General features: G+C 43.0%; 92 protein-coding genes, 2 pseudogenes and 1 other annotated feature (2 of these 95 running past the window's edge). Of the genes and pseudogenes, 73 read left to right on the top strand and 21 right to left on the bottom strand.

The window, feature by feature from the left end:
* Both ACN6MV_RS18270 and ACN6MV_RS18265 read left to right on the top strand, forming a co-directional pair.
* Positions 1 to 488 carry the 3' portion of a carbohydrate ABC transporter permease gene (locus tag ACN6MV_RS18270; RefSeq protein ID WP_419884575.1) on the top strand. It extends 451 nt beyond the left edge of the window, so 488 of the gene's 939 nt are visible here — the last part of the coding sequence; its start codon lies beyond the left edge, outside the window; it ends in the stop codon at positions 486 to 488.
* Positions 489 to 495: 7 nt separating this feature from the next.
* Positions 496 to 1,326: a carbohydrate ABC transporter permease gene (locus ACN6MV_RS18265; RefSeq protein WP_042132262.1), complete on the top strand. Its 831-nt coding sequence runs from the start codon at positions 496 to 498 to the stop codon at positions 1,324 to 1,326.
* A gap of 100 nt (positions 1,327 to 1,426) precedes the next feature.
* On the opposite strand, the gene ACN6MV_RS18260 is transcribed toward ACN6MV_RS18265, so the two are convergent.
* On the bottom strand, positions 1,427 to 2,341 hold the full coding sequence (locus tag ACN6MV_RS18260; RefSeq protein WP_042128633.1) for an AraC family transcriptional regulator: 915 nt from the start codon (positions 2,339 to 2,341) through the stop codon (positions 1,427 to 1,429).
* A gap of 173 nt (positions 2,342 to 2,514) precedes the next feature.
* On the opposite strand from ACN6MV_RS18260, the gene ACN6MV_RS18255 reads away from it, so the two are divergent.
* The 24 genes and pseudogenes from ACN6MV_RS18255 (at position 2,515) to ACN6MV_RS18140 (ending at position 27,253) form a co-directional block, all read left to right on the top strand.
* The gene (locus tag ACN6MV_RS18255; RefSeq protein WP_076121935.1) at positions 2,515 to 4,626 is read left to right on the top strand and encodes a glycoside hydrolase family 52 protein; all 2,112 of its coding nucleotides are present in this window, start codon (positions 2,515 to 2,517) and stop codon (positions 4,624 to 4,626) included.
* A 162-nt stretch (positions 4,627 to 4,788) separates the two neighbouring features.
* The gene (locus ACN6MV_RS18250; RefSeq protein WP_419884574.1) at positions 4,789 to 6,570 is read left to right on the top strand and encodes a methyl-accepting chemotaxis protein; all 1,782 of its coding nucleotides are present in this window, start codon (positions 4,789 to 4,791) and stop codon (positions 6,568 to 6,570) included.
* Between the two features lie 183 nt (positions 6,571 to 6,753).
* Complete coding sequence (locus tag ACN6MV_RS18245) at positions 6,754 to 7,608, top strand: AraC family transcriptional regulator (protein WP_419884573.1); 855 nt, start codon at positions 6,754 to 6,756, stop codon at positions 7,606 to 7,608.
* A gap of 138 nt (positions 7,609 to 7,746) precedes the next feature.
* Positions 7,747 to 8,634, top strand: coding sequence for a DUF6923 family protein (locus tag ACN6MV_RS18240; RefSeq protein WP_076118948.1), 888 nt, complete (start codon positions 7,747 to 7,749; stop codon positions 8,632 to 8,634).
* 32 nt (positions 8,635 to 8,666) lie between these two features.
* Positions 8,667 to 10,037 carry an ABC transporter substrate-binding protein gene (locus ACN6MV_RS18235; protein WP_419884572.1) on the top strand — a complete coding sequence of 457 codons (1,371 nt, stop codon included), beginning with the start codon at positions 8,667 to 8,669 and terminating at the stop codon, positions 10,035 to 10,037.
* Positions 10,038 to 10,140: 103 nt separating this feature from the next.
* The gene (locus tag ACN6MV_RS18230) at positions 10,141 to 11,031 is read left to right on the top strand and encodes a carbohydrate ABC transporter permease (protein ID WP_419884571.1); all 891 of its coding nucleotides are present in this window, start codon (positions 10,141 to 10,143) and stop codon (positions 11,029 to 11,031) included.
* Between the two features lie 12 nt (positions 11,032 to 11,043).
* Positions 11,044 to 11,952 (top strand): carbohydrate ABC transporter permease, encoded by a 909-nt coding sequence (locus ACN6MV_RS18225; RefSeq protein ID WP_339286961.1) that lies wholly within the window; start codon positions 11,044 to 11,046, stop codon positions 11,950 to 11,952.
* A gap of 12 nt (positions 11,953 to 11,964) precedes the next feature.
* The gene (locus tag ACN6MV_RS18220; RefSeq protein ID WP_419884570.1) at positions 11,965 to 12,825 is read left to right on the top strand and encodes a metallophosphoesterase family protein; all 861 of its coding nucleotides are present in this window, start codon (positions 11,965 to 11,967) and stop codon (positions 12,823 to 12,825) included.
* Positions 12,822 to 14,024, top strand: a complete 1,203-nt coding sequence (locus ACN6MV_RS18215) for a Gfo/Idh/MocA family protein (RefSeq protein ID WP_419884569.1) — start codon at positions 12,822 to 12,824, stop codon at positions 14,022 to 14,024. The genes ACN6MV_RS18220 and ACN6MV_RS18215 overlap by 4 nt, the downstream gene beginning before the upstream one ends.
* Before the next feature lie 2 nt (positions 14,025 to 14,026).
* Positions 14,027 to 14,542, top strand: a complete 516-nt coding sequence (locus tag ACN6MV_RS18210) for a GNAT family N-acetyltransferase (protein WP_375105420.1) — start codon at positions 14,027 to 14,029, stop codon at positions 14,540 to 14,542.
* A 163-nt stretch (positions 14,543 to 14,705) separates the two neighbouring features.
* Complete coding sequence (locus tag ACN6MV_RS18205; RefSeq protein WP_419884568.1) at positions 14,706 to 15,734, top strand: ROK family protein; 1,029 nt, start codon at positions 14,706 to 14,708, stop codon at positions 15,732 to 15,734.
* 19 nt (positions 15,735 to 15,753) lie between these two features.
* Positions 15,754 to 16,956 carry an MFS transporter gene (locus tag ACN6MV_RS18200; protein WP_419884567.1) on the top strand — a complete coding sequence of 401 codons (1,203 nt, stop codon included), beginning with the start codon at positions 15,754 to 15,756 and terminating at the stop codon, positions 16,954 to 16,956.
* Between the two features lie 65 nt (positions 16,957 to 17,021).
* Positions 17,022 to 18,113, top strand: a complete 1,092-nt coding sequence (locus ACN6MV_RS18195) for a glycosyltransferase (RefSeq protein WP_419884566.1) — start codon at positions 17,022 to 17,024, stop codon at positions 18,111 to 18,113.
* A complete protein-coding gene (locus ACN6MV_RS18190) occupies positions 18,113 to 18,733 on the top strand; it encodes a glycerol-3-phosphate acyltransferase (protein WP_419884565.1) in 621 nt (206 codons plus the stop codon). Before ACN6MV_RS18195 ends, ACN6MV_RS18190 begins: the two co-directional genes overlap by 1 nt.
* A gap of 32 nt (positions 18,734 to 18,765) precedes the next feature.
* Positions 18,766 to 19,331: pseudogene (locus ACN6MV_RS18185) on the top strand (ABC transporter substrate-binding protein); the annotation flags it as partial.
* A 29-nt stretch (positions 19,332 to 19,360) separates the two neighbouring features.
* Complete coding sequence (locus ACN6MV_RS18180; protein WP_419886778.1) at positions 19,361 to 19,726, top strand: cupin domain-containing protein; 366 nt, start codon at positions 19,361 to 19,363, stop codon at positions 19,724 to 19,726.
* Positions 19,727 to 19,844: 118 nt separating this feature from the next.
* Complete coding sequence (locus ACN6MV_RS18175) at positions 19,845 to 20,267, top strand: SRPBCC family protein (RefSeq protein ID WP_042128610.1); 423 nt, start codon at positions 19,845 to 19,847, stop codon at positions 20,265 to 20,267.
* Position 20,268: 1 nt separating this feature from the next.
* Positions 20,269 to 20,601 (top strand): ArsR/SmtB family transcription factor, encoded by a 333-nt coding sequence (locus tag ACN6MV_RS18170; RefSeq protein WP_042128608.1) that lies wholly within the window; start codon positions 20,269 to 20,271, stop codon positions 20,599 to 20,601.
* Between the two features lie 169 nt (positions 20,602 to 20,770).
* Positions 20,771 to 20,965, top strand: a complete 195-nt coding sequence (locus ACN6MV_RS18165; RefSeq protein WP_042128606.1) for a hypothetical protein — start codon at positions 20,771 to 20,773, stop codon at positions 20,963 to 20,965.
* A 179-nt stretch (positions 20,966 to 21,144) separates the two neighbouring features.
* Positions 21,145 to 21,330 carry a hypothetical protein gene (locus tag ACN6MV_RS18160; RefSeq protein ID WP_419884564.1) on the top strand — a complete coding sequence of 62 codons (186 nt, stop codon included), beginning with the start codon at positions 21,145 to 21,147 and terminating at the stop codon, positions 21,328 to 21,330.
* A gap of 93 nt (positions 21,331 to 21,423) precedes the next feature.
* Positions 21,424 to 22,191, top strand: a complete 768-nt coding sequence (locus ACN6MV_RS18155) for a foldase protein PrsA (protein ID WP_419884563.1) — start codon at positions 21,424 to 21,426, stop codon at positions 22,189 to 22,191.
* Between the two features lie 24 nt (positions 22,192 to 22,215).
* Entirely contained in the window at positions 22,216 to 25,254 is a 3,039-nt protein-coding gene (locus ACN6MV_RS18150) for a peptidase domain-containing ABC transporter (RefSeq protein ID WP_419884562.1), read from the top strand.
* A 155-nt stretch (positions 25,255 to 25,409) separates the two neighbouring features.
* On the top strand, positions 25,410 to 26,441 hold the full coding sequence (locus ACN6MV_RS18145) for an ATP-binding cassette domain-containing protein (protein ID WP_419884561.1): 1,032 nt from the start codon (positions 25,410 to 25,412) through the stop codon (positions 26,439 to 26,441).
* Entirely contained in the window at positions 26,438 to 27,253 is an 816-nt protein-coding gene (locus ACN6MV_RS18140; protein WP_375103194.1) for an ABC transporter permease, read from the top strand. The genes ACN6MV_RS18145 and ACN6MV_RS18140 overlap by 4 nt, the downstream gene beginning before the upstream one ends.
* A 64-nt stretch (positions 27,254 to 27,317) precedes the next feature.
* Here ACN6MV_RS18140 and ACN6MV_RS18135 read toward each other — a convergent pair whose 3' ends face one another.
* Positions 27,318 to 27,968: a TetR/AcrR family transcriptional regulator gene (locus tag ACN6MV_RS18135; protein ID WP_375103193.1), complete on the bottom strand. Its 651-nt coding sequence runs from the start codon at positions 27,966 to 27,968 to the stop codon at positions 27,318 to 27,320.
* 197 nt (positions 27,969 to 28,165) lie between these two features.
* Between ACN6MV_RS18135 and ACN6MV_RS18130 the strand changes: the two genes are divergently transcribed.
* The 15 genes from ACN6MV_RS18130 (at position 28,166) to ACN6MV_RS18060 (ending at position 43,797) form a co-directional block, all read left to right on the top strand.
* On the top strand, positions 28,166 to 28,951 hold the full coding sequence (locus ACN6MV_RS18130) for an SDR family oxidoreductase (protein ID WP_341115915.1): 786 nt from the start codon (positions 28,166 to 28,168) through the stop codon (positions 28,949 to 28,951).
* 148 nt (positions 28,952 to 29,099) lie between these two features.
* On the top strand, positions 29,100 to 29,819 hold the full coding sequence (locus tag ACN6MV_RS18125) for an SDR family NAD(P)-dependent oxidoreductase (protein WP_042128596.1): 720 nt from the start codon (positions 29,100 to 29,102) through the stop codon (positions 29,817 to 29,819).
* 251 nt (positions 29,820 to 30,070) lie between these two features.
* On the top strand, positions 30,071 to 30,397 hold the full coding sequence (locus tag ACN6MV_RS18120; RefSeq protein ID WP_042128594.1) for a PadR family transcriptional regulator: 327 nt from the start codon (positions 30,071 to 30,073) through the stop codon (positions 30,395 to 30,397).
* A 6-nt stretch (positions 30,398 to 30,403) separates the two neighbouring features.
* Positions 30,404 to 31,375: a permease prefix domain 1-containing protein gene (locus tag ACN6MV_RS18115; RefSeq protein ID WP_419884560.1), complete on the top strand. Its 972-nt coding sequence runs from the start codon at positions 30,404 to 30,406 to the stop codon at positions 31,373 to 31,375.
* A gap of 260 nt (positions 31,376 to 31,635) precedes the next feature.
* Positions 31,636 to 32,394 (top strand): YveK family protein, encoded by a 759-nt coding sequence (locus ACN6MV_RS18110; RefSeq protein ID WP_419884559.1) that lies wholly within the window; start codon positions 31,636 to 31,638, stop codon positions 32,392 to 32,394.
* The gene (locus ACN6MV_RS18105; RefSeq protein ID WP_419884558.1) at positions 32,342 to 33,049 is read left to right on the top strand and encodes a CpsD/CapB family tyrosine-protein kinase; all 708 of its coding nucleotides are present in this window, start codon (positions 32,342 to 32,344) and stop codon (positions 33,047 to 33,049) included. The genes ACN6MV_RS18110 and ACN6MV_RS18105 overlap by 53 nt, the downstream gene beginning before the upstream one ends.
* Complete coding sequence (locus ACN6MV_RS18100; RefSeq protein ID WP_076118908.1) at positions 33,022 to 34,290, top strand: oligosaccharide flippase family protein; 1,269 nt, start codon at positions 33,022 to 33,024, stop codon at positions 34,288 to 34,290. The genes ACN6MV_RS18105 and ACN6MV_RS18100 overlap by 28 nt, the downstream gene beginning before the upstream one ends.
* A gap of 35 nt (positions 34,291 to 34,325) precedes the next feature.
* The gene (locus ACN6MV_RS18095) at positions 34,326 to 35,588 is read left to right on the top strand and encodes an O-antigen ligase family protein (RefSeq protein WP_419884557.1); all 1,263 of its coding nucleotides are present in this window, start codon (positions 34,326 to 34,328) and stop codon (positions 35,586 to 35,588) included.
* Positions 35,521 to 36,834: a glycosyltransferase family 4 protein gene (locus ACN6MV_RS18090; protein WP_419886776.1), complete on the top strand. Its 1,314-nt coding sequence runs from the start codon at positions 35,521 to 35,523 to the stop codon at positions 36,832 to 36,834. Before ACN6MV_RS18095 ends, ACN6MV_RS18090 begins: the two co-directional genes overlap by 68 nt.
* Positions 36,835 to 36,896: 62 nt before the next feature.
* Positions 36,897 to 38,807 (top strand): polysaccharide biosynthesis protein, encoded by a 1,911-nt coding sequence (locus ACN6MV_RS18085; protein WP_042128579.1) that lies wholly within the window; start codon positions 36,897 to 36,899, stop codon positions 38,805 to 38,807.
* 3 nt (positions 38,808 to 38,810) lie between these two features.
* A complete protein-coding gene (locus tag ACN6MV_RS18080) occupies positions 38,811 to 39,929 on the top strand; it encodes an LCP family protein (protein ID WP_375103189.1) in 1,119 nt (372 codons plus the stop codon).
* Between the two features lie 24 nt (positions 39,930 to 39,953).
* Positions 39,954 to 40,580: a sugar transferase gene (locus tag ACN6MV_RS18075; protein WP_156114824.1), complete on the top strand. Its 627-nt coding sequence runs from the start codon at positions 39,954 to 39,956 to the stop codon at positions 40,578 to 40,580.
* On the top strand, positions 40,577 to 41,386 hold the full coding sequence (locus tag ACN6MV_RS18070) for a GNAT family N-acetyltransferase (RefSeq protein WP_042128575.1): 810 nt from the start codon (positions 40,577 to 40,579) through the stop codon (positions 41,384 to 41,386). Before ACN6MV_RS18075 ends, ACN6MV_RS18070 begins: the two co-directional genes overlap by 4 nt.
* A 78-nt stretch (positions 41,387 to 41,464) precedes the next feature.
* Positions 41,465 to 42,571: a GNAT family N-acetyltransferase gene (locus ACN6MV_RS18065; RefSeq protein ID WP_042128574.1), complete on the top strand. Its 1,107-nt coding sequence runs from the start codon at positions 41,465 to 41,467 to the stop codon at positions 42,569 to 42,571.
* A gap of 59 nt (positions 42,572 to 42,630) precedes the next feature.
* A complete protein-coding gene (locus tag ACN6MV_RS18060; protein ID WP_042128572.1) occupies positions 42,631 to 43,797 on the top strand; it encodes a DegT/DnrJ/EryC1/StrS family aminotransferase in 1,167 nt (388 codons plus the stop codon).
* A gap of 4 nt (positions 43,798 to 43,801) precedes the next feature.
* Here ACN6MV_RS18060 and ACN6MV_RS18055 read toward each other — a convergent pair whose 3' ends face one another.
* Positions 43,802 to 45,448 carry a glycosyl hydrolase family 28-related protein gene (locus tag ACN6MV_RS18055; RefSeq protein WP_076118898.1) on the bottom strand — a complete coding sequence of 549 codons (1,647 nt, stop codon included), beginning with the start codon at positions 45,446 to 45,448 and terminating at the stop codon, positions 43,802 to 43,804.
* A gap of 190 nt (positions 45,449 to 45,638) precedes the next feature.
* On the opposite strand from ACN6MV_RS18055, the gene ACN6MV_RS18050 reads away from it, so the two are divergent.
* The 6 genes from ACN6MV_RS18050 to ACN6MV_RS18025 all read left to right on the top strand — a co-directional run bounded on the left by ACN6MV_RS18050 (position 45,639) and on the right by ACN6MV_RS18025 (position 52,633).
* On the top strand, positions 45,639 to 46,583 hold the full coding sequence (locus ACN6MV_RS18050; RefSeq protein WP_339286926.1) for an NAD-dependent epimerase/dehydratase family protein: 945 nt from the start codon (positions 45,639 to 45,641) through the stop codon (positions 46,581 to 46,583).
* Between the two features lie 27 nt (positions 46,584 to 46,610).
* Positions 46,611 to 47,729: an acyltransferase family protein gene (locus ACN6MV_RS18045; protein WP_419884556.1), complete on the top strand. Its 1,119-nt coding sequence runs from the start codon at positions 46,611 to 46,613 to the stop codon at positions 47,727 to 47,729.
* 331 nt (positions 47,730 to 48,060) lie between these two features.
* Positions 48,061 to 49,116, top strand: a complete 1,056-nt coding sequence (locus tag ACN6MV_RS18040; protein WP_339286922.1) for an LLM class flavin-dependent oxidoreductase — start codon at positions 48,061 to 48,063, stop codon at positions 49,114 to 49,116.
* Positions 49,117 to 49,200: 84 nt separating this feature from the next.
* Positions 49,201 to 49,884, top strand: a complete 684-nt coding sequence (locus tag ACN6MV_RS18035) for a Crp/Fnr family transcriptional regulator (RefSeq protein WP_419884555.1) — start codon at positions 49,201 to 49,203, stop codon at positions 49,882 to 49,884.
* Between the two features lie 109 nt (positions 49,885 to 49,993).
* Complete coding sequence (locus ACN6MV_RS18030; RefSeq protein ID WP_419884554.1) at positions 49,994 to 50,803, top strand: DNA alkylation repair protein; 810 nt, start codon at positions 49,994 to 49,996, stop codon at positions 50,801 to 50,803.
* A 279-nt stretch (positions 50,804 to 51,082) separates the two neighbouring features.
* Positions 51,083 to 52,633: an acetamidase/formamidase family protein gene (locus tag ACN6MV_RS18025; protein WP_419884553.1), complete on the top strand. Its 1,551-nt coding sequence runs from the start codon at positions 51,083 to 51,085 to the stop codon at positions 52,631 to 52,633.
* 83 nt (positions 52,634 to 52,716) lie between these two features.
* On the opposite strand, the gene ACN6MV_RS18020 is transcribed toward ACN6MV_RS18025, so the two are convergent.
* On the bottom strand, positions 52,717 to 53,163 hold the full coding sequence (locus ACN6MV_RS18020) for an Lrp/AsnC family transcriptional regulator (protein ID WP_042128559.1): 447 nt from the start codon (positions 53,161 to 53,163) through the stop codon (positions 52,717 to 52,719).
* A gap of 152 nt (positions 53,164 to 53,315) precedes the next feature.
* Positions 53,316 to 53,545, top strand: a binding site (T-box leader).
* A gap of 100 nt (positions 53,546 to 53,645) precedes the next feature.
* Here ACN6MV_RS18020 and tyrS point away from each other — a divergent pair.
* The 3 genes from tyrS (at position 53,646) to ACN6MV_RS18005 (ending at position 56,882) form a co-directional block, all read left to right on the top strand.
* Positions 53,646 to 54,905, top strand: coding sequence for a tyrosine--tRNA ligase (gene tyrS / locus ACN6MV_RS18015; protein ID WP_042128557.1), 1,260 nt, complete (start codon positions 53,646 to 53,648; stop codon positions 54,903 to 54,905).
* Between the two features lie 230 nt (positions 54,906 to 55,135).
* Positions 55,136 to 55,423, top strand: a complete 288-nt coding sequence (locus tag ACN6MV_RS18010; RefSeq protein ID WP_419886775.1) for a hypothetical protein — start codon at positions 55,136 to 55,138, stop codon at positions 55,421 to 55,423.
* A gap of 214 nt (positions 55,424 to 55,637) precedes the next feature.
* A complete protein-coding gene (locus ACN6MV_RS18005) occupies positions 55,638 to 56,882 on the top strand; it encodes an anaerobic sulfatase maturase (protein ID WP_419884552.1) in 1,245 nt (414 codons plus the stop codon).
* Between the two features lie 63 nt (positions 56,883 to 56,945).
* Here the strand turns inward: ACN6MV_RS18005 and ACN6MV_RS18000 are convergent, their stop codons facing one another.
* Positions 56,946 to 58,145, bottom strand: coding sequence for an ROK family protein (locus tag ACN6MV_RS18000; protein ID WP_419884551.1), 1,200 nt, complete (start codon positions 58,143 to 58,145; stop codon positions 56,946 to 56,948).
* Between the two features lie 186 nt (positions 58,146 to 58,331).
* Here ACN6MV_RS18000 and ACN6MV_RS17995 point away from each other — a divergent pair, with 186 nt between their 5' ends.
* From ACN6MV_RS17995 to ACN6MV_RS17975, 5 genes are all read left to right on the top strand, one after another.
* Positions 58,332 to 58,994 (top strand): chromate transporter, encoded by a 663-nt coding sequence (locus ACN6MV_RS17995; protein ID WP_419884550.1) that lies wholly within the window; start codon positions 58,332 to 58,334, stop codon positions 58,992 to 58,994.
* An 11-nt stretch (positions 58,995 to 59,005) separates the two neighbouring features.
* Positions 59,006 to 59,539 (top strand): chromate transporter, encoded by a 534-nt coding sequence (locus tag ACN6MV_RS17990; RefSeq protein WP_419884549.1) that lies wholly within the window; start codon positions 59,006 to 59,008, stop codon positions 59,537 to 59,539.
* 36 nt (positions 59,540 to 59,575) lie between these two features.
* Positions 59,576 to 60,553: a formylglycine-generating enzyme family protein gene (locus ACN6MV_RS17985; RefSeq protein ID WP_419884548.1), complete on the top strand. Its 978-nt coding sequence runs from the start codon at positions 59,576 to 59,578 to the stop codon at positions 60,551 to 60,553.
* A gap of 39 nt (positions 60,554 to 60,592) precedes the next feature.
* Complete coding sequence (locus ACN6MV_RS17980) at positions 60,593 to 61,426, top strand: helix-turn-helix domain-containing protein (RefSeq protein ID WP_419884547.1); 834 nt, start codon at positions 60,593 to 60,595, stop codon at positions 61,424 to 61,426.
* Between the two features lie 107 nt (positions 61,427 to 61,533).
* A complete protein-coding gene (locus ACN6MV_RS17975) occupies positions 61,534 to 62,931 on the top strand; it encodes a sulfatase (RefSeq protein ID WP_419884546.1) in 1,398 nt (465 codons plus the stop codon).
* Positions 62,932 to 63,003: 72 nt separating this feature from the next.
* On the opposite strand, the gene ACN6MV_RS17970 is transcribed toward ACN6MV_RS17975, so the two are convergent.
* The gene (locus tag ACN6MV_RS17970; RefSeq protein ID WP_042128544.1) at positions 63,004 to 64,782 is read right to left on the bottom strand and encodes a cache domain-containing sensor histidine kinase; all 1,779 of its coding nucleotides are present in this window, start codon (positions 64,780 to 64,782) and stop codon (positions 63,004 to 63,006) included.
* A complete protein-coding gene (locus ACN6MV_RS17965; RefSeq protein ID WP_042128543.1) occupies positions 64,769 to 66,208 on the bottom strand; it encodes a response regulator in 1,440 nt (479 codons plus the stop codon). The genes ACN6MV_RS17970 and ACN6MV_RS17965 overlap by 14 nt, the downstream gene beginning before the upstream one ends.
* 250 nt (positions 66,209 to 66,458) lie before the next feature.
* On the opposite strand from ACN6MV_RS17965, the gene ACN6MV_RS17960 reads away from it, so the two are divergent.
* The 5 genes from ACN6MV_RS17960 to ACN6MV_RS17940 all read left to right on the top strand — a co-directional run bounded on the left by ACN6MV_RS17960 (position 66,459) and on the right by ACN6MV_RS17940 (position 73,572).
* The gene (locus ACN6MV_RS17960; RefSeq protein WP_042128542.1) at positions 66,459 to 67,427 is read left to right on the top strand and encodes an ABC transporter permease; all 969 of its coding nucleotides are present in this window, start codon (positions 66,459 to 66,461) and stop codon (positions 67,425 to 67,427) included.
* Between the two features lie 24 nt (positions 67,428 to 67,451).
* Positions 67,452 to 68,351, top strand: a complete 900-nt coding sequence (locus tag ACN6MV_RS17955; RefSeq protein WP_042128541.1) for a carbohydrate ABC transporter permease — start codon at positions 67,452 to 67,454, stop codon at positions 68,349 to 68,351.
* Positions 68,352 to 68,408: 57 nt separating this feature from the next.
* A complete protein-coding gene (locus ACN6MV_RS17950; protein WP_341113435.1) occupies positions 68,409 to 70,040 on the top strand; it encodes an extracellular solute-binding protein in 1,632 nt (543 codons plus the stop codon).
* Between the two features lie 121 nt (positions 70,041 to 70,161).
* A complete protein-coding gene (locus ACN6MV_RS17945) occupies positions 70,162 to 72,057 on the top strand; it encodes a family 20 glycosylhydrolase (protein WP_419884545.1) in 1,896 nt (631 codons plus the stop codon).
* Between the two features lie 15 nt (positions 72,058 to 72,072).
* Positions 72,073 to 73,572, top strand: a complete 1,500-nt coding sequence (locus tag ACN6MV_RS17940) for an arylsulfatase (RefSeq protein WP_419884544.1) — start codon at positions 72,073 to 72,075, stop codon at positions 73,570 to 73,572.
* A gap of 81 nt (positions 73,573 to 73,653) precedes the next feature.
* Here the strand turns inward: ACN6MV_RS17940 and ACN6MV_RS17935 are convergent, their stop codons facing one another.
* The gene (locus tag ACN6MV_RS17935; RefSeq protein ID WP_419884543.1) at positions 73,654 to 75,108 is read right to left on the bottom strand and encodes a sulfatase; all 1,455 of its coding nucleotides are present in this window, start codon (positions 75,106 to 75,108) and stop codon (positions 73,654 to 73,656) included.
* Between the two features lie 155 nt (positions 75,109 to 75,263).
* Here ACN6MV_RS17935 and ACN6MV_RS17930 point away from each other — a divergent pair, with 155 nt between their 5' ends.
* Together ACN6MV_RS17930 and ACN6MV_RS17925 are read left to right on the top strand one after the other, a co-directional pair.
* Positions 75,264 to 77,009 carry a glycoside hydrolase family 35 protein gene (locus ACN6MV_RS17930; RefSeq protein ID WP_419884542.1) on the top strand — a complete coding sequence of 582 codons (1,746 nt, stop codon included), beginning with the start codon at positions 75,264 to 75,266 and terminating at the stop codon, positions 77,007 to 77,009.
* A 154-nt stretch (positions 77,010 to 77,163) separates the two neighbouring features.
* A complete protein-coding gene (locus ACN6MV_RS17925) occupies positions 77,164 to 77,562 on the top strand; it encodes a hypothetical protein (RefSeq protein WP_419884541.1) in 399 nt (132 codons plus the stop codon).
* Between the two features lie 66 nt (positions 77,563 to 77,628).
* Here the strand turns inward: ACN6MV_RS17925 and ACN6MV_RS17920 are convergent, their stop codons facing one another.
* From ACN6MV_RS17920 to ACN6MV_RS17890, 7 genes and pseudogenes are all read right to left on the bottom strand, one after another.
* Positions 77,629 to 78,657, bottom strand: coding sequence for a serine hydrolase domain-containing protein (locus tag ACN6MV_RS17920; RefSeq protein ID WP_419884540.1), 1,029 nt, complete (start codon positions 78,655 to 78,657; stop codon positions 77,629 to 77,631).
* Positions 78,658 to 78,693: 36 nt separating this feature from the next.
* On the bottom strand, positions 78,694 to 79,530 hold the full coding sequence (locus ACN6MV_RS17915) for a MerR family transcriptional regulator (protein WP_419884539.1): 837 nt from the start codon (positions 79,528 to 79,530) through the stop codon (positions 78,694 to 78,696).
* A 254-nt stretch (positions 79,531 to 79,784) separates the two neighbouring features.
* Entirely contained in the window at positions 79,785 to 85,679 is a 5,895-nt protein-coding gene (locus ACN6MV_RS17910) for a bacterial Ig-like domain-containing protein (RefSeq protein ID WP_419884538.1), read from the bottom strand.
* Positions 85,680 to 85,961: 282 nt separating this feature from the next.
* Positions 85,962 to 86,144: pseudogene (locus ACN6MV_RS17905) on the bottom strand (chitobiase/beta-hexosaminidase C-terminal domain-containing protein); the annotation flags it as partial.
* 65 nt (positions 86,145 to 86,209) lie between these two features.
* Positions 86,210 to 87,220 carry an alpha/beta hydrolase family protein gene (locus ACN6MV_RS17900; protein WP_375103164.1) on the bottom strand — a complete coding sequence of 337 codons (1,011 nt, stop codon included), beginning with the start codon at positions 87,218 to 87,220 and terminating at the stop codon, positions 86,210 to 86,212.
* Positions 87,204 to 87,884: a GNAT family N-acetyltransferase gene (locus tag ACN6MV_RS17895; RefSeq protein WP_375103163.1), complete on the bottom strand. Its 681-nt coding sequence runs from the start codon at positions 87,882 to 87,884 to the stop codon at positions 87,204 to 87,206. The genes ACN6MV_RS17900 and ACN6MV_RS17895 overlap by 17 nt, the downstream gene beginning before the upstream one ends.
* Positions 87,881 to 88,657, bottom strand: a complete 777-nt coding sequence (locus ACN6MV_RS17890) for a MerR family transcriptional regulator (protein ID WP_419884537.1) — start codon at positions 88,655 to 88,657, stop codon at positions 87,881 to 87,883. Before ACN6MV_RS17890 ends, ACN6MV_RS17895 begins: the two co-directional genes overlap by 4 nt.
* Positions 88,658 to 88,889: 232 nt before the next feature.
* On the opposite strand from ACN6MV_RS17890, the gene ACN6MV_RS17885 reads away from it, so the two are divergent.
* The 3 genes from ACN6MV_RS17885 (at position 88,890) to ACN6MV_RS17875 (ending at position 97,350) form a co-directional block, all read left to right on the top strand.
* Positions 88,890 to 92,003 carry an ATP-binding protein gene (locus tag ACN6MV_RS17885; protein ID WP_419884536.1) on the top strand — a complete coding sequence of 1,038 codons (3,114 nt, stop codon included), beginning with the start codon at positions 88,890 to 88,892 and terminating at the stop codon, positions 92,001 to 92,003.
* 3 nt (positions 92,004 to 92,006) lie between these two features.
* Positions 92,007 to 93,098, top strand: coding sequence for a response regulator (locus tag ACN6MV_RS17880; protein ID WP_042128514.1), 1,092 nt, complete (start codon positions 92,007 to 92,009; stop codon positions 93,096 to 93,098).
* A 145-nt stretch (positions 93,099 to 93,243) separates the two neighbouring features.
* Complete coding sequence (locus tag ACN6MV_RS17875) at positions 93,244 to 97,350, top strand: S-layer homology domain-containing protein (RefSeq protein ID WP_419884535.1); 4,107 nt, start codon at positions 93,244 to 93,246, stop codon at positions 97,348 to 97,350.
* A gap of 113 nt (positions 97,351 to 97,463) precedes the next feature.
* Here ACN6MV_RS17875 and ACN6MV_RS17870 read toward each other — a convergent pair whose 3' ends face one another.
* Positions 97,464 to 97,949 carry a DUF2975 domain-containing protein gene (locus ACN6MV_RS17870; protein WP_419884534.1) on the bottom strand — a complete coding sequence of 162 codons (486 nt, stop codon included), beginning with the start codon at positions 97,947 to 97,949 and terminating at the stop codon, positions 97,464 to 97,466.
* A gap of 224 nt (positions 97,950 to 98,173) precedes the next feature.
* On the opposite strand from ACN6MV_RS17870, the gene ACN6MV_RS17865 reads away from it, so the two are divergent.
* From ACN6MV_RS17865 to ACN6MV_RS17855, 3 genes are read left to right on the top strand one after another with little or no spacing between them, the layout of a single operon-like run.
* A complete protein-coding gene (locus ACN6MV_RS17865) occupies positions 98,174 to 98,692 on the top strand; it encodes an ankyrin repeat domain-containing protein (RefSeq protein ID WP_419884533.1) in 519 nt (172 codons plus the stop codon).
* Between the two features lies 1 nt (position 98,693).
* A complete protein-coding gene (locus ACN6MV_RS17860; RefSeq protein WP_042128508.1) occupies positions 98,694 to 99,056 on the top strand; it encodes a DUF4180 domain-containing protein in 363 nt (120 codons plus the stop codon).
* Positions 99,057 to 99,087: 31 nt separating this feature from the next.
* Complete coding sequence (locus ACN6MV_RS17855) at positions 99,088 to 99,465, top strand: iron chaperone (RefSeq protein ID WP_419884532.1); 378 nt, start codon at positions 99,088 to 99,090, stop codon at positions 99,463 to 99,465.
* An 87-nt stretch (positions 99,466 to 99,552) separates the two neighbouring features.
* Here ACN6MV_RS17855 and ACN6MV_RS17850 read toward each other — a convergent pair whose 3' ends face one another.
* Positions 99,553 to 100,494: an ArsR/SmtB family transcription factor gene (locus tag ACN6MV_RS17850; RefSeq protein ID WP_419884531.1), complete on the bottom strand. Its 942-nt coding sequence runs from the start codon at positions 100,492 to 100,494 to the stop codon at positions 99,553 to 99,555.
* A gap of 145 nt (positions 100,495 to 100,639) precedes the next feature.
* Between ACN6MV_RS17850 and ACN6MV_RS17845 the strand changes: the two genes are divergently transcribed.
* Complete coding sequence (locus ACN6MV_RS17845; RefSeq protein ID WP_419884530.1) at positions 100,640 to 103,393, top strand: glycoside hydrolase family 2 protein; 2,754 nt, start codon at positions 100,640 to 100,642, stop codon at positions 103,391 to 103,393.
* 94 nt (positions 103,394 to 103,487) lie between these two features.
* Here the strand turns inward: ACN6MV_RS17845 and ACN6MV_RS17840 are convergent, their stop codons facing one another.
* The 3 genes from ACN6MV_RS17840 to ACN6MV_RS17830 all read right to left on the bottom strand — a co-directional run bounded on the left by ACN6MV_RS17840 (position 103,488) and on the right by ACN6MV_RS17830 (position 107,587).
* Positions 103,488 to 105,182 (bottom strand): M3 family oligoendopeptidase, encoded by a 1,695-nt coding sequence (locus ACN6MV_RS17840; protein WP_042128500.1) that lies wholly within the window; start codon positions 105,180 to 105,182, stop codon positions 103,488 to 103,490.
* A 256-nt stretch (positions 105,183 to 105,438) separates the two neighbouring features.
* Positions 105,439 to 106,299: a GNAT family N-acetyltransferase gene (locus tag ACN6MV_RS17835; RefSeq protein ID WP_419884529.1), complete on the bottom strand. Its 861-nt coding sequence runs from the start codon at positions 106,297 to 106,299 to the stop codon at positions 105,439 to 105,441.
* 178 nt (positions 106,300 to 106,477) lie between these two features.
* Positions 106,478 to 107,587: a glycoside hydrolase family 88 protein gene (locus tag ACN6MV_RS17830; RefSeq protein WP_419884528.1), complete on the bottom strand. Its 1,110-nt coding sequence runs from the start codon at positions 107,585 to 107,587 to the stop codon at positions 106,478 to 106,480.
* A gap of 245 nt (positions 107,588 to 107,832) precedes the next feature.
* On the opposite strand from ACN6MV_RS17830, the gene ACN6MV_RS17825 reads away from it, so the two are divergent.
* Entirely contained in the window at positions 107,833 to 109,299 is a 1,467-nt protein-coding gene (locus ACN6MV_RS17825; protein WP_419884527.1) for a glycosyl hydrolase family 28 protein, read from the top strand.
* Here the strand turns inward: ACN6MV_RS17825 and ACN6MV_RS17820 are convergent.
* The gene (locus tag ACN6MV_RS17820) at positions 109,296 to 110,153 is read right to left on the bottom strand and encodes an AraC family transcriptional regulator (RefSeq protein WP_042128491.1); all 858 of its coding nucleotides are present in this window, start codon (positions 110,151 to 110,153) and stop codon (positions 109,296 to 109,298) included. The genes ACN6MV_RS17825 and ACN6MV_RS17820 overlap by 4 nt on opposite strands.
* Positions 110,154 to 110,273: 120 nt before the next feature.
* Between ACN6MV_RS17820 and ACN6MV_RS17815 the strand changes: the two genes are divergently transcribed.
* The 3 genes from ACN6MV_RS17815 to ACN6MV_RS17805 form a co-directional block, all read left to right on the top strand.
* Positions 110,274 to 111,866 carry a glycoside hydrolase family 43 protein gene (locus ACN6MV_RS17815; RefSeq protein ID WP_419884526.1) on the top strand — a complete coding sequence of 531 codons (1,593 nt, stop codon included), beginning with the start codon at positions 110,274 to 110,276 and terminating at the stop codon, positions 111,864 to 111,866.
* Between the two features lie 171 nt (positions 111,867 to 112,037).
* The gene (locus ACN6MV_RS17810) at positions 112,038 to 112,400 is read left to right on the top strand and encodes a DUF1304 domain-containing protein (RefSeq protein WP_042128487.1); all 363 of its coding nucleotides are present in this window, start codon (positions 112,038 to 112,040) and stop codon (positions 112,398 to 112,400) included.
* A 167-nt stretch (positions 112,401 to 112,567) separates the two neighbouring features.
* A protein-coding gene (locus ACN6MV_RS17805) for a cadherin-like beta sandwich domain-containing protein (protein ID WP_419884525.1) crosses the window boundary here: on the top strand, positions 112,568 to 115,343 show its 5' portion. Its footprint extends 1,880 nt past the window's final position; 2,776 of the gene's 4,656 nt are visible here — the first part of the coding sequence; the start codon lies at positions 112,568 to 112,570; its stop codon lies off the right edge, out of view.

The raw sequence follows: 115,343 nt of genomic DNA, 5'->3' as shown, positions 1-115,343 counted from the left end.
TATTCAATCAGATCCTAGAGTCTGTCGGACTTGGAAGCTGGATTGTGGACTGGCTGGGCAATCCTAAATATGCGATGCTGTCGATTATATTGTCTACTGTTTGGAAAGGTGCGGGCTATTATATGATCATTTATCTCGCTGGATTGCAGGGGATTCCGCAGGAATTGAATGAAGCAGCCAGCATTGATGGAGCAGGGGGGTGGCAGCAGTTTCGGCATATCACCTTCCCGCTGCTAGCAGGGTCGATGACAGTGTGTATGGTGCTTTCTATGATCAGCGCTCTGAAGATTTTTGATCAAATTGCGGTTATGACCGATGGTGGCCCGGGCTTTGAGACGGAGACTTTAACGTATATCATTTATAAAGTTGGGTTTGGTGAATTAAGACAAGGCTTTGGTACTGCGCTGGCGATGGTTCTGTTCTTAATCATACTGATTATTACAGTCTTCCAAGTGAAGGTGCTCCAGAAGCGGGAGGTGCAGCTCTAAAATGACGATGCAGACACGCAGAAGAGTTGGGCAAATCGCACTTTTTATAGTTACATTATTAGTGGCTATTCTATTTTTCTTTCCTATTTTCTTTAATTTGATGTCAGCCTTCAAGAGCAATGCAGAGATCATGAAGGATGCCATTGCTTTTCCGAAAACCCTTTATTTGGAGAGTTTTAAGTACCTGTTAACTGAAACTGAGTTTCCAAGGGCTATTCTGAACAGTCTGATTCTAACAGCAGTATCCATCGCTGCGCAGGTCTTGATTATTCCGATGGCAGGGTATGCGATTGAGCGTAGAAATGTTAGATGGACCCGCTTCATGTTCGTATACTTTTTGGCCGGAATGATGATTCCTTTTCAAGCGTACATGATTCCTTTGTTCAAGGAGCTTAGAATGCTAGGATTGTACGGTAGCCTTGCGGGACCCATTCTTATTTATGTAGCCGGTGCTGTAGGTTTCGGATGTCTGCTGTATACCAGTTTTGTCAAAGGAATCCCTAGAGAAATTGAAGAGGCGGCAGAGATTGATGGCTGCTCGCGTTACGGGATATTCTGGCGAATAGTTTTTCCTTTATTAGGGCCTGTTACGGCAAGTATGGTTGTTCTAAATGGGCTTGGAATCTGGAATGATTTCTTGATGCCGATGCTAGTATTACCCTCTGGACAGGCTAAGACTATGGTTGTTGAAATTTACCGTTATATCGGAGAATTCTCATCACGTTGGGATATGATTTTTGCGGGAACAGCGATGTCGGTTGTACCTGTGTTGATTGTGTTTATCGCCTTGCAGAAGTATTTTGTGAAGGGGATTGCATCAGGTGCGACGAAAGGTTAAGGGCGTATAGAGGTAGAAATGAAATTCGTTTAAAAAGGATATATCCTGTAACCAATTGGTGGGCTGCGGGATACATCCTTTTTTTGTTTCTGTAAAGATCTTAATGCGTGCTCGGATTTTCTGTTAACCGGCGGTATCCCATGGGTGGAAGACCTGTCCAACGTTTGAATTGCTTACTGAAATGGGAAACATCCCGGTACCCCAGTCGGTGTGCGATAGATTCGACAGACAGACTATTATCCATCAGCAGCAGTTTGGCGTGTCGAATGATTAAGCGGGATAAATATTGCCTTGGTGACATCCCATAGATTTGGTGAAAAGCACGATTGCAATGCGTTGTACTGTATCCAAGCTTTGCTGCAATATTCTCAATACCGCCACCTCTTTCGCCTGTGCTGTCAGCGGTGGAGACGGATTCCTGCAATAGTCCTTCAATAGCGTTAGCTAGGGCAACTGTATTTTCTGTAGCTTCTGTATCTGCTGGGAGAGGCATTTCCGAAAGCACCCAACCGCTGAGCGCGGTCAGAAGCTGCAGTGAAGCATGGAGTGTGATCAAGCGATTTCTATGTGTGTCTTTAGACTCTGACAAGATGGAAGAGTTAATGATTACATCTAGAGCGGAACGTATGGCCAGCAGTTCGGGGGTGTTCCCGCTGAGACTAACAGCATCTGCTGTTAGTAAGGCACGCCGCAAAATCAGATCATCGATATCAAAATGCAGGCAGTAATAAGTCATGTCACAGTCAGCATTTGAGCCCATACTACTATGCTCAACACCGGGACGAATGAATAAAATATCGCCGCTTTGTTGGACAAAAGACTTATTGCCGACCGTCATCTGCTGCTCACCTTGAAGGACAATATTAATCTCAAACATCGGATGAGTGTGTACAGGATATTGCCAATCCGAATTTACTTTTCTCCAATGCGCGGCGAAGATATGGAAGGCTGCTTGAATGTCTGGTGACATCTGACCGTCAATAGAATTATGGAAGGCGGGATCATTCGAAATCATTTCAATCCTCTTTTACAATATAATTTGGCTTAATTATATCATAGGTTGTTAGCGATGTTTGATTTGCCCAAATAATAGAAGGCTTTAACCCTGTTGCACTTCTAGAAATATCGATAACATGGAAATATAGCCCGGAGGTATCCGGGATCATGTTGGAGGGAGTGCATTTTTTTATGTCACATAATAAATTTTTTAATGCTCATCATTCACCGATCGGTGCATTTGCGAGTTTTACTTTAGGATTTAAAGGAGCTAGTGGTGGTTTCGATTTGGAGATGGCCAAACCTCCTAGACAGAATATATTCATAGGATTAGAACGCACGGATGGGAAAGGGTATGACACACTACCATTTCATGAGATTGGCGGAGATGACGAGAGCAAACGCTATGACATCGAGAATCCAGACCCTAATCCAGATAAGGAGAATATTCTGTTCCCTTTTCAAGAGAATGAGATTTCTCGAGATTTCCGAGTAGCCACTGACAGCTGGAGTGCGGGGGATCTGACCTTCCGAATTCTCTCGCCAGTTCGATCAGTACCGGATCCTGAAACTGCGTCTGTGGAAGAAATGAAGGAAGTGTTGCTGCCGGCAGTACTGGTTGAGCTCGAAGTGGATAACACCTCATCAGCTACCTCACGTCGCGCGTTCTTTGGTTTTCAGGGAACAGATGTTTATAGCGGAATGAGAAGACTGGATGATGTGTCATCTGAAATTACAGGCGTTGGACAAGGAAGATTTATTGCGATTGCAGCCGAGAAAGGAACTACAAAGTCCGCACTTCATTTCACGATGGAGGATATTCTAAGTGAGGCGCTACAGGAGAATTGGACCTTTGGTCTGGGGCGCGTGGGTGCTTTGATCATGGATGTTCCAGCCGGAGTAAAAGAAACATACCGGTTTGCAATTTGTTTTCACCGTTCGGGTTATGTTACCTCTGGTATGGATGCTACTTATTACTATAATCGCTATTTCAACAATGTTGAGGCAGTGGCCGAATATGCATTAGCTAAATTCGATGTTCTTAAACAAGAAGCGGAGAAAGCTAACGAGATGTTTAATCATGCAAATCTATCCGAAGATCAAACCTTTATGCTAGCGCATGCAATTCGCAGTTATTATGGCTCCACGCAACTGCTGGATTATAAGAATAAGCCATTTTGGATCGTCAACGAAGGCGAATACCGGATGATGAATACCTTTGATCTTACCGTCGATCAGTTATTCTACGAGCTGCGTCTGAATCCTTGGACTGTACGTAATGAGCTGGATATGTTCGTGGAAAGATTCAGCTATGAAGATACGGTGCGTTTCCCTGGGGATGATACAGTGTATCCGGGCGGAATCAGCTTCACGCATGATATGGGTGTGGCCAACGTAGTTTCACGTCCGGGCTATTCCGCTTATGAGTTATATGGCATTGATGGTTGCTTCTCACATATGACACATGAACAATTGGTAAACTGGGTGCTGAGTGCGGCAACTTATCTGGAGCATACTGGCGACCGGAGCTGGATGGAACGCAATCTGACTATCCTGGAGAAGTGTCTGGATAGTATGTTAAATCGGGATCATCCAGATCCTGAACAAAGAAATGGCGTTATGGGGCTTGATAGTTCTCGTACGATGGGTGGCGCAGAGATTACTACGTATGACAGTCTGGATGTCTCCTTAGGTCAGGCTCGCAATAATATTTATTTAGCAGGAAAATGCTGGGCTTCTTACTTGGCCATGGAGAAAATATTTGCAGCGTATGGGCGTGCGGAGTTGTCCACAACAGCAGGGATTCAAGCAGAGAAATGCGCTGCAACGATGGTGGAAAGTGTTACAGCAGACGGATATATTCCGGCTGTCATAGGAGAGGGGAATGACTCCAAAATCATTCCGGCTATAGAAGGCCTTGTATTCCCTTACTATACGGGTTGTAAGGAAGCGCTTGATCGCAATGGACGGTTCGCCGCATATATTGGTGCGCTTGATAAGCACTTACAGGCGGTGTTGAAGCCGGGAGTTTGCTTATTTGAGGATGGTGGTTGGAAAATCTCCTCCACTAGCAACAACAGCTGGCTTAGCAAAATCTATCTCTCGCAGTTCATCGCCCGCAACATTTTGGAGCTGAAATGGGATGAACGCGGAGCGGCAGCAGATCGCGCACACGTGGCTTGGCTTACCCATCCAGAGTTATCGATCTTCAGCTGGAGTGATCAGATTATTTCCGGTGAAATTACGGGCAGTAAATATTATCCACGTGGAGTAACGGCGATTTTGTGGCTGGATGAGAAATAAGGAAGACAGTTTTATATAGAAATAAAAAGCAAACGGACCTTCGATGCAGGGGCCGTTTGCTTTTTTATGTAAAAACACGAATATCTTTTTTTGATTTATATTCCCAAAACTAGTACTATAGTATTAATTTGTAATTTATATTATTGGGATATGGAGGAACAGATGCTAAAATCTGCAGAAAAAGGGTTGCGACTGACGATTCGGAAGAAACTGCTGTTGATGTCACTGACCTTACTAATTCTTCCTATCGGAATATTAGGAGTGGTTGCCTATCAGATCTCTATGAAAGAAACGAATCAGCTTATTGAGAGTAAACTGAGTTCCAGTGTAAATCTAGCAGTTGCTATGATTGAGAATTTGGAAAGCTCGGTTCAAGCAGGGATGTTGTCAGAACTGGAAGCACAGGAGCAGGTAAGAACTTTACTACTTGGATCCAAAAATGAAGATGGGACACGTCCGATTAATCCAGCCATCGATTTGGGGTCTAATGGTTACTTTTTCATCTTAGATCAGAAAGGAGAATTGCTTGCTCATCCCAGACTAGAGGGAGATAATATTTGGGACAAACAAACCTCTAACGGCTTCTTTTACATACAAGATTTGATAAAAGCTGCACAGAACGGCGGCGGGGCAACATACTACAAATGGCCCTTACCTAAGCCGGACGATTCGTCCAAGCATGAGGTTGGCGAAGCGCTGAAAATATCATATGCCAAGCTCTCACCCTCTTGGGGTTGGGTGGTTGCGGCAGGTTCTTATATGCAAGACTATAACACCGGACAACAGAACATACTCAAGGGTATTATCATCACATTAATCCTATGTCTAGTTCTTGGGATTGCGGTCATTCTTATCTTTGCGCAACATATTTCTAAGCCAATTGTCCGCATAGCCCGTGAAGCTGAACGAATCGCTCAAGGGGATCTAAGTGGTAAAGCATTGACCGTGCGCAATCGGGATGAGATCGGACAACTGGGAACCAGCTTCAATCAGTTATCAGGAAATATTCGGCAATTAGTCGGGAATCTAACCGTAAGTTCGGAGTTATTAGCTTCTTCCTCCAAACAGTTGTCTTTGACGTTAGGTGAAACCCATGCAGCACTTGTTCAGACTTCATCCTCAATGACTGAAGTGGCGAATAATAGTGAGAAACAAGCTAATTCAACACAAGAGACTTCTCAGTCGATGGAGGAGATGGTAAAAGAGATTCATCGAGTAGCTGAAGCTTCTACCCATGCCTATCAGCTGTCCATGCAAACACTGGAAGAGGCGGATAGAGGAAACAACCTAATCATTAACTCTTCCGCACAAATGAACGCTGTAAGTAACACTGTTGATGATTTAGGGATCACTGTTACTAGTCTAAATGAGCAGTCACAACAAATCGCTTCTATCGTTAGCACCATTAAAGGAATATCTGAGCAAACGAACTTATTAGCGCTTAATGCGGCAATTGAAGCTGCCCGATCAGGGGAACAAGGCAGAGGATTTGCAGTGGTAGCTAGCGAAGTCCGTAAGCTGGCAGGACAAACAAGTGAAGCAGCCGAACGGGTTTCAGTTATGGTAGAAGAAATTATTGCGAGTATTGGCCATGCCCATCATTCGATGAGTAAGGGGCAAAATGAAGTCGCAGCAGGGGTTCAAGCGATTGATGATACGGGTAAAGCATTTGAACGCATTTTGCAGGCCACCCGGACCATCGTTGATCAGGTGGAACAATCCTCGACCGCTGCACAGCTGATGTACACTGGTTCTGAACAAATATCTGCTTCGGTGATGGAGGTCGAACAGGTTTCATTGCACTCAGCTTCCGCTGCACAGACTGTATCTGCTGCCGTCGAAGAGCAGCTTGCTTCTATGGAGGAAATTGCCGCATCTGCTCGCAAGCTGCAAGAGGGTTCGAATGAGATGCGTGTTTTAGTAAATCAGTTTAAATTGGAATAGATATTCATACATAAAGTTGCAGTAACAGAATATGCAAATTACTAAAAGAGGGGACTCCCCCTCTTTTTTTGCTGTTTTGACGTACACCTTCTGATTCTATTTGGAAGTTAATATAGCTTTTACAGTTCATTGACGTGGAGCGTATACAGCCTTGCTATATTGAAGGGAAAAGGGGGGATGAATATGAAAGAAATGGAAGAATCGTCCTTTACAGCTTCCCAGCCTGTTGTTGCAAGCGATGCTTTTGGTTGGGATAAGCTTCAAGTTTCGCAATGGTATAGCCCGCAGCAAGCCTTCACCCCATCCTCGGAGTCAAAATATTTAATAGGAATTCACTGCACAGCCTATTACGAAAATTATTACACCATTCATATTACCCCTTGTAATGAGAGCCTTCTGTGCCCATGGGGCAGAACCTCGCTCTATTTTTTGAAAATTGAAATTACGCCATCAATCCTCGAAGAGATTGCCCGTGAATCTGGTTATCTGAAGGAAGGCTATATTCAATTGGACCGCAAATTTCATGTCAAGGATTCTAAGCTATTGCAATTAGGGCTTTGGATGCTGGAGGAATTGCAGAATGGCGGTGCCAAAGGGAAAATATATAGCGACTCTTTATCCAATATGTTGATTATTCATTTATTACAACACTATTCTTCTGTGATCCCCCAACATTCAAACAGTAAAACGCCAGCCAATCAAGAGATATTTCAGGTCATTCAATTTATGCGTGAGCGCTTGGAAGATGAAATTCAACTGACTGATCTCGCAGCCATGGCTAATATGAGCCAATCACATTTTATTCGGATTTTTAAACAACAGACAGGGTATACACCCCATAATTATTTAATTCGGCTGAGAGTCGAACGCTCTAAATTCCTTATTCGTTCCGGAAAAATTGGTTTGAAGGAAATTGCATCTCAGGTTGGTTTTGCCGATCAAGGTCATTTTACTAGATTATTCAAACGAGAAACCGGCCTAACCCCAAAACTGTATGCTAATCAAAGCTCCTCCAAACCTAATCATATGATTTATTGAATTTATTGATGCAAATGAGAGTTTTATTCAAGGAAAGAAGTATTTTGTTCAATTAGAAGGCTGATGCCAGCTCCTATAATAAGGTTGAAGTAAGGCGTACAAATGCCAAACTACAACCTTATTAGGAGGAGAGAAAACATGAAATTAAAGAGATTATTCAGTCTGATTTGCGCGGGGGCACTTACGACCAGTTCTTTATCTTTAGTAGCATCTGCCACACCTGTCGGACCGGATAACCTAGTAAGCACCGAGGTGGAATTCAGTGCAGAGTCCAACTCAGCTTCAGCGATCACTGCTGGATGGCATGAGGTATCCAAGCAATCCTTCTGGTTACTTGATGCCCTGGAACGGGGACAAGGGGTGGCTACAGACGGGAACTCATGGATCTTTAGTTCCTCGTACGGACTCTTACGGACTGGACTCGATGGAAAATCCGTAAAAGCGCGGAATGAATTGGCTATTCCACAGGAGATTGCCTTCCAAGGTGGAGACCATATCGGTGATATTTCCTACTATAACGGTAAAATATACGCTCCTATTGAAGACGGCAAAAACTATCAGCATCCTTACATCGCCCTTTATGATGTGAACACCTTGAAATATACGGGCACATCCTATGCTTTGCCGCTGAATCTGCATATTGGCGGTGTGCCTTGGGTAGCGGTTGATGCCGCTCGCGGTCAGGTCTACACAGCTCAGTGGAGTAATGCTAGCGTCTTGAATGTACTTAGTCTCGACGATATGCATGTGATCACAACCGTTCCGCTTTCCCAAAGCATAGATCGAATCCAAGGTGCCGAAGTGTACAACGGCGTTCTGTATGCCTCAACGGATAACGCAACCCAAACGGTTTATCAGATTGATCCAGAGACCGGAAATGTATCTGTAGCCTTTGATCGCAATCTGCCTAGCGGTACCGAAGCTCAAGGCATTGCTGTATTGCCCACCGCTGATGGAGCTCAGCTCCATATTCTTGATGTCGGCTCGAATCGCATTAGTGTGAACTTTCGCCATTATGCATTCTAATTCAAATCCAAGCGAAAAAGGGGCTAACAGTAATGCAAAAGCAAACTAAAACCATTCTAACACTACTATCTGTTTCTATGCTGGCAGTAGCGGGCTGCGGTCAATCTAATAACAGTACGGCTGAAGCCAAAGAAAATACCGCTCAACCCACAGCAATCGCTGCAACTCCGGAATCCACAGAGACCCCAGCCGCTAAGCCGGTGGAGATTACATTTTATTATCCGGTTAATGTTGGTGGTCCTCTTACAAAAGTAATCGATGGGATGGCTAGTGCATTCATGGAGCAGCACCCGGAAATTAAGGTTAATCCCGTGTACACAGGTAATTACGGTGACAATACCGTAAAAATTCAAGCGGGTGTGCAAGCCAAACAACCACCTGATGTCGCGGTCATGATGTCAACGGAGCTGTACAGTATGCTCGATATGAATGCAATCATTCCGCTGGATGATTTTATTGCGAAGGACACGGATATTCAGATGGCTGATTTTTATCCCGCCTTTGTAGAGGATACACAGTCTGAAGGGAAGACGTACAGCCTGCCTTTTCAGCGGAGCACGATTGTTATGTATTACAACAAGGAAATGTTCAAAGCCGCAGGACTTGATCCAGAGAAACCACCCACTACATGGGATGAGCTTGTAACTTATGCTAAGAAGCTGAACAAAGACGGTCATGTAGGACTGGAAATTCCGGGCAATGATGATTCGTATTGGATGTTTCAAATGCTTGCTCGGCAAAATGCTTCGGATTCGAAGCAAAACATAATGTCCTCCGATGGCAAAAAAGCGATGTTCGATACGCCGGAGAATGTGGAGGCATTGCAATTCTGGTTAGATTTGTCCCATAAATATAAGGCGATGCCGGAAGGTGTTATTGATTGGGCTACGGTTCCGACAGATTTCATTCAAGGCAAAACAGCCATGATGATGCATACAAGCGGCAACTTAACCAACGTAAAGAATAACGCGAAGTTCGAATTCGGGGTAGCGTTCCCGCCCGCACAAAAGCAATTTGGATCACCTACAGGCGGTGGTAACTTGTATATTTTCAAGGGAACATCTCCAGAGAAACAAGCCGCAGCTTGGGAATTCGCCAAATACATGACGGCTTCAGAACAGGCTGCCCTCTTTAGCAGCTCATCCGGTTATGTTGGTGTAAGAAAATCCGCATACGATACAGATGCAATGAAGAAATATACGGCGGATTTCCCGCAAGCTTTGGTGGCGAGAGATCAATTGGAATACGCGTTCCGAGAATTGTCTACTCATAATCATGGTAAAGTTTCGACGGCAATTACCAATCAGATTCAAGCGGCCTTGGCAGGAGAGATTGATGCAGCAGGTGCGCTCAAAAAAGCGCAAGCAGAAGCAGAACAGGCACTTGCTCCCTTCAATAAGTAGTCTTTGAGGTATGGGATACGCCAGGACAGCTTGGTAGCTTGTTCTGGCGTCCTTCCTTTATTCAATAATCGTAGAAACCTTAATCATGGAAGGATAGAATGGTATGAATGCCGGATGGAGTGAGAGGCTTAGACGAAACGGATTCGGCTGGGGACTTGTGTTGCCTTCGCTGCTCTTTCTTTGCTTGTTTACTTATTACCCTATGTTTAAATCGTTTTGGCTTAGCTTTTATGAGAAAAATTTAGCGACTCCTGAGCCTTTGTTCGTCGGTTTTGACAACTACATTAATCTATTGCATGACAATGTATTTATGAAGGTGTTCAGCAACAATATATGGTTCGCCATTGGCACAGTACCCACTTCATTGGCTTTGGCTTTCTTGATGGCACTGTTTGCCGATAAGGCGATAAAAGGGCGGGGACTGGCACGTCTTTCCTTTTTCTATCCGAATATGATCCCGATGATCGCTGTGGCGAACATCTGGTTGTTTCTGTATACTCCTCATTTTGGGCTCTTTGCCAGACTTGCTTCCTGGATCACAGATCAGCCCGTGAATTTGCTCGGAACGCCTGATACGGTGATGGGTGCATTAGTAATCATGATGATCTGGAAAGAAGCCGGATATTTTATGATTTTCTACTTAGCAGGGATGCAGCAAATTCCCAAGGATTTATATGAAGCCGCTGCAGTAAGCGGAGTCGGTACGTTCACTGCCATTCGTAGAATCACAATTCCGCTCACGATGCCGACTACCCTGTTCGTGGCCGTTGTAGCGATAACGAATTCCTTTAAGTTGGTAGACCATCTATGGATTATGACAAAGGGCGGTCCGAATAATACGAGTAACCTGCTGCTTTATTATATCTATGAGTCGACCTTTAATTTCTACGATCAAGGGATGGCCGCATCAATGACGGTGATCATGATCGTACTGCTGCTCCTTATTTCCTCCCTGCAGTTTTTTGGTTGGGATCGGAAAATCCATTATGAATAGGAGGTGGAATCCATGGAGGATAATCCACTAAAGCTGCCCTTAGTATTAAGGCAGAATAGCAGTAAAGCTTTAGAAGAGGAGCGCATTCTAAACTCCGGTAGAACGAAGCGCCGAATCCAGCAGATCCTGTGGCATGCGGTTGGATTTGCTTTTGCAGCGGTCTGGATCATTCCTTTCCTATGGGTGGTAAGAACGGCTTTTCTGCCCAAAGACGTCGCTATCGATGCGGGATGGTCTTGGGACTTCACGTTTGAGAATTTGATTCATGTCTGGAATGGAGCGCCTTTTGTACGATTTTTTATGAATACATTGCTTGTGTGCGGTGTTGTGCTTGCTGTGCAACTCGTTACAATGACGATGGCTGCTTATGCGTTCGCACGGGTACGATTCGCCTTGAAAGATCTGTTATTCATGTTATTTTTGGTACAAATTATGGTGCCGCCAGATGTTCTTATCTTTTCCAACTATCAGGTGTTGAACGAAATGGGTCTGCTGGATACCAAGCTGGGGATTATGCTACCTTACTTTGCCTCCTCCTTTGGAGTGTTTCTGTTAAGGCAATCCTTCAAGCAATTACCCTATGAGCTGGATGAAGCTGCCCGGGTGGAGGGCGCCTCACGCCTGCATATTCTTTCAAGAATCTATGTCCCACTGTCACGCCCGATTTATGTGTCCTTTGCGATCGTGTCGGTCAGCTTTCATTGGAATGATTTCTTGTGGCCCCTTATTGTAACCAATTCAGAGGAGAATCGCTTATTAACCGTAGGTTTGGCGATGTTCGCAAAAGCCACGGAATCTGGTGCACAGTGGTCGGATGTCTGCGCGGCTACGCTAATTGTTTCGGCACCCTTAATGATTGGATTCTTATTGTTCCAGCGGCAAGTGATAGGAAGTTTTATGAGCTCTGGCATTAAAGGTTAGGAGGAGGCATTTATGAGGCTGGCGATTATCGGGGACTTACACTATCCGGACGAATTGTTAAACAACAAGGTTTTGATTAAAGAGGCACGAGATGCTTTTTACGAGCAATTTATGAATCTATTCTTGTCCATTCCAGCTGATTATCATATTTCTGTGGGGGATATGGTTCATGCGGGAGAATTTAGCGAATTTAATTATATCCTGAGTAAGATTAAAGACAGCAAACATCCCAGACGTTTTCTGCATGTTCTTGGTAATCATGATACGTACACTTATCCTAAGCAAGAAATCCTTTCAGTCACTCGGCAGCAGCGATACAGTGTTATTGAAGAGACGAATGCGATCATTATATTGCTGGATACCGCACGGGAAAATCGAGATGATTGGAGCGGAACCCTTGATGATGAACAATTAGCCTGGCTCGAAGCACAAATGAAGCGGAAATCGGAAAAGCCTTTATTCGTTTTCGGCCACCATCCTCTGTATAATACGACGGCTAGATCCACCGAGCCAATGATGTCACTGGATCCCAGCTTGGATATTTGGCCGATATTGAAGCAGTGGCAAGGTGTGGGCTTCTATTTCAATGGCCACAATCATGTACATTCTATCGTAAGTAAAGAAAACTGGCATTTCATTCAAACGGCCTCTATTCTGGATATTCCTGCTGCTCGAATCCTTACTGTGCTTGAAGATGAAATCAGGTTAGAGATGGTTAATCTGGCCAGTGAGCAATTGAGTAAGTGGTCTTCATTATTTACCTTCAGCATTTTTGATTATGAAAAATATCCACAGGCTGAAGGAGAAACAAGAGATCAGGAACTAATCATCAATCGGGTTCAAATGGACAGAAAGCAGGTGGATCAGCAATGAATCGTCAACCAGTAAGATTAGCGATCGTAGGTGGGAATCGCGGGGCCAGTTTTATGAATGCACTGTACTCTCTATCGGATCGGATACATCTGACCGCCACTTGTGACTTAAATGAGTGGGTGCTTAACCAATGGAAAGAGAAATTTCCGGAAATTCGAACGTATCGGGATTATCATGAAATGCTAAAAGATTCAGCGATTGATGCGGTATTTATCTTAAGCCCCATGCATTTGCATGCCAGACAATCTATTGATGCTTTAAAAGCAGGAAAACATGTCCTAAGCGAAGTGATTTCGATCCAATCCTTAGAGGAAGCTTGGGAGCTTATAGAAACTGTTGAACAAACCGGACTTAAATATATGATGTCTGAAAATTACTGCTTCTCGCGCTCTAATCTAACGATTAAACATATGGCGGATCAAGGCATATTCGGTGAAATTACTTATCTGGAAGGCGGCTATATCCATGATTTACGTCATTTGACTCATCATCCGGATGGTTCTCTGACTTGGCGGGGGCAATTACATCAGCAGTATAACGGGATTAATTATCCGACGCATTCTATAGGTCCGGTTGCCCAATGGATTAACCTCAATAAGCCTGAGGGTGATCGATTAAAAAGCGTCTCGACTTTTGTTTCCAAATCTAGATCCTTACAATATTATTTCGGAGAGCATTATGGAAAAGATCACCCGGCAGCACGGGAAGGATTCTGGCGGCAAGGAGATAGTGCGGTTGCGGTCATTGAAACGGAAAAGGGCGTGCTAATTGAACTGCGCGTAGACTGGTCCTCCGTTAGACCACATAATAAAACACATTATTTGCTGCAAGGAACTGAGGGAGCATATATTACGGGTCGTCATCAGTACGAAGAGGATTTGATCTGGTTCAAGAATCTCTCGCCCAAAAATATAGCGGATGGAGAGGAAATGTGGGAGCCGTTAAGCAGCTATCAGCCACTCTATGATCATCCAACATGGAAAAAATGGGGCGAATACGCTGCTGGGACGAAACATGGCGGAGGTGATTTTATGGTGCTTGAGGAATTCATTTCTGCTATTCAGGAGGATCGGACACCTTCAGTGGACGTATATGATGCCGTTACTTGGAGCTCTGTGTTTACATTGTCTATGGAATCAGTAGAGAATGACGGGAAAGCAATAGCCTTTCCTGATTTTAAATCGAAGGTGAGGATTTGACGGTGGATCAGGCCCTCTCCAAGCTTGTAATGAAAAAAGAAATGCTGTCCGACTTACCTGTCTTTCACTGTCCTAACGGGTATCTAATTCGTCATTTCGAGCCGGATGATGAACGGAACTGGGAGGAGCTTATCCGCCATTCTTTTACGAGGGAAGTTAAATTTGCACATAAAATCAGTGATCATGTACCGCTTTATTCTGAGCGCTTGCTGTTCATTTGCCGTGGGAATCAGCCTGTTGCGACAGCTACAGCCTGGGAGTCGGGTAGTGAGGACCATAAGAACTGGTACTTGCATATGGTTGGGGTGCTTCCAGAATATTCTGGTAAAGGTCTCGGTTATGCTGTGAGTCTAGCTGTCTTACACAAAATAAGAGATTCAGGGGGAAAGGTAGCATGTTTAGAAACCGATGATTTCAGACTGCCCGCCATCCGCATTTATTTGAAATTAGGATTTCAGCCTGTGTACTTGGATGAAAGCCATCCTGGAAGATGGGAACGAATCCTGAAAAGGCTTTAAATTTGTTGATAATTAGGGGGGGCTTCATGCCCCCTTATTCATGTTGGAGCTTCAGAGGGGCCGCATCCAAAAATTATGTTGTCGTTAAGATGTATTCCTGCTATAGTCATACTGACTTATTAAATGCATTTAATAAGTCAGTATGACTATAGGTGGGTGAGCCATGGCAAGTGATAAACGACTTCCTTCACAGCAATTGAAATCTGAGATTATTCGAGATATTCGAACTGCATTATTAGAGCTTGGAAGAGCAACGAAAGCAGAGCTAAACCAAAATTTACAATACAGTTTCCCAACGATTAGTAAATTTCTAATGCAGATGGAAGAGGCAGGGGAAGTAACGATCATTGGCCTTGATGAATCTAGTGGCGGAAGAAGGGCAATAAGATACGCCTATAATCCGAATTATCGATTAGGAATGGCTATTTTTTTGGAAAAACATGAAACGAACTATACCATCTATAATTGCATTGGTGAGGTAATCAAAGAAGGGAATTTACCTAGTATTCTTGAGGAAGACGTTAGTACACTCGTCTCGCTTATTGAAGGTGAAAAAAAGGCCAATCCTAAGATTCATTCCGTAGCGATTGGTGTTCCAGGTGCAGTGAATCATGGGAAGATTTTTCTGATCCCGGGTTATAAGAAATATCAGAATCTAGATTTAAAAAGCTATATAGAAGATCAACTCTCGATCCCGACCATTGTGGAAAATGATATGAATGCCGCTGTAATCGGTTATATGGCGCAAAGAAATTTGAAGGAGAATATTTCTCTGATGTATCTGTATTTAGGGAAAAATGGTCCGGGAGCCGGAATAGCGGTTAATGGTGAAATTGTTCGGGGAAAGACATTTTTTTCAGGGGAAGTTCAATATATGCCCCAGTATGACAATCGGAATTTCATAGAAGCATTAACTGGAGATCAAGGTGGATCAAGCATGCAGGCGGATCATAAAGTAGATGCGATTAGTCGGTTAGTGGCTACTATGACCTCTATTTTGAATCCGCATTATATTATTTTTTGTGAGGATGAGTTAACTCCAGCTATGGTTAATCAAATTGCTGAGCGAACTGCTACATACGTTCCTAAGGAACATCTTCCGGAATTAGCGGTAAGTGACTTGAAGCGTGATTATCTGAATGGATTACAGAGTCTTGGATTAGGTTTATTAGTTTCACAACAAATAGATTAGAACCCTTAAGGAGATAACGATGGCAACTTTTTTTCTAATTATTATTTATTTAGCATTTATTAGTTTAGGACTGCCAGATTCATTGCTTGGATCCGCATGGCCGGTGATGAGAATGGATTTAAATGCTTCATTAGGAACTGCTGGAATCCTCTCGATGGTTATTGCAGTAGGCACAATTGTATCGAGTTTGATGAGCGGTGTAATTCTTAAACGTTTTGGTACGGGGAAAGTGACCCTTGTAAGCTGTATCATGACTGCTGTAGCGTTGCTTGGTTTTGCATGGTCACCTTCATTAGTCTGGTTAATTGTTGCTGCGATTCCACTAGGTTTAGGTGCAGGATCTGTAGATGCCGGATTAAACAGTTATGTTGCTACGCACTATAAAGCGCATCATATGAGTTGGTTGCATTGTTTCTGGGGTGTAGGCGCTACACTGGGTCCTATTATTATGGGATCTTTTATCTCTGGAGAAGGTCTATGGCGACAAGGTTATCTTACGGTTGCTTATATTCAATTGAGTTTAGTGGTTATTCTATTCGTCACGCTGCCTTTATGGAAAAAAGTGGCTGTAAACAATAGCAACCCAAATGTTGAAAGTGATCATGACTTCAATCAGTCTGAGCTAGAACATGCAGCTGAGAACACAAAGCCTTGGAAACTAAGAGGGGTAAAACTAGCGATGTTAACCTTCTTATTTTATTCTGCAATTGAAACGAGTATGGGGTTATGGGGGAGTAGTTTTCTTGTGAATATCAAAGATGTCCCTGCATCGACTGCTGCTACATGGGTGTCGTTTTTTTACCTAGGGATTACTTTTGGTAGAATGGTGACGGGCTTCATTACTTTTAGAATGAGTAATAAACAGCTAATTCGATATGGTCAACTTATTGCTTTAATCGGTACAATATTGTTAGTACTGCCGCTTCCAACGATAGTTTCACTAGTAGGATTTATGATCATAGGTCTGGGGTTAGCTCCTATTTTTCCATGTATGCTACATGAAACCCCAGTACGTTTCGGGAAGAAGCATGCCCAGTCGATTATGGGCTTTCAGATGGCAACGGCTTATACAGGTACCACGCTGATGCCGCCCTTTATCGGCTTACTCGCCTCGAATTTTACGCTGGGTATTTTCCCTGCGATGATTGTTTTTTTCGCAATAGTCATGCTCTTATGCACAGAGAAGCTTAATCAAAATTCAGCTAAAGTAAATGTAGGTTAAATTTGAAATGAATATATTACGGACTAACCCTTCATATATATAGATGTAGAAGGGGGGAACTGTAGATGTGGTTGTTCATTGTAATAGGCGTTGGATGTCTCTCCGGTTTTATTTTGTTTAGAAAGAATACTTTGATCACTTCTCATGAGCCTATTCAAGGACGGGAGAAATTGTCCATCATCATTCCCGCAAGGAATGAAGAATATAATTTGCGCTTTCTGCTCGATTCACTTCAGTCTCAAACCATTACACCTTATGAAATTATTGTGGTTGATGACTTCTCGGAGGATCGGACCAAAGAAATTGCTGAGAGCTATGGGGTTAAGGTTATTACGAACAGTACTCTCCCTGAGGGATGGACGGGTAAGAGCTGGGCAGTCTGGAATGGATATTTACAAGCCTCGGGCGATATCTTTGCTTTTTTGGATGCGGATATCCGATTAAAGCCTAACGCTTTGGCGTCATTATTAACAGCAAGGGAGCTATCGAAAGGTGTCATTTCGGTAGTTCCTTTTCATCATACAGAAAAGCTGTTTGAGAAGCTCGCCTTAATCATGAATATGCTGGGGATCTTCACCTTCACTTCGGTTTTTGAACGGAATAACGCCAAAAAAGGACTGTACGGCTCATGTATTCTAGCTTTAAGGCAGGATTATGAAAAAGTTAATGGCCATCAAAGTATTAGATCTGAAGTGCTGGATGATTTGTCTTTAGGAGAAAAGTTTATCTCGGCCGGTGTTCCGATTCGAAATTTTATTGGTTATGGCTTAGTATCGTTTCGCATGTATCCGAAGGGGATAAAAAGTGAAATTGAAGGCTTCAGTAAAGGGGCTGTCTTAAGCACCTCAACGTTAAGTCCACTGACAATTGTTCCAATTGCACTTTGGGTGGTTGGACTTATTGTCTCAGAAACCGTATTTGTCTTTGCGAATACTTCATGGTTTATGCCTTTATTGATAGGTTATCTTCTTTATATGTTTCAACTCTTTTATTTTATTAAATATGTAGGGGTATTCGGCATCGTTATTCCTGTATTTCACGTGGTGGCTACTCTTTTCTTTATCTTGATCATGCTTTATTCGATTTATCAGGTTGTTTTTCTAAGGCATGTAAGCTGGAAAGGAAGGCATATCCAGGTGGGAGGCCATAGGGACTAATGATCATATTGTGGATCGCGGGTTTATTTTTGTCGGGATCTCTTATGTTTTCCTATTGGCTTGGGCTGGCGCGTAAAAAGAATCTAAAATTCATAGGCGACGGTAATCCGGGGGCTTTGAATCTATGGAAGTCGTCCGGTTATAAATTCGGCATTTTAGGTATTATTTTGGATTTTCTAAAAGGATATTTGCCTCTTTTATGGGTAATGGAAAGTCATTATAGTGAAAGTTATCTCATTGTTCCGTTAGCTTTAGCTCCCATTGCAGGTCATGCCTTTTCTCCTTTTCTTAAAGGAAAAGGTGGGAAGGCGATCGCCGTGACCTTTGGGGTATGGAGTGCGTTGACAGGATTCAAAGCTTCTTTAGCGCTAGCTGTTATTTTAGCAGTGCTGAAAGTGATCGGTAGTTGGTACAATCGCAGAGTCAAAACTCCTGTAACGGATGGTTTACAAGTGGTAAGCGGAATGCTGCTGCTTTCCGTTTATCTGTATATCAGTAAGTGGTCTGCTCCTATTTTGTGGGTTTGGCTTGGGAGCTTTGTGATCCTTGTCTATACGCACAGATTTGAATGGCGTACGTGGCTACGGAAATATTCAACAAGGGAACGAAAAAGAACATAAAGGCTTGGTATAAACAAGGGTGTCCCAGCAGCGTGTATGATTCACTAGAAAAAAACACCAGTCATTACATTAAAATACAAGGACATCTATGAAGATTGGCAATATGGACTCCGTACAGTAGCCAAGATTATTGGCAAAGAAGACGAAGCGGAAAAAGTAATTGATAAAATGATGAAAGATATTACAGCTGGGAGTGAAACATTAAAGTCGATGGAAAGAGAGACAGTAGCGCTTATATTGTCTTGGGATGGAAAAACTTTTAATGTTCTAGGTGAAGGGAATTCGGTCTATAAACTTGCGTTTGATAAAGAGAAGGGACTGGGGCTTACACCGGATGATACATATACAAGTAAAAATAATGAATTTACTTCATTTGAAGGAATATCAACTGTTCAAGCAGACCATATTTTCCTTATAGGTGACATTACAAAAAAAGGAGGAATTAATGAATAACTTAAAACAAAGTAATGTGTGGAATGCTATGAATGCCGTAAAGAAAGGGAATGTCTATTTAATGGATAACTCCGCTATTACTGGTGGATCATTAGCTATTGATTACGCTTTACAAAATATATTATCCGCTTTGCTTAAGCGCTAATAAGCTGAGGAAGATAAGTAGTGATTATTATCCATTATCAAGCTATTAATCTGAAAGATAAGTTATCTAAATTTAACGACCTTTGGTCTCCCAAAGTCATTGGTGAAATGATTGACTATCAATTTAAACTTATTAAGATCATTGGCGATTTTGAATGGCATGTTCATCAAGATACCGATAAGGTATTTTTCACGCTCGAAGGGGAGATGATCATTGATTTCCGTGATGGTCAGGTTAAAATCTCCAAGGGTGAGATGTTTATTCTCCCAAAAGGAGTCGAGATGAAGCTATCCGCCGAAAAGGAATGTCATATCATGTTGGTGGAGCCTAAAAGCGTAGGAAACACTGGCGGTACTGAGTCCGAATTAACAGCAGCCAATGATACTTGGATTTAGTTAAGGCTTTCCTCCGCTATTCCCTTAAGGTTTCTGGAAATTGACATAACACCAAATGGTGTTATAATAAAAGTGAAACCAGAAGGTGTTACATTAAAATGAATTTTGGAGGAAATTTATGCAAACTCAAGGACCACTACAAGATATTCGTCAAACAATTACACTCAATGCGCCCATTGAAAAAGTATGGAAAGCTGTTTCCACTGCTGAAGGAATAGCTGCCTGGTGGATGCCAAGTACATTCGAGCCGGTGGTAGGCCATGAGTTCATTCTACATGCTGGACAATTCGGGGATTCCCCTTGTAAAGTTACAGAGATTGATGAGCCGAACCGTGTCGGTTTTAATTGGGGGAAGGATTGGCATCTTGCCTTTGAATTGAAAGAAATTGATGGGAAGACGGAGTTCACCGTGATTCACTCTGGATGGGACCCTGAAAAGGTAACTGAATTTGGTCAACCGCATCCAATCGTTCGTGGCTTTATGAACGGCGGCTGGGAGAAAATCGTCCAAGAAAAACTTCCTGCTTATATCGAGGCTTAAGATGCCAGTCGCTGAATCTGGGCATGATGTATTTCAAGCGATAGCAGATCCTACCCGCCGCAGTCTGCTAAAGCTGCTTGCTAATAAGGAAATGTCCATAGCATCTATCTCGGACTGCTACCCGATCAGCCGAACTGCTGTTAACAAGCACTTACAAGTATTGTCCGATGCGCAGCTTGTTAGCAGTCAGAAAGTCGGCCGGGAGACTCGGTACAAGCTTCAGCCAGAGCCTTTACTGGAGCTTCAAGATTGGCTTACCTTTTTTGAACAATACTGGGCGAATAAACTGTTTGCGCTTAAAGAATATGTTGAAGCAGACCATAACAATGAATGATAAACCGAGAGGCGTGTGATCGCGCTTCCCGGTTTTTTTGATTATTGAACACGGAAGATTAGAAGAAGCGCCGATTTGTGAAGGATTTTAATAGACAACACAACTATAGTTGCTTGTTAAACCTCATAATTCTCTTTATTCTAAAAGGTAATTATTGGAGGTGAGTTTAATGTCAGAAAACGTTAATCAAGATGGCACTCAACCAGAAGAAAAGCTGCAATTGGAAGAATTGCAGGAAGAAGTCAAATCTCTTAGTGACGCAGAGATGAAGGAAGTCTCTGGTGGATTAGGTGGGAATAGAGATCAATTGAAAACTACGACATCTAGTGCTATCAAAAATGGAAGAACAATCTTTAATGGTTAGTTGTATCTCTTGCATTTAAGCATTGATTACAACCACTTCATGATGCTGTATATGGGGTGGTTTTTTATTATGATATGTCTTTAGAAGAAATCATCGTACACTTAACAACACAACTATAGTTGCTTGTTAAACCTCGTTATTCCCTTTAATCTATAAGGTAATTATTGGGGGTGAGTTTAATGTCAGATAACGTTAATCAAGATGGCACTCAACCAGAAGCAAAGCTGCGTCTGGAAGAATTGCAGGAAAAAGACAAATCTCTTAGTGACACAGAGATGAAGGAAGTCTCAGGTGGAGCAGGAACGGGGAAATTATTACATATCCCAAGTTCTGCGGTAAACGGGAAAGGCTACAAAATGGGGTAGTTATAACTCGAGAATCTCAGCTTATATTTACAATCACCCCCTAATCATATAGAAGGGGGTGATTGTTCATTAATTTCAAATGAGGTTATAAATATGTCTTTACAAACGATCGTTGCACTTACGGTAGACGGGAAATCTACTAGCCTAAATGAAGTCTTACGCTATGCTAGAAACCGTCAGGCTTTTTCAGCCTTGCATAACAAGGGGAGACAAATACTAATTGAACGATATGCACACACCCAAGGCGTTCAGGTTAGCGTAAAGGAGCTGCAAGAAGGAATCGATGATTTCAGGAGGAAGAAAGGTCTTTTACAAGTAGCGGCAGCTACGGAATGGCTTCAGCGCAACCGAATGACGCTTGATGATTTAGGAGAGTATGTTCGTGAGACGCTAATTGAATCCAAATTGATGCATATAGTATGCAGTGCTCAAGTAGAAAAGTATTATTACGAGCAGCGACTATCCTTCGACACAGCCATAATCTCACAGATTATTATGGCGGAGTATGGAGCGATCCGGGAGTTAATGTATCGCATCGAGGAAGGTGGGGATTTCTACACCTATGCCCGTCAGTATTCTTTGGACGAAGCCACTAGACTTGCGGGAGGGTACACCGGCGAAGTAACTCGTGCAGCTTTATCTCCTGTGGTAGCGGCTTCCGTGTTTGGAGCCCAGCCTGGTGAAATTGTAGGACCTGTGAAGACGAATCGAGGATATCATTTAATTAAAGTAGAGGAGATGAAACACAGCGTTCTGGATGAGAGAATAAGAGAACAAATTCTATCCTTACTATTTGAGGAATGGGTCGCTGAGCAATTGAGTTTGGCCAAGATTGAGATCCCTTTGTGGGATCAAATATAAGCAAACCCAAGTTGGGATGTGTGCATGGTGGAGAGGCTGTTAAATCAGGTATCTCTTTTTGGTGTAATGAATGAACAGGAAAAGCTTCTCTTGTCGCAGCAACTTACAGTAGTTAACTTTGAAATGGGACAGACGATTGTTCATACCGGGGAACAGATGAATGCTTTCTATATCATCGTTTCAGGACAGGCTAGACGAATTAAAGAACTGCCTGATGGCAATGAGATGAACCTGGGTTTGCTCCAGACGGGTGAGCATTTCGGAGAAAGTGCTTTGTTGAACAATGAAACGACGGATATTACGATTAGAGCGTCCACAGAGCTTCAGGTGTTAAAGTTATCCAAGGAAGATTTTATTCTAATGCTGGAGACGCGCCCTGATCTAAGCATATATATGAATCAATATATGGCATCTGATGCGATGCGTATTTTTTTGAAGGGCTCTACTATCTTTTCTAACATTGAATATCAGGTGCTTCGTTCACTGCTCGATAAAATTACAGTTTGTGAATACTCAGCCGGTGCTTCAGTTGTAACAGAGGGTGAACCAGGAGACGCATTTTACATATTAAGATCTGGGCACGCAGAAGTGGTAAAAGAAAGTCAGGGCGTGTTGCTAAATAAGCTGCAAGCGGGTGATTTTTTCGGAGAATTAGCGCTGCTAAAAGGAGAACCTCGTAAAGCAACGGTTAGAACAACAGAAAAATCTACGCTTTTTCGGCTTTCGAAAGAAGATTTTGACCATCTCATAAGCGAATATCCGAAAATTAAGGAAGCGAGCCTTCGAATTGCTTCAAATTACAGTGGCCGTAATCCCCTCGACCAGAAAGTTGAAGAATTCACTGAGCCAGCTCCGGAACCAAGCGTATCAATTCCGATAGAAAAATCAGCTATTGTGAGACGAATCAAATCTAAGCCTGCAAAACCTTGGCGAAGGTTCCCTTTTATTTTGCAGCAAAGTGAAATGGACTGTGGCCCCACCTGCTTAAGTATGGTCTGTAAATATTATAGTGTATCTGTTCCGATTAATTATATTAAGTCCAATATGCAACTCTCCAGATCGGGAACGTCACTTCAGGACATGATGGATAGCGCTCAATCTCTAGGATTTGAAGCTGAGGGATTAAGAGTTAACCTGGCAAATCTATCTGATATCCAGCTTCCAGCCATTGCGCATTGGAAAGGGAATCACTATATTGTCGTGTATCAGGTAACGAAAGAGCATATATATGTGGCAGATCCTGCAATCGGTGTAGAGAAGCTGACGCATGAACAATTTGCTCAACATTGGAAAGGTATGCTTTTGACACTTGCCCCAACCATGGCTTTAAAAGAATCCATTCCCCGCGGCTCCACCTTACAAAGATATGCCGCTTATCTGAAGCCGCATAAACATGTACTAGCAAATATTTTGCTGCTGTCTGTTGTAATTCAGCTAATTTCGCTGTCTTTGCCCATTATTACTCAGTCAGTGATTGATAATGTATTGGTTCACCGTAACGAGCAGCTGCTAATCCTATTAATGTCTACTATGCTAGCGATTTCTTTAATTAACGGTCTTTTTATGTTCGTTAGGCAATGGGTATCCTCGAAAACCGCGCTCAAAATCGATACGAATATGGTAGAAGCTTTTTATGAGCATCTGCTTGGGTTACCCCTATCTTTTTTTAATGAACGTACTGTGGGTGATATCCTTACAAGGGTGAACGAGAATGAAAAAATACGGCAAATCCTCACCTCAGGGGCTACTAATTTAATCCTTGATCTCGTTACCATCGGAGTTTATAGCTCGTTAATGCTGTATTACAATCCAAAGCTATTTTTCATGGCCGCAGTTATTATTCCGCTATATATCGGTCTAATTTATTTCGTATCTCCGCGGATGCGCAAAAACAGTAGAAAACAGTTCCAAGCGGAGGCGGAATCAGAATCAACGATGGTGGAGGCTGTCAATCTCATTGCATCAATTAAGACACTTACTGCAGAAAGAGCCGTGTTTAATCAATTGAAAGTTAAATTTAATAATGCGACGAAGCTGCGATTGAAAGGAACATTGCTTTGGGTCACTGCTGAAACAGGTGGAGAGTGGATACGTACGCTAGGGACGATTACAGTTTTGTATTTTGGCTCCCACTATGTATTGCAAGGCGATATGTCTGCTGGGGAACTGGTTGCTTTTACGGTTTTGTTATCAACGGTAACTCAGTCGATCTCCTTTATTATTCACATGCTCGATGATCTGATGGAAGCACGGATTTCTATGGAAAGATTAGACGATGTATTTCAATCACGCCTTGAGCAGTCCGAACAAACGCAGCTTAGAACACTTGTGAATGTGAAAGGTCATATCTCTTTTGAGAATGTTACCTTCCGTTATGAGGTGGATGGGAAGAATATTCTTCAGAACATTAACTTAGAGATGATGGCGGGACAAACTATTGCAATCGTAGGACGAAGTGGGTCGGGGAAATCAACAATTGCGAATTTATTAATGAATTTGTATTCTCCATCAAGTGGAATGATACGTGTGGACGGACATGACCTGCGAACGATAGATGCACTTTCCTTGCGCCAAAAGATAGGGGTTGTGCAGCAAGGTACAGCGATTTTTCGGGGGACGATTCTTGAAAACATAGCCTTCGGACAGCAGGATGTCGCCTTTGGTGAAGTGGAAGCCTCTGCGATGTTAGCCGGCGCACATGATTTCATTAATGAACTTCCGCTTCGTTATGATACGATGATCGGCGAAGGTGGAATTAGATTATCCGGTGGGCAAGCTCAAAGAATCGCGATTGCACGAGCGCTACTTGGCAATCCCCCGATATTGGTGTTTGATGAAGCGACAAGCGCACTAGACACGGAATCGGAAAGAAAGATTCAGAACAATATGGAGCTTATTATTAAAAATAGAACGACGCTGATCATCGCGCATCGTTTAAGTACAGTTAAGCATGCGGATCGTATCATTGTGCTCGACCAAGGCGTGGTTGTAGAAAACGGAACTCATGAAGAGCTTTTGCAGACTCAAGGTCTATATTATTATTTGGTCAGTCAGCAACTATAACGTGTTGGATTAGCCATGTTCTTTGAACGTGGTTTTTTGTTTGTTTTCATTGAAAATAAATGGATAAGTTTAACTCCGTTTAAACCATCGTTTAAATTCAGTTTATAAATGGGGTTTACTATCAACATATAATCTGAAACGTTGGGGGAATTACTATGGTGCAAGTACAGAACAAGATTCTAACACCAGACCATAACGAGTGGGCCGTCGAGGCGCGGGGACTGGTCAAAACATTTGGAGATAATCGCGCGGTGGATGGCGTGAATTTGAACGTGAAAGCAGGTACGATCTATGGCGTACTTGGGCCGAATGGGGCAGGAAAGACTACCGTCATTCGGATGCTGGCAACCTTACTTCGTCCCGATGCAGGTACTGGGCGAATCTTCGGGCATGATGTGGTGAAGGAGTCGCAGATTGTTAGGCAATTAATTGGTGTGACAGGACAATATGCCTCCGTCGATGAGTCATTAAGTGCTACAGAGAATCTTATCATCTTCTCTCGGCTATTAGGGCTTGGGCGCGCAGAGTCGCGGAAAAAAGCAACAGAATTACTGGAAGAGTTTGGTCTGACTGAGGCGGCTAAACGGCCTCTTCGAAATTTCTCTGGCGGTATGCGTCGCCGTCTGGATTTGGCAGCTAGCCTTATTGCACAACCACCTTTAATTTTCCTAGATGAACCAACTACAGGGCTTGATCCTCGCACTCGTTCACAGATGTGGGATACTATTCGTCGATTGGTGAATACGGGATCAACGGTTCTTCTGACTACACAGTACCTTGAAGAAGCAGATCAACTGGCTGATCGGATCGCAGTTATCGATCGTGGGCAAGTCGTTGCAGAGGGGACAGCGGATGATTTGAAAGCGTCTGTGGGTACCACATCACTACACCTGAAGGTTCAACATCTAAAAAATATTGAACTAGCCCGACAGCGTGTGGAACATGTGCTCCAAATTCAGTCCGTGGTATCGTACGAAACTGGGAAAATAACGGCACCGATGGCGGACGCTGATTTAGTTACAGACCTACTTATTGCACTTCGTGAGGAAGGTATTCACTTGGCTGAGATGAGTGTGCAGAAACCGACGCTTGATGAAGTATTCCTAACGATTACAGGTCATGGTGCTACGGATAAAGCGCCAACAGCGTCCCAAGAGTCAAATGTTAAGGAGGCAGCAAGAGTATGAGAACCACTACAATAAATTCGGGTGTTAACCGCCCATTGAAAAACCATACGAGCTTTCGGCAATCTGTACGCAACTCGTTAACGATGGCTTATCGTGGGATACTGAAAATTCGACGTACTCCTGAGCAATTGTTCGACGTTACACTTCAGCCAATTATTTTCACGCTGATGTTTACCTATATCTTTGGAGGGGCTATATCTGGTGACGTGGTAAGTTATTTGCCTGTTATTATCCCCGGTATACTTGTGCAGACTGTAATCACTACCTCCATCGTTACTGGCGTCCAATTACGTGAGGACATGGATAAAGGCGTGTTCGACCGATTCAAATCACTGCCAATAGCTCGAATAGCCCCGTTAGCGGGAGCTTTGTTGGCGGACACGATTAGATACACGATTGCTACTGTGCTTACATTTACCATGGGCTACATTATGGGTTACCGTCCTGATGGCGGTCTGGAACATGTCGCATTCGCTGCGCTTCTTGTTATTGTTTGTGCTTGGTCGATTAGCTGGATTTTTGCTTTCTTCGGTGTGATTGCACGGACTGCTTCTAGTGTGCAGGGGATATCAATGATTGTGTTGTTCCCACTTACGTTTCTATCTAATGCCTTCGTGCCTGTCGATACGCTGCCTAACTGGTTACAATGGTTTGTTAAAGTCAATCCAATCTCACATCTCGTTTCTGCCGTACGACAACTTACTAACTTTGGAACCGTAGGTTGGGATTTCAGTATCTCTTTGATTGGAGCAGCTGTCATCGTCGCAATATTTGCACCTATTACGGTACGTGCTTATATGCGTCGGACATAATTTGAAACGAAAAAAAACGGCAGAAATGCCGTTTTTTTGTATTCTCCGCAAAAATCCTCTTTTATTAATTATCGCTTCTAAAGAACGTATGAATTAAATTGGATACTGATCTATCATACAATGTTTTAGCAGTTTCTTCATTTTGAATATGTCCCCCAAAATGCAGATGAATGACGCCATGCAATGACGCCCACACCAGGTTCACAACAAGGAGGGGGTCTTTCTCGTTAATAAACCCTTGTTCGATGGCTTCTGTAATAAGGGCTATCACTTGTTGTAGTGCCGTAAAGATAGCATGTAAACTATCCTCCTCCGGTTTGAATTCGCTAAAGGCCCCTCCGAACATAACCATATAATAGCTGGTATGATTCCGTGAGAAATCCCAATAAGCTTGTCCAAGATCGCGAAGATATAAATTTAGATTGTCTTGTTTTGGGACCGCTTGAAAGGCAGCAGCCAACAATTTACAGCCTTGCAGAAAAAGCTCCTTCGCTAAACCTTCCTTGTTTCCAAATAAGTTATAAATGATTTTTGTGGGACATTCCATTTTTTCAGCAACCTTGCGGATGGTTACACCTTCAGGTCCGGATTCATGCATAATGGCCGCAGCGGCTTCGATAATATTTAGTCTTAATATTTCTGCATGCTGTAGTTTTGCTTTTGGGTAGGTTGTAACGGATTGAGTATCTATAGAAGATATTTTGGATTTTTGCATGTAGTTTCACTTCCTTAGAACTTTACTTTAGCTTTTTTCAAATAGCCGTTAATTCTAAACCTTATTTTACTGATGTAGAAGAGAAATAGCCAATAATTAAATGTAGAACTTTATTTGACAACGCAACCTCACATGGATACAATGATTCATATTGAAACACTGTTTCTAAGTGGTCATTAAAGGGGGAGATGATAGCCATGATACTTATTCAAAATAAATGGACATTAATTACGGGTGCTTCTTCAGGAATAGGTGAAGCGTTTGCTCGAGAACTTGCAGCCAAAGGAAGTCATTTGATATTAGTCGCCCGTTCCGAAGATAAATTGATCGCTTTAGCGGAAAAATTACGAAGAGAATTTCATATTCAAGCGGAGGTTTTAGTTGCTGATTTATCGCTAGAAGGTTCTCCTAGCAGGCTCTATCAACAATGTATGGAACGTGGTTTGAACGTTGATATTCTTATTAATAATGCAGGTTTTGCTACGTATGGGCTTTTTGAACAACTGTCTGGTCCAAGACAACATGAAGAGGTGATGCTAAATGTTTTGGCGGTAGTAGATCTGACCCATTTATTTTTGCCAGAGATGTTAAGAAGAAAAAGCGGAGTGATTATAAACGTTGCATCAACAGCAGCATTTCAACCTCTCCCTAATATGGCTGTATATGGAGCGACAAAAGCTTTTGTATTATCATTTACACAAGCACTATGGGAGGAAAATCGGAAACGGGGAGTACAATTTCTTGCGTTATGTCCAGGGTCTACGGAAACAGAATTTTTTAATGTTGTGGGAGCCGATGAAGCTTCAGTAGGGAAACGAGATACTCCAGAAAATGTGGTTCAAGTCGCTCTTCGGTCGCTTCAAGCTAGAAAAATATTTGCTGTTCCAGGATTTACAAACTATATTTCAGCTCAAATGTCACGGCTTTTCACACGTAAACAAATGCTTTATTTTGTAGGACGTATGCTCCGTACGCGACATTAATAGCTCAGCATTTTGCTTCGATGAAGTAAACGCAGGTTTTGTCGCTTAACCCAAATGAGACAGCTTCACATAAAACCCTACATCTTCATGTTCATCGATGGTAATATGATATGAAAATAAAATGATAAACATGGGAAAGGGAGACAGAATGAGAAACTATCTGATTTTGGGGGCAAGTAAAGGTTTGGGAGATGCATTTGTGAAAGGGTTACCTGAGTCTGGCGATCAAGTTTGGATCGTTTCCAGAAGCAGGCCAGGCAGTCTCGATCTTAATGATGGTATAAAAAGAATCTGGATTGCAGTAGATTTATCGCAGCCAGATGCCGCACAAGTCTTATCAAAGAGCATTCAAACGGAGAAACTGGATGTTCTAGTTTATAACGTAGGCATTTGGGAAAAAGAAGGCTTTGAGTCTCACTATACGTTTGACAAAGATGAGGCAAGTGACATTGCCAACATAATAAATGTGAATATAACATCAACAATTACCTGCATACAGGCAGTACTGCCTAATCTTCGCCAATCGGAGGCAGGGAAAATTATTCTAATTGGCTCCACAGCAGGTCTGGATCATACCAATAACGCCCAGGTATCCTTTGTAGCTTCCAAGTTCGGTCTGCGTGGCATTACTCATGCATTACGAGAGCATGTTCGCAAGGATGGCATTGCTGTTACTTGTGTGAATCCGGGTGAGTTGGCAGCAGAAATTCCTTATGAAGATGGCGTGGAAAAAGCAATTGCAGAATATAGCGGCACAAGAATTCCTGTTCAGGACATTGTCTCCATTGTGAAATGTGTCGTTAACCTCTCTAGCGCTTCCTGTGTCAAAGAAATTCAAATTCCTGCAATGTCTGATTTGAATGCATAATAAATCTTAGTTGCCCTGTTCATAATTTTACAAAAGCCGCTATCTATGGATTACCTATGATAGCGGCTTTTTGCTGTGGTATAAGGCTGTATAGGATTTCTATTAGGGTCATAAAAAGCATGCTCATTTATAGCATAGAACCAGTTAGGTTTTTTTTGCCTATTTTTCCCTAAACTACTTCATCTGTCGTAGTAATTATGTTATACTGCAACTACTACGACAGATGAAGTAATCGAGGAGGTCTACCATTATTGATCAGCAGTGATGTTATACGCGGTTACAATGATACGCTGATCCTCTTCATGCTGCTGGATGGAGAATCCTATGGGTATGAAATTTCTAAAAACATCAGGCAGTTGACGCAGGAGAAGTACATTATGAAGGAGACAACCTTGTATTCCGCTTTTACCAGGTTAGAGAAGAACGGTTACATTGAATCCTTTTTCCAGGATGAGAGTCTCGGTAAGCGGCGTACGTATTATCGGATTACTTCGCTAGGTCTCGCCTATTATAAGGAGAAATGTGAGGAGTGGAAGGTTACTCAGGAAGTTGTTAACCAATTTATCAGAGAGTGGTGATAGAGCATGGAGACGATTGTAGTATATCTGGATAATATGTTCGCTAACCTTCCAAAAACTCCGGAACTGGAGCGTTTGAAGCGAGAACTGCTGTATGGTATGGAGGAGAAGTATCAGGAGTTGAAACATGATGGCAAGTCGGAAAATGAAGCGATCGGTGTCGTTATTTCGGAATTCGGTAATATTGAAGAGTTGACCGCTGAGCTCGGTATCCAGCCTGTCGAATCGGTGCAGGTTGTGAATGTTCCTGTGCTAACAGAAGAAGAGGCTTACGCTTATGTGGCTGCCAGACGTAGTGCAGGGATGTGGACTGGTATCGGCGTTTTTCTATGTGCATGTGGAGTGGCGTTTTTGATTGGTCTTGATACACTGTTTGAACATAAAAATGCTATAGTGGCTGATAAAGGCTCGATGTTAGGGCTTGTAGGAATGTTCATGCTGGTTGCTGTTGCGGTGGGAATGTTCATCTATAGCGGAATGAAGCTTGAGCGATTCAAACGTCTGGAGCAGGGCTTTCAATTACCTTATGCGCTCAAAGCGGCACTTCAACTCAGCCAAGCCCTTTATGCTCCGACCTATCGCCTTTCACTGATTACAGGCGTTTGCCTGTGCGTGTTATCACCGGCTTTTATCTTCGCAACTTCATTTGTTAACGATGACTATACTCCATATGGAGTTGTTGCCTTTTTACCGATCGCGGCAGTGGCGGTGTTTCTGTTCATCTATTACGGTAATATCCAAGGTGCATATACGAAGCTGCTGGAGGAGCCGATAATTACTGCACAAAAGAAGGAAGAGGACCGATTTATAGGAGCTGTGGGGGCGATATTGTGGCCTTTGGCGACAGTGATCTTCTTGTTCACAGGATTTGTCTATCAGCGCTGGGATGTCAATTGGGCCGTATTCCCGATTGCCGGCATTCTCTCTGGCATGTTCAGCAATATCTATCATATTACGAAACGTAAAAATGTCTCCTAAGAGGTTCTCAACAATCATGATTTAAATAAATAGGAGAGTAACGCAAGGAATAAAATAGGCAGTTTACCAGTATCAACTAACTGGTAGGCTGCCTATTTGTGTTGAAGTTTAATAGAGCGCTTTCGTGGATCTATTAAAACAGTAGACTAATAAATTTTCAGCTTATATTGGACATATATTGGGCGGACGAGAATATGAATATACAATAATACTCTTGTTGAAGAAGACGAAAATACATTAACGGTTAGGAGAAATGAGCGATGGAATTTGAACTGGGCAGCATTTTGAAGCTAGTAAAACGTAAGCTGCTGTTCATCATTGTGTTATGTATTGTTGCGGTCGGTCTCGCTAGCTTCGTTAGCTACTATGTTTTGAAGCCGAAATATGAGGCGACAGCTTCTATTCTTATTCAAGGGGACAGGCAGCAGAAGGCAATCAATGACATTATGGCTGGGCAAAAACTAGTAACCACTTACGGGGAAATTATCCGAAGCAGCAGAATTGCTGAGGAGGTCGTTAGAAGGCTGCAATTAAATATGACCCCTGAAAAACTATTAGAAAAAGTTAAGACAAGAACTAGTAGTGAGTCATTAGTGACGACGGTAATTGTTACGGATTCTAATGCTCAGCAGGCTACGGATATCGCAAACGGTTTTGGGGAGGCTTTTAACGAGAACATTCAAGCCATTATGGGGGTAGAAAATGTAGTGTTTCTCGACCGAGCCAAAGTTCCTTTTGAGGCGATCTCACCCAAGCCTGTCTTTAATATGGTCGTTGCTTTCGGACTTGCATTGATTGCTGGGGTCGCGTTTTCCATTCTACGGGAATTGGCAGAAAAACCTGTGAGGAGCGCCAAAAACATTCAGTTGGATTTGCAGCTTCCTCTGCTAGGAACGGTGGGGAAATTGAAACCACGGAAACGGCGGGCGAAGTCGAAATCCAATTCAGTAGAAGGAGCGACAAGACATGAAGAAGAAAACGCCAAAATTGTATTGCCTGGAACAACCGAAATCATCTAATGGAGATCAATTCCGAACGATTCGCTCCAATATTCGCTATACCCGAGTAGGTGGAGAAATCCGATCTTTATTAGTCACAAGCTCTCTTCCAAATGAAGGGAAGTCGACAGTAGCGATGAACTTGGCCATAGCTATGGCGGAAACGGGCAGAACCGTGCTGCTGATCGATGGAGACCTGCGCACGCCAACTGTGCATAAGGCATTCGATTTACCCAATTGGGTCGGGTTAAGTAGCATCCTAGTGGATCAAACCCGATTGGAGGATTGTATTTTTTCTATTGAGGATTCAGAGGGGCTTTCAGTACTGACCTCTGGTCCAATCTCACCGAATCCGGCGGACTTACTAGGATCAACAGGAATGAAGAGGTTATTTGCAGAGCTTAGTGTGCGATTTGATACGATTGTTATCGATTCTTCTTCGGTGTTAATGCCCTTCTCGGATGCGCTTATCTTGGCAAAGATGACTGAGGGTGTACTGTTAGTAGTTAAATCTGGGAAAGTGCTCTTGAAGCATACGAACTCTGCCAAACAGATGCTTGAGCAGCAAGGTGCACATGTATTGGGAGCAGTTCTGAATTATCGAAAAAGTAGCAAGCGTTACAAGATTCGCGGTGAAGATTTTGCCGATTGGGCTTCATCTTCTGGAATGGTCTAACGGATATGACCTTTGCTTCTCTTCGATATTTATTCGGGAATATCACTTATGCAGGTGCTCAGTTTGTGATTGTAATTCTGCTTAATAAGTTTGGATCATCCGAAATTGTTGGGCAATATTCGTTAGGTCTTGCTGTGACGGCTCCCATCTTCATGTTGTCGCATCTGCACCTGCGCTCGGTCTTGATAGTTGATGCCTCTGGGAAATATATTTTCGGAGATTTTTTTGGCCTTCGACTCGTGACAACCGCTGTTGCATTCACGATTACAGCGGGTTGTTGCATCGTCGGTGGTTTTGATTGGAATACAGCTATAGTCATATTTTTCATCGGATTGTATAGAATTGTTGAGTCGGTCAGCGATATTTTGTTGGGCATCGTTCAGAAGCAAGAGAAGTTAGATCAAATATCTTTCTCGAGAACCGCTAAAGGATTATTCTCCATACTTGCCTTCGCCCTCGTATTTATCCCTACTCAGAGTCTCATTCTAGCGTTGTTAGTCATGATCATCGGATGGTTAGCAATAACGATTGCATACGATGCTCGTAAAGCGAGAGTCTACACATCGCTCAGGCCACTTTTTAACAAAAGACAATTGTGGGGCTTGCTGATCATCAGTTCACCCCTAGGCATTGTGCTCGCGTTAATGTCGCTAAATACCAATATTCCATTATACGCAATCTCTTACTTTAAAGGGGAACATGATTTAGGTATATACGCTACGCTCTCATACATGATTGTTGCCTGCAACGTTATTGTTACTGCGCTCGGTGAAGCGATAACGCCACGTCTTGCCCGTTGGCATGCTGCTGGGCGTCATAAGGAGTTTGTTACTTTGCTCAGTCGAATGATTGCAATGGGGGTTGGAATTAGTGCGGTTGCTTGTTTGATCGGGTGGATATTTGGGTCTCAGGTGCTAACCCTTTTATTCAGTCCAGATGTGGCTGCAGAGATAGGTTTATTTCATTGGTTGCTCGTTTCTACCTTGTTGGTGTTTGTATCGTCTTACCTGTGGTATGCCATAACGGCTACGGGCAAGTACAAAGCGCAGATTCCGTTGTTTCTTTGTTCAGTAATCACTAATGGGCTTACTTGTCTGATCTTCGTACCCATTTTCGGGGTGATAGGTGCTGCAATGGGGGCTAGTTTGGCCTTATTCGTTCAGATGATTGGCAGTGTGATCGTGCTTTACTTGGTAATTCGTCAGGCAAGGAAACAGGTACAACGGGAATTGGCCGCATAAGTGAGGCAATTTCTCATACGAAAGTAGGGGCTTGTATGACATCTGTATCCGTTGTAGGGAAACCCTACACCATGCGTAATTTATTTCTGTTTGCGGTTATGGGTTACATCATCTGCCTTCCGGCCCAAATTGACTTCGGTGGCGCCTTTCGAATCGCACCCTCTGATCTATTCTTGATGCTTGGTTTGTTTACGGCAGGTATACACCTCAAATTGGACCGAAGGCAGTTTAGTTCATGGCATTGGGGAATGTTGTTTATTTTCGTCCTTGCTTCATTTGTATCCATTTGGCGCAATGGATTCATTACGCAATACGCTCTATTGCAAAAAGATTTTGGGTTTATACTCCTGCTGCTGACGTATATCATGCTTGTTCAAGCTGTAGATAGCTGGGATCGGTTATATAAAATGCTACGTGCTTTTCTGATCAGCGTGCTGATCTTCAATAGTCTGGCTTTGTTCGACTTCTTTAGTGGAGTTAAGGTTCCGTATATGGTGCAAGATGGTCGTCTCTCTGGGATGTTAATTGATCCGAATGCATATGGCGGGTTACTAGTAACGGCTTTTGCCATTCATATCATGACGAGTGGGAACGGAGTGAAGCTACTTAGGGGATGGGTGAGCACGCTAGCGACGATTACCTTAGCCGGGGGAATCATGATGACCTTTTCGCGATCGTCATGGATTGGTCTGTTCCTTGTTCTACTTACGCTTCTCCTGACGAATCCTTCTCGACTTCTAAAGATCGGCATGGGGTTTAGTGTCGCGTTTGCAGCACTGCTGTTGTATAAAGGTACTGCTTATCTGGATGTACTTGGGAATATGGCTAGTAGACCCTCGCAGATTCAATCACGGCTTGACATCATTGGGAAGGCAGTAGATTGGATCGCCCAAAGTCCATTATTAGGGATTGGACTTGGTAGCTATAACTATGAATTGCGGATTATTATCCATAATACTCCGATTTGGTTTATGACGGAATTTGGCTTACTAGGCTTGATCGTGTATGGCGGCTTCATGATCTGGTTCTTCATCGTCGGGCTCCGTTCTTATCGCGCGGCAGATAAGGTGAACAGACCGATCATTATGGCATTACTGCTATCTCACGCAGCGATGATTGGACTTTCGATGGGCATTGAAGCCTTATTCCAGCGGTACTGGTGGTTCATGATGGCTATGAACGCGGCTTGCATCCGATTAACGAATACGGGGTGGAAAGGAGTGATGCGGTATCGAACCAAAGGCATCGAAAAGACAACCGGCCGAAAGCTACGACAACAAGCAGAACAAGCGCAATAACAAGAGGTTCGGGAGCATACCTGCTGAAGACTGTGGGCCGGTAAGAGTCGCTTTTGTAGCCTCCATTTTTGGGCATTTTGAGAGTTTCCATCTACCTTACATGGAGTTGTTGCAGCAAAAGGGATGTGAAGTGCATGCTTACGCACAACCTGGTGAAGCGAGATTACGGTTAGAAGAGAAGAGAATCCTCTGCCATGATGTGCCCATCCAGCGCAGTCCTTTGCAGATGCAGAACTTGGCGGCTCTAAGGATGTTAACGGAAAGCTTCAAGAAGGAGGGGTTTCAGTTCGTCCATGTACATACGCCAGTTGCTTCGATTCTCGGACGGATTGCAGCCTATAGAGCAGGTATACCTTGCACATTGTATACAGCTCACGGCTTTCATTTTTTCAAGGGAGCCCCTTTAGTGAATTGGATGCTTTATTATCCGTTGGAGCGGTTAATGGCTCGCTGGACAGATGTGCTGATCACCATAAATAGTGAAGATTATACACGTGCCCAGAAATTTTCTGTACGGAAAAAAGTGATCTATGTGAGTGGTGTAGGACTCGATCTCCAGGTTTACAGCAGCGAACGTGATCATCCTGAAGTTGAGGCAGAGAAGGCAGATAGGCGGCGCCAACTATTTGATCTTCCAAAGAGTGAGCATGATGAACCGCCCTTTGTCATCCTATGCGTTGCTGAGCTTAACGCCAACAAGAATCAGAAGCAGTTGATTGAAGCGCTGGGTCAGTTAGGGGCTCGAGCTGCTAATATTCATCTGGCTTTTGCGGGTACGGGGCCGCTTGAGCAGACACTATTGGAACTTGCTAATCGGCTAGGTGTCAGCGATCGCGTGCATATGCTTGGATATCGTAGAGATATTCCCGAACTGCTTAGAGCTTGTGATGTTGCTGCACTTGTGTCCTATCGGGAGGGATTACCTCGGGCGATTATGGAGGCGATGGCAGTAGGAAAACCTGTTATCGGTACACATATTCGGGGGATTCGTGATTTGATCGAACATGAGTCAACAGGCATGTTAGTTCCCGTTGATGATATTGTCGCTACCGCTAAGGCATTTATTCAACTACGAGATGATTCAGCATTAACCACAGCGATGGGAGAAACAAACAAGGAGAGTATCATTCGCTACGGATTGCCTGCAGTGCTCCGTGAAATGGACTCGATCTATATAGAAGCATTGAATAAGGAGGAAAGAAAGAGAGTTCCGTCTGAAATGCAACCTAGCCTGTCGGGAGATTGATCATTCACTCACACATAAAAGTCGAGTAAATGAACTTTTAGTTAATTAGGGAGAAAGAAGTGATGAGAATGCGGATCGTCCGTTTGGTCATGTTGGATGCGGGGATTATTGCGGCTTCAGTGTGGCTTGTGTTTTTACTTCGGTTTGATTTTCAAATCCCTGAGATGTACGTGTGGATGCTTCCGTGGGCTATATTGATTCACATTGCGGTGTATGCGGCCTTCTCATTTGGATTCAAAGTGTATAACAATATTTGGCGATACACGGGAATGAGAGAGTTATTGCAGCTGCTGAAAGTGAGTGTATTAACACTTGTTGGCGTGATTGTTGTCAACGTATCCGCACACGCAGTAGTTCCTTCCTATCGACTACCGATTTCTATTTATTTTGCAGCGGGTTATGTGTTCCTCGGCATTGTTGGGTTACGAATGGTTAAACGTCTTCTTAATGATGGGTTTGAGACAACGGGTACGAAGGAGGCCTTCGAAGGTAATCTTCTAATCGTAGGGGCTGGTAAGGCAGGAATCCTCGTTACGAAAGATATCAAGCATTCAAGGTTCAAATTTATGAATCCGGTCGCCTTCATTGATGATGATATATCCAAACAAAAGCTGGAAGTAATGGGGCTCCCGATTGTGGGTAACCGAAATTTCATTCCAGAAGCCGTGGATCAGCTGGATATTGCATTCATTATTATTGCCCTTCCGACAGCACCACAAAACGACTTAATGGAGATTATCGAAATCTGCAAGTCAACCAAAGCACAGGTTAAGCTAATGCCTAGTATGACAGAAATTTTGGACGGGAAAATGGCAGTTAATCGAATCCGTGAAGTGTCCGTAAATGATTTGCTGGGAAGAACTCCTGTTGAGATTAACACTGAGGAGATTCGCGAGAATTTAGGGAGTGAGTGTATCCTCATCACGGGTGCTGGAGGCTCCATCGGTTCGGAACTGTGCCGGCAGCTAGCTGCATATCGTCCGAAGGAAATGCTGCTTCTTGGGCATGGTGAGAACAGCATTTACCTGATTGAACAAGAGCTGCGTCAGCTATATCCCGATCAGAAGATTCAACCCATCATAGCGGATATTCAAGATGTGTCGCGGATCGATAGTGTATTTCAAAATTTCCGACCTACGATCGTGTATCACGCCGCAGCGCATAAACATGTTCCACTTATGGAGATGAACCCGGTCGAGGCGGTTAAGAACAACGTTATCGGAACAAGGAATGTTGCGGAGGCGAGCGCCAAATATGGTGCAAAGCGGTTCATTCTCATCTCTTCAGACAAAGCGGTTAATCCAACCAGTGTCATGGGAGCTACGAAGCGGGCTGCAGAAATGATTATTAATGATCAGAATTCATCCAGCAAGACGGTTTTTGCCGCTGTCCGTTTCGGAAATGTACTCGGTAGCCGGGGAAGTGTTATTCCGTTATTCAAAAGACAGATTGAGAGTGGTGGCCCGGTTACAGTCACCCACATGGATATGGTGCGGTATTTCATGACGATTCCTGAAGCGGTGCAATTGGTTATTCAAGCGAGTGTACTGGCACAAGGCGGCGAGGTGTTCGTGCTTGATATGGGTAAGCCAGTTCGGATATACGATCTAGCAAGAGATTTAATACGTCTGTCCGGCTTAGAACCCGATAAAGATATCCCCATTGTGATCACAGGTATTCGTCCTGGAGAGAAATTATATGAGGAACTCCTGACGGAAGAGGAAGGATTGATGGTTACCAATAACTATCGCATCATGATCAGTCGTCCTCAAAGTGTATCCAGATCTGAATTGAATTTGGTTCTTGGAGTTCTGGAGAATTTGTGCAAACGGTACGAATTTGTGCCGAGCAGTTATCAAATTAAGAAATTATTAAAGCAGCTTATTCCGAGCTATTCGGGCTTTCAAGAAGAACCACAGGTTGTTACTCATGAGCTTGAACGGATCAAATCCGAAGTTCATGCGGGGATCTAAGTGATGAAGTCGTTTATGAGCAGTTGGAAAAAGAGATTGCATTTGCGTGGCAAGAGCGACAGGAATTTCACAAGAAAGCAAATAGTCATGAGGCGAATTGGAAGATTCGCCCTGATTGGTTTTCTAATTGTGATTGTCGTTGGTGGGATTTGGATTAGAGGGGTGTTAAATCCTGAACAGCGTTTTCAAAAGGCGGTCCTTAATCCATTGACGATACCTAGCTCTAAAATTTCTGTGGTTCCTGTGGGGAAAACGCAGTCGGAAGAGACTTCGAAAAGCCCAGTAAATACGGAGATTACGGTACCTCCATCATCTGAACCAACAGCGACAACATCTGCATCCGATAAAAAAACTTCATCCTTCAATGTTGTACTCATTGGAACTGATACGTGGGGCGGGGAGATTTCGCGTGCAGATACCATCATGGTTGTACATGTGATGCCGGAACAGCGGAAGGTGAACATCGTCTCTGTGCCGCGTGATACAAGGGTTTATGTACAAAATGTCGGATATACCAAAATTAACCATGCTCATATTGTTGGGGAATCCAAAGGTGGGAATGAGCAAGGAACACTGACGCTTATTCAAGCGGTGAGCGACTTTATGAATATCCCCATTCATCATTACATCAAGACGAACTTCTCAGGTGTTCGTGATTTCATCGATTCGATCGGTGGGATTGATATGGTGATCGATCAGGACGTGACCATAACGCCAGAGATTACCATCAAAAAAGGTGAACAGCATCTAGATGGCGTTCATGCACTCTATCTTGCAAGGGAGCGGTATTCTACTCCGAACGGTGACTTTAGTCGTCAAGAAGAGCAATTCAATATCGTTAGAGCTGTGGCCAATAAGCTACTCAGTCCTGAGCATCTTCCGGATCTGGCGGGATTACTACTCCATGAAAAGAAAGACATTATCGATACAAGCTTTAGCGACAGTGATTTGCTCAGCTTAGCTTGGTTATTCAAGGGGATAACTTCCGATGACTTTCAATACGAGCAGATACCAGGTAACAACAGTTTTGGTCCTGATCCGCTAGTTGGAACCAAGGTGTACTACTGGAGTGCTGATTTAAAACAGGTGAATTCACTTAAGGAACGTCTTTTTACGGATTAAGAGAAAGGCGGGAGGAGTACTAACATGTATCGCCATATGAAACGAGGCTTCGATCTTGTGGGAGCGATCGTTATGTTATGTATATTTAGTCCAGTCATGGCTGTGGTGGCGGTGTTGATTCGAATAAAGCTTGGAAGCCCAATCTTATTCAAGCAGCAGCGACCTGGACTGGGAGAGAAACCCTTCTTCATCTACAAATTCCGGACCATGGCTGAACTGTATGACACGCAGGGTCAACCGTTACCTGATGAGCGACGATACATCAAGTTTGGCGGAATCATCCGGAAGCTAAGTCTGGATGAATTACCGCAATTGGTGAATGTTGTTAAGGGAGAAATGAGCCTGATTGGTCCAAGACCTTTGCTCATGCGGTACAGCCCTTACTACTCCGAACAGGAGAGGCTGCGTTTCTCAGTAAGACCGGGAATTACGGGATTAGCACAGGTGTCAGGACGCAATACTTCGTCATGGAAAGATCGACTTTCGTATGATGTCACTTATGTCGAGAATTTAAGCTTCAGACTGGATGCGCTGATATTATGTAAGACCGTCTTGAAGGTGATTCGCCAAGATGATGTTGTAGCCAATCCAGGTCGGCATAGCCTTCCTCTGGATGAGTATAGGCTGAATAAAAAGGAGGGCCAGGCATGAATGTGCAGTTTAGACCGCTGCATGAAGACGATATACATCATGCATGCCGGCTCTTAAAGAGCAACTTACCGGAGCATGTTTACAATCAAACGATATTTGCTTGTGCTGGTTATCCGGCATATCTACAAGCAGCTTGTAAGTGTGGAGGACATTCAGCCACATTATTGATTGGAGCTTATATTGGAGAAGCGCTCATTGGATTCGCTGAATGGCGAAGAATGGAACAAATGTTGGTTCTGAATAATTTAAATGTGGATGCGCCTTATCGTAAGGATGGTATTGGCGGCATGCTCATGGCATACGGAGAGAAATTAGCAAAAAGGGATGACATTAAGAAGTTGGTGCTGGATGTGTTCTCATGGAATGAACAGGCTCATGCTTGGTATCTTCGTCTGGGTTTTGTTGAAGAAGGACGTACTTATTGGTATGTGAGGGATTTGGATCGTTCATTCGTGGGTAGTGCAGATTTTATTGCTGCTGGATCACATATAGATGATGAGGAAGTGGCGTACATCATTGATGATTACCCGATGGCAGAGGCGCATCATCTAAAATACGGATTCTCTTCTTTTAGGATTAGAACGAAACAGAAGACTTCAGTTGTGGGGCGGCTCGGCGAGCGGTATTTTCGCATCCAACTGCAAAGTGGAGAGTGGGACGGCGGGGAATCACTAACCGATGTGTTACTCGACCTAGATCGTGAGAGAAAGTTGTTATTGCTCTCATCCGATGCATTCCTACGTGAGAGAGATCCTGCGCTAAGCTTAAGCACTGAAAGCATACGTATGATCAAAATATTGGATTAGCAGCGAACGCTTCCGAAGTAAGTTTTTTCGAAGTACCTCAAGGAAGGATACGCTAACTTAACTTTTAGGAGGTGACGTATGAGTAATTTCATTATACTTAACAGCTCGCTTTCTGAAGAATGGGATGCTTATTTGATTCAGATGGATAAGAAGGATATCTATTTCTCAGCAGAGTTTTTTCGAATGTTCGAGGATGATTTTCAACAGGCAGAGTTGTTTGTTTTTAAGCAGGGTGAGAAGCTCATCATTTATCCTTATTTACTACGTTCCATTAGTCATCTTCCAGCACTCATCCAACTGGGACTTGAAGGGGAATGGTACGACATCAGCACACCTTATGGATACGGGGGACCGATATCTAATGTGCCTAGAGGAGCGGAACGATCGGAGCTCTATCGACAATTCAGTGAAACGTTCACAGATTATTGCAGAGAGAAAAGAATTATGACCGAGTTCGTAAGATTTCATCCTTTCATAGGCAATGCTACCGAAGCCCAAAACGGGCTTATTGCGGAGTTGAATCGGAATACAGCATATATAGATTTGACCGTTGGCTCAGAGTCAGCACTAATTCAGAACTATGGCGGCAATCATAAAAGAAATATTCGTAAACTAAAGTCAGCGCCATTTACCATTCGAAAGTCGGAGCTTAAGGATCGGATTGAGCCTTTCACCGAATTATATTACGGCACGTTAGATGATTTACAAGCGGATCCCTTTTATTATTTTCCTCAAAAATTTATAGAAGATACAAGCCTTTTGCCAGAGGGACGGGTAGCGCTGTTCGAGGCGATGGATGGGGACAAGGCGGTAGCCGCAAGTATTGTGCTCCTTGATCGGCCCTGGATGCATTATCACTTATGTGGTTGGGATCGAGCTTATCTGCAGTGGTCACCCACCAAACTTCTCATCCACTCAGCAGCGGTGTGGGGGATGGAGAATGGATACGAAAAATTCCATCTCGGTGGAGGATATACAGGTAACGACGAACTATTTCAGTTCAAACAAAAATTTGCGACTCAACTAGAACCACTGGACTATTACCTAGGTAAGCGAATATTTTTCCCCGAGGTGTATGAACGAATAATGTCGCTCTATGACACCGGGGGGGCGGGGAATTACTTTCCACTCTACCGGCATCCCTCTTTTTTGAATCAAAATATCATGGACCATGCTCTGAAGTAAGTCAATAAGATATGTAATCCATTTGGATTAAAGCATCCAAATGGAGAAAGGAGCAAGGCATGAGTATTCGTCAACCAAGCATTCTACCACGAATCTTGTTATCTCCACCGCATGTGAGTGGACGTGAACAGGCTTATTTGGAGGATGCCATTCACTCTGGCTGGATCGCTCCCATAGGACCACAAGTCGATGCTTTCGAACGGGAGATGGCCTACTATACAGGTTCAAAGGGTGCACTTGCATTAAGCTCTGGAACAGCGGCAATTCATCTTGCACTGCGTCTTGCCGGCGTTTCTCAAGGAGATTACGTGATTTGTTCGACGCTCACGTTCGTAGCTAGTGCCAATCCTATTCTATATTTGGGGGCTACACCTGTATTCGTAGACTCAGAGCCGGAGACATGGAATATGTGTCCACTAGCCTTTCAACGGGCCTGCCAGGATTTGAATGACAGAGGGCTACTGCCGAAAGCAGCCGTTGTTGTCAATTTGTACGGGCAGAGCGCAGACATGGAGCCGATTGTAGAAATCGCGAATCGTTATGGTATTACATTGATAGAAGATGCGGCTGAATCTCTAGGTGCTTTTTATCATGGAAAGGCTAGCGGTACTTGGGGCCGCTTCGGAATTTATTCTTTTAACGGTAATAAAATCATTACAACCTCAGGTGGAGGTATGCTTGTATCGGATGATACCGAAGCGTTGGAACAGGCTCGTTTCTGGTCTACGCAAGCGCGTGACACTGCACCACATTATCAGCATTCCGAAATGGGTTACAACTACCGTCTCAGCAATCTGTTGGCAGCAATAGGCCGCGGTCAGTTGGAGCTACTAGAGGAAAGAGTTGAACGACGTAGATATATTTCTCAAGTGTATTTAGAACGATTGGGATCCGTTCCAGGTCTTCATTTTATGCCGGAAGCGCCTAATTGTCGCAGTACACGCTGGTTAAGTGCGCTAACGATTGATGAAGAGATCGCGGGCTTCTCCTCTAATCAACTTTTAAAGTGCCTGGAATTTAACAATATAGAAGCTAGACCTGTATGGAAACCACTGCATTTGCAGCCGCTGTTCGAGAATGCCTTCTATTATCCATACATGGAGGGACATAGTGTATCTGATCAATTGTTCACAAAAGGTGTATGTCTACCCTCTGGAAGCTCCTTATCGGATGATGATCTGGTTCGTATAATGGATGCAATAGAGTCATGCATTCAGAACCGCTGAATGTTCACTTGGCAACCCAACCGTTAGCACCGGTTCCGCTTTCCTTCACATAAAAAGCAGCTTTAGCTACACCATCTGTTCGCATAGCCAGACTGCCAATCGGAGCGGTTATCGTTCCCTCTGGCGAACCTTCCACGATAAATACTGCTGGAAGCAGTGTTCCACCAACGAGTCGGACTGCCCGTTTGAAGTTGCCATAGGTAGAGAACCATTCAGTAATGGCATACGGATTATACACGGTGCCAAGGGAAGTGCCTTGCATGGCAACCAATGTTTCAAATTCTAGAATGCGTTTTACCTTCACAGAACGGGTATCAAATACCGCTACATTGTTCAAACGCAAGAAAGGCTTAGCCGAACCATAAGAAGAGACTAGTACTACCTGATTGGTCCCGCTGTTACGAACGATCATATTGTCAACAGTAACCATGGTGTCTGATTGTGTAGCGAACAAGTATAAAGAACTTCCTACTAGATCCTGTGCATCCATAGTCCCCACATAAAGATCTCCTCCGTCGATTCGGACTCCGCTAGCTAAGCTGGAGCCTGAGCCGTACACTCCTAACGATCCGATATGCAATCTTGGTTTACCTCCAGCAGCATTAAACGCAGCAAAGATCGCCGGACCACCGATGCCATCGAAGCTTGCACTAGCGATATCAATAAATTGTGAATAGATCGTCTGTAGACCGTAACTAGCTTTATGATCGGTAGAACGAATAAATAAGTTACTGATTTTTAACGTCAGTCCATAAGAGAGTATAGCAGGACTCGCTGATCCACTAACACGCATATCAAGTGAACCGATGTCGAGGGTCCAGAGTCTAGCGATTTCATCTGTAAGTCCTGCTGACAGATCATTACCGAAACCAGTGGTAGTCAAGGAATCGAAGCGTTGATAAAAGCTGCGAGTACCTTTGAACTCATCGGGCTCCAAGTCTAGTGAGTTGGCTCCAGTGAAGCTAGGTGCTCCGCCGCGACTGTTGTTCAGGACAGCACTGTTGACATGAAGTTGGTCTACAAAATGGATGACGAAGTTCTTGCGTCCAGCCGTTTCACAGCGCGCATACCCGATCTGCACGTTAACGGATGGAATCGCTTCTGTACCTCCAATGAAAATATTGTCACCGTAGCAATCATGGGAGTATACCGATTCGATGGATATATTTTGCGAAGAAGAAATGAACAAGCCGTGAAGCTGATCGTTGACGTTTGTTTTCACAGTCGAAGCACTTCCATCAATTTCAAGATCGCCTGTTATCGTGATATCAGAGGCGTTTAGGATGACAAGTACTCTAGTATCTGAAGGAGGGTTCGAAGCCAGCGACAGCTTAGATCCTGGTTCAAAGCTTAGGTTAGTTCCGGTTGGTATACGAAGACACCACCATTCAAGGCTGGAAGGATTACGCATGCGGCCTGAAGATACTTTATATACACCAGGCGGGAAAATAACAACCTTGCGTTTGGCATTTCCGGCATTGATTGCATTTTGAATCGCGATGGTGTCATCTTTAGTACCATTCCCTGTAGCGCCATAGGATCGAACATTCACGTAACCGTTAGTTTCAGGGTCTAATTTAATAGAAGTGACCGCGCCGTCCGCAATCACGGACGTTGTTACAGAATTGTCTGGAATAGGTGCAGTTGCCATATACTTCACTCCTTTATTTTTTGATTTGAAATATAAGAAAGTCCTCGTTATATACATCCTTATATTTCTGCGAGTAACGGTTGTCGTCCATATTGGATGACAACATCGTTTCTTCTTAAGTATTTTATGTGAACTTTTCTACTGATGCACGGTACAAAGAGCACCTTACAGGGCGAAAGGAGTTTTTTATTTGAAGGTTTTAGTAACCGGGGGGCTTGGTTTTATTGGGTCACATGTTGTTGATCGGCTCATAAGTGAGGGTGTTGAAACTGTAATAGTGGATAATTTATCGGGTGCTTCCGGCTCGTTCTATAGAAACCCTTCTGCACTTCTGTATCCGTACGATATTCGAGATGAGACATTGGGTGAAGTTTTTAGCCGAGAGAAACCGGATGCGGTCATTCATCTGGCTGCACAGATCGACGTAAGAGAATCACAGCGCAATCCTTTGTTTGATGCGAATGTGAATATTGTTGGCACACTAAATGTACTGCGGATGTGTGAGGCCCATCAGGTTGAAAAGATCGTGTACGCTTCGTCGGCTGCTGTATATGGTAACCCTGAATATTTGAGCATTGATGAGAGCCATCCCTTAAATCCTGAGTCCTGCTATGGCGTATCCAAAAGTGTCCCTGAGTCCTACATTCGAATGTTTGCCAGCATGCATGGGCTGAAGTATACCATTCTCCGTCTTGCGAATGTTTATGGACCCCGGCAAAGCTCACATGGGGAAGCGGGCGTCGTTTCAATTTTTCTGGATCGTATGAAGCAAGGCAAGGAGCTTGTGATCTATGGGGATGGGGAACAAACCAGAGATTTTGTCTTTGTTGAGGATGTGGCACAGGCGTTTGTAGATGCGGCTCGTTCAAATGACAGAGTGGATAATCAAATCATAAATATTAGCTGTGGAGTGGCTACCTCTATTAATACGATTGTGGAGATGATAGGCGGCATTACAGGTCGCGAATCCCAAACGATTTATGAACAGGCACGGCCGGGAGATATTCTTCATAGCTACTTGAACAATAGGAAAGCAAATGAGTTGATGTCCTGGTCTCCTAACCATGACCTTCACCAAGGACTCAAAAAGACGATTGCAGCCCGATTGACTGTAGGCAGTGCTGTGGACCATTAAACGCAAATATTGAAAGGGGTCATCCCCATGGAACGAAAATTGAATTCTGAAATGTTTGTTCTGCGTAGTATAGCCTGCTTGAGTATTGCGCTACTACATGCTTTATATCGTGTCTATGATGATGGAAATACACCATGGGTGGAGTCGGTGGGTCTGTTGCTTACGTTTGGCACACCGGTATTCGTATTTATCTCTCAATTCGTATTGTCTTTTGCTTACCCTGAGGGAATACCCGCGAGATTTTGGGAGAAACGAATCAAGTATATATTACTTCCCTACTTTTTTTTCGGGGCTTTGTACGCCGGGTTAAAAGGAGTGGATATGGCAAGCAGTGAGGGGATTCCGCTTCTTCAAGCTTTTTGGTATTTCCTTTGGCGTCATTTGTTGCTTGGTGATTTTCATGGCTACTTTATCCTCATTATTTTTCAGTTTTACGCCTTGTTCCTCTTATTTCAAAAGCATGCCAAAAAGTTTACTCCACGCTCCATACTGATTGCCTCATTCGTTATAAACGTAGTGTACTTAGGATTCTTCAATTTTACCAAACCCGCAGATACGGTAGCTGCTCAATATATTTGGGATAAATTGTATTGGATTTTCTCTCCGGGGTGGATATTCTACTTTACTGTGGCTTATTACTTGGGGCGAAATGAGAGTTGGTTCCGGGAAAAATTAAAACAGTTTCGAGTAGCTGTCTTCATGCTTCCGGTTATAACTGGGGCACTTGTGCTGTTTGTGAACGGACAAGGCTGGATTACGGCGCATAGCTCCAAGAGAATTGATATGTTACTTTTCGCTATGAGTATGATTCTACTACTCTTTACAGTAGCTTCTTCATTGAAAAAGGTGCCGCGCGTGCTAGAGTGGAGCAGTAGATACTCCTTTGGTATATATTTGCTTCACCCGTTGCTGTTGGCTTTGTTTGTTAAGCTTCCTTCTTCATTCGGGTTGCAAAATCTTGGTCTATTCAGTGTTCTGTTACAATTTATCGGGTGCGTGGTTGGCTCAGCGATCATCATGAACCTAGCAAATCGCATTCCTGTCGGAGCCTTTGTATTCGGTCGAATCGGGATTGGAATCAATCAAAGAAAACCTCCGAAACCGCTGGATAAGCCCATAAGCTCGAGTATTGGAAACATAAACTAGCTTAAAAATTGACCACTACTTGCCGTTTTCAGGTGATTAGTGGTCTTTTATTTTTTCTTGGTAAATCGCCGATGCATCAAATTAGTAGCTTAGTCCCAGTTTAATTATGTGCTGCATCCAGCTCGAGTATTGCCTTGCCACTTCGGATGATGGACAAAATCATTAAAATAACGGCTCCACTGTCCGATCTATAATCGAGGGGATCTAAAATAGTTGGAATTATTGGGGAATCCTATTATAATGGGTTTCTTGATTCATAGAAATCATGAATATTTAACCAATTACATCCAGAGAAAAATGCGGGCGCGCAGACATTAGGAGGAAATGAAAAGTGGAACTTGGAGTTAGCACATTTGTTGAGACAACCCCCGATGCCCATACGGGTGAGACAATAAGTCATGCAGAGCGACTACGTGAAGTAGTGGAGGAAATTGTACTTGCCGAAGAGGTGGGGCTAGATGTATATGGAGTGGGAGAGCATCATCGTTCTGATTATGCGGCTTCATCACCTGCAGTTGTGTTAGCTGCGGCTGCATCGATGACTTCGAAAATTCGATTGACCAGTGCGGTAATGATATTGTCTTCAGCAGATCCTGTTCGTGTATTTCAAGACTTTGCAACGCTGGACGGGATATCAAACGGACGTGCGGAAATTATGATCGGCCGTGGTTCGTTTACAGAGTCCTTTCCTTTATTCGGTTACGATCTGAAGGATTATGAAGAGCTGTTCAATGAGAAGCTGGAATTGCTACTAGCTATTCAAAAGTCAGAAAAAGTAACCTGGAGCGGCAAACATCGCGCAGCCATAAACAATCTGGGAATTTACCCGCGACCGGTTCAAGATCCGCTGCCGATTTGGATTGGGAGTGCCGGAAGTCCAGAGTCTGCAATCCGCACAGGAGCCTTAGGATTACCTTTTGTTTTAGCGATTATTGGGAATGTTAAACCGCTTGATTACGCGTCACATGTGCGACTTTACAAGACAGCAGCGGCTGAAGCCGGGTACGATATCTCAAGCTTGCCTATTGCCTCACACTCTCACGGGTTTATTGCAGAGACTAATGAATTAGCGTTGGAGAAGTTTTTCCCTTCAACGCATGCTCGGACCAATGTGCGGGCGAAGGAAAAAGGGACACCTCCATACCATCGTTCCGATTATGATGCAGCTTGCAGCTTTGACGGTGCTCTGTACGTAGGTGATCCAGAAACTGTTGCTAACAAAATCATTCATCTTCGCAAGGAGGTGGGGATTACGCGATTCTTTTTACATGTGCCCCACGGTACGATGCCTCATGAGGATGTTATGCAAGCCATTAGACTGTTGGGAACGGAAGTAGCCCCTCGTGTTCGTGAAGAAATCGCGCGCTGGGAAGCAAGTAATCGTTAATGAGTAAGCTGCGTCCTTAGGACGCGGCTTTTTTTGTAAGGTATACTAAAGAAATGAATAACGTTTTAAGACACAGGAGGGGCAATGGAGACTATTCATTATTTATCTCAATTTAATTTGCTTCAATCGTTAGCGCTCGAAGATTTAATAGAAATGGAAGAGTTAACTCGCATAACAGTAGTCCCGAAAAATACATATATCCAAACACCGACAACCTTCTCTGAAGGATTATTTTTTGTGAAAAAAGGAAAGGTTCGCTTATACCGCTTGAATTCAGATGGGAAGCAGTTTACGTCGGATATTCTGAGTGAGGGTAATGTTTTTGGTGAAATGAATGTGATTTCGTTTGGAACCAGAGATCATTACATTGAAGCAATGGAAGAGTGTCATATCTGTACAATTGATTCTGTAAGATTTGAAGAATTCGTAGCTACTCGACCTAGATTCTTGATGTCGTTAATGCAAGTGTTGAGTGATCGAATAAAAAGTATGAGTCAGTTATCGCAAAATCTAGCCATCGGAAATCTCCATGATAAAATATTGTGCGTTCTCTTAAAGCTTTCTGATCAGTTAGGGGTTAAGAATAAGGATAATTTATACAGAATCGATGTTCCGCTGTCACATCAAGAAATCGCTAATTTGATTGGTGCGAGCAGAGAAGCAGTTACGGTAGCGCTGCAAGAATTGGTGAAAGCTGAGGTGATTCAGACAGGGTTCAGAACTATCTATGTTCATCGAGACAAGATTTTGGAAAGAAATATAACATAGCAATCGAGATGTAAACGAGATTACAGCTTTATTTTTAGAAATAACGGTATCCTAAATATGACATGAAGGTGATTTAAGCTTTCAAATCATAGATGAAGGGACGATTTCTATGGAGCATAGGAAGGGAGCTCGAAAAGTTAGCGATATTCCGACTGAGGTTGTTGAACTGTTACATAAAGGACAATTACAGACTGTAAATTTAACGGAATGGCTTGCTGTGGATCATCTTGTGCTGCTGGAAAATGTGATGGACGAGCTAGGTTTTGGACAGGAATCTAACCCTATTTTGCAAAGGCTGAGCGATTTATCCGAAAAGAGAATCATGAAGCTGATACCAGCCATTGCGCGTGAGTTACAACAGGTATTAGAGAGTAAATCTGAGCGGGAACAATCCCGTTTATTCACAGCTTTAGCGCAGCATCTTTCCGATAGTGTCCGCTGTTGGGCTGCCTATATGATCGGTCTAAATCAATCTTTAAGTTTATCGCAAAAGCTAACGGCTATCCGTCCTTTTGCAGCGGATGATCATTTTGGGGTACGCGAGATTTCATGGATGGCTTTAAGAGAATCAGTAATTACAGAGTTGCACGAATCTATTAAGTTATTAGAGCGCTGGGTTCATGATCAAGATCCGAATATAAGGAGATATGCGATCGAATTGACGCGGCCGCATGGTGTGTGGGCGAAGCATATTACTGCGCTTAAAGAGGACCCGGTAATTGCACTTTCGCTATTAGAACCACTGAAGTCAGATTCAGTGAAATACGTTCAGGATTCTGTAAGTAATTGGTTGAACGATGCGAGTAAAAGCAATCCGGATTGGGTGCTGCAGCTTAGTGAGAATTGGTTGATGTCCTCAGATACAAAGGCAACGAAACGGATCGTAACCCGGGCTACAAGAAGTATTACTAATCAATAATGAAAAAAAAGGTTCACTTTTAATTGAGATAAAACGTCGTCACTTTGTTCATAAGTGAAGGCGTTTTTTATTGCTAAAAAAGGGGAAGGCAAGAATATCAAACGAGCAGTCTCAAAGGTGTTGGCTTGGATTATTAAAGGTACATAATCATTGCGATTTATTATTTAAAGTAAAAATAGAGAAAATATTTATATTGTTAATCCTTAATTCATCTGTTATACTCAAAAACACAAAATGTTATATAAACTAACATTAAAATAAGCTGAGGAGGATAAAATTATGAAAAAACAAACTTTTCGCAAAACCAGTGTTATTTTATCAGCGGTTTTACTAGCGGGAACATCATTTAATGTTATGTATGCTGACACAAATAAAGGTCAGAATACACCGAAAACGCATGTGCTGAAGGCAAATTCTGAGACTGTTCGGTGGGGGAATATCGGTAAGGGTGATCCAGCTTTAACGGTACAATCAGGTGATATTGTAACGGTTGAAGCCATTACCCATCATTCCGGTGATGATTACGATCGAATGATTAAGGGGGATGCGGGAGTCGAAGATATTTTTCACTGGATAAAGGGGGAGAAGAACGAAGCGCTTCGCGGGCCAGGCGTACATATTATGACGGGACCTATTGCTGTAGAAGGTGCTGAACCAGGGGATGTTCTGGAAGTGAAAATTCTGGACATGAAGCTAAGACCTAATGGGAATGACAAATACGCTGGCAAAACCTATGGCGTGAATGCCGCGGCGAACTGGGGTTATCTGTACGGAGATATGGTGGAGGAGCCGAAAAAACGTGAAGTGGTCACCATCTATGAGATGGATACAGAGGGTGGAACAGATTATGCAACAGCTGTTTATAATTATAAATGGACTGTTCAGACTGATCCGGATGGTCAAGTGCACCCGACAATCGACTACCCAGGCGTAATTGTAGACCATAATACGATTGATAAGAACTTTGATGTATTGAAAGGTGTGAAAATTCCGGTACGTCTACACTTCGGTACAATGGGTGTTGCACCTAAAGAAGCGGACATCGTAGATTCAGTACCCCCTTCTTACAATGGTGGCAACGTAGATGATTGGCGTATTACTGAAGGTGCAACGATGTATTATCCTGTATCTGTACCAGGGGCGCTACTGTCGATTGGTGATCCGCATGCGGGGCAAGGGGATGCCGAAATTAACGGAACTGCTATCGAGACATCCGTGACGGGTGATATTCAAGTCGTTCTTCATAAAAAAGCGACGCTTAACAAAAAACTGAATGGATTAAGTTTCCCATTACTAGAGAACGAGAATGAATGGGTCGTACATGGGTTCAGTTACGCGAATTATTTGGAGGCACTTGGAGCTAGTGCACAAAAAGATATCTTCAAAAACTCATCCATCGACAAAGCGATGAAAGATGCTGCTCATAAAACAAAAGATTTTTTAATGGACGGAATGAATTTGAGCGAGGATGAAGCGTACTCCCTGATGTCTGTGTCAACGGATTTCGGAATCACACAAGTAGTGGATGGAAACTGGGGAGTGCATGCTTTGATCGATAAAGGTCAATTCGGTGATTCGGAGCGTAAGGCTGTGGGATTACGTAGCAGCTTTGAAGGTTTTGCTGCGAAGGTGAGTTGGAAACCGGCTACTCAGACAGTTACTATAAGCTACAATAACAATGTGCTTGAGATGAAAGTCGGGGCGACGACAGGAGTGTACAATGGTGAAATCGTTAAGCTCGTTGCTCCAATAGAAGTTGTAAAAGAGAAGATTGAGGTCAGCGAATATTTTGCGAATTTTTATAAAGCTAAGCTATCTAAAACAGAGTAGAGTGAATTAATTAGCAATTATTCGATTATATCCTTCAGTATCCATTTAAGAAAAAGAACCGTCTTATTTAGCCGGTTCTTTTTTTATATATTTAGACCATCCTGATTTTTGTGGCGCTTTAATAAAATTTGGTTTTCTACACGTACTAGACCATCCAGACAGTAGATTGATTCATGCATAAACCGTTCCATCTCTTCAAGATTCTCAACCAGAATATGGATGTGAAGAATGCAAGGACCAGTCATTTCATAAAGTACTGCAACGCGTTCGTTTTCTTTCAGGACTTCGACAATATGATTTAAATGAGCAGGCTCTACTTCAAGTTCCAGATAAGCGGAAATTTTCTTGCCAAGCTTCTCCGCGCTAATGACAATAGAAAATTGCTCAATGATTCCTTGGTTGACGAGCCGATCAATACGGTCTTTTACCGCTACACTGGATAAATTAACTTCTTTAGCCAGATCAGTATAGGATATTCTGCTGTTTTGGGCCAGCCGCTGCAAAATATGATTATCGATAGGATCAAGCATGCGGATTCGTTCACCTCTTTTTCCGTAATTGTAACAGAAAAAAGATGGAAATGCCTAGTAGTGCATCACAGCAGGAGTGTGTCTTAGGATTCTCAGCTTAAGATAGTTGACATTGAAGAATTATTTCTCTATACTGGCTGTAATCTTATAAACGATATACGTTGAAGAAGCCCAGTAGTAACTTAGTCCCTGTTCCAGAAAGCCGGGGGTCGATGAAACCCGGTACACACTAAGAGTACGAATTACACTTTGGAGTATCTCGGCTAACCCCGAGCGGAATGGCGAACGATATCTCGTCACGAGTGGCATCAATGCTGTGCTTTAGCTTAATGTTTCATTGATGCAATCTGGGTGGTAACACGGTTATTCAATCGTCCCTATGTCTACAATAGACAAGGGGCGATTTTTTGTTTTTTAAATATAAGGATTTATATGTTTCACTTCATCAATAGGTTATCTACTAATTTAAGGGGTGTTAGGCAATGAATATTATCGACGAACTAGAATGGCGCGATGCCATCAATCAACAAACCGATGCCGAAGGGCTTAAAGAATTGACCAATCAGAAATCCGTTTCGGTGTACTGCGGTGTAGATCCAACGGGTGACAGTATGCATATTGGCCACTTGATTCCGTTCATGGTACTCAAGAGATTCCAACTTGCGGGACACCGCCCAGTAATTCTAATTGGTGGTGCTACTGGTACGATCGGTGATCCAAGTGGACGCCAGTCCGAGCGCTCTTTGCAAACATTGGAGCAAGTGCAAGCGAATGTTGATGCACTTACTGCTCAGATGAAAAAACTGTTCGTGACCGATGGCGACAATCAAATCCGCATGGTCAACAACTACGATTGGACGCATAAAATCAATGTTATCGAATTTTTGCGTGACTACGGGAAGAACTTCAGCATCAATTCCATGCTTGCTAAAGATGTTGTAGCGAGCAGATTGGACAGCGGAATTTCCTTTACGGAATTCTCCTACCAAATCCTGCAATCTCTAGATTACCTGCATCTATACAAACATGAAGATGTGCAGCTGCAAATTGGTGGCTCGGATCAGTGGGGGAACATTACAAGCGGTCTGGATTTAATCCGTAGAAAAGAAGGCTCTGAGGCTGTAGCATTTGGACTTACTATCCCACTGATGTTGAAAGCCGATGGTACGAAATTCGGTAAATCAGCTGGGGGAGCCATTTGGCTGGATCCGAACAAAACGACAGCATTTGAGTTCTACCAGTTCTGGGCGAACACTGATGACCGTGATGTTGTGAAATACTTGAAGTACTTTACATTCCTGTCTAAAGAGCAAATTGATGCGCTTGCGGAAAAAGTACAGACCGAACCTCATAAACGTGAAGCGCAAAAAACACTTGCCGAAGAAATGACAAGATTCGTGCATGGTGAAGAATTACTAGAGCAAGCTAAACGCATTACTGCTGCTTTGTTCAGTGGAGATATCAAGTCCCTAACTGCTGATGAGATCGAGCAAGGCTTCAAGGAAATGCCGACTTACGAAACGACTTTGGAATCCAAGAATATCGTGGAATGGCTAGTTGATCTCGGTATTGAGCCATCCAAGCGTCAAGCGCGTGAGGATATCACCAAAGGAGCAATCTCCATGAATGGTGAGAAAGTTAGCGATGTTGGACTTGAAGTTACAGCTAGCGAAGCTATCGGTGGCCGGTTTATCATTATCCGTAAAGGGAAGAAAAACTACAGCTTGGTGAAATTGTCCTAGAGGAAATAGTGCGAAAAAGCCTTCCTTATATGTATAAGGGAGGCTTTTTGTTAGGATTGATATTCTCATTCTGTGATTAGAGACTTTTTTTCGACGTATTAAATTGAAAATCGAAAGGTAAAATAGTGAAAATTATGTTAAGCTTAGGATTCGTGTGATTTATGGATTAACATGATAGTCTGAAACCATATTGGAAAATTAGGAGTGGTAATTTGAGAAGACAAAAACCAATGACCATGGAAGAATTGATGAATGAGCTACAAGGACAGAAAATGAATCAAGAAGATCCCAATCACATCTCTTTTGAGAAGTTGTTTAATGAAGCGTTTATGAGTAAGTATTCCAATTGCAAGAGCTTCGATGAGTTTCTAATCAAAGGGAACTTTCAAGTAAACTCAGAAGAAGATGTTGATGACATACCTGATGAACTTTTTGATCGTCATGTGGTGAGGGAGACGAAGTTTGCGGATTGGAAATCAATGTTGGAAACAGCAAATAAGGAATACGTTCGTAATTAATAAGACGTAGTGTCTAACTACCGTTAGACTGATCCTCAAAGAAACTGCACCTCCATTACTTTGTCTCAACAGACAATAGGGAGTGCAGTTTTTTTATCTCCGGATATTCGACAAACTATGATGTTTTGCTCATCGTTGACATACGTACCTATGATTTAATTGAAGCAATAAGTAAGCGCTTTAACAAAAAAATACATAGGAGTGGCAAAATCGTATGACAACATACATACAGACCTCGAAGCCTGAGACGCTTCATGTCATGTGGAAAACCGTCTCAGAGGATTGTAATTTAGCCTGTGATTATTGCTATTACAGCACAGCAGGAGGACATCCTCATCAACCGATCCGAGTGATGGATACGAATCTTTTAGAGCGGTTTATCGCTCAGTACATGAGTAGATCTTCAGGGATAGCGACTTTCTCTTGGCAGGGAGGGGAGCCGCTATTAGCCGGACTTCCGTATTTTGAACAAGTGATTTCACTGCAGGCGAAGTACGCTCCACCTCATACGATGATAAGTAATGCGCTGCAGACCAACGGAACGCTTATTAATGAGAAATGGGCGAAATTTTTTAAACGGTATAACTTTTTGGTCGGGATAAGTCTGGACGGTCCTGAGCCTATTCATGATTCTCATCGTATAACGGGATCGGGAAAAGGAAGTTATGATTTAGTTATGCGTGGAATTCGTCATTTACAGAATGAGGGTGTGGAGTATAGCATTTTGACGGTGATTCATGAGGATAACGTGACGAGACCAGATGAGTTGATGTCATTTTACCAAGAACATAAATTTCCTTATATTCAGTTTATCCCTTGCATGGATTTTGTTTCACAAAATAGTGATATGCATGGACGCTTCCGAATTACACCTGAACAATACGGAGTGTTTTTATGCCGTACATTTGACTTGTGGTACAACGAGGGGTATCCAGAGCTTCCCATTCGCATTTTCGAGAATATGCTTCTTGTACTCATGAATCGTGAGCCGGAGTTATGCGTTCACAACTCATGTTGTCCGAAGATGATGGTACTTGAAACGAACGGGGATGCCTACCCTTGCGATTTCTTTATCGATGAAGAGCACAGGTTAGGAAATATCAGCCAAACCGATCTAGAAGTGCTGCTTGCCAGCCCAGTATATGATGACTTTTTGTTAATGAAGCCCGATATGAAAGAATCATGTCATAAGTGTGAGTACCTTAGCTTTTGCAATGGGGGATGCCCGCGCAACCGAAATTGGCTTGATGTTAAGGATCGTAATGAGGTTGATTATTTTTGCCACAGCTACAAAATGTTCTATTCACATACTTATGAACGCATGATGATGCTTGCGAACCGACTTAGATCGGAGCAGCTGATGGAGTTCAGGAAAAATGCAAAATCACTTCCGGGTCGAAATGAACCATGTCTCTGCGGAAGCGGGAAAAAATTCAAAAATTGCTGTCAGCCATTATAGGTCAGATTCAAAAAGGCCATCCCAACAATCATGCAAATGGTTGTGGGACGGCCTTTTATGTTGCTAGAGAACCATGTGATTTCTCACCATTATAGCCGCACCGGTCACCACAGCTTCTTCTTTTAATGTACCTAAAGAAAATTGAGGTTGGTATTCAGGATAACGATAAGTGTTTCTCTGGGCTACCTCCACTGCCGTTTGGAAGAACAAATCGTGAGAGTGGATGAGCGCACCACCTAGAATGATGGTCTCAGGATGAAATAAATTGATGACATTAGCGAGGCCAATACCGAAGTGAATGGCGGCTTGCGTAAATAATTCGCGTGCGTGTGGATTACCGTCTCTAAAGGCTTGTACAAGAACATCATAAGTCAGCTTCTCTGGCGAAACTTTATAACTTTGGAGGATCAGGTCATTGTCCATGCTCGCCTCCGAGCGTGCACTTTGTTCCAGTGCCTGGACGGATACAAATGCTTCCAGAGCTCCGTAGTTCCCATCATTATTTAATCGGGGGCCGTCAGTCTGAATGATCATTTGACCAATTGCATCTTCCATATCCATCGTGCCATGAACAATACTTCCATGCGACATCATCGCATAGCGGAGTCCTGCTCCAGCATGTACATAAAGCATATGTTGAATATTAGTATGACGAATTGACCATCGTTCCCCAAGCAGTGCGGAATTGGCACCGTTGTCCAAGAAAGCTTTGAAGCCTGTCCGTTCCTTTACCAGCTTGCAAATCGGAAGATTGTTCCAGCCTGGAGAAGGGAAGTGTAGCGGTTTTAGGATCAAGCCATTTTCGCGGTCAAGTGGCCCCACAGCCCCTACTCCTATCCCTATGATTTGACTGTCCACTAACTGATGATCCCTGAGGAAAGCGCGTATTTGATTACTTACATGATCCAAAAATCTTTCAGGTGTGAATGCCTGATCCATTCTCCAATGAACAATTGATTTTGGGTTCATTTGCATATCAAATAAACCAAGGGAAGAATACAATCTGGAAATCTCTAAACCGATGATGTAACCGTAGGAAGGATTGATCTGGTATAAAATAGGTCTTCTTCCTCCGCTAGATTCCCCAAATCCGCATTCTATCAGCAAGCCTTCCTCCGTCATTTCATCCAATATTCGAGTCATTGTGCTTTTGGTCAGTGAAAATGTTTGTAGAAGGTCCAACTTGGAAACAGTACCTTGTTCGGCGATTTGGTCATATAGGAGTTTCTTTGGGGATGGAATGTGTGTCGAGCGCTTTTCCACGATATACCTCCAAGCTATATATAGGATGAACTAGTAAGATCGTTTTTAATAAAGTTTGTATTTATTAACATTAATATAGTATAACTCATAAACCATAGATTGTATTTTTCCGTTCAAAAAACTTAATTCCATTTTGGGAAAAAGTGTTATAATGAAATTACTACAGAATATATAAGGGTGGAGTTCATGAGAACAACTATAAAAGCAAATGTGATGACGAATACAGACCTCAGGGTAAGTTTACTGTTCCAGTTGTTTTGGGTATTTGTTCGAATCGGTCCCGTAACTTTTGGGGGCGGTTATGCAATGATCCCCATGATCGAACGGGAAATTTCCGCTAAACGGAAATGGTTGGGTGAAGAGGAGATGGATGAAATTCTATCTCTAGCTGGCGCTGCGCCAGGTGGTGTAGGTGTAAATGCAGCGGCATTCATTGGTTATCGTCTTGCTGGTGTGAAAGGTGCAATTGCTGCAATCGCAGGGATTACGATTCCAACCTTTATCATTGTTTGTTTGCTTAGTGCTGTATACTCACAACTGGCCGATCAACCAAAAGTTATTGCCGCTATGAAGGGGATTCATGGTGCTGTTATTGCCTTGATCCTAGTAGCTGCATATCGAATGGCCAAGAACGCTATATTTGACAAGACTACAGCTGTTACAGCGATAGTTATACCGGTCGTTTTATTAGTTTTCGGAATCAATCCCATTTACGTGATCGCAATTGGATTAGTTATCGGGTTTGTCTATTTACCAATCAAACAGCTCTTAGGGCTGCAGGTTCGGACGGAGAAGGAGTCCTTGAATGATTCTGATGAAGAGTCGAATTATCCGGAGTATTACATCTAGGGGGATGCGATGTGATTTGGAATTTATTTTTTATTTTTATTAAAATTGGACTGCTCTCCTTTGGTGGAGGGTACGCCATCATTCCGATGATTCAGCATGAAGCTATGGCTGGTGGCTGGTTATCCGAAAGGGAATTTCAAGAGGTAGTTTCCATCGCAGGGATGTCACCAGGCCCTGTTGCAACTAACAGTGCCACCTTGATTGGATATCGTGTAGCTGGAATTGAAGGAGCGATTGTGTCCACATTAGGCATGGTTCTACCTTCATTAATCATCATCATTGTTGTTTCCATCTTCTTTTATCGGGTGAGAGACAGTCAATGGATTAAAACGTTATTCTATGGTTTACGTCCAGTGATTACAGGCTTGATTGCTTATGCTGCGATTCGGTTTGGCTTAAATAGCGTGGAACATGCTTTTATTAGTTGGCAGACCATTGGTACGTTGATCATTGTATTCGCTGCACTTTATGGTTTAATGAAATATAAGCTGCATCCGCTCACCATTATTGTTGCCTCTGGTATTGTTGGTGTAGTCTTTTTTTAGATAGAGCCGGAACGATCCCAGATTGGAGGTAAGTACATGTCAGAGAATATACGGGCTTGCTGTTCAGCTAGTAGAAATCAAATTGAGAAACAAGGGTCCGTCGATATTTGTAAGGAGTACACAACGGTCCAAGGACTAGAAGAGGATAAAGATTTATCGGACATGATCCTTATTCCAGGAGGTACTTTTCTTATGGGGACGGATGACAAAGAAGGTTTTCCGGCAGATGGAGAAGGGCCAGCAAGGAATGTTACCTTATCTACCTTTTTGATCAATGCTACGGCAGTTACGAATAAACAGTTTGCTTTATTTATCAAGGAAACAAACTACGTTACAGATGCGGAACGTTTTGGATGGTCTTACGTGTTTCATTCTTTTGTTTCCAAAGAGACAGGGGAAAAGGTAACCCAAGTGGCCACTCAAACCCCCTGGTGGTGGGTGGTAGACGGAGCGGATTGGAGCCATCCAGAAGGCCCGGATTCGCATGTAGACGAACGCCTTGATCATCCTGCAATTCATATATCATGGAATGATGCGGATGCGTATTGTCGCTGGGCCAGCAAACGTCTTCCTACGGAAGCGGAGTGGGAGTATGCCGCAAGAGGAGGTCTGGTTCAGAAACGTTATCCTTGGGGTGACGAATTAAAACCGGGTGGAGAGCATCGCTGCAATATTTGGCAAGGAAAGTTCCCCGATAAAAATCATGCCAGCGACGGTTATGCAGGTACGGCACCGGTGAAGTCCTATCAACCTAACGGATATGGCCTTTTTAATATGTCAGGAAATGCGTGGGAATGGTGTGAGGATTGGTTTACGCCGGACTATCATTTGTCTTCCGAATCTGTGAATCCGAGAGGCCCGGTAAGCGGTGTAGCAAGGTCGATGCGAGGAGGATCGTATTTGTGCCATAAATCTTATTGTAACCGTTATCGGGTGGCAGCCAGAAGCAAAAATACACCAGACAGCTCAGCAGGGAATATTGGCTTTCGATGTGCGGCTGATTTTACAGGCTGAGAAAACATAAAGACTACTACATTAGAAGGAGGAACTTCTTTGTCCTCTATCATTCATAGTCAGTTTGAGATCACCGTGCTGGACGTCATAAAAATTCAATATCAGAAGCGGGCCTTATTCGATTACGTCCAGTCTTGTTATACCGTCTCTTATATCCAAAAAGGTGAGGTATTGACGACATCCTCCGAGGGTGATTATGTTGCTTCTGCCGGAGACGTGATGATCCACCGTCCTAATGAACCTTTTAATGTGATCTCCAAAACGGATGGTGTACATTATCTGTTTAATATTAACGCTAAAGTTAAAGACGGAGATGATTTCTTTAAGTTATTCCCTCTAGGCAAGGTGATTCGGGTCCGGGATCGAAGCGAATATGAGCGAAGGTTTGACGAGCTGCGAAGCCTGTGGCTGCAGGAGGAAGATGATTTCAGAAATGTTCAGGTCGGTTCATTGGCATTTTTTCTCCTTTATGAAGTTATGGAGAGCACCAAGCTTGGCGGGCGCCGCTCATCTCGAGACCCCTATGTCACGGACCGCTTTAACGAGGCGTTGCAATATATGGAGGAGAGACTTGATCAAGAGATTAGTAGAGAGGAGCTTTCCAAGCTCTATCATATGAATCCGGTTTATTTTAGCCGGGCATTTCAGAAAATATATAAACTGACACCTATGCAAATGCTTCGAAAATTAAGGCTGCAGCAAGCTAAACAAATGTTGGAATATACAGATTATACCATCGAGCATATCTCCCAAAGATGTGGTTATTATGATGCCTCGTACTTCAGCAAGGTATTTCGTGGCGAATACGGCAAGGGTCCGGCTGAGCACCGAAAAAGTATCGAATTTACAAAAACAAACATCGCCACTCCATAGCGGAGTGTTCCATATTCATTTACTCTTATAAGCATGAGCAGATCATTCTAAGCTGCCCGAATCGAACGTAATCATTCGAGCAACAGGAAAGGTAGGGAAAATACCTCATGAGAATCTTATATTTGGATTTGGATTCGCTTCGCCCGGACCATCTGGGATGTTATGGCTATCCTCGGAATACCTCCCCGAATATCGATTTAATCGCTAAAGAAGGGGTTACCTTTACCAACTATTATTGTTCAGATGCTCCGTGTCTGCCGTCTCGTTCCGCTTTAATGTCAGGGAGATTTGGCATTCATAATGGAATTGTAGGACATGGGGGAACCGCTGCTGATATGCGTAGAGAAGGGCCCAAACGTGAATTCAATGATCGACTAGGAATGGAGAGTATTCCCGCTATATTAAGGCAAGCGGCCATGAAAACCACATCGATCAGCACCTTCGCCGAACGACACTCGGCCTGGACCTTTAATGCCGGATTTCAAGAAGTGTTCAATGTTGGTGGAAGGGGGCATGAGACGGCAGAGCAGGTGCTTCCAGTGGCACTTAAATGGCTTGAGGATAACGGGGAGTCCGAAAATTGGTTTCTGCACCTGAATTTCTGGGATCCTCATACGCCTTATCGTACACCTGAGAGCTACGGTAATCCGTTTGAGAAGGAGCCCTTACCCGATTGGATCACTGAAGATGTGTTTGAGCTTCACCGAAATAAGAAAGGGCAGCACAGTATAGAAGATATGAATGCGCTCGCTAAATCGCATTATTATCAGCATTTCAGGCATAATCAGGAAATAGTGAATCATGAGGACCTCCGTGTTATCTTCGACAACTATGATGCTGGAGTCAAGTATCTGGATGAGCATCTCGGAAAAGTCTTCTCCAAGCTGAGAGCACTTGGCGTGATGGAAGATACGGCTATCATAATCTCTGCGGATCACGGTGAGAGCCTGGGTGAGTTAGGGATTTACTCTGAGCACGGCACGGCAGATCAGGCGACTTGCCGCATTCCGATGATAGTTCGCTGGCCAGGGGGCAAGAAGGGAATCGTGGAGGATGGGCTACATTATCACCTTGATCTTGGACCCACATTAGCAAGCCTTTTGAAATTGAAAGAGGCTCCTTCATGGGATGGAGAAAGTTATGCAGGTGCCATTCTGGAGGGACATTTGGGAGGGCGTGACTATCTCGTAATCTCACAATGTGCGCATGTGTGCCAACGCAGCGTCCGATTTGCGGATTGGTTATATATACGAACCTATCATGACGGACACCATGGATTCCCGAAAGAAATGTTGTTTGATTTGAAGGACGATCCTTACGAACAACATAATCTTGCTGAAGTGCGTAAAGACATCTGTATGAATGCCGTCTATCTATTGAATGAATGGCATGACAACATGATGGGTTCCATGGATTGTGATATAGATCCATTATGGACGGTACTTAAGGAAGGCGGACCCTATCATGCGAAAGAGTATGTGAACTTATCTTCACAGGATGCTTAGAGATGACCTAGTGAAAGCAGCGAACTAAAGACATAAAAATGGAGGTCGCCCATCAAGGGGCAACCTCCATTTTTATGTTCTGGCTTCTTGTTGATCTATCAAAGATCCGGGAAGCCTCAAAACGGTCTTCGTCCCACTGCCTGCCTTACTGAACAGCAGAACTCCACAAGGATCACCGTACTTTAGATTTAGACGGTTGTTGACGTTTAGGAGCCCGATATGATCACCGGATTCTATGTTCTTACCAGCCAGCAACTCGGTTAGTTGTTCCAATCTTGCAGGGTCGATGCCTACACCATTATCTTCTACAGCGATTTCAAGCAGTCCCGCTGCACTTTTCTCTACTGTGATCAGCAAGATGCCCTGACCTTGAGCCTCAAGCCCATGACCAAGTGCATTTTCGACAATGGGTTGAAGGATCATTTTTGGTACGGGAATATGTAACCATTCCTGTGGACAGAACAGCTTGTATGTGAATTTGTCCGGGAAACGGCCTTGATATATCCTTACACAAGATTCTGCGATCTTCAGTTCCTCTCCAAGAGTTACCTCCGCTTTACCTTTGATACTGTACTTGAGCATTGTGCTTAGGGCGGTAGTCATCTCGAAGATATCCCGATTTCCTTTTACGATTGCAACGCCTTTGATTGTATCTAAAGTATTGCTTAAGAAATGGGGATTAATTTGACTTTGCAAATACGAGTATTCGGCTCGTTGCTTTTCCAGATCAGTCTGGTAAAGCTGAGTGGACGCATCGATTAATTGGTCCGTCAAATCATGAATCCGTGTTGTCATATCGTTGAACTGTCTAGAGATGATTTCAATCTCAGCGTAGCCCTTTAAATCCACCTTATTGTTTAATATTCCCAGACTTCCGCCCTTTAATTGATTCATATAACGCATAAGCCTAGATAATGGTCTTAAGAGATTCATCATGAGCACAGAGTAGGGAATAGAAACGACCAACAAGATTAATGCCAGAAAAGCGTAGCTGACCTTCTTTAATTTCTCCAGTTCCTTCATTAAATTATGGACAGGAACGGCGGTAATGATTTTTCCAGAGATCTCAGGCAGGCGAAAGGATTGAATAGCATATTTTTTTCCGTTGACTGTTTCTACGATGGACTCTCCGTCACTTCCCGTTGCCCGATTTTGAAACTGCTGGAGCATATCTTCCGGCTCATCACTATTAGAGTAGATCATCCCTTTATCATCCATCATAAAAAAACTGGTTCCAACCAAACGAGGGTACTCTGAAATTTCTGTTTGAATGGCTTTCATATCTACAATAACTGCGATATAGCCGATTTTTTCTCCATATAAAGACGTGTCACCTGAAGCGAAGATGTTCATCCCGAATAGTAACTTTCTCTTGTCGATAACCTTGTCAGGAGGACTGTATCCGCGATAATGTACGATTCCATCCTCCCCGGCAGTCTTCATAAGATCAACAGCATATTTCGTTCTTCCCGCTAATGAAATACGAGTGTTTGAGGGTCCGATAACAATAATATCCAGGATATCCGTATTCATATTTCGGGCGATACTCAATAGTCCCTCTACCTTTTGTGAGAGGTCGTACTCCCGGAGCTTATCATTCTCAACGAGAAACTTTTGGACGGTGGAGTCGTACCCTACATTCATCATCATAGATGAAACGTTGGCATAGTTGGCAGAAATCCGTTGCTTAAGGAGGGAAACTAGTTCTGTATTATATTGCGTATTCTGATTGATGATAGTCTCGCTTGATAATTGATAAACCTTTGAGACGATGATTGGGATAATGGCAACGATAAACAGCCCGAATAACAGAACCTGAGTACGGATGGAGAGTCGCTTAAATGTCTTCATTGTTTTCTTCCCTATATTGCGTTGGTGTCATTTTGATATGCCGCTTAAAAATCCGTGTGAAGTAGAAATAATCCTGGAAACCGCATTTCTCACCGATTTGGTATATGGAAAGATCGGTTTCAACCAGCATTTTACAAGCGTATTCAATCCGTAAACGACTAATATGTTCGATGATGGTCTCGCCGACCTCTTTTTTGAATAATTGGCATAAGTAATTTGGACTTAAAAAAAACTGATTGGCTAAATGCTGGATGGAAATTTCTTGATTAAAATGGTTGCGGATATATAACATAATTTCTTTGACTTTGCTATTGGAAATTCGTGAAATATCAGTTTCGTTTCTGTTCATAAAAATATCAAGCGTCATAAGAATCAGATCATCGATCATGGCTTCAGCCGTGCCGTAGCGATAATAGAGCTGTTCATACCCCTCAAAAAAACGACCGTTAACCCGAGTCCCTTCCCGAGGAAATAAGTACAGGATCGAGGTGTAGAGCAAATAGGCTTCTTTAATGGTGAACGTTCCCTCTTTGAATAACTTCTTTATCGATTCCATGGCTGCTATAAATCCGAGCCGGTCTTTACTATGAATAATCCGGGAAATCTCTTTAAGCTTCTCGTCGATCAGCCATTCTTGTTGCTGATTCACATGATAACATCCAGGCATTCCCGTCGCGAACATACTGAATGCAGCGTGAGAAGCGGATTCTAAAGCCGCATCCAATTGGTGTATATCCGAAATAGGAGGACCGATCCCGACTCCGCACTCTTGTACAACCTCAGTTTGTTCAAGACCCCGGAGGAAAACTTCGTATTGGCCCTCTTCTAACAAATAGCCATACCGACGGCGGCTCATCGGGAAGACCAGGGAAGAGAACTGCCCGACTTCTACTGGTGAACTTAATCCTTGGATAACAATAGGGATATGAGGCGTATCGATTGACAAAGGTATTCTCTTCTCATCCAACCATAAGCTAATCCGTTCAAGATCTCCGGAACAAACCGCTTCATACAGTTCGAAGACGTGGACAGGATTTTCTTTAACTGCCTTCGATTCGTGTTGCTGGGCTATTCGGTTAAGCATGCCTTCAATTTCTTCGATTTCAAAAGGTTTCAGGCAGTATCCGAAAGTGCCATAATTCATCGCTTTCTGAGCATAAGCGAACTCTGCATGTCCGCTGAGTACGATAAAGATGGTATCGGGCGCAACAGCCTTGCCACGTTGTATGAGCTCTAATCCATTCATTACAGGCATCTTAATATCTGTTAGAACAAGGGTGGGGCGAAGCGATTGAATTAATTGAAGGGCTTCTTGCCCGTTTTCGGCATCGTCGATCACTTCAAAGCCGTATTTCTTCCAATTCACTCCTGCTTTAATTCCTTCTACAATCCACTTCTCATCATCTGCAATAATCACTGAACGCATAAGTGAATCCCCCTTTCTCTATGGTGCTCCTAAATTCATCCTAGCGATTGTGGACCAAGGGGGGTATGGATTATCTTACGCTCACTATGTCGGATATTAAGCGTCACCGGAAGGCCACTCGCTAAAGTGTGAAAAATCCACATGATCGGAGTTGTATTCTCTATACAAGAGAATTTACACTCCCGATATAATTTACCATATAAATCGCTTACACGCATAAACAATCTCATACAGAAAGGTGGGGAGAAGATTGGCTGATTCTGTAACCGCTCGTACGCCTAAGCGAAGCTTAAAAACTCGTACGCCTAAGCAGAGCTTAGGAAAAACGATTTTACAGTACAAGTATTTTTACCTCATGGTTCTACCGGTGTTAATCTGGTACGCCCTCTTCAGCTATGCTCCCATGTACGGTGTAACGTTAGCATTCAAGTCATTTAATTACAGTAAGGGGATTCTGGGAAGTCCCTGGATCGGCTTGGAGAATTTTCAAACGTTGTTGACCGACCCCGATTTCCGCAGGGCATTTTGGAATACGGTCATTATCAGCTTGATGAAGTTGATCATTCATTTTCCAATGCCCATTATCCTGGCGATTGTTTTATATGAGTTTTCCAGGACCAAAATGAAGCGATTTTTTCAGACGATCCTAACGTTCCCGCATTTTATTTCGTGGGTTGTATTGTCGGGGATTATCATCAATATTTTAAGCAAAGACGGGATTTATAACCAGATCATCATGTTGTTTGGCGGGGATCCGAATTCTCCGCTTGTGGATGAAAGTGCATTCAGGCCAGTTCTGTATCTCACTCATGTATGGCGAGAGATCGGTTGGGATTCAATCATTTACCTGGCGGCGCTTGCTGGGATTAATCCTGAGTTGTTTGAAGCGGCAGAAGTGGACGGAGCGAACCGGTTTCGCCGTTTGCTTAACATCGCATGGCCGGGCTTGAAGAGTACAGTCGCAGTCCTGCTAATCCTTCAAGTTGGACAACTACTAACCCAAGGTTCGAGCTTCGAGCAAATTTTTAACCTGTATAGTTCACCGGTATATTCGGTTGCCGACACGATCGATACATACATTTATCGGACTTCCTTCACGATAGGAAGCGACTTTGGCTATATGACCGCCGTGGGTGTCGTCAAGTCCATTATCAGCCTGATTCTCTTATGGGCGGCCAACACGTTCGCTAAGAAGATGGGCGAGGAAGGACTGTATTAATTTGCATGAAAAGGGGAGAAGCAAGTGACCGACACAACGGTTAAAAAGAGAAAAAAGTGGAGTGTCTTCGATATCGTCGCATTCGTGGTTCTGGGGCTTCTAGCACTAGTAACATTTTTTCCCTTCTATAATGTTCTTATTATCTCTGTTGCAAGGTTCGAAGCGATTAGTAAAAGCGACTTTTATATTTTTCCACTTTCGTTTGACTTGTCGGCCTACAAGCTGTTGCTACAGGATATGAAGTTTTGGTCTTCAATTTTAAATTCAGTCATCGTAACGGTGGTTGGCGTGTTGTTCAGCATGACGATCTCTGTTGCAGGAGCATACGCATTATCCAAGCGGGGAATGCCCGGAAGAAACATAATGCTTAGCTTGATCTTGTTCACTATGTTTTTCAATGGCGGTTTAATCCCCTTTTACCTAGTCGTAAAGGATTTAGGATTCGTAAACAATATACTCGTCATGATCATACCCGCCGGTCTCAATACGTTTTATCTAATCATTATGAAAAATTATTTCAACACGATTCCAGAAAGTCTGGAAGAATCAGCTAAGCTGGATGGGGCAAATGATCTGTACATCCTTTACAAAATCATTATTCCAATCTCTGCTCCATTTATGGCGACCTTTGCTTTGTTCTATGCCGTGGAAAGATGGAATGAATGGTGGTACGCGTTGATCTTTATCAGTGACGCCTCAAAAGCTCCTCTCCAGATTTATTTACGAGAGACACTTATCACTTCGAATTCCTTGCTAAGTCAAATGGCACAGACGATGGCTGAGCAAGAGCAGACCGGGAAGGTCTACACCCCTGCACTTCAGATGGCAGCTATTGTGGTTTCGAGTATTCCGATTATTGTTGTTTATCCGTTCCTTCAGAAGCATTTTAATAAAGGCATTATGGTTGGATCAATAAAAGGATAAGAAAGATTTTAAATAGATTGATTCTATCCTAAAATAGTATAAAGGGAGGTTTATAGCATGCTTAGAAAGAAAATGATGACACTGGCATTATGTATAACTTTATTAGCTTCGGTGCTCACGGCTTGCGGTGGAGGCAATAACGACAAGGGGCAGGCGGGATCAAACGGTGAAGCGACTACGGATTCTTCTAATTCCACTGACAATCCTTACAAGGATCCGATGACGATTTCGCTTGGTTTTTGGGATGCAGATGCTGAAATTGCTAACATCGAAAAAGACCCGATCGCCAAACAAGTATTGGAAAAATTCAATATTACATTGAAGCCTGTCAATATGACTTGGGATGACTATACCCAGAAGATTCAAATGTGGGCTGCTTCCGGCCAATTGCCTGATATCTTCGCAATCGACGCCGTCGGCACGCAATATCAACGCAAATGGGTAGAACAAGGTGTTGTCAAAGCACTTCCTGACCTTTCTAAGTATCCTAACCTTGCAAAATACTTCGAATCGCCGGATATTAAAGGGTTGGGTGTAGACGGAAAGTATTATACGGTTCCTCGCCGGATGTTCCCAAGTGTCGATTGGAGCGCACTGGATCGTATGGTGTTCTATCGATGGGATCTTGCTCAAAAAGCTGGAATTACAAAAGAACCAGAGACATGGGAAGAGTTTGAAGCCATGCTTGAGGCAATCGTGAAGTCGGATCCGGAAGGGAAACATATTACGGGTCTTACGACGACAACTACCAAGATGCTGGGCGGATTCTTCTGGTTATACGGTAACCCGGTCGCCACGAGTGATGGAAGCGGCAGTGACTTTAAATGGATCAAAGAGGACGGAAAGTTTATCCCGGCTGTATTTTCGAAAAATGCGCTGCCAGCGCTTCAAAACATGAAGAATATGTACGAAAAAGGATTGATCGATCCAGATATCGCGCTTGTCAAGCCTGCAGAGTCTTATGACAATTTCGTAGCAGGCAAAGCAGCGGCTCTCCTGAGCGGTGGCGGTTTTATAAATTTAAATAGCGATATGTATGAAAAACGTTGGAAAACAGCTTATCCGGATAAGGATATCATGGAGAGCGTGAAAGCACTCAAGCCGCTTATTGGCCCTGATGGTGAACGTTCACATGCCATTTTTAAAACATACTGGTCGGAAAGTTATTTCAGCAATACGGTTGACGATAAAAAGATGGATCGCATCATGGCACTCTATGATTATGTGTTGTCACCGGAAGGCAAGGACTTATTGACTTATGGTATCGAGGGCGTGGATTACAAGATTGAAAATGGGCAGAAAGTTGTCATTGAAAAGGGTTCTTTAAATGAGAAGTATCCAGCTAGCAGATTTCTAAAGAATTTGGTGGCATATGAAACTTCGGACAGCTACACCATGGATAACCCGACAATTGCTAACGAAGGAATCCGCAAAGAAGCTGTCGATTATATTGATTGGATTCAGAAGAATACGAAGGTTCCGGATTACGACATTCGGTTAACTTATATGTCCACACCGACGAAGGATAAGTTCACTGTGCTTGACCATGATGATCTGCTCAAGATCATGCTTTCCAAAGAACCGGTGGAGAGTTACTGGAATAGTATCGTGAACGATTATAAGGCTAAAGGTCTTGATAAAATGATAGAGGAAGTAAATGCGAAGGCTAAGGAACAAGGTATTGAATAATTAGTTAATAGAGAAGATCCGGGCTGAAGTAGCTCGGATCTTCCGTTTAATGACTTAGTATAGAACCAAGAATGTGCGGCGCTACTGATCGCATACTTATAAGATTGGGAGGGGATAGTCTATGAACCTTAGCGTTCACTTGACAGGGTTAAATGAGAAACAGCTTTTATCCGTTTCAGAAGTAGCTGGAATATTGGGAATCCGAATGGAACCGTCAGGGATTCCGGTGAATTGTAAGCACCAAGGTAAGGGGATTCGAATATCTTTCGATGAGGTTCAGGTTATCATTGAATATGAAAAGGAGCATCAATTGATCCGGGCGCTCAGCCGATTCCTCGAGAACATACGCCGAGGAGAAAGAGTTGAAATTAATGAATCGCCGGTTTATGAACAGCTAGGCTTCATGGTAGACTGTTCGCGAAATGCTGTTCTTAATAATGAAGGATATAAGGAATTAATCCGGCGTTTAGCACTTATGGGATATTCAACGGTTCAATTGTATACGGAAGACACGTACGAACTAGAGGGACACCCTTATTTCGGTTATTTGAGAGGCCGATATACAGGGGATCAGATTCGGGAGATGGACCAGTATGCCGCGTTATTTGGTATAGAGCTGGTTCCCTGTATTCAGACGCTGGCCCATCTCGGCCAAGCTTTGAAATGGCAGGCGCATGCACCGCTTGTGGATTTCCAGGATATTCTCCTTATTGATGATCCCGGAACTTACGAGTTAATTGATCGAATGTTCGCTTTTATGTCTGCTCATGTAAGCAGTCGCCGCATAAATATTGGGATGGATGAAGCTCATATGATGGGACTTGGTAAATACCTTGATAAGCATGGGTACCAGGATCGATCCTCCCTTATGTTAAAACACTTTAACACTGTTATGGAAATCGCCAGAAAATATGGTTTCCGTACTATGATGTGGAGTGACATGTTTTTCCGTCTGGCCAGTGCCGGGGAATATTACGATGCTGAAAGTCCAATCAGCCCTGATATTGTTAAGCTGATCCCCGAAGATGCTACCTTGATCTATTGGGATTACTATTCGGAGACGCAGGAGAAATACGACGGAATGTTACGCAAACATAAGCAGCTGAATGATCATATCGGATTTGCAGGTGGAGCGTGGAAATGGATGGGGTTCGCTCCGAACAATGAATTCAGTCGCCAAGTCAGTCTGTTGGCACATGACAGCTGTGTTAAGCATGGAATTCAAGAAGTGCTGATAACTGCATGGGGAGATAACGGCGCTGAGGCTTCGGTTTTCTCGGTTCTTCCTACCCTTCAACTTTGGGCCGAGCTGTGTTATACAGGACATTTCGTGGAGAACCATGTCAAAGAAAGATTCAGTAGCTGCGTGCAAGGCAATTATGATGACTTTATGGCGCTTGATGCGGCCAATTTGGTTCCAGGAAATTCGGCACCGGGGGGATGCTCCATTAATCCCGCTAAATACTTGCTTTATCAAGATGTGCTGTGTGGCTTGTTTGATCGACATGTTGTTCCTAACGTGTATTCGAAGCATTATCAGCAAAGTGCGGAAATGCTCGAACAGGCGATCACGCGTAATTCGCCTTGGCAATCCTTATTCTCTGTACAAGCCAGTTTGTGTCGCTTGCTAGAAATAAAGAGTGAAATCGGGATTTCTATACGCGATGCTTATCATCGGGGAAATTTACAGGAATTAGCTCACTTTGCCAATGTAATTTTGCCAGAGCTATCAGATTTGACCGGGCGATTTATGGATGACTATCGGGTACAATGGGAGCTGGAAAATAAGGTTTTTGGTTTTGATGTTTTTGATCTTCGTATGGGAGGAATGCTTCAGAGGATTAGGACGGCTATTCATCGAATTAATAGTTATGTTGAAGGGAAAGTGGAACAGATAGCTGAATTAGAAGAGGAGCTGCTGACGTTCGACGGTCTCGTTGACGATGACGGTCCAAGGGCGATAAGTGCGAATTTGTGGCATACGATCGCAACACCGTCCGTCATCGCAGGAGTATAAGAAAGGAGTGAGGTTATGATTGACACTAATCTGGACCATCATAATGGCACAAAGCGGCCTAACCTTTTGCTTATCACAGTGGATCAGATGCGTTTTGATTGCCTGAGCATCATGGGACATCCCGTCGTTGAGACACCCAACCTGGATTCTCTTGCATCAAGAGGGATATTATTTGAACACGCTTACTCAGCTACCCCGAGTTGTATTCCCGCGAGGGCTGCTATCATGACAGGAATGGGCCAAAGATCACATGGGCGGGTGGGGTATCAGGATAAGGTTGAATGGAATTACGCCCATACGATTGCCGGAGAGCTTGCTCAAGCGGGTTATCATACGCAGTGTGTTGGCAAGATGCATGTATATCCTGCACGTAATCTATGTGGATTCCATAATGTAGTGCTTCATGATGGATATCTTCACTACAATCGGGACAAGAGCCAAGCCATATATGATGAACACTATGATCAAGTGGATGATTATTTACAATGGCTGCGAAGACAAACCAATGCCAATTCGGATATCACGGACTTAGGACTTGATTGCAATGCCTCAACAGTTGCTCGCCCCTGGCACTTGCCGGAAGCGATGCATCCAACGAATTGGTGCGTAACCGAGTCGCTAGACTTCTTACGAAGAAGAGACCCAGGAAAACCATTTTTCCTATGGTCCTCCTTCGTTCGTCCACATTCCCCCTTGGATCCGCCGCAATCTTATCTAGATATGTACAAGGACTTGGAATTTCCTGATCCTCCAGTTGGAGATTGGGTGGACGAGAATGCAGCTTTAAACAGAGCTAAGGATCCAACATCTTCGTTCACTCATTTGCCAAAGCGCAGATTGGATCGTGCCCGTGCCGCCTATTATGCGCTTATTACGCATCTTGACGACCAGATTGGGAGGTTGATCAATGGGCTGCAGGAATATGGAGTATTAAATGAAACTTTGATTCTATTCACTTCTGATCATGGTGAGATGATGGGGGATCACCATTACTTCCGTAAGTCTCTTCCATATGAAGGGAGTGCTAAGATTCCTTTCTTATTGTATGACCCGGGAGAAACGCTGGGACTTCTTGCAGGTTCCCGGCTCGATTCCGTTGTAGAGCTTCGCGATATTATGCCAACATTTCTTGAGGTTGCTGGCATCCAAATCCCAGTTACAGTTGAAGGGCAAAGTGTGATGCCACTGTGTAGGGGAGATCAGACAGTGTGGCGGTCTTATATTCATGGGGAGCATGCCTATGGTGAAAAGTCCCACCACTTCTTAACAGACGGAAGAGAGAAATACATTTGGTATTCTCAGACAGGGGAAGAGCAGTTCTTCAATCTAGTGACCGACCCCTCAGAGAAGGTTAATGCAATCGGATACACCGATAATTTCGAGCGTATACGTGAATGGAGAGAGCGGCTTATTCACGAGCTGGAGGGACGAGAGGAAGGGTTTGTAAACAACGGTGAATTGATTGCCGGACGTCCGATTTCTCATATTCTAAAGGCTTGCGAAATAGGGAAATGATCTAAACGAAGGGCAACCTGAACATTCAGGTTGCCCTTCGCCTGTTACGGAAATATTAAGGGTGTTAGCATGTGTTTTGATTTACCAGCTACTCCGGCGTTCTGGCAAAGGGTCCTGATCCTGAATCATCCGATGAACAAGCAATTCTACCATCCAAAGGCGAATTTCACTATAATCGGGATCTTCATAACGATTGAAGTTCTCTTGAGGATCCTCTTTCAAATCATATAACTCACCGTAAGTCTCTCCTGCAAAGATAACCAGCTTATAACGTGTTGTACGCAAACACTTAGCGTTAATGCCTCGATCATGAGCAATATAAGCGGTTAGTGCAGAATTACGGACATGAGGCTTCCTTCCAGCCAGCACCTCCATCTGTGACAAGCCTTGAACTCCGTAGGGACAGTTGAGACCTGCGGCTTCAAGCAGTGTGGGTACAATATCCACATGCTCCATCAAAGCAGGGACCCGTTGCCCGGAAACAATTCCAGGACCGCGTACGATCATCGGGATCCGCGTTAGACCTTCATAAAACCACGGTCCCTTGTAAATTAGTCCGTGGTCGCCGAGTAGCTCTCCATGGTCGCTGGTGAATAGGACGACTACATCATCGTACATTTCTTTTTGACGCCAAGCCTTTATAATTCGTCCAATCTGTTCATCAATGAAGGTAATCATCGCATAATAATTTCGAGTGAGCCGTTTTATAAGCGCTTCATCAAGAGAATGCTCCTCACCGCCGCCAGGCCAATAGCCACCCTGACCCTGACGCAGTAGATGTTGAGGACGAAGATGCACATTATCAGCTTCTCTGGTTCGTATTGAGATGTCTGTGTCCGCGTACATATCTGCGTATGCCTTTGGAGGATCAAAGGGATGATGTGGATCGACGAAACTGGACCATAAGAATAGCGGTTGCTCGGTTTTGTGGGAGAGGATAGCTTCGATGCTCCGTTCAGCAATCCAGTATGTCTGATGCAGCTCTGGAGGAATTTCACTCTCCCACACGTCGTTTTGAGCATCAGAGGCTTTGTAACGGTCCTTGCTGAAACGCTCAGCTACTTCAGGATTGCGCTCCTTAAGCCACTCTATGTATTCACCGATGCAATTGTCTTCAGTAATATGATGCTCATCAAAACCATAGTATGTTCCATCGGAGGCTCTTCCGCGATCACGATAAGCAGGCTCTTCATACTCCTGTGAAAAATCCCCTTTCATTTGTGGACGGAAATGCATCTTTCCTACACCGATGGTTTTATAATTCGCTTGCTTGAGATGATCGCATAAAGTAAGTTCATCTTCTTTTAGTGCGGTACCGATGTTCCAAGCACCGTGAACATGAGGGTACCTTCCTGTAAAAATGGAGGATCGTGAGGGTGTGCAAACAGGACTAGCACAGTAAGCTCCAGTGAAGAGCGTGCCTTCCGAAGCAAGCTTATCAAGCTCAGGTGTTAATACGGAAGCATTTTCGATTCCAAGCGCATCCGCACGCATTTGATCTGTGGTAATTAACCAAATATGAGTTCTCTTTGACATCCGTAAAAACCTCCTATGAATATAGTGTATAGCATCACAAAAGCCTCTAGCAACCAATGAATTCTCCATAATAATTCATTAGAATCGTCCATATGGAGTGATGTTTTTATTACCTATAATTGAATAGTCTATCTCAATGTTGGAGGAGAAATTTTATGCGAAAGTTATCCATATCAGGGGATCATTTTATATTAGACGAACAACCCGTCCGGCTGCTTTCTGGTGCGCTTCATTATTTCCGGATCATTCCGGAATATTGGCAGGATCGTTTGCTGAAGCTGAAAGCTTGCGGATTGAATACTGTTGAAACTTATATTCCTTGGAATTTACATGAACCAGAGGAGGGGAGCTTCAATTTCGTAGGCTTTGCTGACATCGAAGCTTTCGTTAAGTTAGCCGGAGAGCTCGGTTTGCACGTCATTTTGCGGCCAAGTCCTTATATTTGTGCGGAATGGGAATTCGGTGGATTGCCAGCTTGGTTACTTGCGGACGATAACATACAACTGCGTTGTAATGAGAAGGTCTATTTAGCTAAGGTGGATGCCTACTTCGATGAGTTGCTTCCACGTCTGCGACCTTTGTTAAGCACTAATGGTGGACCTGTGCTCGCCCTTCAGGTAGAAAACGAATATGGAAGCTTTGGAAGTGACAAGACTTACCTGAACTATCTAAAAGAAGGCATGATTGCCCGCGGTATGGATGTTCTGCTGTTCACATCGGATGGAGCTGAAGACCATATGCTTCAAGGCGGTATGATCGACGGAGTGTTCGCCACCGTAAATTTCGGTTCACGGGCTAAGGAAGCCTTTGCTAAACTACGTGAATATCAGCCTACGGGGCCATTGATGTGTATGGAATTCTGGAATGGATGGTTTGACCACTGGATGAAACCGCATAATACACGCCCCGAGTCTGAAGTAGCGGAGGCTTTAGACGAGATGCTTTCTTTAAGTGCCTCTGTAAACTTTTATATGTTCCATGGGGGGACTAATTTTGGATTTATGAACGGGGCAAATCTTTTTGAAAAATATGAACCACTCGTAACCAGCTACGATTATGATACGTTACTGGACGAATCAGGTAAGCCAACTGCAAAATTCTACGCAGCTCGAAAAATAATTGAGAAATACGTAGCGTTGCCCCCACTGGAATTACCGCCCGTAATTCAATCACGAGCATACGGTAAAGTGCTGATGACAGAATCTGTACCTTTGTTCACTCAGTTAGACATATTGTCTCACCCTGAACGTAGAGCATGTCCTGAGCCAATGGAGAAATTCGGTCAGGATTATGGATTTATCTTATATTCTACGAAGATCAGTGGGCCGCGCAGTGGAATGGAGCTCGTTCTGCAAGAAGTACGCGATCGTGCGCTTGTATTTGCGAACGGTGCTTTTGTAGGTACAGTTGAACGCTGGGATCCGAGAGGCATTCCATTAGAGGTTCCAACGGAGGGACTGCAAATCGACATCCTTGTGGAGAATATGGGGCGCGTAAATTATGGCCCGCTGCTTCGTGATCCGAAAGGTATCACATGCGGCGTTAGACTCGGCTATCAATTCCTGCATGATTGGACTATTCGTTCATTACCGTTAAACGACCTTAAAGGATTATCATTCACTCCGATAGATTGCGAACAACGTCAGCAGCCCACTTTCTACCGGGGGAACTTTCAAGTCAATAAGCCAGAGGATACTTTTTTGCGACTGGACGGATGGACCAAAGGCCAAGCTTTTATAAATGGCTTTAATTTAGGTCGCTACTGGGAGAAAGGTCCGACAAAAACGATGTATTTACCAGCTCCACTCCTGCGCCAAGGTGAAAACGAACTAATCTTGTTTGAACTACATGGCGTATTGGAGTCCGTGGTTACTTTTGTAGATACACCGGAGCTCACGTGATATTTAAAGGGTGGGTAGGGACCATCATTCTGTAGTATTGATCTGATGATTTTTAATATATAATCAAGACAATAGTCATTTCATAAAATTACCACTTGAAGTGAAATCGAGAATTTGGTTGGTTTGTAGGAAGTGGTTAGAAGGAGGATTGCTAATGAGTTATGATTTGATGGCGTTTGAGACGTCTAAGGCACCGCAAGAAAGAGCGGGGTTTATGGATTGGTACGAGCAGCAAGTGAAATGGTCAGAAGACCATGCCTATAATGATCCTTCAGTTTTATCGGACGCGCTGCAACGCTTTTATGGTGAGTTGTCCGAGCAATTTCCTAATATGAATGTTGAGGATGAGATTTTTGAGGCGATGGAGGAAGCCGGAACGGATAACCGGCTAACTGATTACTCGCTTGGTTCCTCTGTTATCTATGCAGCCTTCGCTTATTCCGTTGCTGAGGAAGCTTATACGGCGATGCGGGAGTTGGCTATAAAACACAAAGTAGGATTTTTTGATGTAAGCAGCAACGAAGGCGAGATCATTTTCCTTGAAGCAAAATAATTTAGAGTGTCAGCTGGTTGCTCTTCTAGATGTTAACGTAGTGGCAACCAGCATGTTTCTGCTTTTTTACACTAATACGGACGGAATAATATAATCCTTAATCAGAGGCCACCGGTCACGAGGTTGAAGTGTGAACTCTGAGGTGATGGCTACGACAAGTTTTTTTTCTGGAATGCAGCAAATGACATTACCACCATCACCTAAAGCTGAGTAGGAGTAAACCCCGTCTTCTTCGCGTAGCCACCACAAATAACCGTAATGATTAGCGTTCATCGCTATAGATTCCTCAATCCATGTCTCCGAAATAATCTGATTATTCTCCCATTTTCCACGGTTCAAAAATAATAAACCAAAACGCGCCATATCGCGTGGAGACAACGTAAGTCCCCATCCACCAGTGGTGATACGATGTGGGTCTTCCACCCAGCCCTTCACATTTACCCCAAACAAATCGTCGAACCCAAATGATTTCATCTCATAATCCGGAATTTCTTTCATTCCGATACGACTGAATAATTGCTCGTTAGCGAACTCACGGGCACTTTTTCCTGTGCAACGAGTGATGATAGCTGACAGTAAGTGAGCTCCTGCGGTGGAATATTTAAAATCACCAACATTCCCTTGGCGGCCAAGGATATCCAGCGTATATTTGACCCAGTCGGACGATTTACACATTTGTTCCAGTGGTTCATGCCAGTCCTCGAAAGCATAGGGTGCTGTCATGGTGAGCAAATGACGTATGGTGATCTCTTGTTTTTGCAGCTGTGCAGTAGCATCGCCAGGATCATATTCGGGGAAAAAATCCAGCACTTTCTGTTCAACATGCTTGATATATCCTGCATCAATGGCAATACCAATGAGGGCGGATATGATACTTTTCGTTACAGAAGCCACATGATGCAGATCTTCTGGACCATAACCATTATAGTATTGTTCATAGGCAATATATCCATTTCTCGCCACTACGATTCCGTTTATATTACTATAGTCGGATTTAATCTTAGCTTCTATTTCTGAAAGTTGTTCTGTATCCATCCCTAAGGCAGCCGAATCTGAAGTGTGCCAGTCTTTCGTAGGCCAGTAGTTTCTGTGCATTTAGGTAACTCCTTATATTCAAATTTTTTATGAATATCAGTGTGACTGCGATCTTTTCTTAACAGGAAAATACACCTCAGTAACAAGATTCTCAGGATCTGCAGTTTGTGTGGGGTCCTTAAGGTATATTTCATAGGGAGAGCTAATCAATTCGTAACCTTCGTTTTCAATCCATTCTGTAAGCTTCGCATAAACGGATGTCAATTCTGAATAGGGGCCTCTATAAACCGACTTCGCACACAGCCCATCAGGTAATTCTCTTGTTTCCTTTACGATCTCCTCAATAGGTAGGGCAAACTCTGTATCATTCCCGGCAGGATTATATTCCTCACTGTGATAAATTGTTATTGGCGTACCAAGCAAGGTCAGCTTTTCTGTGGCAATGATTTCATACAGTTTGCTAAAATACTTTCCATATCCAAGCGCGTAATCATCACTGCTCAATATCTGACGTAAATAAAGGATATTCATAGGCTTAGTTTCAACAAGCTGTACTTCTATCTTGTTTAGGTAGGACATCAGAGATATCCCTTTCTCTAAATTTAAAACATCACTGTTCATTTGCTTTAAGGTGTATTCGTAAACTCGTAATTTCACTTGTACTTCTCTTTTTTTGAGATTTAGGGCTGCACATAGCTTTTCTTCAAATTGATCCTGCTCCCATTCCAGAATGTCTTTGATCTCTTCCAAAGAGAACTGATAAGATTTCAAACGGTTAATAAAGAGCATTTTTGTTAGTTGTTTGATGGAGTAATACCTATAACCGTTCTCAGGGTTAATCTCATCAGGATGAATTAGCCCAATTTCATCATAATACCGTAGTGTTTTAGTTGACACTTCGCATATCTTCGAGAATTCACCTATGGACAGCAACTATCTCATCTCCCTTTCTTCGATATTAAATGATATATAAGCTTTGATTTCGTTGGTTTGTTCATTTCCACTATGCACCTTCCCCTAAGGGTAAAGTCAATAGACAATCTAGTGTATCTAAACCAAGATGGCTAGAATAAAGTGAAGTGTCATTCGGAAAGACGTTGTGTGTTCTACAACGAGCAGAGTATACAACTGAAGAAGAACCCCGAAACCACATACAGTATGGTTTTGGGGTTCTGTTTTTTTGTTTATTATTTTTGCATAAGAATTCTGTAAATCAGCATAGCTGCTTCGGCACGTGAAGATGGAGCGGTTGGTGTAAGTTGCTGTTGACCATTTCCTTTAACGAAACCAGCTGCTACCAGTTCCGCTATATCCTCTGCCGCATATTCAGCAATTTGGTTATGGTCAGTAAAGACAACTAGTGGTGATGAAGAAGCGGGAACAGGACTCAACTTTCCTGCAGTCTTAAGCGCTCTAACCACCATAACAAACATCTCTTGTCTGGATATCGATTCATGAGGATGATAACGTCCATCGGTTTGACCATTAACGATGCCTAGTTTCTGAGCAGTCATAAGTCCCTCATAAAAATAATCACTTGGAGACACATCTGAAAAGACGATCCCGTCTACCGCGGTTAGTTCCAAAGTTCTAACTAATAAAAGTACGAAATCCGCGCGTGTAATTGCCTGATCAGGTTTAAATTCTTGTTCAGATACTCCGGTAATGACGCCTTTAGATGTTAGTACTTCTACTACGAACTTCGCCCAATGTGAATCAGACAAATCACTGAATGTCTTGTGATTGTAGACCGCCGCAAACTGGCCGGAAGAATTCGTGGTCGAGAACATAGCTTGTTTCTTGACTGCATCATAATACTCACCTATTACAGGTAGAATAAATCCGTTCGTATCAACGTTCCACACGACAATAAAAGCATTGTTCGATGCTGGGACAACTGCTGGATGAGGAAGCCCAATCTGTATAGCTGTCTGTAAATTGTTCATCTGAGCTTTTGTTCCATCCAAGCGAAGCTCATACTCGATAAGTGAGCGATTTCCTAACTTCCCTTTTAATTGCCCTGCAGCATCGACGGTTCTCAGTAACAGGGTAACCGTCTTCACGTTATCCAGCATATTCTCTGGAAATATACGATTCGGTAAAATAATGGTAGCTAACGATGAAGTGAGGTCAAGCTGCAAGGTGGAAGTTCCTGCACGAAAAGCGGAAGCAGGGAGGATTACTTGATATTCCTTAACGTCAGATGCTGGATCACTTAGAAGCTGTATTCGAATTGTTTTATGACCGGATGAATTAGGTTTAGCTAATTCAATCATTTTTTGTAATGTGGATTCATTTAATATAGCACTAGCTTTCCCTGCATCAATAGTAGGAGACAGGTCAAGCCTTACACTTCCGTCCAACAGAAGTACACTTGTGGCTGAATCCTGAGTAGATAATCCAGAACTGCCTGAGCTCGGTGAAGATGTCGGACTTGGTGAAGATGTCGGACTTGGTGAAGATGTCGGACTTGGTGAAGATGTCGGACTTGGTGAAGATGTCGGACTTGGTGAAGATGTCGGACTTGGTGAAGATGTCGGACTCGGTGAAGATGTCGGACTTGGTGAAGTAGTAGGACTCGGTGAAGATGTCGGACTTGGTGTAGTAGTCGGACTTGGTGAAGTAGTCGGACTCGATGTAGGAGTCGGGCTTGGCTCCTGCTCGCCAAAAGGAATGAACTTCAAGAAGTCACCCCATATAACATTGCCCTCTGAATCCCTCATATAGGATGTTGCCGGAATTAAGCTTACGAAATTTGCATCCGTTAGCTGTTGACCAGACTTATTGGCTGAGGTTGCGCCATCATACATGAAATTGTTGTCAGCCGCCAATGAGGAAGGATATTGGTCTTTCGCAATGTTATTCGTCCGGTAGGATAAGAAGCCATCGATCTTAAAGTCTGCGGTAATATGGTCATAAGTCGTAAAGCTCATATTTCCACGTACATTATTGAATCCGATGTTGTTTATGGCAATAACACCTGGATTACTATTGCTTGTAAAACCATATGCTCCATTGCCGAAGGCGATAGAATCACGGATGGTATGTGTGACGTGAATGCCCTCACCACCCAGCTTAAATCCATTCTTGTCACCGGCGCCTATCGTTCCATCTGTTAAGAATCCGTTATTGAATGCAGCACTATTCTCAATCGATACAGCACCGATTGCACCGGAGCCTGCCTTAGTGTACAAATCCCATCCATCGTCGATGTTGTTATGTGCCAGACAGCCTCTAAAAATATTTCCGACGCCAGCAGTCAATTTCGCAGCGAAGCCATCAGCATTATTGTCAGATGGATCGCGGTTATCAAAGGAAGTACTGTTCAGAATTAAGTTGTACGATGGCCATTCAGCTATTTCTTGAGCCGTTCCATCTGTACGGCTGATTTGTAAACCAGTGTCTCCATTAGCATAAAAGCGGCTATTTTCAACGATGTTATAATTTCCTCCAACTGTAAAGCCCTTAGTATTACCGGCCGAGCGGGTGAAATCAAGTCCCTTCACATGCCAATAGTTCCCGCTCAAGAGAACACCTTCTGTTTTTTTATCAAAATCGATAATGGGTCTTGCTCCAGGTGCAGCTTCCAAATACTTCTTCGCATTCTCGTCTCCATCATTGTACTTCTTAATATGGAGTGATGAATTCCGCACATAACGACCATCAAGTAGGATAATGTGTTGACCTGGCTTGACGAAATCAATAGCGGTATCGATATCAAGCGGGAGATCAATCGATCCATCACCAGCACTTGTACCGGTTGGGGATACATAAATATCTTCACCCATGGGATCATAGCTTTTCATTATGACTGTAAAGTTACGAATTATCTTGTTATAAGAGGTCAAATACTGCGTGTCATCTGGTAAAAAAGTAATGCTGAAGTTCGTATCTCCTTGATTCACTAGTGTAGCTGGAATAGAAATACGCTTGCCTGCTACGGCTTTATTGTCTTGCGCGATTACCGTAGAACCTTGCTTCAGTGTCACAGATCCGTTGACGTTTGAACGTACAATCATTTGGTAATTCGGATCTGAAGTCTTGCTCAGCGAAAGGATATCTATGTTAGGTGTGACCGGAGGTGTAGGAGGTTCAACTTTAGGTGAATCCGTTGCTGCTGAAGTTACTGTTAATTGGATATTGCTGATATGGATTGTAGCTAGACGAGCCACATAAAACCCTACATACATCTTTGAATCTTGTATGTTAAGAATATCAGGCGTAAAGTGTATAGCTTCCTGATCGTTATTAAGTTGTCCAGTAAAGCCGCTATTCGTTTTAGCAAGTGTTAGACGATATGGGGCTTCAGGGGCTGTGTTGTTAGGTGCAGGGCGTTCTTTTTTGAGCATGATCGTTTGAATGCCTTTACTTCCAGTTCCGTCTGGCTTTTCCACACCGGTTCGAACAAACAGCTGAGTTCCATTATCATTTCTTGTACCACCGCTGTAACCACCTATAGCAGCAATGTTAGAGGCAAATACACTAGAATTTCCTGATGTGCCGATGGCGTCTCGTGCCATTATCCCGAACGATTCTTGACCGTCATATGGATTTTTCGCATAAGCCAACACTTGAATATCCGCTGACAGAACGAAATTATCTTCTGACGCATCTAGTTCGGTGTAATAGAAGGTAATACCGTCATGGTCTTCGGTGACCTTTCCGCCGCCTTCCAGTGCGATAATCTCTACCGATCCATCATCTTTTAGAATCGTCTGGTTATTAGTGGTCGATGTAGATTGACCGAATTGAATGCTACGCCATACAGGTTCCGTCTTTTCCTTAACAGTAACAGAATACGTAATCGGCTTAATGGACGCATCTGTGGGGATGATACCAATTTCATAAACGCCGGGCTTTTGATTATCGAATTGAGAGGTGTCGAGAGTGAAGGTACTTAGAACTTCTCTATCCGAATTGTCATACACTTTAGACACGATCAAACCCTTGCTATCAAAAGTATCGTTTAAGTAATAGGTCGTTTTTGGATAACTAGATACTTCGATTCTTGCTAGCTTCTTCATTTTGACCTTCACTTGGAAAGAGGCTGTTAATCCCTTATGGGTGACTGTGATTTTTTTATCTCCAGGAGTCAAGGTGTTCAGAGGAGAGACGGTGTATTCATTGTTTATTAGCCGAAGCTCAGTTCCATCAGAATAATGAGCATAAAGGATAATCCCTTCTAATTTGATGGAATCACCGATGTAATAGACCGTTTGCTTTGGCTCATTTCTGATTTCCAACGTAGATAGAGTTGCATCAATGACTTCAATGTTAAAGGCAGTTGTTATTAATGGAGTCTCCGTCGATCTAATCGTAACCTTATATGAGCCTGACTGTGACAACAGATACGGCAACAGATCCGATACGGGTTGCTCATTAATAGAGAGTGTATAGAGTTCACTAGTCAGTTCTTTCGTTAAGAATCCATCATTATAATTAGCAACAACAACAAGACCTTCCGGATCGAACGCATCCCCTGGATAGTAGACCGTTTTCGCTGGATCATACTTAACCATTAATGAGGTCATGGATAATGGAACGATTTGAAGCGTGATTGTTACTGAAGCGCCGTTATAGTTAATCGTTACTGTATTCTCCCCAACCTTACTGCTATCAAATCCGGAAACAATATAATCAGTGGGAGACAAAACGGCTTCACTGTTATCAGAAAAGATGGCCTTAACGACCAGTCCAGATAAATCCAGTGATTCGCCAACCAGATAGGAGGTTTTGGACATCGCACTTGTATCAGCCATTAAGTTCGTTACGATTTTGGACTCGACCTTAATGTCGATTTCGCTAAAGGTTACGGTTGCGTCCCTAGCTACATAAAGCCCTGCGAAGATCGTATCATTGAACGTATCGTCCAATGTCACTATTTCGGTTTGGTCACCGATGCTTAGCAGATAGGTAGTGCCCGATTTTTTAATGCTGAGATCATAGGCTTCACCTGCAGTGGGGGGATTGCTGCCGCTAAATGGGGTGAGCTTTACTTGTGTTGTTTTTTTATAAAAACCTTTCATCACCTGATCCAAAGCACCCACAGCAGTATAGTTAGAAGTTGTCGTGTTAGAATCACCATTTATTCCTACCGAATCTCTCAACATAAGTCCGAAGGATTTCTGGTTAGGTGTACTGACGCTGCTATTGCTATTAAATGAAGTAACATTAGCTTTGGCTTTCAATTCAAAGTTAGCATCATTAGGAATCTCTTTGTAGTAAAAAGATAGTCCTTCATCACTGCTTGAGATTTTGCCTCCGTAGGTGGTCATTGTAACTGTAGAGTGGTCTTCTATCACTGGTTCAGGATTCTTAGTGGGATTTGTATTTCCCCCGAAGGCGCTAAACTCCCAAGGCCCAAGCTCAACTTGACCTTCTTGACTTAAGTGTACGTTACGGAACGTCACCGTCGTATTTCTAGCAGTATAAAGACCGGCATATTGAATAGAGCCTTCAAAGCTTTCAATCATTTTGGTTTCATTCCCGATCTTTACTACATACAAATTCCCTGTCTTTTTGATGCTTAGTTCATATTCTTCACCCTGGGTAGGCCGATTAACGTTATCGAATTCGTACCCAAGCTTCTGTAAGCTGGCATTTTGTAATTTGTGAAACGCTTTCATTTCTTGGTCCAATGAACCCACTGCTACGTAATCTCCGGAGTACGCTCCGAATTGGTTATTCCACACATTGCTGCGGAGCATGATGCCGAAGGATACCTGGTTATTCGCTGTCCAACTATCCACATGAGCGGTTGCTGTTAATTCAAAATTAACGCCCGGATCAATCTCTTGAAAATAATAAGCGATACCTTCCGTGCTGCCCGATACTTTGCCTCTGTCGTTAGAGCTTCTAAGCGTAACTGATCCGCCTGCGTTCTCTTTGATTCCAAAGTTTGCCGACGTAATTTTGTCCTGACCTCCAACGTCACCAAATACGCTTCCATTCCATTTACTTTGAATGTTAATCATCCCATCGTCAGGATCAGTGACCTCCTCTGCAAACATGGATGGTGGAAAAGATGAAACCAAGAGTAGGAAGGTTACTAGCATGGCTAACAAACGTTGATGTGTTCTCAATGATTAAAACCTCTCCTTATAGACCGATTTTTGACCAAAGCTTAATGTTTGATCATCCGAGATTATACTTTATCGTTGAAAAGTACAGCTATAATCAATACTCCATATACCACTGTATATAAGGGATGTAAGGGAGGATGTGAGTTAATGACACTCGGTTTACGGATACTTGAATTCGGTGTTGAGCAATAAAAAAGGAGAACGGCTAATGGGCTTTAACCCAAAAGTTGTTCTCCATTTTAAATTATCTGAAGTTCATGTAGTTGAAATTCCATCCATTCGTTAAAGCATACACTCGAAGAGTATTATAACAGGTTGGGCGACTTGTGTTACCACATTAATTACGTAAGTGGCGCTTGTAGTTGCAGAATCCGTCATTAACTCCTTGAATGCTTTGGCCTTGAGTGTCATATTCTGTGTCACAGAAATAGAAGCAATATATTTTAACGATGATGCACTAGGTTCACTGCCGTCCGTGCCCTATAATAACGGCAACATTTGCGGCTCAGAACGCGAGGGATGTTAAAGTGTTACTGAGAGTGAGTCTTAATAAATCGGCTAAGATCATTTAAATATTGATCATCCACCAATTGTCGTGGAAAGAAGACAGCTGTTAAATAAGTCCTTAAGGGGGATGCGGCATTCTTTTTTGACAGCATAGAGTGGTCAGCGTTGGGAAAATAAGAGACAGAGAGCAAGCTAACAGGTATTTTTTCACGGTAAATACGTTCGGTTTCCTCAATATCTACATTGATATCTTGACCGCCGAGTACTAGATGGACAGGAGCATTGAAGTAACTAAGTTCTTTGGTGGCATCAGACTGATAGTTTTTGGCGATAAATCCCCAGCGTTCCTTAGAAATCAAGTTCTCGGATTTTGCAATTCGCAAGTAATCTTCATAAGAGGCACGTTCGTTAAGTAGTTGTAAGACTTGAGCGTTATAGTGTTCTTTCGCTTGGATCTCATATTCCGAGAATCCTTCGTTTTTCATTTCTAATCTTGTATTGTATTTACCTTGAGAAATCCAGTTCACGGCAGGCGATACAAGAATACTGAACGCGAGATCAGGTACTTCTCTTACGATCTTAGGAATTACCCATCCGGCTTGACTTGCCCCCCACAAACCAATAGATTGCGTATCAATCATCGGCAAGGCTTTCGCCCAGTTAATTGCTGCGATTGTTTCCTGAGCGCGATCTTCCATACTTTGCTCCAACCAGTTGCCGGAGGAACCACCAATACCAGGCTTGTTAAGAGACAACGAAGCATATCCTACAGATGCGAATTTCTCCCACAAGGGTTTATACCCATCATCGTATGAGTCATTTATGGGACCATCACCATGTACAAAAACCACCAGCCCTACGTTTCCAGAATAGTTCTGGGGCAGAATTAAAGTTCCTGTTAGTTTACCCTGAGGGGTTTCGATTTCTATCTTTTTCTCAATTATTTCATATGAATGCTGTTTTAACACGAATAAGCCTAAAGCTAACAATAAACCAGTAATTATCCATGCGGTTAATTTAATATTTAATCTCATTTACTGCACTCCTAGGGTGTAGTGGTGAACTCCTTGTCATGTAAAGCCAATTTGCCTCTTTAAAAAGTAGGTGTTTAATCCCGCTATAGTTAGCTTGAACGATACCAAAGTTCATCTGTTGGTACATTTGAATAGCTTGTTTATTATTTTCAGCAACATGTAGCGTTAATTTGTCCATGTCTGAATGACTGTTTACAAATTCTATAGCCCAACTAAGCAGCTGCTTGCCGATTCCTTTATTGCGGTGACTAGATCGAACGGCCAAATGCTCGATGTAACATTCTTTTGCCCGAGGCTGATAATTCAAAAAACGTAATCCGACCATTAACTTACATACATTTATATATCCAAACTGCTTGAATACTTGTGAATGGGAATTACGTTGTGGCGTTTTAAGGTTACTTCTCTTTGGGGCCCGGCAGTCCTTCCACTTTATGCTGAGCGTACCGACAACTTCTCCATTTTCTTGGGCGACGATTTGTTGTGATGATGTGGATTGTTGCTCAAGCGCCCAGAGTCCGAAGAGTAGGTCAGTAATATCATCGTCGTCCAGTGGGATGAGGGAGTGGAACTTCCCATGGAACGCGTCCACTAAAAGACTGCACACTGCTCTACGATCTTGTTCTTGATATTCAGCTATTACAATCTTGTTCAGATTTATCATGCTACACCGTCAGAATCATATTTGATTTTTATTTGAATTTCAAAATGAAGCTTGTCATTGTTGAACATGGATAAATAGGATTTTTCCAAAATGATCAGTTGTCCCTGAATTGTATAATGATGCTGTGTTAAATAGTGTTCCAGTTGCGCAATCTCACGTTCAATATCTTGATCATCCGTCACGAAAAAAGCTTTATAGAGGTAGCTACCTTTTTCTAGAATGATGTCCGGTGATTGATTGCTTTCATAACATAAGGTTACTTGTTCATTTTCGTATAAATAATGCAGATCTGTTTCGAATAAATGTGATAGGTGCGGCTTTTTTTCATACAAACTTCGAGCGGTGAGTGACTTATCTTGGTCAAGTTCTATCCACTTTTTTAAATGACGAGTATCCAATTGCTTAATATTATATTTGTCTTCTAGAATGTCGGATTGCTCGTATTCGTTAAGTATCTTTTGTAAAAACTGCTGCAATAACATTAGCTGGTTTATTTCAGAGTTTATTTTACTTTGAGATTGCTTCAAAAGCTGATGGTAGTCAGTTGTGGAGAAGTTATTCATACTTTTGTTAATTGTGCTGACTGGTATGTCTAATTTGCGAAGCAATAAGATCTGGGCCAACTGATAAATCTCATTAATCCCATACATCCGGTATTGATTGCTATCGGTATAGGCTGGAAATAAAATCTCTTTTTCTTCAAAATATCGGATTTGGTGCACAGATACATTCATAAGTTTTGAAAGTTCACCAATCGTTATGTGTTGATTCAAGGGTGTCGCTCCTATCTGTTGGGTATTTGTTGAATGCAATAACTATAAACCTTAGGTCTGACCTAAGGTCAAGCTTGGATTAAGCTGTCGTTTTATTAATTTGTCGAATCATGAAGGAAAACGGAAAATTTTATAGAATTATCTATCGTCATCTATCTCATGTATTTCAAGTGTTGCACAATACCCCAAGCGTATGCTGCAGCTTTACTACTCCATAGAAAAGGGGCCTACGATGCTCAAAAGGACATTATTTATCTATTTAATAGCTTTCCTTTCGTTAGCTACAATTCCACTATCCATTGTTATAAATAACGATCAGCATGAGAATCATCCGCAAGTTCAGAAGGGTGGCATGGATCTTTCGACATGGGATTATAAGCAACAAAAGATCATCAAGCTAGACGGGGAGTGGGAATTTTATTGGAACACGCTACTCACACCTGAGCATTTTATAGATCCAAGCATTGACAAACCAGCCCCTACAGCATGGATGGAGGTCCCCTCACGATGGAACGGTAAAGTGATTGATGGTCAGCCATTACCTGCATTTGGTTCTGCTACCTATCGCATGGTGCTGAAAAACTTACCTGTAGACGGTGTATTTGCATTGAAAAAGACGAATATACGCTTTTCAAGTGCGATATATGTGAATGGACATCTACTCATTAAAGACGGTAAGCCTTCTATCAGTACAGCCGATTACCAGTCGGGGAATATTCCGCAAATCGGGCTTTTTTCAGCTGAAAAAGGTGACGTAGAGATCATTATTCAAGTTTCTAACTATGAATATGTAAATGCAGGCATTCCGGTATCTCTGACCTTTGGCGAGGAAGCCGCGATGATGGAGACCCAGCAGAAGAGTATGGCTCGTGAATTTAGCACCGTTGCAATTTTGGGAACATTATCCCTTATTTTTGTCATCTGCTTTGTGGCGGCTGCATTATACCGTAAGAAGGATTACTCCCTGCTTGTGTTTGCAATTATTTGTTTACTGCTCGCGATCTATCATGGCTTGATTGGAGAACGTTCGCTGTTACTGTTTTTTCCCAGTCTCTCGTTCAATGTGTTATACAAAGTGAAGGACATTAGCTCCATCTCGTGTTTTATTGTTCTGGCTATATTTTTCTACCAAATGCACAAAAGCATTATCTCTTTAAAGCTTACGCAAGTCGTAACGATCATACTAGGCAGCTTTATATTTCTGGTAGCGATTCTGCCTATTCGTACTTACACGGTCTTCTCACCGTACGTGATCATTGTATATGAATTGATGTTAATTTGGATGCTGTGTAGAGTGGCTATCCTGTATATTAGAAGCGCAGAAGTAAATCGGATCAAATCATTGCTCCTGTTCTTAGCGATTCTTGCAATCAATCTGTACTCCATAGACGTAATCCTGTTTGCACTTTCGATGAAAGAAAATCTATGGCTCGGACAGTTTTACATCGTAGCCTTTAATATCATTATGATTGTTCTGATTGTTCTTCGTTTTTTCGAGGCATATCATACGATAGACGAAATGAAAAACCAGCTGATCGGGCTGGACAAGATTAAAGATGAGTTTCTTTCCAATACCTCTCATGAGCTGAAAACTCCGCTAAATGCCATAGTGAACATTACCGCTACACTTCTTAATGGGGTTGAGGGTCCAGTTACCGAAAGGCAAGCGCAGAACCTAGCAATCGTATTGGGCAGTGGAAGAAGACTAACTTATATGGTGAACGAACTGCTCGATTATTCCAAAATGAAGCATGGGGATATCACGTTATACAAAAGCACCCTAGATCTGAAAGCTGTTATTGATTCTGTCATCGGTATTCATTCGTTCCTGCTCGGAGAAAAGTCGATTTTTCTCATAAATAATGTCGCTTCAGATTTCCCTCCTGTACATGCAGATGGCAATCGTCTGATTCAAATTTTGCACAACTTGGTAGATAATGCGATTAAATTTACGGAGCAAGGTGAAATACATATTAGTGCTAAAACTATCCTTCATGAATGGGTTGAAGTTCGTGTAGCAGACACGGGAATCGGAATTGCACCGGATATGCAGAAACGTATTTTTATGGCTTATGAGCAGGTGGATGAAGCTGAAATTCATAGTCACGGTGGCACAGGTCTCGGTCTAAGCATTACGAAGAAGTTAGTGGAGCTGCATGGCGGGAACATTAGAGTGGAATCTGTTACGGGCAAAGGTTCGGTTTTTATTTTCACCCTTCCACGGTGGGATCGAATATCTAATCAAATTACGGGTCCAATTGTGGAAAAGACACTTCCGTTTAAAGAGGTTCTCTTCCCGCGCCAGGAGTATCCTGTTTATATCAAAGGTAAAATCAATGAGCCAATTTTGGTCGTGGACGATGATTATGCCAACCTTCAATCCATGATCAACCTGTTCAAGCTGGAGGGGTATTCCATTGTTGTTGTGAACCGAGGGCAATTAGCACTCGATGAGTTATCGAAGAATTCAGACTTCTTCCTCGTTGTGCTGGACATTACAATGCCGGACATTTCTGGTTATGAGGTTCTGCAAAAGATCAGAGAAAGATTTACCCCCTTTGAGCTCCCGGTGTTAATGCTGACGGCGAAGAATAGAGTTACAGATATGAAAATGTCCATGGATAATGGGGCAAATGATTATGTGGGGAAGCCGTTCGAAGCGGAGGAGCTAATGGCGAGAGTGAAGAGTCTGACCCGATTAAGAGCTTCCGTGAAGCAGGCTAAAGATGCTGAGATAGCCTTTTTACGTTCTCAGATTAAACCTCATTTCTTGTACAATGCCCTGAATTCAATTGCTGCATTATGTGTGGAAGAGCCTGAGCAAGCAGAGGAATTAACGCTGGAGCTGTCGCAGTATTTGAGAAGCAGCTTTGATTTCAAACAATTGGATTCATTAACGACCCTGGAGAGTGAGCTGGAACTGGTTAATGCTTATATTAATATTGAAAAAGTGCGCTTTGGTGCTAGATTGCAAGTCCAGTATGATATAACCGCAAATACGGATAGCCGGATTCCTCCGCTTATTCTTCAACCTCTGGTGGAAAATGCCATAAGACATGGCCTGATGTCCAATTTACGGGGAGGAAAGGTAACTATATCTGTCAAAGAGTCAGACCCTTCAATGGTCAGCTTTGTTGTAGAAGATGATGGATGCGGAATGAGCGAACACAAGCTGGAAGAGATCATGAAATCTGATGTAGATAAAAGAGGTGTGGGGCTGTGGAATATTAGTCAGCGCATCAAACTTCTTTATGGAAAGAGCATTCGTATTCAAAGTGATGAAGGAAAAGGTACAAGGGTTTCTTTTGACATCCCCAAACAGCAATTGAACCGGCTAGGAGGTTGAAGCATGCTGCGAGCCATTATCGTAGATGATGAAGAATTATCACTAAAGCGTTTAAAAAGGATATTGTCTCAGAGTGGAGAGATTGAAGTATACGATACTTTTCTGGATCCGACGGAAGCTTATGAATTTGTGAAGGGGAATTCGATAGATGTAGCATTTTTGGACATTTCTATGCCTGACACGAATGGGATGAAGCTCTCCGCCCTTTTGCATGCACTAGATGAATCGATAGATGTAGTTTTTGTTACAGGGTATGACGAATACGCACTGCAAGCCTTTGAACTGAGCGCTGTGGATTATCTGCTGAAGCCTGTTACTGCGCAGCGTTTATCAAAAACTGTGGATAAGATCAAAAAAATGAATAAAGGTGTGACGGTTCAACCTGTCATAGAAGTTCTTTTATTTAATGGACTTAAGATATACCGCCGTACACAAGACAGAGTGCCTATCAAGCTAAGAAGCCCAAAAACGGAGGAATTGTTTGCCTTTTTGATTAGTAAAGGAACGGTTAGCCGAGAAGAAATTATCGACACCTTATGGAGTGGGTTAGAGCCTGAAAAAGCACTTAAGAATCTGAACTCTACCCTGTATTATATTCGAAAAGCAATCGGTACTAGCTTTATTAAGACCAGTAGAAACGAAATTAGTATAGAGGAACGAAGCATTTATTGTGATTTGTATGAGTTTGAGCGTTTACTGAAGCAAATTAGACAAGGCTCTAAAAAACATTCAGAATGGTTCAATCAAGTAGAAACACTGTATTCGGGGGCCTTTCTTAAAGGAAAAGCATACGATTGGGCTAGTGGGAAGACAGGCCGACTTGAACAAGATTTTATTGGACTGCTGGAACTAGCGGCTAGATTGCACATGGATCAGAACGAGCGTCAACAATCGCTGCATTACTTTGAGCGAATATTGAAATTGGATCCCTTGAGAGAAGATATCCATCAGGAAATCATCCATTTGTATATTGAACTAGGGCGAATGAATGAAGCTTATCGACGATATGGGCAATTGGAAGAGACCCTTCAACAGGAGCTTGGAACTTCACCTGATCCTAAGCTCAAAGCGTTGATTATGAAGATGATGAACTAGTATAAAGAAAAAGAGAACCGACGAATCGATTAGATTTCGTAGGTTCTCTTTTTTTTGTTTATTTTTCGTTTATCATAATTTTGTATAATACTCTCGATTATTGTCGAAATGATGACATGATTTATGCTAGAGGGGGAAAAAGAGTTTGAAGCCATCATTTATGAAAATAGGCATTAGTATTTCGTTAGCCACTGGACTTGTGGTGCAAGGTGTAGGCCCAATCCAGACTCAAATCGTTAGTGCGAAATCGAGCTTCGATTGGTTAGAGAATAGCCCAGCTGTGATACCGTCTATCAATGAAGATGATTATTCTAATGCAGGTGTTGTTGTCTCTAATCTTTTGTCAGGAAAGGTTACTGAACCGGCGACAACGGGAATTGCTGTGGTAGCGTTAGATAATACCAACGGTGCCTGGCAATATTACAATACGCAAGGAAACATCTGGTACAACATCGAGCCGGTGTCGAACACTAATGCTTTCCTGTTGCTGAAATCGGAGAAAATTCGTTTTGTACCCGCTAAAGACTGGAACGGAACAGCTTCAATTGAATATAAGCTATGGGATACGACAGCAGTTGGTTATCAAAACTATCAAAAAAATGCGAATACCACAGCACCGGGCGCGTTCACCACAGTTTCGGGCAAAGCTACTGTGACTGTAAACCCAGTGAACGATGCTCCGTATCTAACGGAATTGAATGGTGGGGATTATCTTAGCTTTGACGGGAATGGGGATTATGTGACGTTCCCAGATCAACTGTTATACAAGAATTCTTTTACAATTGAAGGGAATTTAAAAGTCAATGGTTTTAATACCTGGATGAGATTCTTCGAATCTTCGATCGCTGAGCAGAACCATAATATTTTTGTGGGCTTTAACGGCAAAAAAATGCATTTCATCGCTTACACCAATAAAGGAGATATTAATGTCACAGACGATTTCCCGATCTCCAAGTGGGTACATGTCTCGATTGTTTACGATCACAGTCAGAAGAAGGGACGTATTTATTGGGATGGTGTTCTTAAGGCAGAAGGAGCTATGGATTTAAGTACAGTTGGAAATGTGGCACGTCCGAACAACTGGCTTGGTAAAAGCACCTGGAGACAGGACGGAGATTACAGCGGTGGGATGAGAGACGTTAGGTTTTGGAGTATAGCTAAAACTCAGAGCGAAATTGTTCGCGAAATGAACGTCGATTTGAATGGATTTGAGCCTAATCTGGCTTTGAACTATAAATTTTCGAATAGCAATGATGGTAATATTGCTGTCAATACACCGGCTGGTTCAGGTAAGAACGGTACCATTACGGGAGCAAGCTGGAAGCAGGACACAGGCTTCATGGGAAGTACTACAACGGAAAAAAATAAATCTGTATCACGCTCTTTTAAGGTCATTGATGTGGATGGGGATGACCTAAATGTATCAGCTACTTCTTCTAATATATCCCTAATTCCGAATAATGGACTGAAAGTAAGTGGAAGTGGTGAAGTGCGGACGTTAGAAATAACACCAGCGAAGAATGCCTTCGGAAACAGTGTGATTACTGTTACTGTAAATGATGGCACTATAAGTAGTACATACACCTTCAATGTCCAGGTAAACGATGTGGGAGATGTCCTAGTAACTGGAGTGACTTTGAATAAAACATCACTTAGTTTAACTGAGGGAGAAGCTGGAGATACACTAAATGCTGTAATAGAACCTGCCAATGCCACGAACAAAACAGTAACTTGGAGCTCCAGTGATGTAACTGTCGCGACAGTTGTTAATGGAGTGGTAACACCAGTTGGCGTTGGAACGGCAACGATCACAGCAACAACAACGGATGGAAGTTATACGGCGTCATCCACCGTTACAGTTAGTGCACCAGTTGTGAAAGTAACCGGAGTTAAGCTTGATCAGGAGACCCTCGATTTAACCGCTGGTGAAGCGGACGCCTTACTAAAGGCAACAATAGAACCTGCAAATGCAACGGACACAGACGTGATCTGGAGCTCCAGCGATGACACTATCGCAACAGTCGTGAATGGAGTTGTGACTCCAGTTGGTGAGGGTACAGCAATTATTACTGTAACGTCTAAGGATGGAAGCTTTACGGCTTCAACGACTGTAAATGTGGCAGCACCTAAGCCACCAATTGTTCTCGTAACGGGAGTAACGTTAGACCAGACCACGCTTAATTTAACAGTGGGCGAAGGCGACGAAACGCTACAAGCGACAGTGGCACCTGCCGATGCAACGAATAAGGGTGTCATTTGGAGCTCTAGCGATGAGACTGTAGCCAAGGTTGTTTATGGAGTAGTAACCCCGGTTGGTGTTGGAACAGCCACCATTACGGTTACGACCAAAGATGGAAGTTATACCGCTTCAACGACAGTACATGTAAGTGAACCAATTCCACCAGTTGTGAATGTAACTGGGGTGAGACTAGATCAGGAGACGCTCGATTTAACAGCTGGTGAAACTGAGGTAAAACTAAATGCGACAATAGAGCCTGCAAATGCAACAGATCCAGGCCTGATCTGGAGCTCCAGCGATGAGACTGTAGCCAAGGTTGTGAATGGAGAAGTAACTCCAGTCGGTGAGGGAACAGCCATCATTACGGTTACTACGAAAGATGGAAGTTATAAGGCTTCAACCACCGTTACTGTGAAGGCTCCTGTTAAGCCAATTACAGCACCGGGTATTCCAACAGCTGTAACTGCAACTGCAGAGAATGGTCAAGCGACCATCACCTTTACAGCGCCAGAGTCTGATGGGGGAAGCGAAATTACAGGTTATCTTGTAACGGCTACTCCGGGCGGGTTGACAGTTACAGGTAATGGAAGTCCGCTTACAATCAGTGGTCTGACGAATGGTACAAGCTACACCTTCACGGTACAGGCCATCAATAAGGCTGGTATTAGCGAATTATCTGCTGAATCCAATACAGTCATCCCGAGCGCTCCATCCAGTGTTCCTTCCCAACCGACTCCATCAGCTACACCGACACCTGTAGCAAATGATGCTTCCATTCTAATCAATGGTAAAGCGGAAACCATGGGAACCGCGACGAATGGTAAACGGAATGATCAAACGCTAACCACCATTGCTTTAGACCAGAAGAAGCTGGAAGACAAGCTCGCCGCGGAAGGTAAAGGTGCGGTGGTTTCTATCTCTGCTACTAGCAAATCAGATGTTCTGGTAGGAGAGCTAAACGGACAAATGGTTAAAAATATGCAGGGTAATCAAGCCGTTCTTGAAATCAAAACTGGTAATGCGACTATTACTTTGCCTGCAGGGCAGATTAACTTGGACGCCCTATCCAAGCAGGTGGGACAGTCTGTGGCTTTACAGGATATTAAGATACAGATTGAAGTTAGTAAACCAACAGCCGACGCTGTAAGTACTTTAGAGGCTGCTGCACAAAAAGGATCATTTTCATTAATCTCTGCGCCAGTAACTTTTACGGTTAGAGGGATTTACGGAGATAAGAGCATTGAACTTTCACAATTCAATACGTATGTGAAGCGTACGATTGCTATCCCTGAGGGGATGGACCCCAACAAGATTACAACTGGAGTATATGTTGATGCTGATGGAACAGTTCATCATGTACCCACTAAAGTAGTTGTAATTGGCGGCAAGTATTTTGCTACCATCAACAGTCTTAGTGGCGGTACTTACTCTATAATCTGGCATCCGCTTGAATTTAGCGATGTTGCTAACCATTGGGCAAAAGACGCAGTGAATGATATGGGCTCCCGTTTAGTCGTCGAAGGAACAGGTAATAGTCAATTTTCTCCTGATCAAGCCATTACCCGTGCAGAGTTTGCAGCGATTGTCGTTCGCGGTCTTGGACTTGAATTGGATCAAGCGGCAACACCATTTTCGGATGTTAAAACTACGGATTGGTATAACAGTGCGATTAATACTGCATATGCTTATCAATTAATCAATGGTTTTGAAGACGGCATGTTCCGCCCTGATGACCAAATTACCCGTGAACAAGCAATGCAAATTATCGCCAAAGCGATGAAAATCACAGCCCTAAAGGCTAAACTTCCAAATCAATCCGCTGAAGGCTTCTTGAACCCATATACCGATGCCGGTAAAGCATCTGACTGGGCGATTAGTGCCATTACTGACTGCTTACAGGCAGGTGTAATCATGGGACGAAGCAGTAATGTGCTTGCTCCCAAAAATGATATGACCAGAGCTGAGGTTGCGGCGATCGTTAAGCGGCTACTTCAAAAGTCAGATTTAATTTAAAACCTTGACTCATATGATACGTTGAAAAGAAAGAGTATTCATTCGATAACCTTCGAATGAATACTCTTTTCTTTTGGTTATATTAAATTCTAATGTTGATATTTGACTGTTAATCATACATTTTTTGGATTAATATCTGGGGCATTTTTTAATGGCTTTTGAAGTGCGTCCACAATGGCTGCGATGATACTTGTTACTAAAAGACCCATTAGACATAATGATGTAGGACCCGCTGCATCATCACTAGCTGTAACTTTAGCAAGCACCCTTAAGCTTACTATTCCTAACAAAATGAGGAACATAATTGTGAAAGCGCATTTCTTTATGATCTTCAAAGATTTAAGGGATAATTCTGAGAAAGCATTGTTCTTTTCGATGTTGTTTAATAGTTTATATGCTTGATACAGCACAACAGAAAACGTAATACAGAATCCGTAAGCACATACTAAAAAGGGAATCAGGAAGTAAGCCGTATCTGGATGTACTCTTGCATCTCTTACCGCTATCTCAGGCAACCAGATACACATAGCAAGCACTGCAATTCCAACCAAAAAAAAAATTACTTTTAAGAAAGTGGTTGAACCTCGTTTAACATTCATTTAAAACACCTCACTTATTTAATGACTTCATGATTTTAGCATTTAATTTATTGTTTTACAATAAATTTGTATTGTTTTTAGTGTTTTATATTTTACGAGAAATGGTTATCTTTCTTTGAAAGACGACAACGTTGCTTCTTCTTGTTAGCAGGAGAATGGTTTAACTATCCAGAAAAAGTAAAGTAGATCGTTTATAAGATCAATCGAAAAGAGGCGATATCTAAATGGAATTACGGCAAAGCATTAATGAAGTCTTTCAGTCGGCACAACAAGGTGATGCTGCACGGCTAAAAGAAATTCTAGAATTCCATCCGGCTTTAGCAAATACGGAAAATAACGAGGGTCTTACACCTTTGGGATATGCGGCACATTTCGGTAAAGAAGCAGCGGTGCAGGTATTGATAGACTATGGTGCTGAAGTTGATGCAGTATCCCATTCTAAGATTAGTTTTATTCCTTCTAATACTGCACTTCATGCTGCCATTGCTGGGGAGCGGGATATGGGTGTTATCCGACTGTTATTGAACAAGGGTGCTCAGACACATATTTTAGATAGCGACGGGCATACTGCCTTGCATTCTGCAGCTTTTCATTCGGATAATGTGGAGCTGATACGCTTATTAATCGAACACGGAGCTGACATCCATGCTAAAATTGAAGGTGGTGAATCAGTATTAGCTATGGCCATCCAACAAGGAAACCACAACGTAAAAGAATTTCTTATTGAAAAAGGAGTAATTTAGAATGCAAATCACATTAAACCGTAAAGACAATTCAACAGTAGCTTTGATTTCCAGCGAGGGTATTGTAATTAATAATGTAAATGATGCTTTGGATCTAATGGCAAACGTTAGATATCAAGAATGCGATAAAATGATTCTAAGAAAAGAGCAAATCACGGATGATTTTTTTGAGTTAAAGACGGGGCTTGCCGGTGAGATTCTTCAAAAGTATACAAACTATCAGATGCGGGTTGCGATTGTAGGAGAATTTACTGGCTATAATAGTAAAAGTCTGAATGATTTTATTTATGAGTGCAATCAGGGGAATAAAATATTGTTCAAAAGTACAGAAGACGAGGCATTGGCAGCACTTCATCATAGTTAAATGTGAACTTGAAACAGAGAGGGGACTAAACATGGAAGGTAAAATCACGTATGAATCGATCGATGACTATATTTCCAAGTTTCCACCGGAGATTCAAGAAATCCTTAGTACAATAAGAAAAGTGATAAAAGAAGCGGCACCTGATGCAAAAGAAAAGATTAGTTATCAGATGCCTACTTTTGAACTGCACGGAAATCTCGTCCATTTTGCAGCTTTCAAAAACCATATTGGATTTTATCCAACGCCTAATGGGATTGATGCTTTTAAAGAAGAATTATCTGTCTATAAAGGAGCAAAAGGGTCCATTCAATTCCCTCTTAATCAGCCGATGCCCTATGAATTAATTAGTAAGATCGTGAAATATAGAGTGGCAGAGAATATTCAAAAAGTAAAAGATAAGCGTAAATAGTATGTAAAGAAAACAATGTCTTCCCAGTCCTCTTGCACACCTGAAGCTTTCTATCCTCTCTGGTTTCAGGTGTGCAATTCTTACAAGTTATCGTGTACTCGATACTGATCGACGCACAAACGACAGGATAATATCCTGTGAGTAGTCTCCGAAACCACTTCCGAATAGATTAAGTCCTCGTCTATTGAGGGCATCCTCGCGAATCTCAAAGCGTACTCGAATAGGCTCATTAAATGCCAGCTTCAGTGAGCTAATTGTAGTAGGGGAAGAAGCAGCACCATTTATTTTGCTACCCTGTTCTGAGATACTCCACTCTGTCAGCATTCCATATTCTGTACCACTCTTCCAACGTTCGGGTGTTAACTTTCCTTTCCGGTTACCGAAATCTGATGGACAAGTCCAAGTACCGACATGTAGGTCATTTATAGTTAATGTGATGTCACTTGCCCAATCTTCACGGAATGCAGGTGCTTCAGAACAAATCTCAGCCGAAATCCGAATCTCATCTAGCTCGACACCAGGAGGGAGTGGATTGGCAAAATAGTATTCGACATAGCCAGAATCAGCGAACCATAAGAGAGATGCTTCAACTCGTTCAGGCATGTAGAATACCCGCGGATCATCCTGAGAACCGATGACTCCGCCGTCTTTTCCAGCCATACCACAGGATGGTTGTACAGAACAGTGGGAGAACATTCCGATGGGCATATGTATTTCTTCCGTTTGATGCAGACCATCGCCTAGCTTCGACGGAAGATCGAGATGGATGGATCGGCAGGTCACCGCGCATATTTTCTCGCGATTTGCTCCCTGTGTAGATGAGATTAAGTTAACTTGCTCAAGTGTCTGCACATTGATTGAAATTGTAGGTTGAGCTACGCCAAGTGTCTCGGCCAATTGACTGACACTCATGGGCTTGTCACCAAGGGCTTCAAGAATGCGGACTCTGACATCTCCAGAAAGTGCTTTTGCAACATCTAAGATACGTGATGCAGGGTACCGGATCGTTTCTTGCGAAATATCATTCATTGATTGTATTCCTTTTCGTTAGGATAGTTTGAGGATATTGTACACCGAAGATTGTATATTGTAAAATTATAATACACATTGCGAAATTTATATACTGGTGCTAAAATGAGCTCAACTTCTTATTTTGAAAGGCTGTGCTCATATCATGACAACTTCCGTACTGAATGTTGAGAGTCTTCCGATTCCTCGTCCCGAACATCCGCATCCACATTGGCAGCGCAAGGAATGGATGAATTTGAATGGGGAATGGTCATTTAGCTTTGATCCGAGCAATGAAGGAATAAGCAATCAATGGTTTTCGAATTCCGAAATCGCTTACAGTTCGAAGATTACCGTCCCTTTTTCTTGGGTAAGTCCATTATCCGGTATTGGCAGCGATCGTAAAGGGATAGGTTGGTATCGGCGGATTTTGAAATGGCAGCCTATCGACTCACAGACACGACTATTTTTGCGATTCGGGGCAGTGGATTATTCATGTGAAGTTTGGATAAACGGAGTTCATGTTGGTTCACACCAAGGTGGATATGGTTCATTTGAGTTTGAAGTTACTCCGTACTGGGTTGAAGATTTGGACAATACAATTGTCGTTAGAGTAGAGGACTTCGATCATGATTACCAAGCACGTGGCAAACAAGGTTATGGAGAAATTCGCGGAATTTGGCAGCCAGTATGGCTAGAATCTCGGCCCCAGACTTATATGAGTGATACTAAGTTTGTGACCACTATGGATGGGCAAGTGAACGTGACTACAAGAATCATTGCTCATGAATCTGGTTCAGCAGATTTCACGCTGCAATTCGCAGAGGATTCCATACTGCATACTGAGAAATTAGATCTTATTGCAGGGGAGAATGAATTTAAGCTCTCTATTCAAATATCAGATCCGAAATTATGGAGTCCAGAATCACCTTATTTGTACGAAGGAGAACTACAGCTTAGCGGATCTTTTGGCACAGACATGGTCAGCACTTATTTCGGAATTCGAGAAATCCAAACTGTTCGCTTCGATGAGCGTGGTTATCGATGGATTACTCTTAATGGCAAGCCAATTTATTTAAACGGTACCCTTGACCAGTCTTATCACAAAACGGGCTATTTCACTTATCCGTCTGATGAAGACATGCGGGATGAAATCTATCTAATGAAACGTTTGGGACTGAACTTTGTACGTATTCATATCAAACCAGAGGAACCCCGCAAACTATATTGGGCGGATAAACTGGGTATTCTGGTGATGGAAGACATGCCTTGCTTTTGGGGGGATCCGGATGAAAAAGCCCGTGCTGCGTATGAACTTGAAGCCCTAGAGGTTATCGAAAGAGACTATAATCATCCATCTATTTTCTCATGGGTGATGTTTAACGAGACGTGGGGGTTGAAGACGAACGCTCAGGACACTAGTCTAACGAGTGATGTAGGGCAACAGTCTAGTTATCTTAAGGAGACACAGGAATGGGTTCGGGAAAAATATCGCTGGGCTAAACGACTTGACCCAACTAGAATCATTGAAGACAACTCACCTTGTAACTATGATCATGTGGAATCTGATATTAATACGTGGCATTTCTACATTAATGGTTATGATCAGCTTAGAGCTCATTTGAATGAGGTTGTAGACAAAACTTTCCCAGGTTCAGACTTTAACTGTATCGGAGGTAATGTACAATCTGATGCTCCCCTGATGAACAGTGAATGTGGAAACGTATGGGGTATCGAAGGCGGGGCAGGGGATAGTGATTTAGCATGGCATTATCGCTATATGATGAATGAATTCCGGCGGCATGATAAATTATGTGGTTTCGTATTTACCGAATTTCGCGATGTTACGAATGAGTTCAATGGTTATTATCGGTTAGACGGCAGCGATAAAGATTTTGGTTATGATGCCTTTGTTCCAGGGATGACGATTTCTGATCTGCATTCTCCGGACTTCATCGTGATCGATGCACCGCCATGCCAGACAGTAAACGCAAAGGATGAAGTTAAAGTTCCGCTTCTTCGTTCCAGTTTCTCAGATAAATATCATGGACAGCATTTACAGGTGAAGTGGGAACTTTGGTACGACGATTTGGGAACACGAGTTGTTGCACAAAGTGATCATATGTCAGTGAATTGGGATGGATATGGAGTAGCAGCTCTACCCGCTCTGCATGTTACTATACCTGATCAGGACGCAGTTGCAGTGCTGGCGCTTTCCTTGATAACTAATAAGGGAGAGACGCTCACTCGCAACTTCATTACGTTTGATGTAAGAAGCGGTGATCAGGAAGTAAGGTGTGAGGGGGAAGCAGATTCTATTAGTATCCCTGTGGATGCTTATAAAGAACACAGCTTTGAACTACAATGGGAAGCTATTCAATGCGCAAAAATCAATGGGGCCGGTCAAGGCCATTATGCATATGATGTAGCTCTTCCAGATGCTTTGGAGAAAAAAATGATTGGCGAGATCGAAATTATGTTTGAAGCTAGCGCAAAGCGAGTGTTGGCCCGGAATCTTGAAGGGGCAAAGCAAAATGAAATGGGACTTGATCTCATGCATGGTGCAGACGCTAGGGTGGAGTATAATCCGAATACGTACTATATGACCGACGAAGAACGTCATCCTTCACGTGTGAATGTTCTGGTAGAAGGTCAACGGATTGGCTCCTTCTATTTGCCGGATGATCCGGCCGACAGCCGAGGTGTATTGTCCTGGCATTATCAGCCATTAGCGAATAAGTTGGATGAGGCTGGCTCTTACGGCTATCTATGTAAGGTAAGTGTACCGGGGCAGTTAGCAGCTAAAATAGATCGCAATCGTACGTTCCGGTTGGAACTTCAAGCAGAGGGTGGAGGCTTAGCCTTGTATGGCCGCAATGCGGGACGTTATCCAATAGATTTGTTGATTCGCTATCGGTAAACTGGGTGAAGTTAGATCATTCAATTCTAAAAAGCAATCCAAGCCATAAGGCATGGATTGCTTTTTATGTGATGAGAGCTATTCAGAGAATGGATTAAAGCTCTTTATCATTAATGCTGTTCAGCCAACCTTCAATATCTCCAATAACGGAGCTAATGCAGCCATCTTCAAACGGTGAAGTTAGACCGGCAAGCTCAACCAGTTTGATAAAAGATTTGCTTCCTCCAGCCTGGCATAGTTCCAAATAATCGCTCCAAGCAGATTTGAAATCTTCGTTCGAACGTTTCCAGAACTGAAAGGCACAAAGCTGTGCTAGTGTGTAGTCAATGTAGTAGAAAGGCGAGGCGAAGATATGCCCTTGTTTATGCCAAAAACCGCCTTGTTCCAGATATGTGTTACCTTCATAATTACGATGTGGTAAGTATTTCTTCTCGATTTCTCTCCAAGCCTGCTTGCGTTCAGCAGGGGTGGCTTCAGGGTTACTATAAACAAAATGTTGGAATTCATCGACAGACACACCGTAAGGAATAAACTGAAGGCTATCAGATAAATGGTTGAAGCGGTATTTATCCGCATCTTCCTCAAAGAACAAATTCATCCAAGGCCAAGCGAAAAATTCCATGCTCATGGAATGAATCTCACATGCTTCATAGGTTGGAAAAGCATATTCTGGCACATCAATATTGCGGCTTTCATATACCTGGAAGGCATGCCCTACTTCATGGGTTAAGACATCAATGTCTCCTGAGGTGCCGTTGAAATTAGAGAAAATAAAAGGGGCTTTGTATTGGCTGAAGTAAGTACAATAACCGCCGCCTTGCTTTCCTTTTTTGCTTACTAGATCAACCAGATTATTGTCCAACATAAAGGTGAAGAATTCATCCGTTTCAGGAGATAGCTCTTTATACATCTTCTTTCCGTTAGCTACAATCCAGTCTGGGTCTCCTTTAGGGGTAGCGTTCCCAGTCTTAAAGCTAAAGTTCTCGTCGTAGTATTTCAATTCATCGAGACCCAGGCGTTCAGTCTGGCGTTTCTTTAACTGTTGGGAGACAGGTACGATATATTCCAGAACTTGTTTGCGGAAATTGGCAACCATTTCAGCATTATAGTCGGTACGCATCATACGGTCATAACCTAGCTGAACAAAGTTGCTGTATCCAAGCTTTTTAGCTATGCGGTCACGGACCTTGACGAGCTCGTCATAGATGCGGTCAAATTCAGCCTCATGTTCGGACATAAAACCAAACCGAGCTTCAGAAGCGCTTTTACGCATATCGCGGTCTGTAGACAATTCGAAAGGTGCGAGTTGAGGCAGTGTGCGCTCTTCACCTTCAAATAGAATCTTGGCGGATGCGATAAGCTGGGAGTATTCCGTGGAAAGCTTGTTCTCCAATTGTAAATCTTCGATGATTTCCGGACTAAATGTCCGCAGCGAAACTTCTGCAAGCTGGAGTAACTGCGCACCCCATTCCTGTTCAAACTCGGCTCTATATTTCGAATGTACGAGTGCTTTGTAATAATCGGTTATGTATTCCTGAACGACAGGTCCAACTTCGTCCATGAATTCTTGTTCGGCTTTGTAAAATTCATCCGTCGTATTGATAGAATGGCGAACGCTAACCAATGTCTGCATAGTATCAAACGTATTGCGAAGCTTGTTAATGGCAGTGATGGAAGCCTTTTGTACCTCTAAAGGTGATGTGTCATTGAGATCTTTCAGCAGTGCGTTAAAGTCTTGCTTAAATTGCTTAACATCCGGCCGCTCATAGCGGTAATCATCAAATTTCATAAAAAAATCAACTTCCTTTCTATACCAGATAGTTTCTATTATATAATCTGAACAGCCATTTACGATAGACCTGTGTAAGCTTTTTATAGTCGAAAAAAGAACAATTGAACAAAAGTGTAAAAACTTGTTAAGTAAAATAGGGATTGATATATTGAAAAAACAATCAATCAGCCCGACCTATTATGCAGTTTATTTCTAAAAGAATCTAATTATGAAAAAAGGGGGTCCTTTAATAGGACTCCCTTTTTTTCATGAATCAAACTCCGCCAACGTAATAATGAAATTCTGCTGTGATCTCAAAGCCAGCGCTGAGGTAAAGATTTAAAGCATGCTCATTATCGGTGACAACGCCTAAGCGGAGGTGTGTGAATGGAATCGAAAGCAGAAGATCTACTGCATGTATTAGAATTTCTCGTCCTAGGCCTTTTCCCTGAAAGACAGGGAGTACACAAAAATCATGGATGACAGTCGTACCATTCCCTAAATTATTCGTTCTAATCAGGCCGACAGGCGTGTTTTCTCTCAGGGCGACATAGGTAACACGGCTTGGCTCGCGAGTATGAGTGAGATATTCATGCGTCCATTCCTTCGTTTCGTTAAACGCCGCCGAGAAGCAGGTTGTCACAAAATTAAAGTCCTTGTCTTCTTCTGGGCGTAGAATTATACTGTCTAATCGCTCATTCTTATTGGTTAAATTCAAGTACGACATAGAGTACTCTGAACTGTCATGGGATGCTCCCATGTGTAAGACAAAACCCTCACCGGAGCTTGATCCTGAAATGACCCGATATCGTAGCGAGTGGATACCTTGTAAGGACATATCTTGTTTTGCTCGTCCAAGTAAGCTGCGGAATACGCCTTGGCGACGATAGTCTGGATGCACCATTCCGTTAATATTCGCTTCGGTTCCGTCAGAAGTATACCAACTGAGAAAACCAATTAACCGTTCATTATGGTGACAAAGGTAGGCGTGATCACCGTGATCTTTTACAAGATGTTCTATGCCAACTCTTAAGTTAATCTTCTCAAATTGTTTGCAAATCTCTTCTAATGATTCTATTGTTGCTATTTGTTCTCTCGAATAATCCATCATTGCGTTTAAAGTATAATTTGGCATTACATTCGTAACCTCGCTTATGAAGGAAACACGCGGTTTATGGACGATTAGGCGCTATCCTTCAAAAATAGTCCAATATTATTAGTGATTAATCTCATCATTATCGCCTCCAAACAATCTAGTGAAGATTATAACATATTCCTTTTCAAGAACACTGAACTGAATAAATATCTCTTTATTAAAAAATCCGGTGTTTCCAGCCATTCAATTTAGCGATTGCCTCTATATAATAGTAATCCGCATAGATTAGCGATACATCAATAAAGGATGTGCCGCTGCCAGTTCCATGCAGCAAAATCGCCTCGTGCTCTGGCTGATCCCAAGTCGCATAGCTTTCGGTCAGAGAGCGCAGAATCCGCTCTGCTGCTGTTGAATAAAGACTTTTTTCACCCAATGGTACGATATCTGCTAGTTCGAGCAAGCCTGAAGCGGCGATGGAGGCCGCAGAGCTATCTCTGAACATCCGTTCGTCATCCTCAAGACGGAAATCCCAGTACGGTACCTGATCCTCTGGCAAAGCGGAAATGAAGTAATGTGCGATTCGTTTGGCGGTGTTCAGGAAACGCTCATCACTTGTATGGCGGTAAGTGTTGATGAAGCCGTACAAGCCCCAAGCTGTACCACGGCTCCAAGAGGATTCAGGAGAGTAGCCCTGACCTCCAAAATTCTCAATATAAGCACCGGATTCTGCATCAAAAGAGAGAATATGCTTGGTTGATCCGTCTTCGCGGATACCATATTGCATAGTCGTCTCCGCGTGGTTAATCGCGATATGTTTATAACGAGGATCACCTGTAACTTTGCTGGCCCAAAAGAGCAGGGAGATATTCAGCATACAGTCGATGATCACCCAACCATATTTATCTTCATTCCAGGCGCGAATAAATTTGCCTACCGGATTATAACGGGCAGCAAGGAAGTTTGCGGCTTCAATCCCTCTGCGGAGTGCATCCTCATTACCAGTGATTGTATGTTTGATTACAGCTGTCGGAAGAAATTGAAAACCAACATCATGATGCAGCTCTACCGTAGGTTTGACAAACCATTCCTCCAACGTACCATCCCAGTGCCATGCGGCATCTTTGTAAAGGTCTTTTCCGGTGATGTCATGCATAATCCAGAGGATGCCAGGCCAAAAGCCCGTGGTCCACCAGTCTGAGCCGATATCGTCAAACTTGCCATCTTTTCCGGCAAAATGTGGACACTTGTCACCAATCTGTTCAACCATACGCTCTACTTTTGTATCCAGTCTACTCATGATCTCCTGCCAATAAGGTAAAGTCATCATTGTTGCCTCCAGTGTGGTTAGGATGTTATGAGTATAGCTTTCTATGGTTGCGAAAAGTTTTGTTTTGATATAAGAAAATGTTTGATTATTGTCATGCTGAAGTCTAGTAATCATCCCTTATAAGACAAAATATAAACATTTATGAATAACGCATGAAAACTTTGTCGAGATAGATGCAGATACAATATAGGCATATAGAAATAAATTCGTAATCCTAATCGATTCAACAGCGGGAGGACTATTATTTGAACTACTTACAAGTGTATGAAGCGCCCAAAGGTATACCGGGACGTGAGGATTATAAGATTAGAGTCAGGCAACCTGAAGGTGAATGGCATAATGTATTTATCTACGAGGTTAAGGTAGATATGCATCACGTTCGACCAGCATCTATGGCTTTCTTTGATCTAGAAGGTGCAGCAGAGGTGGAAGTTACTTGTCTTTACACCGAAATTGAGTGTGTGAACGTCGCTCCGGCTTCACGTAATATCGCTTACGAAATTCAAGAGAGAACGATCAAATTCAGCCTTTTCGGCCCGCAGAAGCTTTCGATCGAAATCAATGATGATATTTTCCGGAATCTACATCTATTTGCTAACCCTAAAGAAGAGGATGCACCACTTATAGAGGATCCTAATGTAGCGGTAGTACAACCAGGTATTCATCGGAAAACAGATCTTTTGCGATTACTGGAAATGCCGGTGGCATACTCTAGTGAGAAACCGAACGTACTCTTTTTTTCGCCAGGAATGCACTATATTGAAGAAACGGTCCTTCCAATTCCTTCAGGCACAACAATATATCTAGCTGGAGGATCTGCGCTTGTAGGGTCATTGGTGTGCGAGTCTGTCCATGATATAACTATCCGTGGTCGTGGAATGATTTATCTTGCAGATTTTCATCGATACTCAGCTTTTCGTGGGGTAAGAATCGTTTTCTCACAATCCATTAAAGTGGAAGGCATCACTGTTATCGACCCACCACATTATAGTATTTTCATAGGGAAGTCTGACGGGATTGAAATTGATAATATTAAAGCTTTTAGTACTCGCGGATGGTCTGATGGCATAGATATCATGTCTAGTTCTGATGTTGCTATTCGGGATGTTTTTATGCGGAATTCCGATGATTGTATTGCAATCTATGGATCGAGATGGGATTTTTATGGAGATACACGCAATATCAGCGTTCGTGATTCTATCTTATGGGCAGATGTTGCGCATCCGCTGATGATCGGGACTCATGGTGACCATGGGCAGAACGGTGACGTGATTGAAAATATTATTTTTACAAACATAGATATTCTGAATCATCATGAGCCACAAGAAAATTATTGGGGGGCTCTAGCCATTAATGCCGGGGATCGAAATACGGTATGTAACGTAATTTACGATAACATACGCGTTGAACGGATTGAGCAGGGGCAGTTGTTCGATGTGCGTGTAGTTTACAACAAGGATTATAATCCAGAGCCTGGCACAAGTATTCGGAATATTACATTTCGCAATATCAGCTACAGCGGGAAGGCCAATCCTTCAAGAATTTATGGCTTTGATGAAAAAAGAGCTGTTGAAGGTGTGACCTTCATCAATTTAAGAGTTAACGATGAACTGTTGAATGCCCCCCGCCTAGAGCTGATCGAGATCAATCATTTTGCAAAAAATATTGTATTTGTTATCGAAGAGGCTGCTGGTGAACAATCGAGTCTCTAATTATTTTTTCTGTATTTTAATGGAGTTGTACCGAGTACTTTTTTGAATAATTGATTGAAATAAGAGGCATTAGGGAAACCAACAGCGATCCCTATTTGCTCTACTGGCAGGTCTGTTGTTCCTAATAAGCGGCAGGCCTGTTTAATTCGACGGGCAGTAAGATAATCAACGAGCCTTCCTCCTGTTTCTTGATGAAAGATTCTAGAGACATAGGATTTTGATAAATGAATCTCCTCAGCCAATTGATCCAGGTTAACCTCCTCATGATAGTGTTCCTCGATAAAGCTCATGATTTTCTCGGAATAGTGAAGTGTTCTCCGTTCTCTAGGTTGAAACACATGATAATCTTCGATCTCGATACAACTTAGCAGCTGAAGAAATAGAACAGAAGTATCTTCGGAATCCTCTGAAAGGGAGGCTTTTTTGTTGTGATCATAATGCTTTAGAATCCACTCCACAGTCTCTGCACGTTCATTAAGTTCAAAGGTACAGCGTGAATTCCCCCCTTTCCATAGCGCTGTAAATAGAGCCTTTCTTTTTGAAAAGTTCTGCAGCAGATTCTCTGCAACATGGGGGTCAACATAGAAAATGGTTCGTTCAAAAGGGCACTCGGTAGAGACCTCGGAATAGATTCGGTGCAGTTGATACGGTTGGAAAAAGAATAGCATTCCCCGGCGGATATCGTACATTTGTTGATTTACGACAACGTTTCCCTGGCCGCGATGAACGAACATGATTTCACAGCATTGATGCCAATGGTAGTAACCTTTGTAATAGTCGTCGGTATATATTTTGTAATCCCAAACCAAGGTCTTATGTTCTTCAAAAATAACAGGTTCGAACAGCTGCTTCATATTCCCTCCATGATGACAAAATACAAACATTTCTTTATATCACATTATAACTTTAATCGAAATGAAAGCGATACAATAAACTCGTTAAACTACGAAAATTTGCTGGTGGAGGTCTGTCTTATGAATCAAATGATTGTAAATCCGGTGTTGACGGGATTCCATCCTGATCCGTCTTTTATAAGAGTAGGGGATGATTATTATATTGCTACATCTACCTTTGAGTGGTTTCCAGGTGTGGTAATCCATCATTCCAAAGACCTCATACATTGGCATTCTATTTCACGAGTACTGACAGAAGCCTCTCAAGTCGATCTTCGCGGAAATGTGAGCTCAGGCTCTATTTGGGCACCGGCACTTTCTTATGATCAAGGCGTATTCTATTTACTCTATACAGATGTGAAATCTCGTAAAAGTGTATATAAGGATTTACACAACTATTTGATTATGGCAACAGATATTAGAGGACCGTGGAGCCAACCCGTTAGATTAAACGGGAGCGGGTTTGATCCATTTTTATTCCATGATAAGAACGGCACGAAATGGCTGCTAAACATGCGCTGGGATTTCCGAAAGAATCACAGTAATTTCTCAGGCATCATTATGCAGGAATATGATCAAGAATCCGGTAAGTTGACTGGATCTATTCACGAAATTTATAAAGGTACCCCTATCGGAGTCACAGAAGGTCCGCAGCTGTACCAAAAGGATGGATATTATTATCTGCTGACAGCAGAAGGCGGCACTGGTATCAATCATATGGTTACAATGGCGAGAAGCCATAGTATAACAGGACCTTATGAGACCGATCCTGATTACCCGATAATGACGACTGCACATGATTTGAACTATCCGTTCCAGCAGGCGGGACATGGATCGCTTGTGGAGACACAGAGTGGCGAATGGTATATGGCGCATTTATGCACACGTTCCATCCCCGGGACGGCAACAATGAATCCGCTCGGGCGGGAAACAGCGATCCAGCGCTGTGAATGGACGGAGAACGGCTGGCTGCGTTTGGCCCATGGCGGGAAGCTGCCTGCATTGGAAACGGAGGCTCCGGAATTACCTATATGTATTTTTGAAGAACTGCCGGAAAAGGATGATTTTGATGGAGAGATGCTAGGGTTCCCGTATCAAAGTTTGCGTGTCCCTTTTGATGAATCTTGGGTTAGCTTGAAGGAACGTCCGGGTTTTCTTTGCTTGCGCGGTAGAGAATCCTTAGCTTCACTACATGATCAGAGTTTAATTGCCCGGCCGATTCAGCATTTTGAATGCACGGCGACAACCTGTCTAGAATTCAAACCCGATAGCTTCATGCAAATGGCTGGATTGGTCCTCTATTACGATGACAGTGACTACTATTATTTGCGTGTGACGGCTGATGAGATTCGCGGAACTAGATTGGGTGTTGTACTGTGTAAAGGTGGTAATTATGATGAGATTTCTTCGATGCAGCTTTCTGTGGAGAATTGGGAGAGATATTATTTGAAGGTTGAAATTCATGAACGTGAGTTTATATTTTACGCTTCACCAGATGGAGTAGGTTGGACGGCGGTCTGTACTCCTTTAGATTTCGGGACACTTTCTGATGAGTACGGTGGCAAACTCGGATTTACAGGTTCCTTTGTTGGATTGTGCGCGCAAGATCTGGATCAGCAAGCGAAGCGGGCTTATTTTGACTTTTTCGAATATAAAGCTCTAGTAAAACCATAACATTCGAGGGGGAAAGGCGTATACTTCCCGGACGAACGGCAACTATAAGTGACAATAAACATCGAATTGCACTTATTACTTATTTTAGGACTATTGCTATTCTTTTTTGCACCTACCAATATAAATGTGGTACAATTAAATTGTACACAAACAAAAAAGGTGGTTAACTTCATGGAATGGATAGCTAATATCATGGTAGGTGTTGTTGCGTTAATACATATCTACATTGTATATCTGGAAATGTTCGCTTGGTCAAAGCCCAAAGGGCTTCGAGTCTTTGGAATGACGCAAGAAGTTGCAGATGCTTCTAAAACTCTAGCAGCGAATCAAGGGTTGTATAATGGATTTTTAGCTGCTGGCTTAATTTGGGGACTGGTTCATCCGAATGTGAATTTCGGCTACCAAATTGATATCTTCTTCCTGTGCACTGTGATAGTGGCAGCGATTTATGGTGCCCTGACGGTAAAAAAATCTATTTTATTCATGCAAGGACTCCCAGCTTTCATCGCTTTAATCCTAGTAGTTTCGATTTAAGATAACCAAAAAGCTAGTGAATTTAGGGCTTTTACCTCGCGTGTTTGCGTGGTGAAGCCCTTTTTGTGTGAGATAAAATGACCTAATCATGCAGTTCAATTTACTTTCCTATGACATTCAGTTGATATAATTATCTGAATTTTGAAATGGGAGAGGGGTCAATCAATTTGAAAAAAATAGTTCAGCGCTGGATCTCAGTCGCCCTTGTGTCAGCAATGTTTGTGCAATCCTTGTGGGTTTTAGCGGGGACAGGCTATGCAGCGGCAGATTCGACGAATACCGATAATCTGGCGGAGAACATAGTAATTAGCCATTTTTATGGAGGGAAAAAAGACGATGTTCTCGACGTGTACTCTAGCGATTTTGTTGAATTATTTAATCCTACGTCGAAGCCTATTTCATTAAACGGCTGGTCTTTACAATTCGCTGATAACCAAAAAAACAACTGGAAGATAGCAAATTTAGGTGCACCGACAGCACAGATTCCTGCTTACGGTTATTATTTGGTCGCGCTGGGCAGCAACGGAAATGTCGGAGCACAATTGCCACAAGCAGATGCCGTTGAGGGATCTTTTAAACTAGGGAATAACAGCGGTAAACTGGCTCTACTGAATACGAACCAAAAATTGACCGACAACGACCCGATGAAAGATTCGCTAAAGGATAATGTAGTGGATTTTGTTGGGTACGATGCGGTGGATGCTTTTTGGGGAAGTCCAGCACCGCAGGCTGGCAAGCAAAATACGATGCAGCGCTTGGTGTTCGATCCATTGGAGCCTACGTCCAACCTGACCTCGGCGTCCTTCCCGAATAGCGGGAATAACTGGGATACAAAGAATAACGGAAAGGATTTTGAAAAAGTCAAAGGTGCAAAGGCTCGTAATTCCAGCAGCCCAGCGGCGTATGCCTTTTTAGAAAATAATCAGACGGTACAGATGAAGTCCAGCTCTGCCGTGGATTCAGATCATAATACTATTATTCTGAAAGCCTTCAACGCTGTTCTAAAACAAGGAGCATGGGCTTCAGCGGATTTCAACGTAATCGGTCTTCCAGCAGGCTTTTCTGCCTCGGCAGCCGCTAGTGGTGAACAAATCACAATTACGATATCTGGAGATGGCTCTGGCAATGTAGAGTCTGATGCCAATCTAACGTTTAATATTCTTCCTGGAGCCTGGAATCAGGGCAACAAGCCAACTGAACCTGTGACCGTTTATCAAAAGACAAATACAGTGACATTGGCTAAGTTTACACCTTCCAATAAAATCGTAGCTGCTCCAGATTCCTCCACGATCCCTATGAGTAGTGCAAAGGATATGAACGCACTTCTACGGTTGAAACTTAACGCCGGGACTGCGGTTGATGGCACCCTAAGTGCAAATGCTTATAGCGTGGTTGGCCTTCCTGCTGGAGATTGGAAGATTACGGCTGAAGGACAAAGCAGTAGTAATACGATCACTATTTCCATTTCCGGTACAGCAGCATCAGCTGTTATGGATACAGTGCCGCTTAATGTGACTTTGAAGCCGCAAGCTGTGCAGGATAGCGGTTGGGTAGAATCTGACGCTATAGGAATTTCTATACTGCGCTATAGTCAGCCTGTTCTTTCTGACGAAGCTCGGAAGCAAGTGGTTGAGCAAAGAATAATAGCGGACAATACCGGGTTTAATGATCCTGTCACCAAGGAATATAAATACGGAAGCAATGCAATGGGAGCTAATGCGTACACCTTTTTACGTGGTACGAATTCATTGTTCAAGTCCGATCAGGCGAATCATCTCATTCCCTCTCCAGACTCGATTATCGCGGGGTGGAAAGATAAGGATATTCTAACCTACACGCAAGGTGATGCCCATATTCAGAATGTGGGAACCTTCAATGACAGCACGGAAACGATGGTATTTAGTCTGAATGATGTGGACTCTGCGGGAATTGGCAGTTTTTATGATGATCTGATTCGTTTTGTAACGAGCATTTATGTCGTGAAGTATGATAAAGACAGTTCAGGCATTGCTAATCTACAGGACGCCGATTTTCGAGAGGTATCTGCAAAATTCCTGGAGACATACAAAGACACGTTAACAGAAATTAATAATGACAACAGTAAGAAAATTACCAAGCTGACCAAAAGTAACGTTACAGCCTATACTAAAACAGTTATGGACAGTGCTTCAAAGGTATCTTACGCTGAGGCTTTGCAAAAATTGCTCAGTAAACGTGCATTGAATGGAAAACTCAACATAGCCGGAAATTCGGATAAGTTTGAACTCGCGACTGAAGCAGAAACAACATCCTTGCACACAGATTGGGAAAATTACAAGGCTCAAGTCAGAGGGGATTTCCCGAACTTAACCGACGAGCAATTTGATGCTTATTTTACCATCAAGGATATCGTGCGCCGCATCCATCAGGGGATTGGCAGCATCGGAGTCGAGCGATATAACGTGCTGATTGAAGGTGGGAGCGGGGCGAACACGGACGATATTTTGCTTGATGTGAAAGAGCAGACACGTGATGCCTACCTCTCCAAAGATGCGTATATTAAAACTGCGGTAGATCCTGATGTTTATCTGGGGGTACTGGAAGCTTCCAGCCGTTCTTATCTGATCCGGGAGGTATCGCCATTTAAGGGAGATTACACGGATAAACCATTCAAGAACAAAGATGAACTGGAACAATATTTGATTGATGCGGCAAAAGCTTATGCTTATACGGATTCTCGTTTGGACAAGGTATCCGACGAGTTGAACTACAAATTTGAAGAGCGTTTTGTGACGGATGTACTTCCAGTATGGAGCGATCTTAAGAACTTTATTCTGAATGCTGCCGAGGATTATTCACATCAGGTGGTAGCAGACTTTGCACTAGTCCAAAGTGATATGCTAGCAGGCAAGCTGATTGATGTTTCGACGCTGGATGACTTGACTGTTCAGACAGGTACTTTAT

Source organism: Paenibacillus sp. B-A-8 (assembly GCF_048572915.1).
Classification (GTDB): Bacteria; Bacillota; Bacilli; order Paenibacillales; family Paenibacillaceae; genus Paenibacillus_AQ.
This window is presented reverse-complemented; position numbering and strand designations above follow the sequence as displayed.

Coding starts and splice junctions, on each gene's coding strand:
- ACN6MV_RS18265 (WP_042132262.1), top strand. CDS start 496: ATGCAGACACGCAGAAGAGTTGGGCAAATCGCACTTTTTATAGTTACA.
- ACN6MV_RS18260 (WP_042128633.1), bottom strand. CDS start 2,341: ATGATTTCGAATGATCCCGCCTTCCATAATTCTATTGACGGTCAGATG.
- ACN6MV_RS18255 (WP_076121935.1), top strand. CDS start 2,515: ATGTCACATAATAAATTTTTTAATGCTCATCATTCACCGATCGGTGCA.
- ACN6MV_RS18250 (WP_419884574.1), top strand. CDS start 4,789: ATGCTAAAATCTGCAGAAAAAGGGTTGCGACTGACGATTCGGAAGAAA.
- ACN6MV_RS18245 (WP_419884573.1), top strand. CDS start 6,754: ATGAAAGAAATGGAAGAATCGTCCTTTACAGCTTCCCAGCCTGTTGTT.
- ACN6MV_RS18240 (WP_076118948.1), top strand. CDS start 7,747: ATGAAATTAAAGAGATTATTCAGTCTGATTTGCGCGGGGGCACTTACG.
- ACN6MV_RS18235 (WP_419884572.1), top strand. CDS start 8,667: ATGCAAAAGCAAACTAAAACCATTCTAACACTACTATCTGTTTCTATG.
- ACN6MV_RS18230 (WP_419884571.1), top strand. CDS start 10,141: ATGAATGCCGGATGGAGTGAGAGGCTTAGACGAAACGGATTCGGCTGG.
- ACN6MV_RS18225 (WP_339286961.1), top strand. CDS start 11,044: ATGGAGGATAATCCACTAAAGCTGCCCTTAGTATTAAGGCAGAATAGC.
- ACN6MV_RS18220 (WP_419884570.1), top strand. CDS start 11,965: ATGAGGCTGGCGATTATCGGGGACTTACACTATCCGGACGAATTGTTA.
- ACN6MV_RS18215 (WP_419884569.1), top strand. CDS start 12,822: ATGAATCGTCAACCAGTAAGATTAGCGATCGTAGGTGGGAATCGCGGG.
- ACN6MV_RS18205 (WP_419884568.1), top strand. CDS start 14,706: ATGGCAAGTGATAAACGACTTCCTTCACAGCAATTGAAATCTGAGATT.
- ACN6MV_RS18200 (WP_419884567.1), top strand. CDS start 15,754: ATGGCAACTTTTTTTCTAATTATTATTTATTTAGCATTTATTAGTTTA.
- ACN6MV_RS18195 (WP_419884566.1), top strand. CDS start 17,022: ATGTGGTTGTTCATTGTAATAGGCGTTGGATGTCTCTCCGGTTTTATT.
- ACN6MV_RS18190 (WP_419884565.1), top strand. CDS start 18,113: ATGATCATATTGTGGATCGCGGGTTTATTTTTGTCGGGATCTCTTATG.
- ACN6MV_RS18175 (WP_042128610.1), top strand. CDS start 19,845: ATGCAAACTCAAGGACCACTACAAGATATTCGTCAAACAATTACACTC.
- ACN6MV_RS18170 (WP_042128608.1), top strand. CDS start 20,269: ATGCCAGTCGCTGAATCTGGGCATGATGTATTTCAAGCGATAGCAGAT.
- ACN6MV_RS18165 (WP_042128606.1), top strand. CDS start 20,771: ATGTCAGAAAACGTTAATCAAGATGGCACTCAACCAGAAGAAAAGCTG.
- ACN6MV_RS18160 (WP_419884564.1), top strand. CDS start 21,145: ATGTCAGATAACGTTAATCAAGATGGCACTCAACCAGAAGCAAAGCTG.
- ACN6MV_RS18155 (WP_419884563.1), top strand. CDS start 21,424: ATGTCTTTACAAACGATCGTTGCACTTACGGTAGACGGGAAATCTACT.
- ACN6MV_RS18150 (WP_419884562.1), top strand. CDS start 22,216: ATGGTGGAGAGGCTGTTAAATCAGGTATCTCTTTTTGGTGTAATGAAT.
- ACN6MV_RS18145 (WP_419884561.1), top strand. CDS start 25,410: ATGGTGCAAGTACAGAACAAGATTCTAACACCAGACCATAACGAGTGG.
- ACN6MV_RS18140 (WP_375103194.1), top strand. CDS start 26,438: ATGAGAACCACTACAATAAATTCGGGTGTTAACCGCCCATTGAAAAAC.
- ACN6MV_RS18135 (WP_375103193.1), bottom strand. CDS start 27,968: ATGCAAAAATCCAAAATATCTTCTATAGATACTCAATCCGTTACAACC.
- ACN6MV_RS18130 (WP_341115915.1), top strand. CDS start 28,166: ATGATACTTATTCAAAATAAATGGACATTAATTACGGGTGCTTCTTCA.
- ACN6MV_RS18125 (WP_042128596.1), top strand. CDS start 29,100: ATGAGAAACTATCTGATTTTGGGGGCAAGTAAAGGTTTGGGAGATGCA.
- ACN6MV_RS18115 (WP_419884560.1), top strand. CDS start 30,404: ATGGAGACGATTGTAGTATATCTGGATAATATGTTCGCTAACCTTCCA.
- ACN6MV_RS18110 (WP_419884559.1), top strand. CDS start 31,636: ATGGAATTTGAACTGGGCAGCATTTTGAAGCTAGTAAAACGTAAGCTG.
- ACN6MV_RS18105 (WP_419884558.1), top strand. CDS start 32,342: ATGAAGAAGAAAACGCCAAAATTGTATTGCCTGGAACAACCGAAATCA.
- ACN6MV_RS18095 (WP_419884557.1), top strand. CDS start 34,326: ATGACATCTGTATCCGTTGTAGGGAAACCCTACACCATGCGTAATTTA.
- ACN6MV_RS18085 (WP_042128579.1), top strand. CDS start 36,897: ATGAGAATGCGGATCGTCCGTTTGGTCATGTTGGATGCGGGGATTATT.
- ACN6MV_RS18080 (WP_375103189.1), top strand. CDS start 38,811: ATGAAGTCGTTTATGAGCAGTTGGAAAAAGAGATTGCATTTGCGTGGC.
- ACN6MV_RS18075 (WP_156114824.1), top strand. CDS start 39,954: ATGTATCGCCATATGAAACGAGGCTTCGATCTTGTGGGAGCGATCGTT.
- ACN6MV_RS18070 (WP_042128575.1), top strand. CDS start 40,577: ATGAATGTGCAGTTTAGACCGCTGCATGAAGACGATATACATCATGCA.
- ACN6MV_RS18065 (WP_042128574.1), top strand. CDS start 41,465: ATGAGTAATTTCATTATACTTAACAGCTCGCTTTCTGAAGAATGGGAT.
- ACN6MV_RS18060 (WP_042128572.1), top strand. CDS start 42,631: ATGAGTATTCGTCAACCAAGCATTCTACCACGAATCTTGTTATCTCCA.
- ACN6MV_RS18055 (WP_076118898.1), bottom strand. CDS start 45,448: ATGGCAACTGCACCTATTCCAGACAATTCTGTAACAACGTCCGTGATT.
- ACN6MV_RS18045 (WP_419884556.1), top strand. CDS start 46,611: ATGGAACGAAAATTGAATTCTGAAATGTTTGTTCTGCGTAGTATAGCC.
- ACN6MV_RS18035 (WP_419884555.1), top strand. CDS start 49,201: ATGGAGACTATTCATTATTTATCTCAATTTAATTTGCTTCAATCGTTA.
- ACN6MV_RS18030 (WP_419884554.1), top strand. CDS start 49,994: ATGGAGCATAGGAAGGGAGCTCGAAAAGTTAGCGATATTCCGACTGAG.
- ACN6MV_RS18025 (WP_419884553.1), top strand. CDS start 51,083: ATGAAAAAACAAACTTTTCGCAAAACCAGTGTTATTTTATCAGCGGTT.
- ACN6MV_RS18020 (WP_042128559.1), bottom strand. CDS start 53,163: ATGCTTGATCCTATCGATAATCATATTTTGCAGCGGCTGGCCCAAAAC.
- tyrS (WP_042128557.1), top strand. CDS start 53,646: ATGAATATTATCGACGAACTAGAATGGCGCGATGCCATCAATCAACAA.
- ACN6MV_RS18010 (WP_419886775.1), top strand. CDS start 55,136: ATGACCATGGAAGAATTGATGAATGAGCTACAAGGACAGAAAATGAAT.
- ACN6MV_RS18005 (WP_419884552.1), top strand. CDS start 55,638: ATGACAACATACATACAGACCTCGAAGCCTGAGACGCTTCATGTCATG.
- ACN6MV_RS17995 (WP_419884550.1), top strand. CDS start 58,332: ATGAGAACAACTATAAAAGCAAATGTGATGACGAATACAGACCTCAGG.
- ACN6MV_RS17985 (WP_419884548.1), top strand. CDS start 59,576: ATGTCAGAGAATATACGGGCTTGCTGTTCAGCTAGTAGAAATCAAATT.
- ACN6MV_RS17975 (WP_419884546.1), top strand. CDS start 61,534: ATGAGAATCTTATATTTGGATTTGGATTCGCTTCGCCCGGACCATCTG.
- ACN6MV_RS17970 (WP_042128544.1), bottom strand. CDS start 64,782: ATGAAGACATTTAAGCGACTCTCCATCCGTACTCAGGTTCTGTTATTC.
- ACN6MV_RS17965 (WP_042128543.1), bottom strand. CDS start 66,208: ATGCGTTCAGTGATTATTGCAGATGATGAGAAGTGGATTGTAGAAGGA.
- ACN6MV_RS17950 (WP_341113435.1), top strand. CDS start 68,409: ATGCTTAGAAAGAAAATGATGACACTGGCATTATGTATAACTTTATTA.
- ACN6MV_RS17945 (WP_419884545.1), top strand. CDS start 70,162: ATGAACCTTAGCGTTCACTTGACAGGGTTAAATGAGAAACAGCTTTTA.
- ACN6MV_RS17940 (WP_419884544.1), top strand. CDS start 72,073: ATGATTGACACTAATCTGGACCATCATAATGGCACAAAGCGGCCTAAC.
- ACN6MV_RS17935 (WP_419884543.1), bottom strand. CDS start 75,108: ATGTCAAAGAGAACTCATATTTGGTTAATTACCACAGATCAAATGCGT.
- ACN6MV_RS17930 (WP_419884542.1), top strand. CDS start 75,264: ATGCGAAAGTTATCCATATCAGGGGATCATTTTATATTAGACGAACAA.
- ACN6MV_RS17925 (WP_419884541.1), top strand. CDS start 77,164: ATGAGTTATGATTTGATGGCGTTTGAGACGTCTAAGGCACCGCAAGAA.
- ACN6MV_RS17920 (WP_419884540.1), bottom strand. CDS start 78,657: ATGCACAGAAACTACTGGCCTACGAAAGACTGGCACACTTCAGATTCG.
- ACN6MV_RS17900 (WP_375103164.1), bottom strand. CDS start 87,220: ATGAGATTAAATATTAAATTAACCGCATGGATAATTACTGGTTTATTG.
- ACN6MV_RS17895 (WP_375103163.1), bottom strand. CDS start 87,884: ATGATAAATCTGAACAAGATTGTAATAGCTGAATATCAAGAACAAGAT.
- ACN6MV_RS17885 (WP_419884536.1), top strand. CDS start 88,890: ATGCTCAAAAGGACATTATTTATCTATTTAATAGCTTTCCTTTCGTTA.
- ACN6MV_RS17880 (WP_042128514.1), top strand. CDS start 92,007: ATGCTGCGAGCCATTATCGTAGATGATGAAGAATTATCACTAAAGCGT.
- ACN6MV_RS17870 (WP_419884534.1), bottom strand. CDS start 97,949: ATGAATGTTAAACGAGGTTCAACCACTTTCTTAAAAGTAATTTTTTTT.
- ACN6MV_RS17865 (WP_419884533.1), top strand. CDS start 98,174: ATGGAATTACGGCAAAGCATTAATGAAGTCTTTCAGTCGGCACAACAA.
- ACN6MV_RS17860 (WP_042128508.1), top strand. CDS start 98,694: ATGCAAATCACATTAAACCGTAAAGACAATTCAACAGTAGCTTTGATT.
- ACN6MV_RS17855 (WP_419884532.1), top strand. CDS start 99,088: ATGGAAGGTAAAATCACGTATGAATCGATCGATGACTATATTTCCAAG.
- ACN6MV_RS17850 (WP_419884531.1), bottom strand. CDS start 100,494: ATGAATGATATTTCGCAAGAAACGATCCGGTACCCTGCATCACGTATC.
- ACN6MV_RS17845 (WP_419884530.1), top strand. CDS start 100,640: ATGACAACTTCCGTACTGAATGTTGAGAGTCTTCCGATTCCTCGTCCC.
- ACN6MV_RS17840 (WP_042128500.1), bottom strand. CDS start 105,182: ATGAAATTTGATGATTACCGCTATGAGCGGCCGGATGTTAAGCAATTT.
- ACN6MV_RS17835 (WP_419884529.1), bottom strand. CDS start 106,299: ATGCCAAATTATACTTTAAACGCAATGATGGATTATTCGAGAGAACAA.
- ACN6MV_RS17830 (WP_419884528.1), bottom strand. CDS start 107,587: ATGATGACTTTACCTTATTGGCAGGAGATCATGAGTAGACTGGATACA.
- ACN6MV_RS17820 (WP_042128491.1), bottom strand. CDS start 110,153: ATGAAGCAGCTGTTCGAACCTGTTATTTTTGAAGAACATAAGACCTTG.
- ACN6MV_RS17815 (WP_419884526.1), top strand. CDS start 110,274: ATGAATCAAATGATTGTAAATCCGGTGTTGACGGGATTCCATCCTGAT.
- ACN6MV_RS17810 (WP_042128487.1), top strand. CDS start 112,038: ATGGAATGGATAGCTAATATCATGGTAGGTGTTGTTGCGTTAATACAT.